A 94,353-nucleotide genomic window follows, 5' to 3' on the forward strand; every position below is an offset into this window, starting at 1 on the left:
CAACGGCTAAAGCCAGTACTTCAAATTTTAATGCTTTGCTCATTAAGCTATCAGTGCTTTTAAATGCAAATTGGCGAGTAAAAGCAATATGCAATTCATGAGTTTGTAGCTGTTTCTCCATTTCGTGAGAAGGCATGTCATCCAGCTGAATCGGAATCTCAGGGAGTTTTTCACGCAGCCGTGCAACAAAAAAGGATGCTTCGTGAAATGTTGATATGCCAAATCCGACAGTTAGTTTTACAGGGGGGTGTTCTCGAAGTATTGCGGATTGACGTAAAAGCTCAGTTGTGTGAGTAAGCACTTGCTGTGCATAGGGAAATAGTATTTTACCGTGTGGAGTCAATACAGCGCCATGACGTCCACGCTCAAACAGAGTCATCTCTAATTGTTTTTCAAGTAATTGAATTTGTTTCGTTAAGGCTGGCTGGCTAATATATAAACGTGATGAAGCTTCGCGATAATTTTTTGTTTCTGCAAGAATGATAAATGCGCGGAGTAGTCGAGTATCCATGATGGTTAGCCAGTTCCTAATAGTAGAAGACGCCATAGTATTTCTATTATGAATGTTATGGCGTGTCATTGACTTTAGCTATTATGGCTTTTCCTGATGATAAGGGAAATTTTGCTCCGCAAAGCGAACACTTCGAATATCGGTTTCATAGCCCAGCGTTTCAGTGATGATCCGGTAGAGCTCAGGTCGCCTTCCGGTTAACCAACGTCGACCATTTGAAGTAGGCAGCAAATCTAATTCAAGGTCAGCGACGACCATATCATCATCTATTGCCTCGCTTTCTTTTATTATTCGGCCATAAGGGTCTATTATCATGGCATTTCCTGTTCGAATTTCATCATCATCTAAGCCAACGCCATTACTAAACAGATAAAAAACGCCATTATCGTGAGCTCTTGAAGGTAACCAACGCATTAACCATCCTCGCCCGTTTTCCCCTTGGCATGCCTTCAATAGTGCTTGGGGGTTCTGTTTTCTATTTTCCCAGAGACTAAGGTCGAGTGGTTTCATACCATGAGGACTACTTGAATGTGTTCCACCCGTTTGGTGAGGAGCAAGAATAATATCTGCACCAAGTAGCGCGTTTATGCGTGGGTTTTCAATTAAGTTATTATCCCAACAAATTAAAATACCAACTTTTACCCCCCATGGTGTATCGAATACCGTGTAACTATCTCCACTATGAATGGTTGGGTGCTCAAACGCATGCAATTTACGGTGAGTATGGTATTGCCCATCTGGCATGCAAGCAACCCAAGTATTGTAGCATTTGCCATCTAACCCTTTTTCAATCAACCCAACACCAATAATCATGTCTAATCCAATCGCACGCTGGCGGATCAATGCTAATGACGGACTATCGTGCAAGGTTTCACTCAATGCATAAACGGCGTCATCTGGTAGCTTCGGCACGTGCCAATAACCGGTGATACACATTTCAGGTAACACCAGTATTTTCACTTTTTGTTGTGCAGCTTGAGTAATAAAGTCATGGATGCGTTCTAAATTATAGATTTTATCGCTAGGGCGGTGTTGGAACTGTACAGTTGCAACACGAAGCTGTGATTGTGCTGGCATCATTTTGATCTCCTTGGTTTAAGGAGATCAAACCATGTTGTTCAGACAAAAAATAATGAGTTATTTTCTTATTCAATAACGGTTAGTTATTGAATAAAGCTTTTAGGATACTTAAAAATAGTTTTTTTATACGTAAATTAACGTAAAAAGATGGATTTGCATTATATTATATAAAATAAAACCTCACATTAAGTGTGATACTCTTATATTATCTATCTTTATTTAAAGAACGTTTGGTCAATTATTCCTCAAAAAATGCTCTTATTTAGTGAATTAGGTATGCAAGTGGTCTTTATTCTTGAAATTAAAAGCATAAGTTTAACATAAGCTATATGAGCAAAATGCAATATTCATATGCCTCTTCCTTGTCGTTTTGACTATTTTTCTGGGGAAGGACGAGGTAAAACACTTGTTTTACTCATTTTATTATGCTTAAAGCTATAATTATTATGTTTTATTTTTGTTATATTCCGTTTTTATCCTGTAAATCTGCAATATACTTTTGTGATTTGTTACAATTAGAAATAAATATAAAATATTGTTATTTAAGGGTTATTTTTGTTGCGGGCTGTTGGTTTTTACCCTAAATGTGAGTTATTGAAGGCTATCAATATTGGCATTACTCTTATTACGGATAACTTATTTTACTTATGAGTAGATAGTGACCATTTAGAAAAAATTACCATTTTTTATATTCTGAACTCTTATTGTGAGTAAGCAAAAACATCTATTAATTTAATTAAAATAAATGATAAAAATAAAAAAACCATTAACAGTTGTTTTTTTGAAGTAAACATTAAAAATGTAAAAAATAAATTAATATATAAAAATAAATATATAAAAATACTTAGTAATCAATGAATACCATATTGAATTTATGATAAATATCTTAACTATATTATAAATTAAAACCTCTTCATGTTTTTGTCTATTACCATTGTTAATGGTAATAAATTATTTTTCTTTAAAATCAATTTGTTATGTTATATTTTTTCATTTTTACTAAAATAGTAACTAATATGAATAATGTGTTTTTTATCCTATAAGATAATTAAAACTAAAATAATGAAGTATTGATAGGTTTCAATGGCTTTAATTTATTCGATTGATCGTTACAAACAGTTTTACTTTTATATATTGAAAACTATAATTAACTCAAATTTCGTGTTTTAATTGGTTTGTTCTACTTTGATTTGGTTATATAAGCAGTGCTGTTTATTATGTTAAAGGTTTTGATCTGTAATATAATTTAGCCATTTAATATTTTAGGTTATTTTGGGCTATTGTTGATGATAAATGTAAATCGGATTGTAGGCAGAGAGATTAGAAAAAGAAGAAAGCATTTAGGGCTTTCTGGTATTGAATTAGCGAATCTTGTTGGTGTAAGTCAGCAACAAATTTCACGCTATGAAAGAGGTGAGTGCAATATCAATATTGAAAACTTGCACGTGCTTGCTAATGCGTTAGAAACTGAAATGATTTGTTTTTTTATCGATGATGTTTTTATCAATAAAGAAAATAATTAATTTAAAATATTAGGAATAATCCAATTATAAATAGAAATTAATAAGATAATTATAAATAATATTCATTTAAATTAATTAAGTATATTAAATTAATAAAGTTATAGTGTTTTTACTTTCTTTGGTAAAAACCTATTTTTATGTTTTTTTTTACCATTACATATTCCAGCAAATAAATATCAACTTAATAATTTATTGATTATTAGGTGATTGTTACGTATGTCGTCTTTTTATAGGAAAATATAAATGAAATTAACTAAAATTGCATTAGCTACAATTATCGCTTCTTCATTTGGTATTGCAAATGCAGCACCTGTAGATCAAGGAAGTGGTATCATCAATTTTACTGGTAAAGTTATTAATGCGCCTTGCTCAATCCCAGGTGACGGTACAATTAACGTTGACCTTGGCCAAGTTGCAAATAAAGTATTGGAAACTGGTAACAAATATAGCCAAAGTGTTCAATATAATATCCAGTTGGAAAACTGTGATTTAGGTGAAGTTAAAGATGCTAGCGATGTAGTTGTCTTCCCTGCTGTTAGTAAAGTTAAAGTAACTTTCACGGGTACTCCAGATACCACAGCTAAAGAATTACTGGCAAACACAGGTACTTCTAAAGGTGTTGGTGTGCGTTTAATCAACGCAGATGGCGCAACAATGAAAGTTGGTGACACCAGTGTTGAACTGCCATTAGCTGATGGTCCAAATAAATTAGCATTCAGCGCACGTGTTGAAGCAAATGGTAGCAAGGTTGAAACTGGTAGCATCATTTCTCAAGCAACTTACGCTTTAAACTACCTGTAATTTTTTATTTAAGGTAACAGGCATATATTTTATTTGCCTGTTATCTTCCTTTCTTGGTTTTTATTTTTTGACAGGGAACATCATGTCTCTATTGCCTCAGTTTAAAATAAATAAAATATTATTTTCGATTGCTTTGGCATTTTCCGTTTCGGGAATATCAAATGCAGTAGAATTTAATATGAATATTATTGACGCTAAGGATAGAGATAATATCGATTTGAGTCAATTTTCAAACCCTGACTTTATTCCCGCAGGTGAATACTTAACGGATATTACATTAAATGGTAGGAAATTATCAGGGCAGTATTTAATTAAGTTCATTGAAGAGAGTAAAGATACTTCAACACTCTGTGTTACACCAGAGATGGTAAATATTTTTGCATTAAAAAAGAAGATAAAGGAAGAACTTCTGCAAAATAATAATGGCCAGTGTGTTGAACTATCTAAAAATTTAGATATTAATTATCGCTTTGACAAAGCGAATCAGAATATCTTATTTTCTATTCCTCAAGCTTGGCTTGAATATGATGATCCATACTGGGTTCCACCTTCCCAATGGGAAAATGGGATTGCGGGGGCATTTCTCGACTATAACCTATTTGCCAATTACTCTGCGCCTAAAAATAACAGCGAAACATTCAGTGGTAGTAGTAACGGTACCGCTGGCGTTAACTTAGGCGCTTGGCGTTTCCGTGCAGACTATCAATATCAATATAATCGTTCTCAAGGTAAAACGAATGAGCGGTTTGATTGGACTCAGTTGTATGCTTTTCGTGCTTTACCTCAAATGGGTGCAAAGGTTTTACTTGGTGAGTCTTATTTGAAGACTGACTTATTTGATAGTTTTCGCTTTATAGGAGCGTCTATTTTTAGTGATAATCGGATGCTTCCGCCTTCACTACGTGGTTATGCGCCTCAGGTTACGGGTATCGCTAAAACAAATGCGATGGTAATTATTTCACAGAATGGGCGTGTGATTAAGCAAGTTAAAGTCGCTCCAGGGCCATTTAATGTTCAAGATATTACTGAAGCGGTACAAGGTACTTTAGATGTCACTATTGAGGAAGAAGACGGTTCAAAAACCACTTATCAAGTGACAGCAGCATCGTTGCCGTTTTTAACTCGTCAGGGGCAGCTGCTTTATAAATTTACCATGGGACAATCTGACCCATTTGGTCGCTCACAGAAAGTCGATCCTAAATTTATTGTTGGGGAAGTCTCCTATGGTTTATTTGGTAACACATCAATCTTCGGCGGGTTAATTGCAACGGTCGATAATAACAATTATCAAGCGATGAACTTGGGAATAGGGCAAAACATGAATATGTTTGGTGCTATTTCCCTCGATATTACTCGTACCCATGCAAATTTAGATAATTTTGGCTCTTATTCAGGTAACAGCTACCGTTTAAATTATTCTAAACGTTTTGAATCTACCAATTCGCAGGTGACATTTGCAGGCTATAAGTTTTCTGAAAAAGAATTCTTAACAATGCCTCAATACATTGATGCAGCTAATGGTGTGCTTGATTTTAGGCGTGACAAAAACGTCTATACTGCGTCTTTTAATCAATATATTAGCCCATTGGATTTAACGGTTTATTTTAATGCCTCTCATCGTCAATTTTGGAATAGCGAATCGACAACAAACTTTGGGATGAGCTTTAGTAAGTTATTCAGTATTGGGCAAATTAAAAATATTTCCGGCACATTATCTCTTAATAAAATTAAATATGAAGAGACAGATGATAATCAAATTTATCTGTCTTTCTCCGTGCCACTCGAAAACGGGGCTTCAGTGAGTTATGACGCTCAATATGCAGACAATGACCATAGCTTTGGCCAGTCAGTCGGTTATTACAGTGCAAATGATAATAATAACTACTGGAGTATGCGTGTGGGCGGTGACCAGCACAAACTTGGGCGTGCAGAGCCTAATATCAGTGGTAGTTATCAATATTCATCGCCTTATGGCGTGTTAAATGTTAATGCGACAGAAAATGTGAATTCATATCGCGCTGTCGGCGGTAGTTGGTATGGCTCTATGACAGCAACGAAATACGGTGCAGCCATGCACCGTAACGGGACTAACAATGAACCTCGGGTGATGATTGATAGTGATAATGTCGCTGGAATTTCTATTGATAATGGAGAATCTATCACTAACCGATTTGGGATCGGTGTGGCGACAAGCTTAAATAGTTTTTCTAATTCAGATGTTTACATTGATATGAATACATTACCTGATGATGTGGATGTCAATGACAACATTATTGGTAAAACATTGACTGAGGGTTCAATTGGTTATCAGAGAATAAAAGCGAACCAAGGAAAACGTATTCTAGCAATTATCCGTTTGAATAATGGAAATTATCCACCGCTTGGTACCAGTGTGATTGAAGTAGGCACAGGAAGAGAAGTCGGAATTATTGCAGATAGTGGCGTTGCTTATTTAACGGGTGTGGTTCCAGAAGAAAGCTACATAGTGAAATGGGCCGCTGGCGCAAACCAATGTAGTTTGAATTTACCTAATATTGCCGAAAAAAATCAGGGTAAAGTCCTGATCCCTTGCCAATAAAGGAATGATGTATGAGTAAAAAGTATGTAGTAGCTTTAGGATTTTCATTAGTTTTTGTCGGCATGCAAGTTGCGTCTGCTGCAATTAATATTGACCGTACACGGATTATTTTTCCAGGCAAAGATAAATCAATGAGTTTGGTTATTAATAACCAAAGTAAAACAATGCCCTACTTAGCTCAATCTTGGATGGAAGACGAAAAGGGGAATAAGATTTCTGAACCTTTTACAGTTTTACCTCCAATGCAACGTGTCGAACCGAATGCTAAAAACCAGATAAAAATTATTAAAACGGAAGGAATTGATGCTCTTCCACAAGATAGAGAATCGCTGTTCTATTTAAATGTGCGCGAAATTCCCCCTGTTGCAGATAAAGAAAATGTTGTTCAGATTGCGATTCAAAGCCGTCTAAAAATGTTTTATCGACCACATCAAATCGAAAATAATAGCGACAAAGTATGGGCTAAAGAGCTGAAATATACGCATACAGGTGGGCAATTATTAATTGAAAATCCAACTAAATATTACGTGACTCTTGGTTACCTCAGTAATACCAACCAGAAAAACTTTCCTGGTTTTGAAAGTGTCATGATAGCCCCGCTTTCTAAAGAAAGTGTCCCTGTGCCATCAAGTAGTTTTAATCAGCTATATACCGGGTATATGGATGATTACGGTGGTATGAAAATGTTGACTTACCAATGCACTGCATCAACCTGCCAGTTGTCAAAAGAGAGCCAATAGGATTTTAGATATGAGAAATTGCTACTTTTCAATATGTCTTTTTATGCTATCGCTATGCACCAGCCAAGCTTATGCAGATAGTAGCATGATGAGAGGTGATCTTAATTTTACGGGAAATGTGGTGGCATTACCTTGTAAGATTTCATTTTACTCGATAGATCAAAATATTGAATTAGGGCCAATATCTCTGAATTACTTTAATGAAATTGGGGACAGAAGCCCTAAGCATGAAATCAAATTGAAATTTGATGACTGCATTTTTCCAAAACGTGATCGCGATGATAGAGATCCGGTTGTCCGGATCATGTTTATTTCAGAGCCAACTGAAAGTACAGACCGCAATTTATTTGGTGGTAAAACCATTCTAAATGGCTATGGCATTCGTTTAATGGATAAAGATGGCAATATTGTTCCTAATGGAGAATACCGCAGTTATCCCATCTATTTTGATGATAACCAGCAAATTACGATTTATTCCATGCTAGAGAGTTATCTGCCAAGAAATGAATTAACAGTGGGTAATATTAAAACGCAAATTACCTTAAATATTACTTACATATAAGGTGTATAAATCATGATACACACGTTTATTCAAAAATATGGTTTTTATATTTTATTTCTGTTCGTTTTTATTAGCCCAAAAACATTTGCTTTAGATTGTGTTGAAGCTGGGACAGGAGTCGTCATTAAACCTGCGGTACCTGTTGGGCAATTAGCGATTCCTTCAGATACACCTGCGGGAACAATTATTTGGCAATCTGACCCATTAACCGTCACCGTTTATTGCGATAACGTACTTGGTAACATGGTTGACGTTGTTCATATGTATTTTAACCCGACATCACAAAAATTAGGGACAGGGTTACTACTTGGTGCCAACTATCAAGGTGAGCAGTTGGAGCATGATAAACAAAAAGTCAGCTTGGGAACACCGCCAATCAGTGGTAAGCAAAGCGTCACTGTGACTGTCACATTTACTTTATATATTAAGGTAACAGGTACGGTCCCGCCATCAGGGAACTATGAAGGTGATAACCAATTTACCGTTTTTCAATTCGATGGAAGCGGGGGGATCAATACAACACCGGGAGCGAAAAACTTACGCTACTCAATATCTGGGTTACGGGGGATCCGTTTCTTAAAATGCGGTGCGGATATTAAAGTTTTCCCAGAATCACAACAAATTGATTTTGGCCAGTTAATGATCACAGAATTGAATCAAGGGAAAGAATTTAAAAAGGATTTTCAAGTTCAAGCAGTGAAAAGAGGCTGTCTTGATAACTTCTCGATGAATATCAATTTTGAAACAACCGATCCATTAAATGGCGAATATGCGATTGATTTGAAAAACGGAACCAATTTGACAATTATGGATGATAAAAGTAATCAGATAAAATTTAATTACTTCCAATTTTTCGGCAGCTTACCGCAAGGAAGTACATCAGTAACGCGTGATTATAGTGCAACTATTAAAAAGGCGGGAACGGTGAAAACAGGAGGATTTAACGCCTCAACCATTGTTCGAATTAACTACTATTGATGTTAGTGATGAATTGATGTAAATGATAATAAAAGAGCGGGTTTTTGGCCTGCTCTTTTACTGTGTAACTGTATGGCTATGTAACATAGTCATACAGGCTAACGAAAGTTAGCGCATTCCATTGCGCTAGAGTGGCAAATATTATTTAACACATTTACTGCAAGTCTCATTTTGGACTTGCTCAAAGAAGTTATTGCCCTTGTCATCAACGAGAATGAATGCCGGCAGCCCTTCAACTTCCATTTTCCAAATCGCTTCCATGCCTAATTCTGGGTACTCAAGGCAATTTAAGCTTTTCACATATTCTTGCGCCAGTATTGCTGCTGAGCCACCGATACTACCTAAGTAGAAACCGCCATGTTTTTTACATGCATCGGTTACCGCTTGAGTTCGGTTGCCTTTCGCCAACATTATCATGCTACCACCGTGGGATTGGAACAGGTCAACATAGGGGTCCATTCGGTTACCCGTTGTTGGGCCTAAAGAACCTGAAACCATATCTTCTGGTTTTTTGGCTGGTCCTGCGTAATAGACCATGTGGTCTTTAAAGTATTGTGGTAATTCTTCGCCGCTATCTAAACGTTCTTTAAGCTTGGTATGGGCAATATCTCGAGCAATAATAAGGGGTCCACTGAGGGAAACACGGGTCGATACAGGGTGTTTACTTAGCTCAGCCAAAATATCTTTCATTGGACGGTTGAGGTCGATATGCACCACTTTTCCTTCAGCTTGGTGACGCATAGATTCAGGAATGTATTGGGCTGGGTTATGCTCCATTTTTTCAAGCCATAAACCGCTTTTGGTGATTTTAGCCTTAATATTTCGGTCAGCCGAGCAAGAAATGGCTAAACCGATTGGGCAAGAGGCGCCATGACGAGGTAAACGAATAACACGCACATCGTGAGCAAAATATTTACCACCAAATTGGGCGCCAAAGCCAAGATGACGTGACGCTTCTAATAACTCATTTTCTAGCTCAATATCACGGAAAGCGCGGCCATATTCATTACCCGTGGTTGGCAGGTTATCGTAGTATTTTGCAGAGGCAAGTTTGGCTGTTTTCAGTGTTGTTTCAGCAGAGGTGCCACCGATAACAAAGGCAATGTGATAAGGTGGGCAAGCTGTTGTTCCTAAATTTCTCATTTTTTCAATTAAGAAATTTTTTAACTTAGCAGGCGTTAATGTTGCTTTTGTTTCTTGGTAAAGCGCTGATTTATTTGCAGAACCGCCGCCTTTATTGACAAACAGGAAGTGATATTCATCACCTGTAGTCGCAAAAATGTCAAACTGTGCTGGCAGGTTTGTACCTGTATTGACTTCATTAAACATATCTAGTGGTGCATTTTGCGAAAAACGCAGGTTTTCGTGTTGGAAGACGTTATAAATCCCTCGTGACAGGTACTCTTTGTCATCACAGTCTGTCCAAACTTGTTGGCCTTTTTTCCCAACAACCGCAACAGTGCCGGTATCTTGGCAGTTTGGCAAAATACCTTTTGCAGAAATTTCAGCGTTGCGAAGTAATTGCAGTGCCACATATTTGTCGTTTTCGCTGGCTTCTGGGTCTTGTAAGATAGCCGCGACTTGTTTCTGGTGCGCAGCCCTTAAAAAAAACTGGGATTCATAAATTGCGTGTTCTGCAAGGAGGGTTAATGCTTCAGGTTCAATCTTTAAAATTTGCTTGCCTGCAAATTGTTCTACAGAAACATATTTATCAGAGACTTGGAAATACTCGGTTTTATCCTCAGATAATGGATAAGGTTCTTGGTAAAAAAACGCTTTATTGGCCATTTTGCTCACTCACATATTAATTTCAGTGGAATTTCCAAAAATAATCACCCGTAGGCTTATGTTTATTCTTTAATTGGTTTAACTCGAAAGATACAAAGTAAAATTTATAAGTGTAATAATGAAACAAAAAATACAAAATAAGTTACTAAAAGTTACAGTTTAGTTTGAAATTATATCAATTTGATTATTATATTCAAAGAGATGCAGAGAATAATATGATGTTGGTTAAATTTATTGAGATAAAAAGTAAGGATTAATGAAAGTTAGATTTAAATCACATAATAATATTATTAACTACGACTTTAATTATTTGTTATAGATGTTACCAGTTATTGGTTTTTTTATGTGTAATCGCGATATATATCTATTGGATATAATTCGCATCAAAAATTGACTATTTCATTATGGTAAATAGTTATTACATTTTTCTTGTGCGTAGAATATTAAAGTTTATATATTCAATATATGAATTTAAAAATTATTAAAATAATAAAAATTATTAATTCCATGATTATTATTATTTTTATTATGAATCATTTTAACTCTATGAATTCTATTGGATTTGACTTTAGTTTCACTCTTTAATGTATCATACAAATCTATAGATATAGGCAAACTGATTCTAAATATCGCTATGTGGCTTATTTTTCTCAAGAATCTGTTTTATTTATTGAGAATTCATAATGAAAGGCAAACGAAGTTGCGAAAATGGCTTTCAATTTGCAAAAACAGTGTTTATCATGCATGCCTTATGAAGTTTAAATGGCGCTGCTGGTTTTGGGCTTTGCTGGGGAAAATTATTTACTCATGTTACTTAAGTTGACAGAGTAAACCTCCGACAAGCTTATACAGTCTTTAACGGTGGCGGTTCTATCTGCATTATTCCTAGGGATAGAGTGTATAATAAATGACTGAGACAACCTCTCTGACACCACTCATTGAATTAAAATCTTTAAGTAAAGGTTTTGATGGCAAACAAATTATTTCTGAGCTTGACTTAACCATTCAGAACGGTGAGTTTTTGACCATTCTGGGGCCTTCTGGTTGCGGTAAAACGACGGTTTTACGTCTTATTGCTGGGCTGGAAGATGTCGATGATGGTCAAATTATTCTTGATGGTCAAGATATTACGGATATTCCAGCGGAAAACCGCTTTGTAAATACCGTATTCCAAAGCTACGCTTTATTTCCTCATATGACAGTCTTCGACAACGTGGCATTTGGCCTACGCATGCAAAAAACGCCTGCGGCTGAAATCCAAAAACGTGTCGATCAAGCCTTACGTATGGTGCAGCTAGAAGATTTTGCTGAGCGTAGACCCAACCAACTGTCTGGTGGTCAACAACAGCGTGTGGCAATAGCCCGTGCAGTAGTGAATCGCCCGAAAGTCCTATTACTGGATGAATCATTGTCTGCGCTTGATTACAAACTGCGCAAACAAATGCAAAATGAGCTAAAAGCGCTTCAACGAAAACTGGGGATCACGTTTATTTTTGTGACTCACGATCAAGAAGAAGCCTTAGCCATGTCTGATCGAATCATTGTAATGCGTGAAGGGAAAATTGAGCAAGACGGCACACCTCGTGAAATCTATGAGGAACCAAAAAACCTGTTTGTTGCTCAATTTATTGGTGAAATTAATATTTTTGATGCGAAAGTATTGTATCGCATTGATGATAAACGTATTCGTGCCAATGTTGAAGGCCACGAATGCGATATTTTTACCGAGCTCTCTGTCAAAGAAGGGCAGCACGTTAGTGTGTTATTACGTCCTGAAGACTTACGTGTTGAAGAGGTGAATGATGCAGATAACTATCCGGGGCTGATTGGCTACGTTCGTGAGCGTAACTATAAAGGCATGACGTTAGATTCAGTGGTTGAAATGGAAGATGGCAAAATTGTCATGGTAAGCGAATTCTTCAATGAAGATGACCCCGATGTCGACCACTCCCTTAACCAAAAAGTTGCTGTAACTTGGGTTGAAAGTTGGGAGGTAGTTCTGGATGATCATTCGTAAGCATAAAATTTTGCAGAATGTTATTATCACCGGGGTGGTCGCCTGGCTGCTGCTGTTCGTCTTTTTGCCTAATATTATGATTATTGGCACTAGCTTTTTGACGCGCAGTGATACCAACTTAGTTGACTTAGTTTTCACATGGGATAACTACGTTCGCTTGTCTGACCCGATGTATGCAGAGGTCATGTTGCACTCGCTCAATATGGCGGTGATAGCAACCTTTTTCTGTTTGGTTATCGGCTACCCATTTGCCTTTATATTGGCAAGGTTACCTAAACGAATACAACCGTTGATGCTATTTTTGTTAATTGTGCCATTTTGGACCAATTCATTGATTCGTATTTACGGGTTAAAAGTTTTTCTTAGTACCAAAGGGTACTTAAATGACTTTTTACTGTGGGTTGGTGTTATCGATAAACCATTGAAAATTATGTATACACCTGAGGCCGTAATATTAGGCCTTATCTATATATTGTTGCCGTTTATGGTGATGCCACTGTATTCAAGTATTGAAAAGTTGGATAAGTCATATATAGAAGCTGCAAAGGATCTCGGAGCGAATAAATTTCAACGGTTTGTAAAAATCATCATTCCTTTAACGATGCCAGGAATTATTGCAGGTTGCTTGCTGGTTTTATTACCTGCAATGGGGCTGTTCTATGTGGCGGATTTAATGGGTGGTGCGAAAAATCTACTGATTGGTAACGTGATTAAGAGCCAGTTCTTAAATATTCGAGATTGGCCATTCGGGGCAGCAACCAGCATTTTCCTCACGGCGATGATGGGGTTATTGCTGTATGTGTATTACCGGGCAGCTAAGCTTCTGAATAAAAAGGCATATGAAGAATGATCGGACGTACTCTGCGTGGTGGCTTTATGGCCATCATCTACGCTTATCTTTATATTCCAATCATCATTTTGATTGTTAATTCCTTTAATGAATCGCGTTTTGGTATTCAGTGGCAAGGGTTTTCGACCAAATGGTATGAGCTACTAAGTAATAACGATAGCTTATTAGAAGCCGCAGGGCATTCATTAACTATGGCGGTTTTGTCAGCGACTTTCGCGACAGCCATTGGCACACTCACTGCTGTCGCATTATTTCGCTATCGTTTTAGAGGAAAACCATTCGTCGGTGGCATGTTATTTGTGGTAATGATGTCCCCTGATATCGTTATGGCGATTTCATTATTGGTTCTATTTATGATCCTTGGGGTTTCGCTCGGTTTTTGGTCGTTATTATTTTCGCACATTACCTTTTGCCTGCCGTTTGTCGTGGTGACGGTCTATGCAAGGCTGAAAGATTTTGATGTGAAGATGTTAGAAGCAGCACGTGACCTTGGTGCGGGTGAGTTTACTATTTTAAGAAAAATCATTTTGCCATTAGCGCTACCCGCGGTTGTGGCAGGATGGTTACTGAGCTTTACATTGTCGATGGACGATGTGGTGGTTTCGTCATTTGTCACGGGGCCAAGCTATGAAATTTTGCCACTGAAAATATATTCAATGGTAAAAGTTGGGGTTTCCCCAGAAGTAAATGCTTTGGCGACAGTGTTGTTGATTATGTCCTTGCTACTTGTTTGTTTAAGTCAATGGGTGATGCGGGATAAATACTCGAAAAAAGCGAGATCATAAACGATTGGTAGCGCTGGTTTTTCTATAACAGCGCCTTTTTGATGCCATGCGGCGAGAGGGTGGGCTTCATTTAGCCTATAAGATATATACCCTAAATAATTCAAGTGGTTACTTGATGCATATAGGGATGAAAAACACTTTGTTGAGGGAAACTCAGTAATGAAAAAATGGTCCTATCTACTGGCAGCAGGGTTAATGGCTGCAAGTATTGGCACGGCAACTGCCGCTGACGATAACAAAGACGTACTGTATTTCTATAACTGGACAGAATATGTTCCCCCTGGTTTATTAGAGCAATTCACCAAAGAAACGGGCATCAAGGTGATTTACTCCACCTATGAATCAAACGAAAGTATGTATACCAAGTTAAAGACCTATAAAGAAGGGGCTTATGATTTGGTGGTACCTTCGACTTATTTTATTGCCAAAATGAGTAAAGAAGGGATGCTACAAAAAATTGATCAAAGCAAACTGACCAATTTTAAAAACCTTGATCCAAACTTAATTCATAAAGAATTCGACCCGAATAATGATTATTCTGTACCTTATATTTGGGGAGCTACAGGGATCGGAATTAACGGTGAAGCGGTTGACCCACAATCTGTTACCTCATGGGCGGATTTTTGGAAACCTGAATATAAAAATAGCTTGCTGATGATGGATGATGCACGGGAAGTTTTCCAAGTCGCACTCACCAAGTTAGGTTATTCAGGTAATACCACTGACCCGAAACAAATTGAAGAGGCGTATAAAGAGCTACAAAAATTACGTCCAAATATTCTAGCCTTTAACTCTGACAACCCAGCGACGCCATTTATTGAAGGTGAAGTGGATGTCGGTATGTTATGGAATGGCTCTGCATTCGTTGCACGGCAAGCAGGCTTACCAATTGAAGTGGTATGGCCAAAAGAAGGCGGAATTTTTTGGATGGACAGTTTAGCGATCCCGGCCAATGCAAAAAATGTGGAAGGGGCTCATAAGCTAATTAATTTCTTATTGCGTCCAGAAATTGCGGCTCAAGTGGCTGAATCTATTGGTTACCCAACACCAAACTTAGCCGCTAAAAAATTATTACCTGCTGAAATTGCCAATGACCCATCACTTTATCCAAGTGAAGAAGTTCTGCAAAAAGGCGAATGGCAAAGCGATGTGGGGAATACCAATATCCTGTATGAAGAGTATTTCCAAAAGCTCAAAGCAGGGCGTTAATTGCTGTTTTAGTAGTAAGCCAAATAGTGTTTGAAGATAAAACAAAGGCATCACAATCGTGATGCCTTGAGGTTGTTGACAAAGCGCGATAAAAGCGTGGTTTTTCCCGCTTTGTGTTATCAGCTGAAAATCAATAAATTGATTTTCCTAATTTATTTTCAAAACCTATTAGACTTACTGCCAAACATAATAGGTTTGGCAGCAGTCTGAAAGCATCACAATCGTGATGCTTTTTTAATGGCTAATGTTTGGCATTATGGCCAACAAATTTCACAAAGGTATCTACCCACGGTTGTAGGAAATCTTTACTTTTTGGTGAGATGTTACCTTGTTCATCGACCATACCGTCATACCATTTTAGGAAACACTCAGGCTGGTTCATGGTCGGCATATTTAAAAATGCCAGGCTGTTGCGTAAGTGCTGTTGGGCAATTGCTGTGCTGATATTACCAATAGAAACACCTAAAACGCCTGCTGGAATACCATCCCACGAGTTATCTCCCCATGGACGAGAACCTTGGTCTATTGCATTTTTCAATACGCCAGGCATTGAACGGTTATATTCAGGGGTGGCAAAAATAATGCCATCACAAGCTTTAATTTGAGATTTAAAATTGGCCACAACTGAGGGCACATTTTGGTCTGCATCTTGGTTGTAGAGAGGTAGTTCACCAATATTGATAAAGTTAAACGTGAAATTCGCGGGGAATAATTTAGTTATGGCTTTAGCGACAACTAAATTGTAAGAATCAGCACGTAAGCTACCAACAATAACGCCAATATTGTATTGATTTGACATGATAAAACCTCTTTCACGGATAGTTAATTAGGAATATTGCAAACCGATATTACTTCTTCAGAATTTTATTTCGTTGTTATCATTAAACATCATAATCTAAATGTGTGCAAAACTAAGTTAAATTAATTAAGTCAATGAGTATCAAAAAAATTTGATATTTTTAAATTAACTATGGGTTTACAACTACTCATAATTCGATATTGTGAGTCCTCTTCCACTATTTAGATTTACCCATGAACAAATCAGGGTTACTTGATTTTAGTCAAAATGAAACATACCGACTGGTCGGTATTATTCATCGCATGAATAAATCCGCACAGCATAGAAAAAAAGACCCAATCAAGCTTCAAGTGGAGCTACTGAAAGCTGCTCGCATTATTGCAGGCAGAGAAGGCATTTCTTCACTATCTCTCAATGCGGTAGCAAGGGAAGCGGGTGTGAGTAAAGGTGGGTTGATGCACCATTTCCCCTCCAAACAAGAGCTTATTCATGCCCTTTTCCTTCAATTGCTAGAAATTATGGATGAGCGGATAAGTATCATTATGGAGAATGACAAAAATGCTTATGGACGGTTTTCTCGTGCGTATTTGCACTATATTGGTGAGTTAAAAGCGTCTGATGAAAGTTTTCAACTTGCCTTACTGTCCTTAGCGATGCCAACTGAGCCCGTATTACGTCAGTGCTGGCGAGATTGGGTAACCAATCATTTGGCGAAGGGCGATGAGTTTGATAACAGTTATTTAGGGGCGTTAGTACGTTATGCAGCGGATGGGTTATGGCTTTCGTCATTGACTGAGGGAGAAACATTATCACAGCAAGAACGCGATGCGATTGTTAGTCGGCTAACAGCAATATCATTTGAACAAATTCCATAAGTAAAAATAGCGCATAAGTAAAAATAGCAATAATAACAGTAGTGCAATTTTATTCATAAAATAAGCACATGAGGCGACAGTGAAATATAAAATCAATGCTTTCATTCTATATGATGCAGTTGATGGCACTTTATCTTTAAAAGAAGATGAGGTGGATACGCAGCTGTCGATAACTGCCAATGCATTATTGTTTTACTTTATTCAACACAGAGGCGTTGTTTCTCGAGATGAGGTATTAAAAGCAGTATGGGATGATAATGGATTAGTTTCATCGAACAGTAATTTAAACCAATACCTAAGTATATTAAGAAAAGCATTTCGGCCATATGGTATTGAAAATATTATTGTAACAGTCGCTCGTGGGCGATTAGAATTTAATTCCGATATTTCCCTTGAATTAATTGATGATATTAAAATTCCTCAAACTGAATTAATAACTAGCTTAAGTGAAATAGAAGCAGCAGCGGTTGTTTTATCTCCAATTCCCAAACCCATTTCTGTCCCTAAAGATCCCCAAAGAATAGAATCAACATTGACGCCAGAAAAAAAAGAAATTTGTTGGTATCTCGCTAGTGGTGCTTTTTTATTGTGTTCTGTTTTACTCGCGACGATGGCTTATTTATCAAACCAACCGTCAGTGCCGATTAACATGACGGTACTTGAGCATACTAATTGTGATGTGTTATCGAATGAAAAAATGATCAATAACACCGTAGCACTAAACTATGTACAAAACTTTGATAAAGTAAGAGATAACTTAAATCTAGAATGTGTTGAGAAAGAACGATTTGTTTTTTTCTATGGCGATAAACTGCAAACAAATGGACTGGGGCGAGTGTTCCTAGCGCATTGCGCAGTCAATGAAGACAATCCCTTTAGCTATTGCGATAATTACTTTTACTATTCTTGGAAACCATCATGAAGATATCAGGAAAAGTATTATGCTTACTGAGCTTTTTACTATTTATTATTGTAGTGATTTACACTCAATCGGTTTTATTTTCAAATAAACAAGATGGTTTAATGGTGTGTTCCACGAAAGGCATCATGCGTTTTGAAAACATGAAAGATGAAAACGTTAATGGCAATATTCACTTCAATTTTGGCGCGAATGGAAAAGGATCAATTGTAGTAGAAGGTTATACCGACTCCAAAGCGGGATGGTTGTATTTACAACGCTATGTGAAATTTAGTTACACAACAAAACGAGTTTCCCCAACAGAGCGTCACTATAATATTAGCCAGTGGGAAGCGAGTGCTTCTTCTATTGATGAATCACCAAATGTGATATTTGATTACTTTATGAGAGAAATGTCAGATAGCCATGATGGCCTATTTCTTAATGCCCAAAAGCTCAATGATAAAGCCTTATTACTCAGTTCAATTAATTCTCCTCTTTACATCTGTACATTAAAGCCCGGCAGTAAATTTGACTAATTCACCCTCATTAAAATAAGCTTTGTGGTGAAGCCGTTCACTTCACCGTTAACTGGCAATATCCCTTCCTCTTATTTTCTTTTTATCGTATTCACAAATGTTCGTATTCATAAACTCACTGTGAGTTGCCATCATGATTGCTGATTTACCTCTTGTATAGAATTTAATTCGTGGACACCAGATAGTAGGCAAAGCTTATAACCGAGTGAGCAAACCCACAGTTATCATTTCATAAATTACCCCCCTTTATCAGCCCAATAATATTTTGTTAACAATCTATTTGGCTAACGCTAAATTGGTGTTTAGCCCTTTTTTATCAGCAATACAGATACGTGAATTTTTGATTTTTTTAGCATGGATATGTAAATGGTCTAATAATTCACTCTAATTTTTAGATTAAAACACTAAATATCTATGTTTTGTGGATTTATATTTTGTTTTTATTTTTCGGTTCTATAGTGGGTTTGAAGCCAAAGGTTGCGTTCAATAGATCACCGCGCAGACACCATTGGCGTAAATGATTACCCAGATACTTCAAGGGATATGTACTCGGACACATTAGCTTGGAATATCGAAGGTAAAGAAAAACAAAGAAGGCTTCTCGGAGGAAACAACAATGGGTGATGCATTAGGTCTTATTGAAACCAAAGGTCTGGTGGCTTGTATCGAAGCGGCTGATGCCATGTGCAAAGCGGCAAATGTTGAGCTAATTGGTTATGAAAATGTCGGTTCAGGCCTCGTTACCGCCATGGTTAAAGGCGATGTGGGTGCAGTCAAAGCGGCTGTTGATTCAGGTGTTGAATCAGCACAGCGCGTTGGTGAAGTGGTGACTTCACTCGTCATTGCGCGTCCACACAACGATATAAACAAAATCGTTATTAAGCATAAGGCATAACTTTTTCCGGAGGAAAAAACATGGGTGACGCATTAGGTCTTATTGAAACTCAAGGGTTAGTGGCGTGTATCGAAGCTGCAGACTCGATGTGTAAAGCCGCAAATGTTGTGCTGATTGGTTATGAAAATGTTGGGTCAGGTTTAGTTACCGCCATGGTCAAAGGCGATGTAGGTGCGGTGAAAGCTGCTGTGGATTCAGGTGTTGAGTCTGCCTCTCGCGTTGGCACCGTCGTGACATCACTGGTTATCGCTCGTCCTCATAGTGATATTCAGAAAATCGTTGCCCAGTATAAAGTCACGGAATAAAACAGGAAATTACTTATGAAAGAAGCGCTTGGTCTAATTGAAACTAAAGGATTAGTGGCTTGTATTGAAGCTGCTGATGCCATGTGTAAAGCCGCAAATGTCGAGTTAATCGGTTATGAAAATGTCGGCTCAGGGCTGGTAACAGCAATGGTTAAAGGCGATGTCGGTGCTGTTAATGCCGCGGTTGAATCAGGGGTTGAGGCTGCAAAACGTATCGGGACAGTGGTGACTTCACGTGTGATTGCGAGACCACACAACGATATTGGCAAAATTGCACAACAACACAAAGCCTAACTGATTGGCTGATAAGCCAATAACACGACAAGTTAATGAATTAATTTTGGCTCCGATACGGGGGAAGACATGGTTGCATTAGACAAAGATCTGCAATCCAGACAACTGGCAAGAGAGCTAGTTAGAAACGCGAAACAAGCGCAGAAAGAGTTTGCGACATTTTCGCAGGAAAAAATCGATAATATTGTTAAGCACATCGCGATTGAGTCCGCACTTCATGCAGAAGAGCTGGCAAAAATGGCCAATGAAGAAACAGGGTTCGGTAAGTGGCAAGATAAAGTCCTGAAGAACACTTTCGCTTCAATGCGTGTTTATGAACACATTAAAGATCTCAAAACCGTTGGCATCATTAATGATGACAAAATCAACAAAGTTATGGATGTGGGTGTCCCTCTTGGTGTGATCACGGCGTTAGTACCTTCTACCAACCCAACATCTACCATCATCTATAAAACGTTGATTGCCTTAAAGGCGGGTAATGCCATTGTCTTTTCCCCTCATCCAAATGCTAAAGCCTGCAGTTTTCGTACATTAGAGATTGTCAAAAAAGCGGCATTAGAAGCAGGGGCACCAGCAGGTATTGTGGATGGCGTCACGATGCTGACTCTTGAAGCAACGAAAGAGCTGATGCACAGCAAAGACGTTTCTTTAATTTTGGCAACGGGAGGTGAGGGCATGGTACGTGCAGCTTACGCATCCGGTACACCAACCATTAGTGGCGGCCCAGGTAATGGCCCTGCATTTATTGAACGTAGCGCCAATATCAAACAAGCGGTGAGTGACATCATCACCAGTAAAACCTTTGATAACGGTGTCATTTGCGCTTCAGAACAATCCATCATTGTAGAACGCTGCATTTACAACGAAGTTCATCGTGAACTGCTCGCTCAAGGCGCTTATTTCATGAATGAAGATGAAGCGAAACGCATGGCTTCAATGTTACTTAGAGCGAACGGCACCATCAACCCAGAAGTGGTGGGTAAAGATGCGATCACTTTAAGCCAACGAGCCGGTTTCACTGTTCCGGCTAATACACGTGTGTTGATTGCTTTGCAAGACACCGTATCACCGAAAAACCCATACTCCCGCGAAAAATTATGCCCAATTTTAGGGATGTATATCGAAGAAGACTGGCAGTCAGCTTGCCACCGTGTGGTTGACTTACTGACCAATGAAGGTCTCGGCCATACTTTGGTTATCCACACACAAAATGAAGATGTTATTCGTCAATTCTCTCTGGAAAAACCGGTTAATCGTATTTTGATCAATACCCCAGCGGCACTTGGTGGGATCGGGGCAACAACCAATATCACACCAGCCTTAACACTGGGTTGTGGCGCAGTAGGTGGTGGTTCTAGCTCAGATAACGTGGGCCCAATGAACTTACTGAACATCCGTAAAGTCGGTTATGGCGTACGTTCTATTGATGATTTAAGGCAGCCTGCCCAGTCTTGTACTTCTGCCCAGCCAGTAGTATCAGCAGCCGGCAATCAACCGCAAGTCAGCATTTTTGATGATAACCGCTTCCGTAACCCTGTTGCAGCGACAACGTCAGCGGTGACGGTTAACCCAACAGGCGACGACCGATTTGGCAGCACGGCAACGACGGCTGCGATTGCTGAGGCAGTGGTTTCTCAAGGTGATATTACTGAAGAAAATGTTGAGCAAATCATCAAGGCCGTTCTCGGACGCCTAAATAAGTAACTTATTGGAATAAGGCGGTATAAACCATGATCCTCGCAAAGGTAGTTGGACATGTTGTTGCAACGCAGAAATGCCAAGAACTTAGCGGCAGTAACTTATTGATGGTAACCAAGCTAGGGGATGACCTTGAACCGTTGAAAAACAAAACGTATGTGGCAGTCGACAGTGTTGGCGCAGGTATTAACGACATTGTTTTAGCTGAAGCTTACTTTGCTTTGAATAAAGACCATTACAAAGCCATGTCAGTGGTTGCCATTGTTGAAAAGGTTTATACCAAGGAGTAAAAACAGCATGAACCAGTTTTTGATTAAACCTAAAGTTCAATTCGGTGCGAATGCATTGGACTTTATCTCACACATGAGTGCTCACCATGCCTTTATCGTCACTGACAAAGCGATGGTGAAGTTTGGCTTAGCCGATGAAGTCACTCGCAGGCTAACCCAAAGTGGCATCACATTTTCGATCTACGATGATGTTAAGCCAGACCCTGATATTTCAGCCATTGTTAACGGCATGAAAATCATGGATATGCAATATCCGGATGTGGTGATTGCGCTGGGTGGTGGGTCGGTTATTGATGCTGCGAAAGCTGTTATTTACTCCCTCTGGCACACGAAAAAAGACGTTAATCGAGTTAAACCACAGTTTATTGCCATCCCAACTACCAGTGGGACGGGCTCAGAAGTGACGTCGTTTTCAGTGATCAAATCCCAGTCTGAAAAACTGGTTTTGGTTGATGAATTCATGCTGCCAGATGTGGCTATCTTAGACCCTGCACTGGTGAAGTCAGTACCGGCTTCTATTACAGCTGACACCGGAATGGACGTACTGTGTCACGCATTAGAAGCCTATGTTTCTCGCACTGCATCTGACTTTTCTGATGCCTTAGCAGAGAAAGCGGTGCAATTAGTGTTCGGTCATTTAATTGATTGTTATCGCGACGGTAGCAATTTGGTCGCTCGCGAAAAAATGCATAACGCGTCATGCATTGCGGGAATGGCTTTTACCAACGCCTCACTGGGAATAACGCACAGCTTAGCCCATGCATTAGGCGGCGTATTCCATATTCCTCATGGCCGTGCTAATGCGTTGTTGATGGCGCAAGTCGTGGCTTTCAATGCGGATTTAGAAGGGCGATGCGATAACGAAGCTGCAAAACGTTATGCCCATCTCGCGAAAAATTTAAGTTTACCTGCCTCAACAATACGTGAAGGCGTTGAAAGCCTAATTGTGGCAATCAACGTATTGAAAGATGAAATGAATATGCCAAAAGGCATTCAAGCAACCGGAACTAATGAATTCGATTTTAACGCCCGTTTAGGGGAAATGGTTGGGCAAGCATTGCGCGATAGCTGCACTCCGACCAATCCACGGGATGTGAGCAAGGTGCAACTGGAAGTGCTGTATAGACAGTCTTTTTAACAGTTAACGCTTTTATGTGATGAACAACAAACTAGAAAGAACATCAGGATAGGCTAACATGAATAAATATGCTTTGACCCCACGCGTAAAAATGCTGGCTGAACGCTTAAGTGCCCGCAACAGCTCAATTATTACTGAACGTGCCAATATTTTAGAAGCGCTTGGCAACCAACTGTCTGGCGCACCGCAGGCGATAAAACCTGCACAACGTTTTTATGAATTTATCCGTCACTTTCCTGCATTTATTGCTCAAGATGAGCTGATTATTGGCAGCCAATCATCGACCCCTCGCGGAGCGATTTTTCATACTGAAAATGAAATCAACAGCCACAGTATTTATACCTTTTTAGCTGGCGATAGCACCATCGATGCACCAGATTACTTAGCGGTATTAAACATCGGTTTTTTAGCTATCAAAGCACAGTTAGAGAACAAAGTTAGAAACATTGGTAGCGCAGTTAGCCGCAATAGCATTGATGAGGCTAATAACTGCCGTTCGGCAATTTACGCATGTGATGCGGCTATTCATTTTGCACAAGCTTTAGCATCCAAAGCAGAGAGTATGGCCGCGGCAGAATCTAATCAATACCGTCGTGCAGAGCTACAAGAAAGTGCAGCGATTTTACGCAATGTACCGGCAAAACCGGCGCAAACTTTTAAAGAAGCGTGCCAAGCTTTCTATTTACTGCAACTGATCCTGCATTTAGAAAATGGTAGCTATGCCGTTAACCCAATGGGTTTCGATAAAGCGGTCTATCCATTCTACCAACGTGATATTGAACAAGGCTGTTTGACCCAACCACAAGCTTATGAAATTGTAGAAAGTTTATGGTTGAAACTGGCTGAACTCTCTGAAGTTCGCTCAACCAAGCAAGTTGATGGCTATCCAATGTTCGATGCATTGAAAGACGGCATTTACCTAAATGACCCGCGCGTATGCATTAACGAATTATCAGCCATGATGTTATCCGCACATGAAAACATCAGTACTATCAATAATGGTTTGAAAGTCCGTTTATATTGCGGAAAAAATAGCATTCAGCCGCAATATGCTGCGCCAAATGCCAGCTATGTTGCGCCGGCGGCTCAAGTTGAGACTGAATTCAAAGTGATGGAAGGTTTGACGCCTCGTTTACAGCGCCTGCGTAATCGCTACTTAGAAGCACGCCCAAGTGTGTCTATCTATCGTGCACTCGCTTTCACTGATGTTGTCAAAAATAATCCTGGTTTACCGCCAATTTTATTGCGTGCGAAAGCATTCCGCCGTGCTTGTGAAACTGCGCCAATCTTAATTCAACCAGAAGAACTGATTGTGGGTCATCCTTGTGGTGCACCTCGTGCAGGCGCCTTCTCACCAGATATCGCATGGCGCTGGGTGGTCGAAGAACTCGACACTATGGGAACTCGCCCACAAGATCCGTTCGTTATCTCGGAAGAAGACAAAAAAGTGATCCGCGAGGAAATAGCCCCGTTCTGGGAAGGCCGTTCACTGGATGAAATTTGTGAAGCTCAATACCGCGAAGCGGGTGTATGGGAATTCAGCGGTGAAACCTTTGTCAGTGACTTGTCTTATCACCAAATCAATGGCGGCGGCGATACTTGCCCGGGTTATGACGTGCTGTTATTCACCAAAGGAATGAATGGTATCAAAGCAGATGCTCAGGCGAAACTGGCTGAGTTAAGCATGGAAAACCCAGAAGACATTGACCGTATTTATTTTTATAAAGCGTCAATCGAAACCTGTGAAGGGGTTATTGCCTATTCACATCGTATTGCTGCTCATGCTCGCGAATTAGCGGTGCTGGAATCAGACCAAAAACGCCGTGAAGAATTACTGACTATCGCACAAGTTAACGAAAACGTGCCAGCCAATCCTCCGGCCACGTTACAAGAAGCATTACAAAGTATTTGGACAGTTGAGTCACTGTTTGAAATTGAAGAAAACCAAACCGGTCTTTCTTTGGGACGTCTCGACCAATATTGCTTGCCGATGTACGAAAATGACATCAAAACAGGCTGCTTAACCCAAGACCAAGCATTAGAAATGATGCAAGCATTTATCATCAAATGTGCGGAATTAATGTGGATGTCGAGCGAATTAGGCGCGAAATACTTCGCGGGTTACCAGCCATTTATCAACTTAACGGTCGGTGGACAAAAACGCTCAGGCGGCGATGCATGTAACGACTTAACTTACTTAATTATGGATGCGGTTCGCTTTGTTAAAGTGTATCAGCCATCGCTGGCCTGTCGTATTCACAACCAATCACCACAGAAATACATGGAAAAAATCGTTGATGTGGTGAAAGCCGGTATGGGCTTCCCTGCCTGTCACTTCGATGATTCCCACATCAAAATGATGCTGCGTAAAGGCTTCGATTTTGAAGATGCACGTGATTACTGCTTGATGGGCTGTGTAGAGCCACAAAAATCAGGCCGTATTTATCAATGGACATCAACCGGTTATACCCAATGGCCAATTGCGATTGAGTTTGTATTAAACCGTGGCCGCATGGTGTTATTCGATAGCTATCAAGGTTTAGATACCGGTGACTTACGTGAGCTAAAAACATTCGAAGACTTTGATAATGCTGTGAAAGCGCAGATAGCTCATATTGTTCGCTTATCCGCTATCGGTACCGTCATCAGCCAACGTGTTCACCGTGATGTGGCACCAAAACCATTAATGTCCTTGCTGGTGGAAGGCTGTATGGAAAAAGGCAAGGACGTTGCGGCGGGTGGGGCGATGATCAACCACGGCCCAGGGCTGATTTTCTCTGGTCTGGCGACCTATGTTGACTCGATTGTCGCTATTCGCAAATTGGTTTACGAAGATGGCCGCTACACACTTGAGCAAATTCGTGATGGCTTATTAGCAAACTTTGAAGGCTACGACGAACTACGCCGTGACTGCTTAAATGCACCTAAATTTGGTAACGATGATGACTACGTTGACCAATATGCGCTGGATATTACGGAGTGGACAGAGCGCGAGTGCCGTAAGTACGACATGCTGTATTCAACACTGAGCCATGGAACCTTATCCATCTCTAACAATACGCCAATTGGTGAATTAACCGCGGCGAGTGCCAATGGTCGCTTGGCTTGGATGCCGTTATCGGATGGTATCAGCCCGACACAAGGTGCGGATAAACAAGGCCCAACTGCCATCATTAAATCAATCAGCAAAATGAATGTTGAAACGATGAACATTGGCATGGTGCATAACTTTAAGTTCTTAAAAGGCTTATTGGACACCCCAGAAGGCCGCCATGGCTTAATCACCTTACTGAGAACTGCGTCTATCTTAGGAAACGGCCAAATGCAGTTCAGTTATGTTGATAACGAAATGCTGAAAAAAGCTCAGCAAGAGCCTGAAAAGTATCGTGATTTAATTGTTCGTGTCGCAGGATACAGTGCCTACTTCGTTGAACTCTGTAAAGAGGTTCAAGATGAAATTATTAGCCGTACTGTAATTGAGAAGTTCTAAATCCATGTAGGCAGGTATGAATCTATACCTGCCATTTTATAACAACAATAATAATTTTTGATTTATAAACATAGTTTTAGAGGTGCAATGATGAGCGCGGCAGAGATTAAAGGTCGGATATTTAATATCCAAAAATACTCGATTTATGATGGCGACGGTATCCGAACACTGATTTTCTTAAAAGGGTGCAATATTCGTTGCCCGTGGTGTGCTAACCCCGAAGGGTTAAGTAGCCAGTTTCAGGTGATGTTTTCCCATGATAAATGCGTCAATTGTGGGAAATGTGTTGATGTCTGCCCAACAGGGATCCACTACAAAACCATTAATGAGCAAGGTGAACAAATTCACCGTGTGAATCGCAGCATTGACTGTATTGGCTGTCGTAAATGCGAAGAGGTGTGTATTGGTGATGCGTTAGACATTATGGGGAAAGATGTCACGGTAGCTGAAATGATGGACATCATCATGCAAGATTATGATTTTTATATTTCTTCCGGTGGTGGAGTGACAATCGGTGGCGGCGAAATGAGCCTACAAACTGATTTTGCCGTCGCGCTACTGCGTGAGTGTAAAAAAATGATGATCAATACGGCAATAGAAACGCAAGGTACGACATCGTTAGAAAACTATGAAAAGTTAGCGGAAGTTGTCGATCTGTTCCTCTATGACATCAAACATATTGATACTGCACAGCATAAAAATCTATTCGGTATTGGCAATGAAAATGTTCGCCGTAACCTCGAAAGATTGGTTCAGCTTGGTGCCAATATCGTGGTCAGAATGCCGCTTGTTCGCGGTTATAACGACTCCTTTGATGCCATCACGGGTGCTATCCACTATGCAATGGAATTATCCAAACGCGGCAATGTAAAACGCATCGATATTCTGCCTTATCACCAGTTAGGTCGCGGTAAATACGACAAACTGGACATGATTTATCCGGTTAAGCAAGACCCAACCTATAGTGCAGAAGAGTTAGACCAACTTGAAGCATTCTTCAAACAATTTGATTTCGATATTCGACTGGTTCGTCACTAAGTAGGAGAGACAGATGAAAAGTTTAGGCGTAATTGAAACTCGGGGACTGACATCCGCCATACAGGCTGCAGATGCGGCGTGCAAAGCAGCCAGTGTAGAAATTATAGGCTATCGAAAAATAGGCTCTGGATTAGTATCTGTTTGTTTTCAAGGCGAAATCAGTGCCGTTCGTACTGCGGTTGACCACGGCATTGAAGTAATTTCGAATAGCCAATTATTAGTCGGCTCATTAGTGATTGCGCGGCCTGAAGAAAGTGTGATCAGCAAATTGCTAACAGTGAAAAGTAAAAAAGGCGAGTTAGAGAAAAGCCTTCAGTCGGAAGTAAAAGCAGAAAAGTTAGTGGAAAAAGCAGTTGTTGAAACCAAAACGGAAGCACCAGTGGCTGAAGTCAAAACCGACATCAATGTGAAAGACCTCAAAAATGACCCGCGTAAAGGGAAAAAATCATGATGAATGAGCAATTGATGGGGAAAATACTAGCTCGGCTTTCTGCGTACACTCCAGCACAAGCGGGTATTTCTAACATTGCTATCCCTGTCGGAATATCTAACCGCCATGTGCATCTTTCACAGCAGGATGTTGAAGCGTTGTTTGGTCAGGGATATCAACTCACGCCATTCAAAGATTTAAAACAGCCGGGGCAATTTGCAGCGAAAGAATGCGTCATGGTGGTGGGGCCAAAAGGGTCGATTAGTAAAGTCAGAGTACTGGGGCCTGTTCGCCCAAAAACACAATTAGAAGTTTCAAAAGCAGATTGCTTCGCACTGGGAATTAAGGCTCCTGTTAGGGAATCAGGTGACTTGGTTAATTCGGGCTGTGCGTTACTGATTGGCCCGGCAGGGCATGTCAATCTTGAGTCGCAGGTTATTTGTGCCCAGCGTCATATTCATATGAGCGTGATAGACTCAAGAGCACTAAATGTGGTGAATGGGCAGAAGGTGAATATCCGTACTGAAGGTGAGCGCAGCTTGGTATTCGATGAGGTTGTTGTGAGAGTTGATGAACGATTTTCCCTTGAGTTTCATATCGATACCGATGAGGCGAATGCGGCAGGTTTACGCAATAACGATAGCGTATTCATCGCGGGTTAAGGAATGGTGGCAAAATGAACGAAGAACTGATCGAGCGAATTGTGCAGCGAGTTTTACGTCAGTTAAAGCGACACGTTCTGGTCGTATTATCGCCAGTTGACGGTTACCAGCAAGCCATTTACCAAAGGTTGGTACAGCTAGAGTCTGTTGCTTTTTCCTTTTATGCCACCGCATCCATGCTTCAGTCTTCCCAAGTTGAAAAATGGGCTGAACTGGGAAGTGTTGTAAATAAAAACACCTTATCAATAAATGGGTTAAGCCATTATGACAGCCTGTTTTTACCTTTCATTGATGCAAAAGTAGTTGGTGAGATAGCCAATGGTTTGTTTGCCAGTGAAGAAAGTGAATTAGCCTTACAGGCTTTATCACAAAATATGTCGACCTTAGCATTGAAATACCATTGCTGCCCTGAAAGTGAATTAAGTCAGGTTTTAGGTTTAAATAAAAATGAAAATTATAATCAGTTAATTAGAGAAAATATCTCTAAAGTAATTAAGTTAGGTGTTTATTTTGATTCATTTAATGAAATAGAGAATAAGCTTTTAACTAAAGGTATTGATGAAAATTTAAAACCTGAAATAAATAATGGAAATCAAAATCGCTATATTACTTTAAAAGAAGTAATGAATAACCCTAGGGGGTGCCGTGCGGATGAAAATAAATTAACAGATTTAGCAGTCGATTATTTAAAGTCTCTTAAAAAATAAAATTATTTAATCAAATTAAAAATTAATTTTAATCTTTCTATTTATCGTAGGAGTATTATCTATGTCCCCTAAAGCAAAGTCATGGCTTTGGATGCTGGCGGTTATTATTTCTGAAACTTCAGCAACCTCGACCTTAAAAATGTTTGATAATAGTGAAGGTATGACCAAATCATTATTACTGGCATTAATCGTTGTGTTGTATGTTATTTGCTATTATTCACTCTCTCGTGCAGTTAAATATATCCCTGTTGGTTTAGCTTATGCTACATGGTCAGGTACAGGAATTTTGATGGTTTCTACGCTGGGCATGTTGTTTTATGGTCAACATCCAGATACTGCGGCCATAATTGGAATGGCTGTGATTGCAAGTGGTATTGTGATCATGAATCTATTCTCCAAGATGGGCTCAGATGATCCGGAAGAAACAGAATCATCAAAAGATGAAACTGAGTCTTCATTATTATCAGCAAAAAATAAAACAGCTCATTAATTCAAAGTTAAGGGGAATATTATGTTTACTGGATTTTTATGGTTAGCGCTTTCTATTGGTTCTGAAATAACGGGCACTTCAATGATTAAAAAGACCAACAGTTTTAGCAAACTGGGGCCATCAGTGTTAGTTATTATTGCTTATTGCTTATGTTATTTCGCTTTAACTCGTGCAATGGGCTATATTCCAGTCGGTGTTGCGTATTCATTATGGTGTGGATTTGGTATTGTCGGTGTAACTTTAGTTTCTATGATTTTATATAAACAAAAACCCGATTTCCCTGCGGTATTTGCGATGGGGTTAATTATCTCTGGCGGGATCATTATGAATACATTTTCAACAATGTAATTAACAAGAAGTTTTTATTTCAACCTATTTCCTGTCTTGTATTTTCTGCCCTCAATTTCTAATGAGGGCTATTTTTTGTCTTCCTAGCCCGTGGTGGTCTGGCTACATAAAATGACGTTCTGGCGATAAAACGCAAAATCTGTTGTGTGTTAATTTATTACACATAAGCAATTTAATTCAGGAATAGATTTATGCAAATTATTGAATGGGATGATTTTACCCGTGTTGAAATGCGTGTAGGTACGATTATTAGTGCACAAATTAACAGTAAAGCGAAAAAGCCAGCTTATGTGATGGAAGTCGACCTAGGGGAATTGGGTATCAAGCGCTCTAGCGCACAGATCACCGTCAATTATACGCCAGAAGATTTGATTGGTAAGCAGGTATTATGCGTGTGCAATTTTGAGGTTAAACGAATCGCGGGGATTAAATCTGAAGTATTAATTACCGGAGCGCCTGATGAAACGGGGGCGATTGTTCTTGCGGAGTTTAACTTACCTTTGCCGAATGGTGCCCTTTTAGCCTAATGCTAGTTATACTTCGCGTTGTTGGTTTCACTCACTCGCCCTAGTCACATACTTTTGTATGCTTCTAGGGTCTCGTTTGCTTGCCGCCTACTGTAGTCGGTGCCATCACTGCCATTTATCAGTAAAAAGGTTATACTGCTATCATCTGTATCAGTAGGAGTGTGCCCTTTGCGATTGCCTGAGCTTCATTTTCGCCAATATTCGGACGAAGTCATTTCTCATCAACATGATGGGCAGTGGCAAGTCGTTTTGTCGTTATCTGGGCAAATGGAAATAAACATGTATCGGCAGCACTTTTTACTTAATGCAGGCAAGGGGATGGTGATCCCGCCAAGTGTTAATCACGCTTTTAGTGGGCAGGTCGGCAATCAAAATTATGTATTAGAAATGCCTGCAACAGCACAGTGGGCATTAAGTGAAAAAATGACGGAATTTACTCTGACACCTGCCGCAGTCGGTCTTTTGAATTGGTTGCAAAGTTTTCCACAAGCTCCCGAACATAATTTTACCGTTGCCCGTTTGTTATTGGCTCAGTTAAAACCTGAAAAAAAATGGATTGATGAAGTTTCTCAATGGGTGGAACTGCGTTTACATCATCCTATTAGTTGTGAAGATATGGCGACCGCTTTTTGTATGTCAGTGAGTACGCTTCAACGCAAAATAAAGGTAGAAGCACAATTAACAGCGATGCAATTTTTATTACAAAAACGTATGGAAGCGGCTGGGAGTTTATTATTAACCAACACATCAATAGAACAAATTGCATTAGCAGTGGGCTATGACTCACATTCCGCATTTAGTCACGCATTTCGCCAATTTTATGGTAAAACGCCGAATGAATATCGTTTGCAGAGTGTTAATTTAGAGTAGCTATCTATTCTAAACTTTATTATGCGATAAAAATTGGCAGCCTTGCCAGCAGCCAACTTTTATTTGATTGTCACTTAAAGCATTCGGATCCCTTCAAACGGATTCCAGTTATCCAACCCTTTGGTTTCTTTAATATAGTAGGCATAGTTAGCAATCATTGCCCACATTGCGGACATACCGACAGATACCCCTGTATAAACTGCATTTGGGATAGTTCCACCAATCATAAAATCAATAATATTCAAAACCAGACCAACCCCAATAGTGATACCAAGCATCACTAACCCTTTTTTCCAAAGCCCTAAAATTAGGAAGTAAATAATACCGAAGAAGAAAGCAAAAATGTTCATGTTAATGAGGATACGCTCACCGAAAGAGGCGGCTTTTAACGCCGCTTTGAATTCAGGTGTATTAGGTGCGCCATGCTTGTCAAAGAAATCAAAACGTTTTTGCCATTTACTAGAATATTGTTTCTGTTCCATCTTTATCCCTTGTCTATTAATAATAAAGTCGAGGTTGATAATACTAAGATGCTCGCATAAATATAGGGGGAAATAGTCTTAATATGATTATTGCGGAGCTTTCTTAAAAAAGTGTTAAGAAACTATAGAAAATGGCAAATTACTCGTATATTTACTCACTTACTATTTGACATAAGTTTATTTGCTATTTGGTTTATTATTTATTTGCTTAGAAATTGGATCTGCATAGTTGCCATGTAAAAAATCGGTATTGATATTGGCTTGCTTGAGCTTTAATTCAAGCAAAGCCAGCTGCTTACTCATTGATGTATAATTTGGGTCATCCACTGATAGGCTTTGTATCATGTGGCTAAGTGTCAGTACATCTTTTCTTTGCTGTAATTCTGCAGGTAAATAACCTGAGTTTTTCAATATCCGATACCCAGCCCTGAGCTCAGGCGGAACCAGACTATCATCTTCAAGCTGCAAAGCTTTACCTTCCCCAGCTAAATTTGAAAGTTCACCTCTGCTCAGTGATTCTTGAATGTGGCGTTCAGCCCAAAGGTCGATAACTGACATAATAGAGGCTCCATGAGTTGTTTTTTTACTATTATAACCTTCCATATCAATATAAATAAATTGGCAGATTATTCTTTATTAGGTTTGTTATTCCGAATTATAAGCAAGGTTTTATCGAATGTTAATAAATAAGGGTTTTACAATTTATATAAAATAAAACTGCTAAAAAATGATATTTAATTAGTGATAAATGACGAAAAAAAGCCATAGATAATATGAAAATTGTTATGTTGACCACACTTATCAAAATTAATTTACCAGAATTATTTTGGTTGTAATTACCCACTTTAACTAAATTAATAATATTAATAGCTAATAAAAATGAGTTAGTCCTAATTATGTTGAATTTTATATCTGATTTGCATGAATTTTGTTGATTTAGAGTTATCTAGTTGTAAATAGCAAAAAGCAAAAACATTGTGTAATGTCCGTTTTTCTTGTTTATAAGGAGAAAATATGGAACAAAAAAAGCAAGAGGGAAGCCGTTTTTTAAGAACGGTTGAGTGGTTAGGTAATGCTCTACCACATCCTGTTATTTTATTTATTATTTTAATTGCGATTTTATTAGTTTCCTCAGCAATTGGTCAGTACTTCGGTGTCAGCGTGCCAGACCCTCGTCCCGAAGGTGCAAAAGGGCGCGCAGAAGATGGTATTATTCATATTGTGAGTTTATTGGATGCCGAAGGGATCCGAAAAATTATTGCGAATGTCGTCACCAATTTTACAGGCTTCGCACCGTTAGGAACGGTACTCGTCGCATTATTAGGGGTGGGGATTGCTGAACGAGCAGGTTTACTTTCCGCAGCCATGCGTTTGGTGGTCACCAAAGCCCCTCGAAAATTAACCACAATGGCGATCGTGTTTGCTGGGATCATGTCAAATACCGCGGCAGAGTTAGGTTATGTGGTACTTATTCCGCTCGCAGCTATCATTTTTCATTCATTAGGTCGTCACCCTTTAGCCGGCCTTGCTGCGGCATTTGCTGGTGTTTCTGGAGGTTATTCAGCAAACTTATTATTAGGCACGGTTGACCCGTTATTGTCGGGTATCACTCAACAAGCCGCACAAATCATTGATCCAACTTATATCGTGGGCGCAGAAGCAAACTGGTACTTTATGTTTGCCAGTACTTTTTTAATCACTATTTTAGGTTATTTGATCACTGAAAAAATTGTTGAGCCACAGCTTGGCCCATACACCGGCGGTGCAGTAGATGATGATGAAAATAGCCTCTATGCCTCGGCAAATGTCACTCCGTTAGAGAAAAAAGCCTTATTTTGGGCATCTGTGACTTTTTGGGGATTGGCAGCACTTTTGGCATTAATGGTAGTACCAGAAAATGGAATATTACGTAACCAAGACACTGGGTTAGTGAGTAACTCGCCGTTCTTAAAAGGGATAGTGGTCTTTATTTTTGTCTTCTTTGCTGTCCCCGGTATTGTGTATGGCTATATTGCTAAAACCATGCGCTCTGATAAGGATATCGTGGATGCAATGGCTGGTGCGATGAGCACGCTTGGCTTATATTTGGTTATTATTTTCTTTGCTGCGCAATTTGTTGCTTTCTTTAGTTGGACAAACATCGGGCAAGTTATTGCGGTTAAAGGTGCCAACTTCTTAAATAGTATTGACCTTCATGGTGGTGTACTGTTTATTGGCTTTATTCTTATCTGCGCATTCATTAACTTAATGATTGGCTCTGCATCCGCACAATGGGCTGTCACTGCACCTATCTTCGTACCTATGTTGATGTTGGCGGGCTACGCGCCAGAAACTATCCAAGCCGCGTATCGTATCGGCGACTCGGTCACGAATATTATTACGCCGATGATGAGTTACTTTGGCTTAATTATGGCGATTGTTGTGAAATATAAGAAGGATGCAGGAATAGGAACATTAGTTTCAATGATGTTGCCATATTCAATCATTTTCCTGATCGGCTGGTCATTGTTCTTTATTGTCTGGGTATTTGTGTTGGGCATCCCTGTCGGTCCTGGCTCACCAATTTATTTCACGCCGGGAAGTTAAGTACAGTTTATTTTCTTTATATAAAACTAAAAAAGCTGCTTATTAAGGCAGCTTTTTTATGATTAAAATAAAATGTCAATATCTCATTGTATTAATTGGTTTTTTATTTTTATTTTTACATAAAAAAGAGAATGAACGAGATTCTTTTTGAGTAAATAGCTTAAATTAAATTATAAAAGAGGATGTATTGAAATATTTACTCATAGTTTAGTTTATTGATTTATAAAAGGTTTACTTATATTAGGATGGATTGATACTTTATTTTTTATTGAATTGGTAACAGAATCTTGAATGGATGTAAATAAGTGTCTCTATAAGTGCATTTTTAGAGTATTTATGATGTTTTAATTTGCATTTTTCCTTTTTTCAATTTAAATCCTTTATTTTTTGTTTATCTCTACATTTAATGCTTATTATTTATTATATGGCGGGCTTTGATTCTGATTTGTTCGTATTTTTTTATATGACCATCAGGATTTTAACTTTAAATGACAAGAGGGGTGATGGGTTATTTATTAAATTTCAATTAGTTATGATTTTTATGTTTAGTTACACTCTACAGCTTAAATACACAGTTCAGTTGTATTATTTAACTCGAATGCTGAGTATTATTCATCTCGTTCAGAAATTAAATAAACCCCTAGAAATTAAATAAATCCCTAGAAATTAATTATTAACTAATAAGGTATGCAAGATGAATAAAACATTAATCGCAGTTTTCTTGGCACTAACAACAACTTCTATTTCTGCAATGGCTGCGGATGCTGGTTCAGGTAAAATTACATTTAAAGGTACAGTTAATAGTGGTGCATGTACTATCGCACCTTCAGATATAAATAAAGAAGTTCAATTAGGTAGTATTTCAGCTGCAAATTTAGGAGCTGCAGGTAAAACAGGTCCACTAAATGCTTTTGAATTAAAATTACAAGATTGCCAGTTAGATTCAGGTACACCAGGAACACCTTATTCTAAAGTTAAAATTGCATTTAATGGACAACCAGATGCAACTAAATCAACTTTATGGGCAAATACAGGTAGTGCAGATAATATTGCCGTAGCATTCTTTAATAATGATGGAAAAGCAATCAAACCTGGTGATGTTTTAGAGCAAAAATTAAAAGAAGCAGAAACAACAATTATTTTATCTGCCCAAGTAGAATCAACAGGTGCAGCGACAGCAGGTAGTATTAATTCTGTTGCGAACTATGTATTAAGCTACGAGTAATATCATCTTTATTTACTTGCTAATTGCTTTACGCCTTTTTGGCGTAAAGCCTTTTCTCTGCATTTTTTAATTAAAAGAGTGAAATCATGTATTTTAAGAAAAAAAATATTTGTTATATCATTTCACTTCTTGTATGTGGTGGATATTCTAATGCAGAAACATTTAATATAAATGCACTAAATTTATCTGTCGATGATAATATTGACTTAAGCTATTTTGAAAAAAATAACTTTAGTGAAGGTTTGTATGAGACAGATATTGTTTTAAATGGAAAAAGAATTTTACGTGGCGAGAAAATTAAATTTATTAGCCATGATGGAATAATTGAACCTTGTATTACAGAGAGTGTTATTAAACGCTTTCCATTAACTGAAGATGCAAAAGAAATATTACTATCTTCGGAAGAAGACCATTGTATCAATATTAGTGCGTTGGATAAAAATGTCACTGTCGATTTTAATGACAGCGATCAAATTTTGACAATCTCTATTCCACAAAAATACCTTGCAGCGGTGTATTCATCTTGGGTTAGTCCTGAGCTACGTGACTACGGTATTGCTGGTTTAATTTTAGATTATACGGTTAGTGATAATAATTTTTACCGAAAAGGTTCTGGTAATCGTAATAACCTCAGCGCATTTGGTAATGTGGGTGCTAACCTTGCTGAGTGGCGTTTACGTGCGAATTATCAATATGAAAATAAGCTCGTTAACAGCAGTAATGATAAAAAAAGCCGCTTTGAATGGGACCAAATTTATGCATTCAGAGATATGGCGAGTTTATCGGCAAAATTATTTGTCGGCGAGATTTATATTAAATCTGATTTGTTTGATAGTGTACGCTTTAAAGGGATCAGTGTCTTTACTGACGAAAGTATGATGCCTCCTAACCTTAGAGGGTATGCACCGCAAATCACTGGTGTTGCTGCATCGAATGCGACCGTGACTTTATCTCAAAATGGGCGAATTATTAGCCAAATCAAAGTACCCGCTGGGCCTTTTGTTATTAAAGATTTGAGCCAGTCTGTGATGGGTACAATTGATGTTACTGTGACCGAAGATAATGGTAAAGAAACTACGTTCCAATACACTACCACGAATATTCCATTTTTGACCCGTAAAGGCCAAGTGCGCTATACCATGAATTTAGGGCAACTTTCGCCAGAAAATAATGAAAATATCGATAAGAATTTTATAACAGTTGAAAATTCTATCGGGGTTCTTAATAACACTTCAGTGTTTGGGGGCTTGGTTGCTACATCAAATAATCAATATCGTGCAATCAACCTTGGTGTTGGCCAAAACTTAGGTTTCTTAGGTGCTCTTTCTGTTGATGTAACCCAATCATATGCCGATGTGGGTACAAGAGAAACAGGAAAGAGCTATCGTATTAATTACGCTAAAAATTTACCGAGTATTGATGGGCAATTAACTTTAACTGGTTACCGCTTTGCTGACCGTACGTTTAATTCATTATCTAATTTTGTTGAAAAGAACTTTAGTGATAAATCGCAAGGTGAATTGGATAAAGATAAACATGTATTTTCACTGTCATATGCACAGCAATTACATTTTATGAATGCGAGTGCGAATATTTCTGCATCACGCAAAACCTATTGGAACGGAAAACAAAATAACTATTTTAGTATTGGATTAAATAAATTCTTTGATGAAGGAATTATGAAAGGAGGGAGCGTTTCTTTATCTTTAAATCAATCGCGTAACTCCCGTGATAAAACAGATAATCAAATTTATTTATCGGTAAGTAGGCCATTACAGACTGAAAGCCAAAATGCCTCAATTTCTTACTTTGCTTCTTATAGTGATCAAGATAAGCGCTATACTAATAATGTCAACTACAGTAATTATGTGAATAAAAATACAAACTATAACCTGACAGCATCAACTCAAGACGGTTTATCTCAAGGAAGTGTGAATGCGTTTATTTCACACAGTGGTGATACAGGGCAGTTGCAAATGAGCGGGGCATTATCGGACTCAATGAATTCAGCGAGTATTATGGTGAGTGGTTCAATTACAGCGACACAACATGGTATTTCAGCGCATCGATTAACGTATCGTGACCAATCTCGCTTAGTGGTTGATGTCCCTAAAGCGAAAGGTGTCATCATTGAAAATAGCCATGCTATCACCAACAGCCTTGGGTTAGCGACCATCAGTAATGTACCGACTTATTACAATATGGAATACAAAGTGGATGTCAACAACTTGCCAGATACTGTTAACGTTGAGGATAACGTTTTAGAAACGGCATTAACGGATGGCGCTATTGGTTATATCAAAATGGATGCTGACATCGGCAAATCATTAATTTCACGCATTAAATTGGTGAATGGCCAATACCCACCACTGGGTGCAGTGGTGACAAATACCTCGAATAATAAAGTTTCTGGGATCATTGCAGAATCCGGTATTGTTTACTTAACAGGGTTAAATATGGGCGACCAGTTAAGTATCAGTTGGGGAGAAGGAAAGTCATGCAACTTCTCTGCCGACAGTATTCTGGTAAAAAGCAGTGATGCCATCATGTGCAATCAGTAAAATAACGAAAAAATGGGTGAAAAATGACATTCTTTAAAAAGGTAATTTCGGTTGTTTTATTATCTGGCGTAATGACGCAAGCCCAAGCAGTATTAGGGCTTGACCGGACTCGTATTATTTTGAATCAAGCGGATGGCGGTACGAGTGTAGTCGTTGATAACCAAGATAAAACATCATCATTTTTAGCACAGACATGGATAGAAACCGCCAAAGGCGATAAATTAACAAACTCTTTAGTGGCACTCCCCTTTTTACAGAAAATAGGGCCGCTACAGAAAAAACAAATTAAAATTACGCATATGGAAGGGCTGAACACCTTACCGCAAGATAGAGAAAGTTTATTATATTTCAATGTTCTTGGAATCCCACCACAAGGCAAAGAAGCGAATGTGGTGCAGTTTACCATCCAATCACGGTTGAAACTGTTCTATCGCCCAAAAGGAATTAATTACCCATTATCTGCGGATAAAGATTTTCAACAGGATCTTAAAGTCGCTAAGCAAGGGGAAAGCTTAAAATTAACTAACCCAACACCATTTAATATTATTGTTACGAATATTAATGTGGATAGAAGCAAGGATAACCAATTTCCAGAAACTGTTGTTGCGCCTTTCAGTGATGCAGTTGTCACATTGAAAAAAGCATCTTTAAACAGTTTTGAGGTTGCTTATATTGATGACTTTGGTGGGTTAAAGTTTAATAAATACCAATGTGATTCATCACAGTCTTGCCAGTTATTGCCACAGGCGAAAAAATAAATGAAAAGCTTTAATCATACAAAAAAAGATCACAAGAAAAGACTGATTAAAGGCATATTAGGGTCTTTATTATTACTCTCAGGAGCGTCGTCTTATGCGGGGGTAAATTGTAAACCTGGCAGTGGGAATGCCTGGTTTCCTCTACCTTTGATATCGATTGATATGAATACAACTCCTGGTCCTATTCCTATAGGCACTGAGTTAGGCAGTGGACGCTCGATGATGGCATGGGAATGTAATTTTTCGGGATCTGTAGCGGATAGAACGATTTGGTTTTATAACCAAACGCCAGCCCAGACTAAGGCATATCTCTTATCTAGTGGTATTCAGGTTTATCAACATTCTTATAGCCTTAGCAAGGTTGTTGAGATTACGGCACCGAACACACCGCGTTTAGAAGTAGGTTCTTGGGGGGTAGGTACACAAAATATTGGGTTATGGCATGTGTTTACGCTAAAAAGAGGATATGGTGAGCTAAAATCTTTTGATACAGGAAATTTTGTTGTTGGTTATCATACAGATGGAGTAGGGCAACGTATAGGAGACTTATATACTATCCGTCTAGTTGGGAAGTTGGTTAACTATTGTCCCACTCCGATAGTAACAATGAGCGATAAAGTCGTTGATTTTAAAGAGCTTACTCCTGAGCAATTCAATAATGGTAAAACGGTTAAAGAGAATTTTAATATCACGTTAACGCCTATTTCTACTTGTGAAGCGGCACTTGAAGTTAGCGTGGCTTTTCAAAGTAACAGTGGTGTTGTGAATAAAAAATATTTGATGTTTGACAATGGGTTACAAATTGCAATTACGGATAAAAATTTAGGACAGGAAATCAACTTTGACCAGTATTACTATAAAGGTCAAATTTCTCAGCAACGACCTGGAAGCTACCAATATACTGCTGAATTATCGAATAAAAGTAATGATCCAATTAAATCAGGGCAATTTAGTAATACTGTAAATGTATTATTTTCATACCGTTAACGTTACCTCATCTTATTTCATGAAAGCCCATCATATTGAATATGATGGGCTTTTTTGTTTTCATGGTTTCAATCAATTTAGCCATTTATAGCTTTAAGTCTTATTATTTTATAGATGTATGTTTCACTCTATCTTGGGGATATAAAATGCCATCAAAAAGAAAATGTTAACGTTTGGTTAATCGATAACATTTCACATTGAAGATTTGTTAGATAAAAAAACTGTATTTTTAGGATATGTGAGATAAGTAACCATATTTGATGATGGCATTTACCCGAAAAATGATGAGTTCGCTAGACAATGTTTCATACACCTTACTTATATTAAGGGTAAATCATATATTAATAGTCAAAAATCAGATATTTTAATAAATAAAATTAATGTTTTGTTTTATTTATTACTCGTATGTGAATTTGTTATTTTTATTTTATTTAATTAGTATTGCTCGCAGTTAGTTATTCTTATGTTATTCAGTATCTACTTTGTATTTTTCAGAAAGGAAATAAAAATGGCAGCTAGATATCCTATTGCCAAAATAGTAGGGAGCAGAATAAAGAAGCTTAGAAGGGAGTATGGACTAACGGGAACTGAAGTGGCAATGGCTTTGAATGTTAGTCAACAACAGTTTTCTCGCTATGAACGAGGTATTAATAGAATAGATATCGATTCATTAGTTATGATTGCAGACTTCCTTAAAGTCAGTGTTCATTATTTCCTTGAAGATATAGATTTAGAACAATCAAAAAATTGGACCTCTGAATACAATTCATTATTAAGTCATGGTTTTTATTCAAAAAATAAAAAAAATGAAGATTAGTATTTGTTTTAAGGATCTCCTTATATTTACGGTTCATGTTAGTGGTTATATTACTTCACATGTTATCGGACATCTCAAGTCATTAAAATAATGATACGAATAAAGTTAACTGAATTCTAGTTATATCAATAATACGATTGGTATGACTGTGTACCAACTAAGGTATTGCCTTAGTATATATTAATAATATCATGAAATAAGGGTTTAAAATGAAAAAGACGCTATTAGCATCTTCAATTATCGCATTAACATTCACTGCTGCATCAACTTCATTCGCTGCGGATGTAGGAAGTGGTACTATTGAATTTAATGGTACAGTGAATACGGGTGCTTGTACTATTGCTCCTTCTTCTGTTAACAAAGAAGTTCAATTAGGTTCTGTTCCAGCGGCATCATTACAAACAGCTGGTTCACAAGGTCCAAATGTTGATTTTACATTAGAATTAACGGATTGTATTTTGGACCCTACTGCAAGTGGTACTGATTATTCTAAAGTAACAGTTAAATTCACTGGCCAAATGGATGCAGCAGGCACCTTATGGGCAAGTACTGGTACTGCTACCAATGTTGGTGTGTTATTCCAAAATGCAAGTGGAACAAATTTAAAAACAAATGATACTGTTGAGCAAAGCTTAAATGCAGGAACAAATGTTATTAATTTATCTGCTCGTATGCAGGCATTAGGTGCAGCTACAGCCGGTTCTGTTAAATCTACAGTCGCTTACGTTTTAGATTACCAATAAGTATTAATATAAAAATATTAAAAAAATAATAAATCTTATATTTGCTGATTATGCTGTGTATAGCAATTGCTTCACAGCATTTTCAGTTATATGAGTTCATTCAATAAATCCATTATAGAATATTGCGGCTAATGAAAAAGAACAATTTTAATAAAAACATAGTGACTAGTTTAGTATCTAGTTTATTGTTTTACACTTACTATGTTAATGCGGATTCTGTTCAATTTAATGAAGACGCATTATCTATTTTGGGTAATACTAATATCGATTTAAGTGCATTTGAGAAAAATAAAATTAGTGAAGGTTCTTATTTTTCTAATGTATCGGTAAATGGTCGAAGAATTAATTATTTTGATCAAATAAATTTTTTAAGAAAAGATGAAAATATACAACCTTGTATTTCTAAAGGCTTAGTGGAAGTTATTGGATTAAAAGAAGATTTTATTAAAGAAGTGCCTACATGGGAAAATGGTCAGTGTTATGACCTTGCATCACAGGATAAAAACATTCAGGCTAGATTCGATGATGAAAAGCAAGAGTTAATGCTTTCAATACCTCAAGCTTACTTTCAGTATTCTGATGACAATTGGGTTCCACCTATGCAGCGGGAAGTTGGGGTTAATGCGCTCGTCTTGGATTACAACCTTGTTGAAAACTATATTAAATATAAGAATACTCGAGACATTAATAATTTTAGCTCATTCGGTTCTGTTGGTGCGAATGTAGGGCGTTGGCGTGTCCGTAGTAATTATCAATACCAAAAAGACTTTAATGATAATAAAAATGATAATTTTAAATGGGTACAAACTTATTTATTTACAGATTTACCTAGTTTATCTGCAAAATTTTTTGCGGGTAAATATTATACAGTAAGTAATGTATTTGATTCTGTACGTTTTAACGGTGTTAGTGTCTTTACTGATGAGAACATGTTACCAGCTTCTCTAAGAGGCTATGCACCGAGTGTTACTGGAACCGCGACAAGTAATGCGACGGTTACTATATCGCAAAATGGACGTATTTTGAATCAAATGAAAGTGGCACCAGGGCCTTTTTCAATTGATAATTTAAGTTCCTCTTTATCGGGGGCTCTTGATGTTAAAATTACAGAGGAAGACGGCTCTATACGTGAGTACCAAGTATCCTCGACTAATATTCCATTTTTAACACGCCCAGGCATGGTGCAATATAAACTAAATGCAGGTCGGTTAGACCCAATGGGATATAAAAACATTAATGATGATTTTATATCAACTGAAGCCTCTTGGGGGATCCTCAACAATTTGTCTATTTTTGGTGGTATTTTCGCAACCTCTAATGATGAATACCATGCCTATAATGCGGGTGTTGGGGTAAATATGGAACGCTTTGGTGCAATATCTTTTGATATTACACAGTCGAGAAACCAACTACAGGATGTCGCTTTACATACTGGTGAAAGTTACCGTATTAATTATGCAAAACGTTTTTCAAATTCGAGTAGACTGGATTTAACAGGGTATCAGTTTTCTAACGAAGGCTTCATGTCAGTGAATGACTATATTAGTTTAAAAGAAACTCCGTTAACGCCACATTATCGGCAGAAAAATGTATTTACGACTTCTTTTACACAACAACTCCCTGATTTACAGGCTGATATAAGTTTAAGTTACTCTCGGGAAAGTTATTGGAAAGAATCAAAAAATAACAATACTCTTAATTTATCATTTAATAAAACAATAAACACAAGTTTTATAAATAATGCGATTTTATCATTATCAATTGGTGAAAGTAGCTACGTAAAAGGTAAACGCTCTAAGCAAGCATACCTTTCGTTAAGCGTCCCATTTGGTGGTGAAAGAAATTCACGGATTCAATATTTTAGTTCTTATAATGATATTGATAAGAAATATAATAGTAATATTAATTACAACTCTAAAATTAATGATAATAACGTTAGTTTAGGTTTATCAAGTAAAGACTTTTTTGAAAATGCGGCAATGAACGCATCCGTTTATCGTGACACGCAATATGGTACTGCACAACTAACGGGGTCGTATGGTGAAGACTACCATACATTAAGTGGTTCTCTAGACGGCTCTTTGACCATTACCAGCCAAGGCCCAGTCTTACACCGACGAGTTTATGATAACCAAGCTCGTATGGTTATTGATACAGATAAGGCGAAAGGGGTATCAATTAATAAAAATGAATCAGTCACGAATGGGTTTGGTTTAGCCGCAATTAGTAATGTTCCAACCTATTATAGGTCGACTCAGTATGTTGACCTTAATAATGTACCAGACAATGTCAGCATTGATGACAGCGTGATTGAATCAAATTTAACTGATGGTGCGGTTGGTTATTCAAAACTCAATACATTAGTAGGTGAAAAAGCGTTAGTCACAATTAAATTCCCTGACGGCAGTACGCCTCCATTTGGTGCTTTAGTTTATGGCTCTGATAATAAAAATGTATTGGGAATGATTGCAGAGGAAGGGCAAGTTTATTTAACAGGCTTCCAGCCAGACCAACAATTAATAGTTAAATGGAGTGGTGACCAGTCATGTCGAATTATGCTAGGTAAACAAACTCATTTAGCCAGTAAGAATATAACCTGTAATAAAGAATAGAAAATTATGAAAAAACTTAAATTAATAATGAGTGCTTTAATTTTAATTAGCACATACACACATGCATCAATTTCTGTTGACCGTACTCGCGTTATTTATGATGAAGCAAGTAAAGGTGTTAGCGTTGTGATTGAAAATATTGATAAAAAAGATCCTTATTTAGTTCAATCATGGATCGAGAATGAAAATGGCGAAAAAATTTCAGAACCACTGATTGCTTTGCCTTTATTACAACGTGTTGAAGCGAATCAAAAGAAGCAAGTTAGAATTAGTTTATCAAAAAATGATGTGAAAATACCGAACAACCAAGAGTCATTATTTTACTTTAATGTCTTGGGCATTCCACCGAAAACTAAGTTAGAAAATGCAGTTGAAATTGTCATTCAATCACGTTTTAAATTATTTTATCGTCCGAGTGAATTGAAAAAATACCCTAATAATGATTGGCAAAAAGAGTTGAAAGTGGAGAAAGTGGGAAAGTCATTAAAATTAACTAACCCGACTCCCTATCACATTGTTGTGATTAATGTTAATGATAATGAATCTAAAGTTCCTGATTTTAAAGAAATTGTCGTGAAGCCAAATAGCAATGCAACATATTTACTATCAGATAAACAAGTGAAATCACCAAAAATGATTGTGACTTATATTGATGATTATGGAACACCAAACTTATTGAAATATACATGTAATACAACTTGTTCCTTGTCAAATGAAAAGGATAAGAGGTAAGTTATGTTAATTTTGAAAAAAATAAATGCATTCGCTATATTATTTTTATTTTTGCTAAGTTTTCAATCAGTAGCTGCTGTTAATAATTGTGTACCGAGTTCCGGAGCTACATCTATAGAACAAGAATTAACCTTTGATATTACAAATAGTAGTACTTCAATTGCAAATGGTACCTTATTGACATCAGCAATGAGCTCATATGTATCAGTGAGATGTGAGTTTACTGGTTCATCAAGCACAGCTAATGCAGTTTACTTTAAGAATACAATGCCAAGTGCAATTAAAACATTGTTGATTAATAGTGGTGTCAGTGTGACACAACAAAATGCAATTTCATCTCCTAATCCAGTAACGATAACCAACCCAACTGTTCCGAATATTTATTTAGGGTATTGGAGTCAACCAGAGACAGGAATTACACGTAATATTGCTTTTATGTATAACTTCTATGTTTACAAGGGGGCTAATGCTCTTAAACCTTTTGATACTGGGTTATTTTTATTAGGAACTCATGTGGATTATTTAGGTAAGGATTTAGGCGGACCAACTTATGTGCGAATTAAAGGTAACTTAACCTTACTCTGCCCTGCGCCAGCGGTGAATATCACAGCTTCTAATGGGGGAAGTGTAAACTTTGATACGATTTCACCTAAACAAATGAATGCGGGAGATGTGGTTAGCCGAACTTTTAATTTAGGTATGTCAGTGCCACAAGACTGCGAAACAGGACTGAATATATCAGTTCGTTTTGAACCCAATAATAATACGGTGCTAGGCGGAAAATATCTTGATATGGGTAATGGATTACAAACGCTATTAACCCGTAATTCAACTGATATTAACTATAATGAAAGTTACAGTATTGGTGAAATCATGCCACAATCACCGATTAGTGTCCCTTTTACTGCGACATTAAGCAAGATTGCAGGCAGCACCATCGCTTCAGGTCCGTTTTCTAAAACAGTTCGAGTTGTTGTTTCATATTAAGAGTGTTAATTGACATTTTTTTATGGTGTTATATTGAATATACATATTCTGATGCTGAGTATCATTAAATGAAAAAACTCAAATTAGTATTAGTTGATGATCATCCCATTGTGCTTTCAGGTTTGAAAGATACACTTTCTCAATCAATGAATTTAGAAATTTTAGGTGCCTACACTCAGGATGCTGAACTATTTTCTTTCTTGAAAAAAAATGAGGTTGATGTGATCGTAACTGATTATATGATGCCTAATAATACCCAATCTAGCGATGGCCAGAATTATATTCAATTTTTACGTCGTCAATACCCAAATATTGCTGTGATTGTATTAACGATGGTTTCTAACCCAATGATTATACAAATGTTATATGATTCGGGGGTGAGCGCGGTGGTGTCAAAAGAGGCACCATTAAGCGACCTGATGAAGGCTATCACATTAGCGGGGCAAGGCCGCCAATATCGTGTTCCTGTTGCAGATATGACAACGACATTAAAAAGCCGTAATGCGGTAACATTAAATGATAGGGTAAAGACATTATCACCTCGTGAACTTGAGGTATTGCGCCTTTTTGTTCAAGGAAAACCTATTGTTGATATTGCAAAGCAATTAAACCGCAGTGATAAAACTATCAGCTTACAGAAAAATGCAGCAATGCGTAAATTGGGTGTTGATAATAATCAAGCGTTAATCAGTTATTGCCTTACACACCATTTATTTGACTGATTTTTTTTATCCAATTAGCTAATTGATTGCAGATATTCTGGTTAACCTGAGTATCAATGTGTGTTGATGCCTGTGAATCTAATGATGCCTCAAACTCCCGAAGCTCATTAGCTAATTCACGTTGTTCAACACTAATTAATGCGCCACGGATACGGTGGGATAACTGCTTTATTTCATCAGTATTATTATCTTCGACAGCTCGGCAAAATTGAGCAATATCGGTAATAAAATGATGAATAATTTTTTCTCTATCCTCTCCATTTAGTGGGTTAATCATTTTTAGGGAGGCCGTTTCTAAAGTTGAGGAGGAGTAAATCGGGAATAAACGGTTGAATAATTGAATTAAGGTTTCTAGCTCTATAGGTTTTACAAGCCATGAATCCATTCCAGATTCTAGGCATCGCTCTTCTTCTTCTTTTAATCCATTCGCAGTAACACCAATAATCGGACATGTTTCACCTTCACTGCGTAGCTGTTGTGCGAGTTCATAACCATTACGATAGGGCATATTAACGTCTGTAAGGATGATATCGACAATTTCGTTATCCCAAATTACCAACGCTTCTTCACCATCATTGGCAATAAATACCTTACAACCGAGTAATTCAAGCTGCTCTTGTAGAACAACTTGGTTAATGGGGTTATCTTCAGCAATTAAAACGCGAAGCGGATATTTATGCATATGAGTTTGTATACGAGATGTTGGACAAATAAGGGGTAACTGTTCTTTATTATTTTGTAGTAAGAATAACTGCTGATTTAATTCGGATAGTCGAAAATTCATCTCAGGGCTTACCCATTGTTGTCCATCCCAATGCGTCGGCAGAGGAAACGATGGAATTAAGATGCCGACAGCAATAACGGATGAGGTATCTATGGGGAGGCTATTTTCTGTGAAATAAACATTAGCTCCCCAACGTTTTAGCCATTGTGTTATATTTTCAGTCAATAATGGGTTTGGGGTTTGTAACCAAATATTGGTATTTTTTAGTGGTAACCAATGTGGTTGCTGTATATCGAGTGCTAAAGGTAGTGTCACGAGAAACGAGCTACCAACCCCAGTTTCACTTTGTAAGCTTATTTGCCCATCCATCAATTTAATAAGTTTAGAGCAAATAAATAGGCCTAAGCCAGTACCGCCATAGGCATGAATTTCTGAATGAGCTTGATAAAATGGCTCAAATAATTTTATTTGTTGTTCAGGACTAATTCCAACACCGGTATCACTGACACGTATTAATATATTATTATTACTTCTTTTAAGTTCAATAGTAACCGTACCCCTGTGGGTAAATTTAATTGCATTACTGAGTAAATTACCTAAGATTTGTTGCAGTCGAGCAGAGTCACCAATTCTATTTGCTTGTACACTTGGGTCAATAATAGCAAATAGGAGTAACCCTTTTTGCTGAGCAATACCTTGATATAATTGAACAGTTTGTTGTACTAATTCTAATAAATCAAATGGCTGATTATGGATTTGAATTTGATTAGCTTCTATTTTGCTAATATCTAAAATATCGCCAATTAATTGCATAAGTAATTGGGACGTTGTTGATATTCTCTCAATAAAATGAGCTTGTTGAGGTGAAAGAGAGGTATTTGCGAGTAATTCTAACGTGCCGATTAGGCCATAAAGTGGGGTTCGTATTTCATGGCTCATTGTTGCTAAAAATGTCGATTTAGCTCGGTTAGCTTCTTCTGCAAGCCGCTTAGCATCATCAAGTTGTTTTTCAGTTTCTGCTTGGATGGTAATATCAGTAAATGCGCATAAAATAACAGGACGCTGTTGGTAATAAGTTGCTGTACTCACAACATAGAGGACATGCTCCCCTGATTTTAAAGTTGTTTTAACGTGTTCTGTGTCAGAAAGAACCTTGATGAGTAATTCATTATATTCATTTGAGTCGCGGGGGGGCGCTGTATTGGTTATTTTTAGCCAGTAACGAGCTAACTCATTCGCGAAGCGTAACTGCTGGGTTTCTTTATCTATTACACATAATCCGATAGGTGTTGTTGCGATAAGTGCTTGGTTAAATGCTTCATTTTCTAAGATGGCTTGTTGGGAGTCTATTGCGGGTTGTAAAATTTTTCGTTGGTACCAGCGGTGGTATCCCCACCCACAAAATAAACTAAAGAAAAGTGCAATAACTAAGCTGATAGGAAACCACAGGTTGTCTTCAAAAAAAGCAGCATAACTAATTCTATAATATCCCGTCCATTCGTCAGTTTTAGATGAAAGCTTAAGAACTAGGCCATCCTTGGTATAAAAAATACCTTCTAATGCTTCTTCCTCAGGCGCTTGGGTTGTTCCAAGTAACTGACCATATTTTGTATGAATTAGCCAAAATTGATGTGTGAGTGTGGGGTTTAACATTCGTTCCAGCACACTTAACCTAGCTTGGCTTAACATACTGACCGCATAAATATTTTTAGGGGAAATATGAGCATTTTGCCATAAATGTTCATCAAAACCGGCTGGAATAATCCCGATGAGAATATTATCAAAAGGCACTGGACGTAGCCAAATAATTTGTTTTAAGTCAGCCGGTTGCGATTCTGAAAACTGAGCATGGATAGCAGGTAAATTTTTCCTGACGTTATCAATAACGGAATAATATAAATTTGGAGATATGGATTCATTTCCTAACACAGTGCCAACAGAAGGCACACTAATACTAATTTGGTCGTGCTCATTGACAAAAAATACAGCCGCGGCTGGGAAATAGGATCCCCCCCAAAACGTGGAATAATAATCAGCTAAATAAGCCCCCAGAGAAAATAATATGCTGGGCACTTTGGTGCATTCTAAACTTTTATCACAAGCTAGCGTGAATGGCATTGCGACTAAAGACTCTTTGCCTTCGAGTAGGTGTAATGATAGTTTGGTTGGTAGTGATTGCTCTTGTATTGCATAAGTTCGGCTTTCAACTAGCTCTGATAGGTCTTGGTTTTGCTTATTTAGCGATCTTAAAAATTTCTCTTGCTCATTGATATAACCTATTAGTGACCTAAAATCGACTTCTAACCGCTTAGTTTCTTGTTGGACAATGCGTTCTGCGCTCCAAAATAATGTTGCTATTAGGATAAACAACAGAGGGAAGGCGACAGTGAGTATGCTGTTCGTGCGTCCTGATGTGCGAGTTATCCTTGAAAATGCAGTCGGAGAAGGGGTAGGCATAGTGCTGTTCTCATCGATTATAGGCAAACTCCATAATTTTCATAATAATATAAAATAAACAAATTAAACAATATTTCTTTATGCCAAAGGTTAGACAATTGCTGAATTGTAATAGTCTTTCAAATCATCTAATTCCCAACCAAAACCATTTAAATTAGTGATATGGTGTGAAAGTTTAGGATGATGGCTAACGATATAGAATAGCCTATGGTAAAAATCTGGAAAGTTAATACCGAGTATAAGAATAAATTTAAATAATACATCTACGGTTAATGCATTCTCACCTCGTTCATAACGAGATAATTGCTGTTGGCTAATACCTAGCTCTTTCGCAATGCTCTCACCGCTAATACCTAACTCTTGTCGGTATTCTTGTAAGCATTTACCAACTAGCTGGCTGATATAATAAGTTGTATCTTTTTTCTTTTTCATGTGGAAACTTGACCCTAGTATCATTGATTCATAAAACTATTTTTATCTTTAAGAGTAAATTATGGCAAAAATAAAATTTTAGAATATAAGGTATTCCTTAATTAAAAATAATATTAAGTCATTTATTTCAGGTTCATATGCAGAGTCTTATTTTAAACATTATAGTTATTTTCTTTTTATTTTAGAGAACTATTTTTGTTGCTTAACAGTATGTTAAGCATTGATTGTGAATTGCTCGGTAAGGTTTAGTTGGCTTTATTGCATTAAGGCTTGGTTACATTCTCATTACAAATTATTATTATTTATTGTTTAATATTGTATTTGATTATTTTTTTAGCTCAATAGATGGGAATAAAAAATGATATTATGGTTTTTTAGTGGTTTATTTGAATAACTATTAATATAAAAACTTATTTTTAGGTTCTTAAATGAGACAACAGGCCAGTAAATACACGTAATAAGAGTGAGTGAGAGCCGTTTAATGGATAAATTGAGAAAAGGGTGAGAATAATAATCTAGTTATAAACCTTAGCGTTTGGCTTTTTCTAGTTACATTCTAATTATTTGGTATAAGTCAAGTCAATGAACTTTGGCTTATGGTTATTTTTATATCTATATTCTGTATATAGGCTTATTACTCATAGATTGCAAACAGAGAGTATAGAGAAATAGGTGTTTAGAGGAGAGTAAAGGCCATTCCGTGCTTTTAGCCTAGTTGGCTAAGTATGAGTATTTGGAAATACAAAAGCAAAAACCCGCCTTTTGGGCGGGTTCTTTAAATAGTGGTGCCCGGACTCGGAATCGAACCAAGGACACGGGGATTTTCAATCCCCTGCTCTACCGACTGAGCTATCCGGGCAACGGGGCGCATTAAACCGTATTCAGCCGTTTGCGTCAATGCATTTTTAATAAAAAAACACTTTTTTTTACTGAGTGTTTTCTTTTTCAACAAAAAGTGTGCGTTTAGTATGCGTTAATTAGTTTTTTAGCTTAACGCTCCTTTTTTACGGCACAGTGCGATTGTTAGGATGTCCTCTGAAAGGTGTTGTGCAATATCAACATCTTGAATGTCCCTTTGTACTAATAAGCGGTTTAAACAGCCTTCAAGCACTAATTCCATTTGGTTAGCGACTAGTTCAGAGTCTTCAATATCCAATTCATCTAACAGGTCTTTGGTGAAGTTAAAGGAATTGTCTTTCTGTAAACGACTGAGCTGATGGATTGGGTGCTGTGAGTCAGGGTAATAATTACAAGCAGAAATAAACAAACAGCCAGGAAAACGCCCTTCACTGACTTTTTCAGACAATTGTTGGTAACGGGCCATTAATTTTTGTTGCGGGCTTAGGGATTCATCTAGCAAGGTTTGGCGCTGCCATACTTCAATTTGTTGGCTATGATAGCGCAAACAATCATAAACAAGAGCTTCATCGTCTGGCCAGAACTGCCGAATTGTAGAGAAATCAGATTCAATTTCACTGAGTAAATTTTCTGTGGATGCGGATAAACCTTGGATTTCCAGTTGATTTAACGCATGGCTCAAAATAATTTCACGTTGGATAGGCATTGTTAACTCCATCACAATAATGTCTGATTTTTCTCCATCATAACAATGTTCAATTGTGAATTATAGCGGTTTGCAGTGCTATCATGAGTCGCCGTTTCTGAGAGGGGGGGATAAAACCAAATAAGAAATTGAATGGGATTCAAAAGTGAGTAGTTTAAAGCACACAGGAGGGGGAAGAACCCCCCTGGAACGAACTTCATGGGTTTATATCAGACTTTAATTGATCAATTTAGCTTCTAATGCCGCATCGATATAGTAAAACTGAAAGACTTTATTCATAAAGTCATCGATGTCATGTTTTCGCAATTCGAGAGCTTGTAAAATGTCCAAAAGACCTTGGATAGTAATGGCATTTTTACCTCTTTCATAGCGGGAAACTTGCTGCTGGCTGATTCTTAAGCGAGAAGCTAATTGTGCACCAGTTAAACCAACCACTTTTCTGCGGTGCTTTAAAAAGGTTCCAATATAAACGGTTACATTTGTATTTTCACTTCGTTGAGTATTTAGCATGCCTCCTCCAAATAGATAAATTTTGCTAAAATAAATTATCTTGTTATTAAACTTTCTTGATATTTAATTCGTATCACTTAATTAATTAAATGATCATTATCAGGTTTTTCGGGTATTATTAAACAAGGGTGAGTTAATTATTACCAATATTTATGGCGGATTGATTTTAAATTTTTGATAGATGATTTCTATCTTTGATACCCTCAATCCGTGTGGTTGAAATGTCTTTTTGGTTTAATTATCTTTTTAAATTAAATTATTGGTTTTTTATTTTAATTTTCTTTTGTTTTTCTTTTTTTTTGGAGTTATATTTTTATTGATGGTTTTGATAAAATAAATGAGGTGGCTTGTTATTACATGCTTATAGTCATTGTTTGTTACACTTATATGTAGAGTATTAATATACTTATATTGTTAGAAAAATTTTTATCTCTGATTTATGCATAATTAAATTCAATATATTTTAAATATATCTTTTTAAGATATGGTTTGAGTTTTTATCTAAATGATTATTGTATTTTTATAATTGCTTACGTGATTTTATATAAGATAACAAAAATAATATGTTATAGGTAGGTATAGAAAACCCGTGCTATTCGCACGGGCCTGCATAAGATTAATTGTAACTAATATAAACTATAGGATCATACCGCCAAATAAGAAGCCGAATGAAACAGCTAATGCGACAGCGATAGTGCCTGGAATAAAGAATGGATGGTTAAAGACGAATCGGCCAATACGCGTTGTCCCTGTGTCATCCATCTGTACTGCAGCAACCAGTGTTGGGTAGGTAGGCAGAATAAATAGACCAGAAACCGCAGAGAATGATGCGATAGCAGTTAATGGGCTAACATTCAGCGCTAATGCCATTGGCATTAGAGCCTTCGCTGTTGCGGCTTGTGAGTATAGTAAAGCGGAGCAGAAGAAGAAAATAACCGCTAACATCCAAGAATGTTCATGAATTAAATCACCCGCAGTTTCTTTGATCCAGTCAATGTTGTGTTGTACGAATGTATCACCTAACCAAGCCACACCTAAAATACAAATACATGCACTCATACCTGCTTTAAAGGTACTTGAGTTCAAGATAGCATCAGTATTTACACGGCAGAAAATAGTGATTAATGTCGCCACAGTCAGCATGATAATCAAAATCGCATTTGTGGTGTTCATTAATGGTGTTTCAACAATCCCTAAACTTGGGCTGTTAATGATGGCATAGCAGACAACGCCAACAACCCCAAGCAAGAACAGCAGTACAGAAGACTTAGCACCCGCTTTGATTTCTTTAACTTGGCTACCGCGCAGTTCAACTAAACCTTCCGCTAAACGTTTTTGGTAGATAGGGTCATCAGATAATTTAGAGTTAAACGTCCAAGAGATGATGAACGACATCAAAATGATAGCAAGGAATGTCGCAGGTAATAGAACACTCAGAAGTGAGATATAGCTGACTGTGTTACCTGCACCCACCATTGCTGGGTTTTCCATGACGGATGCCATGTAAACCACTGCCGCAGAAATTGGTGATGCTGTAATACCTATCTGTGCTGCAACGACCGCAGTCGATAATGGACGACAAGGTTTTACACCTTGTTCTTTAGCGACTTCTGCAATAACAGGCAGTGTTGCTAATGAGATATTACCTGTCCCTGCGAAAAGTGTCAGAAAGTAGGTAACAATAGGTGCAAGAATGGTGATGTACTTAGGATTACGACGCAGTAATTTTTCGGTTTGGGCGACTAAATAGTCCAGACCTCCAGCAATTTGCATTGCAGAGATAGCGGCAATAACAGCCATGATGATTGAGATAACGTCAAATGGAATGGTTCCTGGTTTTACGCCAATAGCTGCGAGTACCAGTACACCAAGGCCACCGGCAAAGCCGATACCTATCCCACCTAAACGGGCCCCCAAAAAGATGGCCAGCAGAACAATAATAAATTCTACGGCTAACATAGTGTTTACTCCTCGACAAAATGAAAATTAAAATTATGAAACTGTTATGTTAATTATTTGTGTGTGTATTAATCAAAAAAGGCACGCTTTCTGTTGAGAGGCGTGCCTTTATTTTTAAGTATTATTTATGATAAACATAAATTTTTAGTCATCAAAGCGTTTTGCTTTATAAGCTGGGTGTTTTAAGTTCTCAACAGAGAAAATATCATCCAGTTCTGCTTCAGTCAGTAAACCGCGTTCTAAAACAACTTCGCGTACGCTCTTACCCGTTTCAGCACAGATTTTACCTACGATATCACCATTATGGTGACCAATGAATGGGTTCAGATAAGTGACGATACCGATGGAGTTAAACACAAATGCTTCACAGATTTCTTTGTTCACAGTAATGCCGCTAATACATTTTTCTTGCAGGTTACGACATGCGTTGCTCATCAGAGAGATAGACTCGAACATCGCTTGGCCAATCGCTGGTTCCATTACGTTTAATTGTAATTGACCTGCTTCAGCAGCCATCGTTACACAGATATCATTACCAATAACTTTGAAACATGCTTGGTTGACGACTTCAGGAATAACAGGGTTAACTTTTGCTGGCATGATAGACGAACCAGCTTGTAACTCAGGTAAGTTGATTTCTTTAAGGCCAGCACGAGGACCTGAAGATAGCAGACGTAAGTCGTTACAAATTTTAGACAGTTTCATCGCTAGACGTTTTAACCCTGCATGAACAGTGATGTAAGCACCACAGTCAGAGGTTGCTTCGATTAAGTCTTCTGCTGGAACGCATGGTAAACCAGTCACTTCTGCTAATTTTTTAACTGCAAGTTCTGAGTAACCAGGTGCCGTATTCAGGCCTGTACCAATAGCAGTTGCGCCTAAGTTAACTTCGAGCAGTAATTCAATGCTGCGTTTTAAGTTTTTCTCTTCTTCTTTTAAGAGAGTAGCGAAAGCATGGAATTCTTGGCCGACAGTCATTGGAACGGCATCCTGCAGCTGGGTACGTCCCATTTTCAGAATGTCTTTGTATTCTTCCGCTTTAGCTTCAAAGCCTTTTTTCAGGTATTCAACAGACTCAATTAACTTCAATATAGAATTATACACTGCGATACGGAACCCTGTAGGGTATGCATCGTTAGTGGATTGACTTTTGTTTAGGTGGTCATTTGGGTTTAAGAATTCATACTCACCTTTTTTATGGCCCATCAGTTCAAGACCGATGTTTGCTAGAACCTCGTTGGTATTCATGTTCAGTGATGTGCCCGCACCACCTTGGAATACGTCAACCGGGAATTGGTCCATGCATTTGCCTTCATTTAGAACAACGTCACACGCTTTGATGATGGTATCCGCGATATTACGTGGAATAGTGTGCTGTTCTTTGTTGGCTAAAGCCGCCGCTTTTTTAACCATAACCATGCCACGAATAAATTCTGGGACATCGTTAATGGTGCGGTCGCTGATATAAAAGTTTTCAATCGCACGCAGAGTATGAACACCATAATAGGCATCAGCTGGAACTTCTTTTTTACCTAACAGGTCTTCTTCGATACGAGTATTGTTTGACATGAGAACCTTCTTAATTAGATTACAGTTACTGTCCGTTTATGCGCTTTAAAAATCGATACTTCGTAAAACAAAATTCACAGGTGATTAATATTGCAAAGTAAAACTTTACAAGCAATTAACACCGTCTACTACGTTGTCAGCATTATGATCTACTGATTTATGGGTAGATGATATGCTTTTAATCATCTATTGCCTTGAACCTAGATCACTATATAGTTTGATTTATGCAACAGATTTCACGTTGTGTGATATTCATCACAGATAAGTGCCATTAATGAAAAAAATCTGTGAGTTGAAAAGCGTTATATCTGCCCCAATTATTATGGCTATACTAAAGAAAAAAGCGAATATTGATGGTTGTCTCTTAGATGCAGTTCACAAAGGTTTCCCTAGGGGCGTAAAATAATCGATAGCTTATTGAAATAAAGGAGAACTTGTGCGCTGGTTACCACTCATTCTGATATGTATTCTCGTTTACATTGAATCCGTCATTTTTGTGCGGGTTGCATCTGAAGTTGGAGTTTTAATGACGTTAATTTTAGTCGTTTTGACATCCTGCTTAGGTGTGTCACTTGTGAAAAATCAAGGCATGAAAAATGTACTGCAAATCCAACAAAAGTTAGCGTCGGGTGAAAGCCCAGCAGCTGAAATGATCAAGAGCGTTGCATTGGTCTTAGCGGGTTTCTTGTTGATTGTGCCTGGGTTCTTTACGGATTTTATTGGCTTACTGTTATTACTACCGCCAATTCAAAAGCTTATTGTAATGCGCTTAATTCCTCATATTCGTTTCTACCAACCAGGTTCTGGTTTTAACCAAACGGGAAATAGCGGCTTTCAACGTGGCGATACTTTTGAGGGGGAATTCCAACGTAAGCAAGATGATCCTTCTTTTACAATCGATAATTCAGATAAAACAGATTCATCAGATAAAGACGATCGTCCTAAACCATAAAACCATCCTATTTATGGGGAGATAAAAATGAAAAATTTTTTATCTCCCCCCTTGAAGTCCCTCTTCTTCGCCCCAATCTGCTCAAACATGGTACTAGTTTATTTAAGACATGCTGGTATCGTCCTTTTACCTAGTATGGACTTTATTTATAGGAGAACTATTAATGAAAATTCGTCCATTGCATGACCGTGTTATCGTTAAACGTAAAGAAGTTGAATCAAAATCTGCAGGCGGGATCGTTCTGACGGGTACTGCCGCAAGCAAATCAACTCGTGGTGAAGTTCTTGCAGTTGGCAACGGCCGCATCCTCGAAAATGGTGAAATCAAAGCACTGGATGTGAAAGTTGGCGATATCGTAATCTTTAACGATGGTTATGGCGTGAAAGCTGAAAAAATCGACAATGAAGAAGTCCTGATTATGTCCGAAAGTGACATTCTGGCAATTGTTGAAGCGTAATTTTCACTTAAAACTTCTCAACGAACGAAAAGAATTTGAAGGAAAGAGATAATGGCAGCTAAAGACGTTAAATTTGGTAGTGATGCACGTACGAAAATGCTTCGTGGTGTGAATGTTCTGGCAGACGCAGTAAAAGTGACTTTAGGTCCTAAAGGCCGTAACGTAGTTTTAGATAAATCTTTTGGCTCACCAGTTATCACCAAAGATGGTGTTTCAGTTGCACGTGAAATCGAATTAGAAGACAAATTCGAAAACATGGGCGCTCAGATGGTGAAAGAAGTTGCTTCTAAAGCTAACGACGCAGCGGGTGACGGTACCACAACGGCAACTGTACTAGCTCAAGCTATCATTACTGAAGGCTTAAAAGCGGTCGCTGCGGGTATGAACCCAATGGACTTGAAACGCGGTATCGACAAAGCAGTTGTTGCTGCTGTTGAAGAACTGAAAGCACTGTCTGTTCCTTGTTCAGACACTAAATCAATCGCACAGGTTGGTACTATTTCTGCAAACTCCGACGAAACCGTGGGTAAATTAATTGCAGAAGCGATGGATAAAGTCGGTAAAGAAGGCGTTATCACAGTTGAAGAAGGTACTGGTCTGGAAGACGAGCTGGATGTGGTTGAAGGTATGCAATTTGACCGCGGTTACCTGTCTCCTTACTTCATCAACAAACCAGAAACAGGTGCTGTTGAGTTAGAAAACCCATTCATCCTGTTAGTTGACAAAAAAGTTTCTAACATCCGTGAATTACTACCAGTATTAGAAGGCGTTGCTAAGGCAAGCAAACCACTATTAATCATCGCTGAAGATGTTGAAGGTGAAGCGCTGGCAACTCTGGTTGTTAACACCATGCGTGGTATTGTTAAAGTTGCCGCGGTTAAAGCACCGGGCTTTGGTGACCGTCGTAAAGCAATGCTGCAAGATATCGCAATTCTGACTAATGGTACTGTTATCTCTGAAGAGATCGGTATGGAGTTAGAAAAAGCGACATTAGAAGATTTAGGTCAAGCAAAACGTATCGTTATTAACAAAGATACGACCACTATCATTGATGGTGTGGGTGAAGAGTCTGCTATTGCTGGCCGTGTTGCACAAATCCGTCAGCAAATCGAAGAATCTTCTTCAGATTACGACCGTGAAAAACTGCAAGAACGCGTTGCTAAATTAGCAGGTGGTGTAGCGGTAATTAAAGTGGGCGCAGCAACTGAAGTTGAAATGAAAGAAAAACGTGCTCGTGTTGACGATGCTCTGCATGCAACTCGCGCAGCCGTTGAAGAAGGCGTTGTTGCTGGTGGTGGTACTGCACTGGTTCGCGTTGCAGCGAAACTGGAAGGCATGAAAGGTGATAACGAAGAGCAAACAGTTGGTATTCGTGTTGCTCTACGTGCGATGGAATCACCTATGCGTCAAATCGTCACTAACGCAGGTGAAGAAGCTTCTGTGGTTGTTAACAACGTTAAAGCTGCTAAAGGCAACGAAGGTTACAACGCAGCAACTGACACTTATGGCGATATGATCGACATGGGTATCTTAGATCCAACTAAAGTAACGCGTTCTGCTTTGCAATTCGCAGCGTCTATCGCAGGTCTGATGATCACAACTGAAGCGATGATCACTGATCTGCCAAAATCAGATGCACCTGACTTAGGTGCTGCTGGTATGGGCGGCATGGGTGGAATGGGCGGTATGATGTAAGCCAGTTGGCGACATCAAGCTCAAGTAGTTACTAACTAGGTTAGGGCTACCCACCATAAGACCGGCATCGTTATATTTCTAGCGGTGCCGGTTTTTTTATTGATTTTTAATTAATAAATAACCATTAATTATTGATGAAGGTAATATATCAAAACAAGATACAATTAATGCGTTATACGATTTATTTTTGCGTCAATGTTGCTTCGCAGGTTATATTTAACGTAAGGTAAGTGGTTTGAATTAGCAAAGAATAGAGCAGGTTCTTGATTAATTTGTGGTAGACTCTATTCGGCTGGTGATGTGTGGCAATTATGGCGCTGTATGTTAATCACCTTCTAGATATTTCAATTAGTAGGCTATTGGAACTAAAGCGATTTTCAAACCAGCTGCAAAAACACAATGAAAAATGAGGGAAAACATGCGAATTAAAGTCTTGCTTGGTGCTGCTGCATTATTGCTTTTAGCAGGTTGTTCAACAACAACTAATTTGACTGCGGCAGGCTCACAAGTTCGTTTTGTTGAGAATCAACCTGGAAGTGATTGCCAACTTCTCGGTCAGGTTGCAGGGACTCAAAGCAACTGGTTGAGTGGTGTCAACAATGAATCTAGCTCAATGCGCAGCGCAGCAAATGATTTACGTAATAAAGCAGCGGCGATGGGCGGTAACGTGATTTTTGGTGCATCAAGTCCAAGTGAAACCGTGTTATCTAGCTTCATTCCATTAGATAGCAAAATGGTTGGCCAAGTTTATAAGTGCCCCTAAAATGAATTCATAGCGCCCAAATAATTATTTGGGCGTTTTGCTTTCTAGTTCTGCCTTAAGTTAAGGTCAAGCAGTGTTTTACTTGGCTCTCCCCCAATTTCCCGAGCGAGCTTAGGTACAAGGTACCCAGAGACCTTACTCAGTAATTGCTGTATCAATTGTCTAGCTTCGGTATCACTCACTAAAAAGTGCGCAGCGCCTTGAACTTTATCTAATACATGTAAGTAATAAGGCAAAATACCTGCATCAAATAAGGCATTACTTAAATTCATCAGAGCCGTCACGTTGTCATTAACTTGGCGCAGTAATACGCTTTGGTTTAATAATGTCACACCTGATAGTTTTAGTTTTTGCATTGCCTTGGTGAATAGCTCGTCAATTTCGTTAGCATGATTAACGTGTGTAACCATAATGACCTGTAACCTAGAGCTAGCAAGCCGTTTACAGAGCGTATCTGTGATGCGTTCTGGTATCACCACAGGCAAACGAGTATGAATTCTAAGGCGTTTTATATGAGAAATCGCCTCTAATTGGCTGATGAGCCAATCAAGTTCATGGTCTTTTGCCATCAACGGATCACCACCTGAGAAGATGATTTCATTGAGTTCGGTGTGGTTTTTTATATAATCCACAGCCATCAACCAGTTATTTTTATTTCCTTTGTTGTCTTCGTAAGGAAAATGCCGGCGAAAACAGTAGCGACAGTTGACTGCACAGCCACCTTTTACCAGCAGTAATGCGCGGTTGTGGTATTTATGCAGTAAACTTGGAATTTCATTATCCTGCTCTTCTAGTGGGTCAGTAGAAAAACCTGGATGTATATCAAACTCTGCTTTTGCAGTTAATACCTGCAATAACAGAGGGTCTAGTGGATCGCCTTTTTTCATGCGGGAAATAAAGGGCATTGGAACGCGTAAAGGAAATAATTTGCGTGCCTCACTGCCTTCTTTCGATAAAAGATGATTTTCTAGGTTAAGTATTTGCAGCAATTCATCTGGATTAGTGATTGCTTCAGCAAGTTGTTGTATCCAGACTTCTCTGGATGAGGTATTTTGAGTTACAATATCGACCATTTTTTGGCTATGCCATTTTTAGTTTATAAATTAGAGGATCACCATGGCTACTTATAGTACCAATGAATTCCGCTCAGGTCTTAAAATCATGTTAGATGGCGAGCCTTGTGTCGTTTTAGAAAGTGAATTCGTCAAACCGGGTAAAGGTCAAGCATTCGCACGCGTGCGTATCCGTAAACTAATTTCTAACAAACTGTTGGAAAAAACATTTAAGTCTACTGACTCTGTTGAAGGTGCAGATGTCATGGATATGAACTTAACTTACCTGTACAACGACGGTGAGTTCTGGCATTTCATGAACAACGAAACTTTTGAACAGTTAGCAGCGGACGAAAAAACCGTTGGCGATAACGCGAAATGGTTAGTTGACCAAGCAGAATGTATTTTAACACTGTGGGACGGCCGTCCTATCGCGGTAACTCCACCTAACTTTGTTGAGTTAGAAATTACCGATACTGACCCAGGCCTGAAAGGGGATACCGCAGGTACAGGTGGTAAACCTGCAACACTGAGCACTGGCGCAGTGGTTAAGGTTCCTCTGTTCGTTCAGATCGGTGAAGTTATCCGTGTTGATACTCGTTCAGGTGAGTATGTTTCACGCGTAAAATAACGGTTGATCCTATACTGAATCGTTAAAAATAAAAAGCCGTGGTACTCGACCACGGCTTTTTTTGTCTATTTTAAGTGATTAACAGCACTTAAACCCACCTTTGCCACCGTAACGTGCGTCTTGACGCTCTTTGAAAAATTCTTCATAGGTCATAGGCGTTTGGTCAGGGTGTGTTCTTTGCATATGAGCGACATAGTTGTCGTAATCGGGAACGCCAACCATCATTTTTGCCGCTTGGCCTAGGTAGCGGGCCGCTTTTCCCAGTTCTCCAAACATAAATCCTCGTCATATTTTGTGTTGTAGCGATGTTGGCTTCACTTGTTAACCCTAGTCACATACTGTTATGTATGCTCCTAGTTTCTCCTTCATACTTCACGCTGTTGCTGCGTTGGCTTCATCCGCTAACCCTAGTCACATACTGGAGTATGCTCCTAGGGATTATCTTCTTTGCCGCCTTGCTCCAACGTGAATTATTTTGGAGAAAGAGTATATGTCCTAAACAGTGACAAGCTTTTCCGCGAAAATCAATGATGGCGGGTATTTGCCACGATTTCTTCATAGTTGGCTGGCATGGGTTCATATGGTACTTCATTCGCAGTTGGTTGGTCAGATTTTAATGCCTTCAACGCGGTGCGGATGGAGAATAGAGCCAGTAATACCACGACAATCATAAAGAAAATAGTTAACCCTGCATCTAAGCGGTTATTGAAAATTAACTGAGTTAATTGAGACTCTGTATATTGAACAGGAATATTGCCGCTATCAATCATCGCTTGGAATTTATTTGCTACAGCTAAGAAACCGACGCGGGCATCTTCACTGAAGGTTTTTTCCCAGCCTGCAGTCATCGTGCAGATTAACAGCCATGCTGTTGGTACTAAAGCGACCCATGCATATCTTTGGCGCTTCATTTTGAACAGTACCACAGCACACAGCATTAATGCCATACCTGCTAACATTTGGTTCGCGATACCAAACAATGGCCACAAGGTGTTAATACCACCAAGTGGGTCGACAACGCCTTGGTGGAGGAAATAACCCCAAGCTAGCACACACAGTGCAGTTGCTATCAAGTTGGCGGGTAGCGAATCCGTACGTTTCAAAGATGGAGACACCACTCCCAGTAAATCTTGTAGCATAAAACGTGCTGCTCGGGTTCCTGCATCCACCGCGGTTAAAATAAATAATGCTTCAAATAATATGGCAAAGTGGTACCAGAATGCCACATTCATCAAGCCGCCAAGCGCGCCGTGAAGAATATACGCCATCCCAACCGCCAGTGTCGGAGCACCGCCTGCCCGTGAAATAATACTGGTTTCACCCACGTCATTGGCAATGCTATTGAGTTGCTCTGGGGTAATCTGGAAGCCCCAACTACTAACAACTTGTGCTGCAGAAGCCACTACATCTTGCGTACCTGCGGGGGCTAACATCGCCATTGGGCTGTTCATGGCAAAATAGACACCTGGGTCAATCACACAAGCGGCAACCAATGCCATAATTGCCACGAAAGATTCCATTAACATGCCACCATAACCAATGAAGCAAGCTTGGTTTTCATTAGCCAACATTTTTGGTGTGGTGCCTGATGAAATCAGCGCATGGAAGCCAGAAACGGCGCCACAAGCAATGGTAATAAATAAGAATGGAAACAAATCACCTGCCCAAACTGGACCTGTACCATCAATATATTTCGTCAGCGAGGGCATTTGTAGATTTGGATTGAGGATTAAAATACCAATTGCCAAACCAATGATAGTCCCGATTTTTAAGAAGGTTGATAGGTAGTCGCGGGGAGCGAGTAATAGCCAAACTGGCAAAACGGCAGCAACAAAGCCATAACCGACTAACATCCAAGTGAGTTGAACACCAGTATAGTCAAAGTAAGGTGCCCAAGTTTCGCTTTCAGCAACCCAACCCCCTGAGATAATTGCAAATACAAGAAAAACTAGCCCAATAATAGAAACTTCACCAATGCGTCCTGGGCGGATATAACGGGTATAAATACCCATAAAAATCGCTAAAGGAATAGTAAAGGCAACCGTATAAGTTCCCCATGGGCTATGAGTGAGGGCTTTTACGACAATCATGGCAAGTACGGCTAAGATGATTACCATAATCATAAAACAAGCGATTAAAGCCAGCACCCCTGCGGTATTGCCCATTTCTTCTTTGACTAATTCACCCAGTGAGCGGCCATCTCGACGTGTTGAGACAAACAGCACCATAAAATCTTGTACGGCACCAGCTAGCACAACCCCAGCGAGTAGCCACAGCATACCGGGTAAATAGCCCATTTGCGCGGCAAGAACAGGGCCAACCAGTGGGCCGGCGCCTGCGATAGCGGCAAAATGGTGACCAAATAATACTTTTTTATCTGTTGGTACGTAATCTAAGCCATCATTATGACGAATTGCAGGCGTCATTCGAGTTGCATCGACTTGGAGTACTTTTTTAGCAATAAAAAGCCCGTAATAGCGGTATGCAATCAGATAAATACATACGGCAGCGACAACGATCCACAAGGCATTGATTTGTTCGCCACGATATAAAGCGATGTAGCCAAGTGAAAAAGCACCGAGCAGAGCGAGCACAATCCAAATAAATTGTTTACCCATAGCCATCCCCATCTGTTCAATGAATGATATTTGTTATTTATTTAAGTGAAACTGAGGAAGATATAGCCATAGTTAAGTTAAAGAAAAAGTAGCTAAAACGAGACACCTAATTGAAATTTGAGATAAATTTAATAATTGTCGTCAGTATCACTAATTTAGGATTATTTATTGGATTTTATCTGGTTTTGAGCTAGCGATTATTTGATGAATTGGTTTTTTATCTGGGTTTTTGATGTTTTTTAGTGATAATGTCTGTTACGATGTTTTTGTTGATACGAGAATGGTTAAAGAAAAGAAAATAATCGGAAGCTAAAAAACTCCCGACTATTAATTGGTTAACTAGGCTCGTCTTAATTGTTGGATTATTTTTTTACCAAAAAGCGTGGTAATTAGGCCAAACATGATCAAAACGAGGCCAGCAACTTGTACGCCATTTATATGCTCTCCAAGGAATAAAGCACTGCTGCTTAAACCAAAGACTGGAACCAACAATGAAAAAGGAGCAACACGCCAAGCTTCATAACGGCCGAGCAGGGCTCCCCAAAGCCCATAGCCGACAAATGTTGATAAATAAGCTAAATAGATAATGACACCAAAGACTGACCAATTAAAGCCTGATAGCCCTTCAACAATGGCTTCTTCACCTTCTAAAACCCATGAACTAATCAAAAAGGGGATGATTGGGATCAGCGCGCTCCAACTGACCAATGATAGGGCACTGCATTTCTCAGCGCCTTCCTGTTTCATTATGATCCTATTGGTAATGTTACCACAAGCCCATGATAAACCAGCAATTAAAGTAAATGCTAACCCGAGTAATGGAATATCATCTAGCCCGCCGGCAGTGGCACCATTGGCTAACACGGTCAGCCCTGCAATTGCGATAAACATACCAAGAAAGTGAGTCGGCTGTAATGATTCTTTTAAAATCATTGCGCCGAGTAATAGAGTAAAGAATGCTTGGGATTGCAATATGACAGAGGTAATCCCTGCAGGCATCCCCACTCTAATCGCGCAAAATAAGAAGGCAAATTGGCCAAAGCTAATGGTGAGCCCATAGAGAAGCAATAATTTGAACGGAATTTTGGGGCGCTTAAAAATAAAAATAGCAGGAAAGGCCACAAACATGAAACGTAATGCGCCTAATAATAACGGCGGAAGTGCGGTAACGCCGAGTTTAATGATAACGAAGTTAACACCCCAAATAACCACCACACAAAGGGCGAGTAAGATGTCTCTGAGACTCATGCTGTTTTCTCGATGAACTTGCCAGATTAGACATCTACTTTACATGTGTATAATTTTGAGTGCGATGGTTATGATGCTTAATAATAAAAAACGGTATAAAAAGGTTAAGTTTTATGGTTGATTTGCGCTTATTTGTTATTTTTCGTTGCTTGAGTCTGGGTCTGTGAATATTTATAATGTATTCATACATCATACGTATTCAGGACGGCCTGAATCAACGTCATTTAAATATGGGGACGACCCCGAGTAATTAACGGGAGCAAGCAATCATGGCTTGGATCGTCCTTTTATTTGCAGGTTTATTAGAAGTGGTATGGGCTGTAGGGCTAAAATATAGCCATGGCTTAACCCGTTTAACGCCGAGTATTATTACCATTATCGCCATTATTGCGAGTATGGGGCTATTAGCCTACGCCATGCGTGATTTACCGGTCGGCACGGCTTATGCCATTTGGACGGGGATTGGGGCTGTGGGCACAGCAATTATTGGGATTATTTTCCTTGGTGAGTCAGCAAATATGTTCCGCTTGTTAAGCCTTGCATTGATTATTACCGGGTTAATTGGTTTAAAAGTATCAAGTTAATCTTAAATTCAAAATTACGACATAATAAACAAGCGGGTGGAAGTCATGATTACCCGCTTGATTTATATTCATTAATGGGTTAGGCATAGAAAAATGGACTCTTCTTGGTTATTTTTCATGATAACGTGATGGCCAAATTTCAGATGCTGGTATATCCAAAAACTCAGCAATAATTCTTTCTCCTTTAGGCCAACGTCTTGAAAGCGCATTATTCAGTGTTGATGAATTTAACCCTGCTTGCCGTGATATTTGAGAGAGAGAAGAACCTTTTTTCTTTATCGCTGCAATAATATCAGCTGAATGCCAATCTTGTTTCATATGATCTCCAATAGTTAATGTATAAATATAATTGAAATTATTTAAGTTAGCTGGAACTCAATTTAGATATCAAGATAAAAAAATAATTCTTAATTTTAAATCCCTTTAAATTTCGGTCTTTGAATATTTATTTTTATGTGCTAAAGATATGGGTTAAACGCTTTTATTATCTTTATTTTTATTTAAATAACTACAAGGTGATTTTTATGGATATAGAAAACAATAAGATGGAAAAAATAAATGCTAGGTTAAAGTTAGATCTTTGCAATTATTTTAATTGGAATGATATTGATATCCATTATAATGTTATTGATATTGATGAAAAAAAGATATATGCATTATCCAGTAATTATGAATGGCAATTAATTTATTGGTACCATGATATGGATCTATCATTAAAAGAACGGTTATTCTCTGGGGTGCAGTATTGGAGTAATTATTCAGATGCATACCAGAAAATATTAACCAAACTCGATAAAGGTAATAAAAAAATTGATATTTGTAATAGGTACAATAATTTATTTGAGATATTTTCACTCAATGGGAACCATAACGTCTCATATGAGTACTTACTTTCATTATCTCACTTGCGTTCAATAGTTTCTGATTATGCATATGAAAAATGGTCTGAAAATAAAACAGTGGCATTGCCATTACGCCAAAAAATTGAATTAGATGAACCCGCACCTATTATTTGTAGGGGTAAGGAAGTTCCTGATATTATACGTTTTGGCCAGTTATCATTTTCAAACAAAGAAGCATTAACTATTCGCTTGTTGCTTTCCCACCGAAATATCAAGGAAATTAGCCGTATTCAAGGCTGTTCGGAAGAGGTGGAATATATAAGAGTTAAAAACATCAAGAAAAAATTAAACTGTGAAATGGTCTCTCAAAAGGAATGCTTTTCTGTAATGGAAGGTCACGGCATTACATTAACAAGTTTAGAAAAGCTAATGCCTATTAATTAATTTCACTATTTGTTTTATATAGGGATGTAAAATCATTTTATGAAATGGAAATTACGTTTTGGTGCTGTCGCAGGGCATACCTTAGAATTTTATGATGTTGCAATTTTTGCAGCGATTTCATCATATTTAAGTGCAGAATTAACTCGCCTAGGTTATCAACAAGCAACAGAGCTGGTGTGGGGGATTTTTGCTTTACGTTTTCTTATACGGCCATTAGGGGGGTATGTGATTGGCCGTTATGCCGATAAAGTCGGTAAAAAACCGGCCATGATTTTGGTCAGTATTCTTACCGGTAGTGCCACATTATGCATGGCATTTCTGCCAATTGAATTATTAGGGGTATATACGCCATTAGCCATTTTATTCCTTCAAATGTTGCTATCTTTTAGTTTTGCGGGTGAAAGCCCGTCACTGTCTACCTATCTATATAAAGACTCTAAGCCCCAAGAACGCGGTAGAATTTCGGCATTATTAACAGGAAGTGCAGTGGTTGGCGTTATTGCCTCGTTGGGAATTGTGTTAATTCTTGAAAATATATTAACCCCTGAAACCATGCAAAGAGTAGGGTGGAGAATACCATTACTATTAGGTTTAGGTAATATACTAATCTGTTTTTGGTTTCGTTATCGCTTACCAGACCAACCCATTGAATATGATAAACACCAAAAAGTAGATTGGTTAAAGGCATTTAATATTTTATTGATTGTTATTCCGGGTTCAGTAGTTTTTTATACCTTAAATTTTTCATCTTCGTTTTTACTTAAGGAGTTAGAGCTAGAAGAATTTAAGAGTATATATTCAATGCTATCATCAACTTTATTGTTAATCTTAATGGCAATCGTTAGCTGGTTAACAGATAAATACAGTTACTCTGAACGAGTCTTTCATTTAGGGGTAAAGCTCGCTGCCATATTATCAATTCCGATTTATTACCTAATGTCGACTAAGATTTTGTTATTAGTACTTATCTCCCAGTCATCAATTATTATTATTTCAGCGATGGTGCTATGTAATTGGAGTTATGCCATGGCAAAGCCAGCCAATGGGCAAGTTACGACATTAAGTATGGGGTACAATTTTGCATCGACGATTATAGGTGGGTTAACGCCCTTAATTATTAATTACTTAGTCATTATTGATGTTTCCTTGGTGGGTGTTTTTGTTTCGTTGAGTTCATTAACTTTGTTTGCTTCAGCTTTATTGAATAAAAAACAAAAATTGTTAACTGTTTAAATGTAAGGGGGATGTATGAATATCGAAAATAAATACCTAGAACTGTCTTGTTCTGGTTTCGGTGATAAGTTTTTAAAATATTTCGATTGGAATGATATAGATGTGACTTATAGTAGAGTAGATTTAATTAATCATTCTGTAAGAACTATTTCGAGTAATTATAATTGGGTTCTCATGGTTTGGGATGATGATCTAGATAAAAAAGTAAAGGAACGATTAACCCCCGGTATTCAATACTGGAATAATTACTCTACTGCATTTCAAAAAACATTATCTAAAACAGATAAGAAAGAAATGAAGGTGGATTTTTGTACCCAATATGGTGGTATATATGAAATTACCTCAATAAATTCAAGAAAAAAATTTACAAGTAATGAATTATTAGAACTCTATAAATTAAGGGCTGTTATTTCTGATTACTCCCAGTATGCCTGGAAAGATAATGAAAATATTATTTTACCACTTAGGGCGGATATAAGCTTATCTCAACAATTAGACGATAATAATCGGGATATTTTAGATGCTCACCACTATATGCGTTTTGGTAATATTCGTTTTACCCGTAAAGAAATGATGACTATCCGATTACTATTATCACATTGCCGGGTAAAAGAAATTAGTTATATCCAAGGTTGTTCGGAAGCGACAGAAAATAAACGTATTCAACGTATTAAGAAAAAATTAGGTTGCTCTTATACTTCACCTAGCGGGTTATTTCAGGCATTAAAAGAAAATGGCATTACCCTTGCTTGTTTGGAGTCTCTGGTAAGTTACCCTTAATTTAGAATATCTATTTTAACGTGCTGAATTATTAACCTAATTGAGAGTGGGGATGTGGTACCTTTAATTCATTAATTCCCAGATTATAATAATTATACTGTTTTTTGAAAATATTAATTTCAATTTAATTATTTTAAAAATAATCAAATTAAGGATAGTGTATGGATATAGAAAATAATTTATTAGAAAAAGCCTGTTCTAATTTAACAAACCTTTTTTCAAAGTATTTTGATTGGAATGATATAGATTTGTCCATAACCAGAGTTGATCTTAGTAATAAGCAAGTGAGTATTATGTCAAATAATTACGAATGGCTGCTCATATATTGGAATGCTGATTTAGATTTACGTTTAAGTGAAAGGTTATCTCCAGGGATTCAATACTGGAGTAATTACTCAGAAATCTTTATAAACACGTTAGCAAAAACTAAAAAAAGAAAATTGAAAATTGATTTTTGTGCGAAGTATGGAAACATGTATGACATTGTCTCCATTAATTCTAGGAGGGTAATTTCACTCAACGATATGATATCACTTTATAAGTGTAGGCCAACGATTATAGATTTTTCGTATGAATCATGGAAAAAAGACAAAGATAATTATGCCATTCTACCCTTGCGCGAGGAAATTAAGTTTCCACTGAATAGAGTTAATAAGCTTAGTGAACAAGAGCCTGAACCTTTAGATATTCATCCTTATATGCGTTTTGGTAATATTCGTTTTACCCGTAAAGAAATGATGACTATCCGATTACTATTATCACATTGCCGGGTAAAGGAAATTAGTTATATCCAAGGTTGTTCGGAAGCGACTGAAAATAAACGTATTCAACGTATTAAGGAAAAATTAGGTTGCTCTTATACTTCACCTAGCGGGTTATTTAAGGCTTTAAAAGAAAATGGTATTACTCTTGCTTGTTTGGAGTCTCTGGTGAGTTATCCCTAAAGGACAGAATATTTCTCTACAAGGAAAGTCATTAATAGAAAAGGGATAAAAATGAAATGGAAATTTAGGTTGGGTGCTGTAGCTGGTAATGCTTTGGAATACTATGATATTGCAGTTTTTGCAGCTATATCTACTTATTTAAGTATTGAATTAACTAAATTAGGTTATTCTCAAGCGACAGAAATGGTATGGGGTATCTTTGCATTACGTTTTTTAATCCGCCCTTTAGGCGGATATGTTATCGGCCGCTATGCTGATACGGTAGGAAAAAAGTCAGCCCTAGTATTAACAAGCTTGATAACCGGTACGGCAACATTAATGATGGCACTGTTACCCATTGAATTATTAGGGAACTATACGCCATTAGTGATATTAATTTTACAATTGGCTCTTTCTTTTAGCTTCGCAGGTGAATTTCCCTCTCTAATTACATATTTATTTAAGGATTTAGATGGAAATATTCGATCTAGAGTTTCGTCAATTATTGTTGGTAGTTCTTTGTGTGGGGTCATTGCATCATTAGCTACCGTTTTTATACTAAAGAATACGTTATCTGAAGATACTATGCAGTCAATTGGATGGAGAATTCCATTGTTAATTGGTTTGGTTAACATTTTTATTAGCTTTTGGTTTAGAGCTAAATTACCCGATTATAAAAATGAGTTAGATAAAAAAGCGATATTTAGTTGGTATCATGTATTTTGGGTGTTCTTATTTACCATTCCAGGTACTGTCACTTTTTACTCTCAAAGTTTGTCAACCTCACTAATTATTCAACAATTAAAGATAGATGAGATAAAAAATTATTATGAAATATTTTCATCCGGTTTATTGCTAGTTTTTATGATGATATGTGGTTGGCTAACAGACAAGTATAGTTCGGCTAAATCTGTTTTTGATATGGGCGTTAAAGGGATCGTATTGTTTTCAGCGCCACTTTATTTTTTATTACAAATAGATAGTTTGCTTCTAGTCTTTTTTACTCAAGTTGTTATGTCCGCATACTCAGCGATGATATTGTGTAATTTATCAGCGGTACTGATGGACAAATCTAATGGGCAGGCAACAATATTAGGTGTTGGTTATAATAGCGCAGCTGCATCTATCGGTGGGATCACCCCTCTGATTGTCAGTTATTTAGGCCACTTTAACCTAGGTTATGTTGGGCTATTTATTGCGGTTTGTGGGCTTTTTTACTTTGTATCTGCTTGTTTGCCAAAACCAAATCCTGCTTAGTGTTAACCATGATTTAATCCCCCCGTTAGGGGGGAAATCATCATAAATTATAGAGCTATAGTAATAGAAAATAAGATTGCTACCCTATTGGGTATACAAAAATTTTGCGGATGAAAAATAAAACCCAGTATTAAATGTGTTAGTTGATCAATTGACTGAATCGCTGGTATAGGATCTCACCCAAAGTATGTTGATCATACTCAGTACTATTGGCTAAATTATCAACAGCAGCATGCATGGAGTGATAAATCATTGTCGCCATCAATTCATGTGGCAATTCTGGCCATGCTTTGTTTTGTTCACCAAAAGCTAAAATAGCTTTAATCTGTTCAATTGCACGGGTTTCATGATCATTACTGCGTCCGTGGTATTCGTCATGAAATAGCATGTCGTGAATGTTTTGTTTTTCAACATAGTATTTGACGCTATTTTCACACCATGATTGGAGTTTGGCTGATGCACTTTTTTGTGAGTCTAAAGCGGATTGGATGTGGCCTAGATACCAATCCATATAGCGAGTGCGTAAGGCTTCCATAATGTCATTTTTTGACTGGAAGTAGTGATAAAAGGTTCCTTTTGCAACATCCGCAGATAAGACAATTTCGCTAACCGTAGTATTGACAAAACCTTTGGAAAGAAAAAGTTTTTCTGCTGCGTTCATTAGGTCATCAAGCCTTTCTTCCGCAGGTTTTGTTCTTGGTTTTTTAGGTTGTATTGTCATTGAAATATCTCTTAACGTCATGTACCAAAAGCAAATCTGATAGGGATATCATAGCATTTAATATTCATATGCTAAAATTTAGCTTGCCGGTCGTGTCACTATTTTAACTATCTGTCTGCTGCTTCTATAAAAAGATAAAATAAATACGATCAAGAAAACATACATTATCGCACCAATTAGCCACACCCAACCGTCCCAACTTGCCAGTGTAAGGCCAAGAATAAAGCTAAATAGTAATGGGCCAATTACCCCTGTGGCATTGGTTAAACTCACCAATACGCCTTGTAATTTACCTTGATTAGCTTGATTGACGTGAGCTGACATTAACCCTTGTAGTGCTGGTAATGCAATACTACCGCCGGCGAGTAAGATTAATGTAGGGTAGATCATCCAACCTTCTGTGAGTAATGACAAAATAATAAATGCGCTTCCGTCTGCGACAAAGCCGACAATGATTGTTACCTTTTCATTGAATTTTTTGGCAATGGCACCAGCAACAAAAGCTTGGAATAGGGCATGCATAACGCCTAAGCCTGCCAAAGATAATCCAACTTGCACACTATTCCATTGGAAGCGATTTTCGGTAAATAGTACCCAGGTTGTTGCAGGGATCTGGCCAATTAACTGTGCCATAAAAAAGACGAAAAGTAGCAAAATGACGGGTTTTATCAGCTGTATGAAGGAAACTGACAGCTCTACAGTTTCATTTTGATCATTCTGTATGGCATTTTTGTTTTGATCTTTAAAAATAAGCCAGATCACGACAAAAGAGCATGCGTTCAAGATAGCTGCAATAACAAAAGGTAAATGCGGGGAAAATTGCCCCGCGAAGCCACCAATTGCAGGGCCGGCGATTAACCCAACCCCAAATGCTGCGCCTAATCGGCCAAACCACTTAGTACGCTCTTGTGGGGCAGTGTTGTCGGCAATAACAGAAGCAGCTACGGCGCCTGTTGCGCCAGTGATCCCTGAAATTAAACGACCTAAATACAGCATCCAAAGTGAGCTCGATAAAGCCAATAAACTGTAGTCCAGTGCGGCTCCGGCAAGGGAGATCAACAAAATAGGCCTGCGGCCGAATTTATCAGACCACTTGCCCAATATTGGGGCAAAAAACACCTGCATGATGGCGTACAAAGCCAGCAAGATGCCGTAATGATTTGCCAAGTTTTCTAGGGTTACATACTCACGAAGTAAGGCAGGTAAAACAGGCATGATCAAACCGATCCCCATAGCATCAAGGGCGGTGATCGTTAATGCAGTGATCGCAAATTTATTCATTATTTATTTCTCTATCATTGATAGATTTGGAATATATCCCTATCAGTGATAGAGTGTCAATAGAAAATTAAGGGGAAAGCGATGGCAAGATTGGATAAAGAAACCATTATTACGGCTGCATTAGATTTGCTGAATGAAGTGGGAATGGAGGGGCTGACAACGCGAAAATTGGCCCAAAAGCTCGGGGTTGAGCAACCCACGCTGTATTGGCATGTGAAGAACAAGCGCACATTGTTGGATGCATTATCGGTTGAAATGTTAAAACGACATCATGACCATCCATTACCTGTTGAAGGTGAAACGTGGCAGGAGTTCTTGCGCCATAATGCACTAAGTTTTCGTCGAGCCTTACTTAGCTACCGTGATGGGGCAAAGGTACATTTAGGCACGCGGCCTAGTGCAGAGCAATACGCCACGGTGGAAAAACAATTGCAGTTTATGGTTGGTAGCGGTTTTTCATTAAAAAGTGGCCTTTACGCAGTGAGTGCAGTGGGGCACTTTACATTAGGTTCAGTACTTGAACAGCAAGAACATTTGGCGGCAATGGCTGAGAGAGATGTTGAACAAGATGGGGCTATGCCATTGTTATTAAAGGAAGCTGTTCAAATCATGGATAATGATGACGGAACAGAAGCATTTTTGTTTGGTTTAGAATCACTTATTCGAGGTTTTAAGCCCTAAAAAAGAAAAGGTATGACAATGCGCAGTCATACCTTTCATTAAAATAATGTGTGATTGAATTATTTACAGAGTAAATACACCAATAATTGCAATTACACTAATGATTGCTGAGCCACCGTAGAAAACCCATTTGGTCGCAGGGACATGGATTTTAAAGTCGTGCAGCGTATGGTGAATACGGTGCATACCACACCACACTGGCAAAATAATCATCAATAATAAGAATACGCGGCCGATAAAGCTTTGGCTAAATGCCATAATGCGCTCATAGCTCAGCATTTCTGGTGCCACACCGAGAGGAATTAAAATTCCTAACAGAATGATGATTGCAGGGCCAATCACGGCACTCCACATACCACCTGCACCAAATAACCCCCAGAAAATCGGCTCATCGGAACGTTTAGGCGTTAGATTCATCAGATTCTCCTTAGATTAAAATAACAATGCGATTGCTAAGATTGCCGCCGTAACAACAATCGTGAGAGCCCAGAAGCCTTTAACGATAGGCTCATCAGACATTTTCTTATCTTTCACAATAATACTGACGGCTTTTGGCGCAAGGTTGAACCACGTCGTGGTATGCAGCAATGTCGCAGCCAATGTAATGATGTTAATGATAAGAATGATTGGGTTGCTTAAGAACCCAACAAAGCCAGCCCATGATTCTGGACCGCTTTTCAGCGCAAATACCCCATACAGGACTAAAATACTGAACCAGACCTGAAGGACGGAGGTACTTTCACGCATGATGTAAAAGCGGTAAAAACCCAGCTTTTGCCACCAGTCGCCCTTCATTTCTCTGACATAGGGTTTACGTTTCGTAGTCATGACTTCAATTCTCCTTATCGTGGCTTCAGCATGGCGATAACAAAGTCTTGCGCGCTGGCAACTTTCCCTTGCTGAATAGCACCAGCAGGGTCGACATGCTTAGGACAGACTTCAGAACAGTAGCCTACAAACGTACAGCTCCAGACACCATTGTCACCGTTTAATAAGGTCATGCGTTCTTTCGCACCATGGTCTCGGTTATCTAAATTGTAGCGCTCTGCCAATGTGATCGCGGCTGGGCCGATGAACTCTGGGTTCAGTCCAAATTGTGGACAAGCTGCATAGCACAGACCACAGTTGATACAGCCTGAGAACTGATGGTATTTGGCCATCTGTGCAGGCGTTTGCTTATTTGGGCCCTCAGAAGGTTTACGGTCATTACCGATAATATACGGTTTGATCGCCTCTAAACGCTCAATAAAGTGAGTCATATCAACAACAAGGTCGCGCTCGATTGGGAAGTTACCTAATGGCTCAATTTTCATACCTTGCGGGTATTCACGCAGGAATGTTTTACACGCCAGTTTAGGCACTTTATCAACCATCATGCCGCAAGAACCACAAATCGCCATACGACAAGACCAGCGGTAAGATAGGTCTGGAGCGAGGTTATCTTTGATATAGCCTAACGCATCTAACAAAGAAGTTTGCTCGTCGTAAGGGACATCATACGTCACCAAATGGGGCTCACTATCCGTTTCCGGATTGTAACGCATGATCTCCATTTTTAGGTGTTTCATATCATCCATTAGCTTGCTCCTTCTTCGCCTTATCTTGAGCTTCAGCTTCGGCACCGTAAACACGTTTAGCTGGCTGAGATTTCGTGATTTTCACATCACTGTATTCTAAACGAGGGGAGCCCTCTGGGTTATAGAATGCCAAAGTATGTTTAAGGAAATTCACATCATCACGCTCAGTACAACCTTCGTCGAGACGTTGGTGTGCACCACGTGATTCTTTGCGGTTGATTGCAGAGTGAGCCATACATTCCGCCACATCAAGGCCAAAGCCTAATTCAATGGTGTACAGTAGGTCAGTGTTAAATACGCTGCTATGGTCAGTAATTTCGACGTGTTTGAAGCGTTCTTTCAGTTCAGCAATCTTATCAACGGTTTTTTGCATTAATTCAGGAGTACGGTAGATACCGCAGCCTTCTTCCATTGAAATACCCATTTCGTCACGAATTTTCGACCAGCTCTCTTTCCCTTTTTGGTTCATGAGTTTACTGAGGTCAGCTTCGATATCACGGGTACGGGCTTCGATAGCATTTGCATTGGCAGGTGTTGCTTCAGCAGCATGGCGAGCGGCTTCTTCACCGGCCAAGCGACCAAATACCACTAATTCAGCTAATGAGTTAGAACCTAAGCGGTTTGCACCGTGTAAGCCAACAGAAGAACACTCACCAACGGCAAATAGGCCTTTAATGCGCGTTTCTGTACGTTGATCCGTTTCGATACCACCCATAGTGTAGTGAGCGGTTGGGCGAACAGGAATTGGGTCTGTCACTGGGTCGACACCCACGTAGGCTTTCGCCAATTCACAAATAAATGGTAAACGCTCATGCAGTTTTTCTGCGCCAAGGTGACGAAGATCCAGATAGACGACATCACCACGGTGAGTGCTGATCGTACGGCCTGCACGCCATTCGTGCCAGAAGGCTTGGGAAACTTTGTCACGAGGACCCAGTTCCATATATTTATTTTCAGGTTTACCCAGTGGTGTTTCAGGTCCCATTCCGTAGTCTTGCAGATAGCGATAGCCATCTTTATTGACTAAGATACCACCTTCTCCACGACAACCTTCTGTCATCAAGATACCTGAGCCTGGGAGGCCTGTTGGGTGATATTGAACGAATTCCATATCACGTAAAGGGACACCATGGCGGAATGCCATCCCCATGCCATCACCAGTAACAATACCGCCATTGGTGTTGTAACGGTAAACGCGTCCTGCTCCGCCTGTTGCCATGACAATGGAGTTTGCACGAATTTGGACTTTTGTGCCTTCCATCATATTTAATGCAACAAGACCGCGAACTTGGCCTTCATCAACAATGATATCGAGAACGAAGTGTTCATCAAAACGTTGAATTTGTGGATATTTTAATGAAGTTTGGAACAGGGTATGGAGCATGTGGAAGCCAGTTTTATCAGCAGCAAACCACGTACGCTCAATTTTCATCCCACCAAAACGGCGAACGTTAACTGAACCATCTGGTTTACGGCTCCACGGGCAGCCCCATAGCTCTAGTTGGGTCATTTCTGTTGGGCAGTGTTCGACGAAATAATCGACGACATCTTGCTCACACAGCCAGTCCCCACCAGCTACAGTATCATTAAAATGATAGTCATAGGAGTCATGAGCCTGAGTAACTGCTGCTGATCCCCCTTCTGCGGCCACAGTGTGACTACGCATTGGGTATACTTTTGAGACCAGAGCAATCTTGATATTGGGATTTGCTTCAGCGGCAGCAATTGCTGCACGTAAGCCTGCGCCCCCGGCCCCGATAATCGCTAAATCGGCATTGAAGGTTTGCACTGCGCTTCTCCATTGTTCAAGTGTAAAATTGATAAATTCTTTTAAATACTTTTGATAATTAGCTACGTCATTTTCAGTTCAACTTAAAGCTAAACTACGAAATATCTGTTTTTTAATAGTAAATAATATAATAGCTAATAATGACTTATCATGCTGTGAATTATAGCGAATAGTCCTCAAGATAAATTTGATATAGAGGGGGGTTTTGGCCAAATTTAGTGATAAAGTGTGAGGTAGATCTTCTTTTTATAAATTGTTTTTACATCACTCGATTTTCTAGGCTGTTAACATCGAATAAAAAGGAATTTCAAATAATTATCATTAAATTTACATAAACTTTTAGTGTATAAAACCAAGTGAATTAGTCAGGTTTTATCAATAATCAGTGATTAATACTATTATTATAGCTGAAGAGTTTAATTCATATTGAATGCTAATTTGCGAGGAGTCTCACTATTTATTTTTAGAATAAATTTAATTTTGAACAGAAAATTTTAAAATAGATTGAGAAAGCGAATCGTTTCGCTTTTTTAGTAACAGATATGTCACATAATATAAGAATTAATCATGTTTCAGGCTATTTTCATTACTCTTTCCATCGCTACACCATAAAGCTCAAAGTAAAGGCTTTGCCTAATCGTATAAAGCAAGAGATAATCAGGCTATCTCTACTTACTCATCATGTCGGCAGTTGCAAGTATTTACGTTCAGATAAATGTGCATTATCAGTGTAAATGCATTGTGTGTTGCCTGTGAGGTGGGTACACTGCACGACTAAGTTTATTTTGGAGTCATCTTAATGAGTGATATAGCGAATTGGCAGCCAACCGCCCCCATCGCTAACTTGTTACAGCGCGCAAAAATAATTGCGGAAATCAGACGTTTTTTTACTGATCGTTGTGTACTTGAAGTCGAAACCCCCGCAATGAGTCAGGCAACAGTCACTGACATTCATCTTGTCCCATTTGAAACGCGTTTTGTGGGTCCTGGTGCGGCGCAAGGTATTAATTTGTATTTAATGACCAGCCCTGAATACCACATGAAACGCTTATTAGCGGCCGGTAGTGGTCCTATCTATCAGTTAGGTCGTAGCTTTAGAAATGAAGAAGCAGGGCGACATCATAATCCTGAATTTACCATGTTAGAGTGGTACCGTCCGCATTTTGATATGTACCGCTTGATCAATGAAGTGGATGACCTACTGCAACAAGTTTTAGAATGTGAGAGTGCAGAGCTACTTTCATACCAACAAGCGTTTTTACGCTATTTGGATATTGACCCGTTATCTGCTGAAAAAAGTGAATTACGCGAGGTTGCAGCTCGTTTAGATTTAAGCAATATCGCTGATACTGAAGAAGATAAAGATACCTTGCTACAGCTGCTATTTACCATGGGTGTTGAGCCTCATATTGGCAAAGAAAAACCGGCTGTTGTGTATCATTACCCTGCAACCCAAGCGTCTCTTGCCGTGATTAGCACGGAAGATCATCGTGTTGCTGAGCGTTTTGAGGTGTATTATAAGGGAATGGAACTGGCGAATGGTTTCCATGAACTCACTGATGTAAGCGAACAACGCCAGCGATTTGAACAAGACAACCGTAAGCGAGCGGCTATGGGGCTACCTACCGCACCTATTGATGAGCACTTGCTCGCGGCTTTAGAGCATGGTTTACCTGATTGCTCTGGTGTCGCTGTTGGGGTTGATAGGCTGATTATGATTGCTTTAAATGCAGATAAAATCAGTGATGTGATCGCATTCCCTGTCACTATCGCTTAAATTTAAATTAAGATGGTCAACTTGAAGAGAATGCAGCCAAATGGCTGCATTCTTGTTTTGTCCCAGAAAACTATTTTTGTTTCTGTTGCTCTAAGAACTTAACCCCTAAATCAGGGAAGTCGGTGAAGGCACCATCGACATCGGCTTGGTTATAAATGATGTCATAAAGTTGTTGCCCATCTTTGGCGTATTTTGGCAGCTTATCAACACGGATAGTGAACGGATGAACCGCCATTTTGTTGTCATGGGCTTCTTTGACCATGCCATTCACTTTGATATTGCTTGGTGTGGATTCTTCACTAATTAGCATATGATAATCAGGGCCAATGCCATCTGCATAAGTGGCAATTTCTTTCATAGCACCCGGTTTCATCATCCAATCATAATTGTAATTGACCCACGTCCCGTCAGGTTTTTGTTCTTGAGTCTCGTTCCAATCGGTGTAAGCAATCAATTGAATTAATTTAAGATCCATCCCCATTTCTGGCATCAAGGTATTTTTGATACGTTTTAGGTCATTTGGGTCAAATGATTGTAGATAAACGTTGGAATCCTTGGTGGTGTAGCCATATTCTTTAAGAACTTCGAGTGTTTTCTTGGTGATATCTTTGCCTTCTTGTAGGTGGAACCAAGGGGCCTTAATTTCTGGGTAGATACCAATATTTTTACCCGTTGATTTGTTTAATCCTTGAACAAATTCAATCTCTTCTTGGAAGGTATGAACGCGGAAGTCTGATTTGCCCATCGGGAAGCGGTTCGGATAGCTTTGGACTTTTTTGCCATCAACAATATCAAATCCTTCTGTAAAATTGAGTGATTTGATTTCATCAAGGGTAAAGTCAATCGCATAGTAACGGCCATCTTTACGGGCGCGATCAGGGAAACGTTCAGCAACATCTGTTACGCGATCGAGATAATGGTCATGTAAGACCACAAGTTCGTTATCTTTCGTCATAACTAAATCTTGCTCAAGAAAATCAGCACCTTGTGCGTAAGCCATTGCTTTTGCAGGTAGGGTATGTTCCGGTAAGTAACCACTTGCACCACGATGTGCAATGACAACTTTACTTGAAGCTTGAGCTACAGCAGACACTGACATCACTAAAACCATACTAGCCACCAATGTTTTTAATGGAAAGCTCATGATTATATCTCCTTGGCACTTTATTTGGGTAAAAAAATGGGCTACATCATTTTTTGATATAGCCCACGAGTCTAGCGATTAACAATGAACATTTGATGAATGTCTATTGTGAGTTTGCTAATTCACGTTTATGTTTGCTTTCGCTCAACATGACGATAAACAGTAGAACAACCGCTAATGCTGAACCACCGATCATGACTGCGAAGCCACCGTCCCAACCGAAGTAGTCTACGGTATAACCGACGATAGCACTTGCTGCTACAGAACCACCGAGGTAGCCGAACAAGCCAGTAAATCCTGCGGCTGTACCTGCTGCTTTTTTCGGTGCAAGTTCAAGGGCGTGTAAACCAATCAACATAACAGGACCATAGATTAAGAAACCGATGATCAGCATACATGCCATATCAATATTTGGGTTACCCGCTGGGTTCATCCAGAACACGATAGTTGCGATGGTTACCAGAACCATGAAGAACACACCAGTGGCTCCACGGTTACCGCGGAAGACTTTATCCGACATCCAACCACACAGTAATGTTCCTGGGATACCTGCGTATTCATATAAGAAGTAAGCCCATGAAGATTTGTCCATTGCAAAGTGTTTTACTTCACGTAGGTAAGTTGGAGACCAGTCCAAAACACCGTAGCGCAGTAAGTAAACGAACACGTTAGCAATTGCAATCATCCATAACAGTTTGTTCGGGAAAACATACTTCATGAAGATTTCTTTTGCTGTTAACTCTTCTTCATCGGATGCTTTATAGTCTGTTGGGTAGTCGTTTTTGTATTCTTCAATGGGTGGAAGACCACAAGACTGCGGGGTATCACGCATTAATGCAAATGCAATAATCGCAACGAGGATAGCGGCCAATGCAGGCATATACAGTGCGGCTTTCCAGTCGTTAAACCATGCCATACCTAACATGAACAGTAATGGTGGGATACCGCCACCAACGTTATGCGCACAGTTCCAAACCGAAACAATACCACCACGTTCTTTTTGTGACCACCAGTGAACCATGGTACGTCCACAAGGAGGCCAACCCATACCTTGGAACCAACCACAAAGGAACAGTAATACGAACATGACCATGATGCTCGATGTTGCCCATGGCACGAAGCCCATGACTAACATCACCGCGGAGGCGAGAATCAAACCTGCTGGTAAGAAATAACGCGGGTTTGCGCGGTCGGAAAACGACCCCATGATAAATTTAGAAAATCCGTAAGCAATTGAGATCCCTGATAATGCAAAACCAAGGTCACCTTTAGAGAAACCTTGTTCAACAAGATATGGCATCGCTAACGCAAAGTTCTTTCGGACTAGATAATACGCTGCGTAACCAAAGAAAATACCCATGAAGATCTGCCAGCGAAGCTTACGATAGACAGGATCTACCTTATCAGCTGGCAGCCTCTGTATATGAGGTGCTGGTTTAAAAATGCTTAACATATACGCCTCCGATGGCATGCTAATTTTTATTTACACTTCCATTTCTCTGTTTCAGAGAAAGATTGAGTGTTTATTATTGGTGAAGTAACAAAAACGAAAATAATCGAGTAATTTAAGAGTCTTTATTTTCTTAATTGCTCTAAATTGTAGTCGTTAAAAAACAATTTATCTGTAATCCAACGCACAATTATTGATTTTGTTTATGAAGTTGCATAGTAAATGACATTTGTGAATAGAATGGAACTAGAAATGTTAATTATTTTGTGATTTTCATCACGATTTTGCTCTTTAAAACACTAAAAATGGATCTATCACTTTCGTTTTTGTTCCTTATCAAACATTGATCGCGTTTCTGGGCTATATTTAATAATAGATTATAAAAATAGAACCTATACTTATCTATTATAGAAACGTTTATTAATGTGAGGAATGCGACATGAATGGCTCATCTGTGACTGAAACGGATGTCATCATTATTGGTGGTGGCGCAACAGGTGCAGGGGTCGCTCGTGACTGCGCTCGCCGAGGTCTAAGAACCGTTTTGCTCGAAAGGCATGATATTGCGACTGGAGCGACTGGGCGTAACCATGGATTACTTCACAGTGGCGCGCGTTATGCAGTCACAGATGGAGAATCTGCCAGAGAATGTATAGAAGAGAACAAGATTTTAAAGCGTATCGCGCATCACTGTATTGAGCGAACAGATGGTTTGTTTATTACCCTCCCCGAAGACAGCTTAGAGTATCAGCAACAATTCATTACGGCTTGCCAAGCTGCAGGTATTAATGCAACGGCGATTGACCCTAAAGAGGCGATTCGCCTTGAACCTTCCGTTAACCCTCATCTCATAGGTGCGGTTCGTGTTCCTGATGGCACGGTTGACCCATTTCGTTTGACAGCGGCAAATATGTTAGATGCCAGAGAGCATGGCGCGAAAGTGTTAACTTATCACGAAGTCATTGGTTTGATTCGGGATGGAGATACGGTACGTGGCGTGACGGTTTATGATCACCATGCCAAGAAACAGTATGATATTTATGCAGAAATTGTTGTTAATGCTGGCGGGATTTGGGGACAAAAAATCGCAGAGTATGGCGAATTAAAAATTAAAATGTTCCCAGCAAAAGGCGCACTATTAATTTTAGGCCACCGCTTGAATAACATGGTGATAAACCGCTGCCGTAAACCTGCAGATGCCGATATTTTAGTTCCCGGCGATACGATTTCCCTGATTGGCACCACGTCGACTCATATTGAATATGATCAAATTGATAATATGTATGTCACCCCTGAAGAGGTGGATATCCTTATTCGCGAAGGTTCAATGCTGTCTCCTGCACTTGCGACAACGCGCATTTTACGTGCGTATGCAGGCGTTCGACCATTAGTTGCCAGTGATGATGACCCATCAGGGCGTAATGTGAGCCGTGGTATTGTGTTGTTAGACCACGCTAAACGTGATGGCTTAGAAGGTTTCATCACCATTACGGGTGGCAAGTTGATGACTTATCGCCTGATGGCGGAATGGGCTACAGATAAAGTTTGCGAAAAACTGGGTCACAGTGCCAAATGTACAACCGCAGAAGCGTCGTTACCAGGCTCGCAGCACAGCGCAGAAGAAGCCTTACGTAACGTTGTTTCTATTCCTGCCCCTATTCGTGGTTCAGCGGTTTACCGTCATGGTGACAGAGCTTCTGCCATTCTCAGTACGGATAGGCTCGATAAAAGTTTAGTCTGTGAGTGTGAAGCCGTTACTGCTGGTGAAGTACGTTATGCTGTTAATTCATTGACGGTCAATAACTTGCTTGATTTAAGGCGCCGTACCCGAGTGGGTATGGGAACTTGCCAAGGTGAATTATGTGCTTGCCGGGCTGCAGGCTTACTCAATCGTTTTAATGTCACAACGCCTCATGAAACAGAGCAACAACTGGGCCACTTCCTGAATGAGCGATGGAAAGGTGTACGTCCAATTGCTTGGGGGGATGCACTGCGTGAAAGTGAATTTACCAGTTGGGTATATCATGGATTATGTGGCATGAACGAAGCGACATTAGGCAAGGATGCACAGAAGGAGGCTGATAATGAAATATGATGCTGTGGTAATGGGCGGCGGCCTAGCAGGTTTACTTTGTGGTATTCGTTTAACACAATCAGGCCTGTCTTGTGCAATTGTTAGTGCTGGGCAAAATGCGCTGCATTTTTCTTCAGGCTCATTAGATTTACTCACACACTTACCGGATGGGCAAGTTGCTGAAAAGCCATTAGAAATGCTTGATGCGTTAAAGGAACAGTCGCCAGCTCACCCTTATAGTTTAATTGGAAAATCGCAAGTTACTGAGCTAGCGCATATGGCACAATCAATATTGCAGCAATCAGGAGTCCATTTAAAAGGGGCTTGTGAAGAAAATCATTATCGCATTACACCTTTAGGCCATAAGCGCATGACATGGCTCAGCCCTGAGTCTGTCCCAACGGTGGGCTTACATCAAAAAATGGCAATGGGAAAAATTGCGGTTGTTGGTATTGAAGGTTTTTTAGATTTTCAGCCACAAATGGTAGCGAGTGAACTACAACGTGATGGGGTAGAAGCCAGTTCTCATTATGTTCATTTACCTTTACTTGATCGTTTGAGAGAAAACCCGAGTGAGTTTAGGGCAATTAATGTCGCTCGTTGGTTGGATCGGCCGGAGAATATGGCGCAAATGGTTGAAGAAATTCTCCCATTAGTTGCTGATGCTGACACCATATTCATGCCTGCTTGTGTAGGACTTGATAGTGATGAGCCATTAATTGAGTTACAAAAACGGTTAGGCAAACCCTTATTCTTGCTGCCGACGTTACCGCCATCATTATTAGGTATTCGCTTACATGAGCTGTTATTGCGTCAATTTCGTCGCCAAGGCGGTATTGTGATGCCGGGTGATAAAGTCACTTCAGTGAATTGTATCGATGGGGTAATTAATTCGGTACAAACTCGTAACCATGGTGATATTTCATTAAAAGCAAAGCAATTTGTTTTAGCAACAGGAAGCTTTTTTAACAATGGGTTAGCGGCTGAGTTTGACAGAGTATATGAGCCATTGATGCAGTTGGATTTGTGTGAAATTTCAGAACGTGCAAAATGGACCAATAAAGAGTTTTTCGCTTCCCAGCCTTATATGGCTTTTGGCGTGAAAACCGATGAAAAACTGCGGGCACAAAAGGGAGGGAAAGCGATTTCTAATCTTTATGTGGCAGGTGCCGTATTAGGTGGTTTTGACCCCCTTACTCAAGGCTGTGGCGCGGGCGTATCAATGATTAGCGCATTATATGCAGCGAATCAAATAATCAATGAAATGAGTAAAAATAAAGCGATGCAGGCGGAGGTGGCGCAATGAGTATTCAAGATGCAAGCTTTGAAAGCTGTATTAAATGCACTGTGTGTACTACTTATTGCCCTGTCGCAAAAGTTAATCCATTGTACCCGGGGCCAAAACAAGCAGGGCCAGATGGTGAGCGTTTACGTTTAAAAGACCCCATGTTATATGACGAAGCACTTAAATATTGTACGAATTGTAAGCGTTGTGAAGTGGCTTGTCCGTCGGATGTGAAAATTGGTGATATCATTGCTCGCGCTCGCAATACTTATAGCCAACAGAAGCCTAAAATTCGTGATGCAATTCTTAGCCATACAGATTTAATGGGCTCGCTATCAACGCCTTTTGCACCCGTGGTGAATACCATTACAGGGCTAAAACCTGTACGTCAAATCCTTGATAAAGCATTGAAAATAGACCATCGCCGTGAATTACCTAAATATTCGTTTGGGACTTTCCGCCGCTGGTACGCAAAACAAGCTGCGGAACAAGCTAAATTTGAAGAGCAAGTTGCGTTCTTCCATGGTTGTTATGTAAATTACAACCACCCTCAATTAGGTAAGGACTTAATTAAAGTCTTTAATGGCATGAATATTGGCGTTCAATTACTTAAGCGTGAAAAATGTTGTGGCGTGGCGTTAATTGCCAATGGTTTTATGAAACAGGCGAAGCGTCAAGCCAATGTTAATTTAGAGTCCTTGCAAGAAACTATCCTTGAAAAACATATACCTGTTGTTGCAACTTCATCAACGTGTACGTTTACCATCCGTGATGAATATACACATGTTTTAGATGTCGATACTTCTGCGATGAGGGATAACATCGAACTCGCAACGCGTTATATTTATCGTTTACTTGAAGAAGGGCGCGAACTCAAGCTGAAACATACGCCTTTAAAAGTGGCCTATCATACACCATGCCATATGGAAAAAATGGGTTGGACTTCCTATACGTTAGAGTTAATTAAGCGTGTACCGGGCGTGGAGTTGATTGTGCTGGATTCACAATGTTGTGGTATCGCTGGTACATATGGTTTCAAAAAAGAAAACTATGAAGTTTCTCAAGGGATTGGCGCAGGATTATTCCGCCAAATCGAAGAAAGTGGCGCTGATATGGTGATTACTGACTGTGAAACCTGTAAGTGGCAGATTGAGATGTCGACAAGTAAGAAGTGTGAGCACCCGATTTCACTCCTAGCAAAAGCTTTGTGATCTGTTACTTATCGAATTGTAGGGTTGTTATTCTTTGTTTTAGCTCAGTTAAATTCATTTGGAGATAGCATTTAGCTATCTCCTTTTTTTGTTTAGTGCTGGTTGACTAACTGTTTTTTATCTGAGTTTGCAAAGAAATATTTCAAGATAAAATTCAAAAGCACACCGTAAGCAGGCAAGAAAAACAGCATGCAAATAAGTAGCTTGAAAACATAGTCAACTAATGCAATTTCGACCCAGTTTGCAGCCATAAATGGGTCGCTACTACGGAAAAATGCGATAAAGAAGAATGCGATAGTATCAATTAAGTTACCAAAGAACATAGCACAGGCAGGAGCCACATACCAACGCGCATTTTGGCGTAACTTATTGAATACACTGACATCTAATATTTGACCAAGTACATAAGCCATAAAGCTTGCCGCGGCGATACGCGCAACGAATAGGTTGAACTCAGATAAAGCGGTAAAACCTTGCCATTCACCTTGGAAAAATAACGCTGAAATAACATAGGATATTAATAGTGCGGGCAGCATAACGGCGGTGATGATCCGGCGTGCAAGCGGTGCGCCATAAATACGGACAGTTAGATCTGTTGCAAGGAAAATAAATGGAAAAGTAAAAGCACCCCAAGTGGTATGGAAGCCAAAAATATTAATTGGCAACTGCACGAGGTAGTTACTAGAGGTAATGATTAAAATATGAAATAACGAAAGCCAAATTAACGCAGTGGCTTTTTGCTGCGCAGTAAAATTAAACATATTGTACCTTTTTAGTCACAATGGGGTGAGGGAACCCATGAAATACATCCCAACATTTGGGAACAGCGCATCATACGCTCGTTGCGCAACAAAAGCAAAACTGTTCATTTATCAATGAGCATTTTATTATATAATCAGTCTATTGATTCCTTTTAGAAGTGTTTTTTAATGTCTGATTTATTTGCTAATCCAACGAAAACCCTTGATACGCTAGGGTTACGATGCCCAGAGCCTGTGATGTTAGTGCGCAAAACAGTTCGTAATATGGCTGATGGGGAAACCTTGTTAATTATTGCTGATGACCCAGCAACCACACGCGATATCCCAGGTTTCTGCCGCTTTATGGAGCATGATTTATTAGCGGTAGAGGCTGACAATGCCCCGTATCGTTATTTGTTACGTAAAAAATCGAGCTAGCTGCCATTAGCTAATTTCATTTTGTGTGTTAATCCCTGCCAAGAGGTGGGGGTTATTATTGCAGGTTTAATATTTCCTTATAACTTAATCCAGTAAGCTGGCTGATAAGTTCAATACTTGTACCGAGTTGTAAACCTTTCAGTGCAACTTCATGTTGTTTTTTGTTTGCTCCAATATCTATACCTTTATTTACACCGATATCAATACCTTCTTGTATTCCTTGATTTTTTAATCGTTGTGCAATGTTCATAATCGCCTCTTGGTTATTTTCAATTTGATCAATAAGTTGATTAACCACTATTTCAAAGTGAGGTGAATCCATAGTAATAAATAAGTAATTGAAAATAGTGATGATGTCATCGCTATGATGATAATTTTGATTCATCGCTTCAGCTAGCAACTGCGTGACTTTTTCTATGTTATCTCTTAAGTCCCTATGCTTCATCGCGAGTTCCATAACCGCAACTTTGCGATGATTTACGAGTTCATTATCATCAATGACAGTAATATCGACGAGCGGAAATGGTTGGCTATATAAGTTTGATGCAATTTCGGGCCATGGAAAGCAGTTTGCCCACGGTTGAGAATATGGATAAGGTGTTGTCTTACCGTGATAAAACAGAATGGGGACAACTAGTGGCAACTCACTATGGCCTTGTTGTAAATGTTGGTTCATGGCAAGGAACGCATAATGCATCATTCGCCAGCTCATTAGTTTATCGGGTGTTGATTGGTGTTCAACTAACATATAAAGATACCCTTCGCCTTGTTGTGTCCCAACGCTATACAAAACATCAGATAACCGAGAACGAAGTTGCTTATCGATAAATGAAGAATTGGTTATTGTTAAGGTGTCGAAATCACATAATTGCTTAATATGGTCGGGCAAATGAATATAAAAAAAATCACGTGCATTATCAATTTTAGACATGAATCCTTTAAATGCAGCGTCATGTGGCGTTGAACTGTGATTTTTTACCATACCTAATACCCGCTAGTACCTTGCCAAAAGAGTGATTTTCAAAATGCATTTTAGCGGAATCTGGGGTTGATGGAGAAAAAGTTAGTCTTAATTCTTAAGTTGAAATTTCATTTAACATATTGTAATTAAATTATTTATTGGAAAGGTTGTAAAAGAAAAAACGCCACTTATTGTGGCGTTTAAATCAGTTGATATAAATTACTTTTTCACTTGAGGTAATTTAACGCGTAATAGGCGCACTGCGTTTGCTGTTACGAGTGCTGTTGCACCGGAGTCAGCAAGAACGGCGACCCAAAGCCCGGTAATTCCCAACAAACTGGTGACGAGGAATACGGCTTTTAACCCTAAGGCAATCGCAATATTTTCACGAATGATTTTTCGTGTTGCGCGAGATAGCGCAATAATCTCTGCGAGCCCAGTTAAACGGTTATGAGTTAACGCGGCATCGGCAGTCTCTAATGCCACATCCGTACCACTGCCCATGGCAACACCGATACTAGACGCTTTCATTGCTGGAGCATCATTAATGCCATCACCGACCATCATCGTGCTGTGGTTTCGGTTAAGCTCCATAACCGCAGTGACTTTATCTTCCGGTAATAACCCCGCGCGGTATTCCATGCCTAATTGGCCTGCAATAGCACTTGCTGCTCGAGGGTTATCACCTGTCAGCATCACGGCATTCACGTTGAGCGCTTTTAGCATGCTCATCGTATCCGCAGCATCTTTGCGCAATGTATCTTGCAGTGCGGTTAAACCAATCACTCGGTTATTTTCGAGTGTGACAACAACCGTTTTCCCTTCTGCTTCTAAGGTTTCTACTTTACTTTGCCACTCACTGTTTAATGGCGTATCAAGGCGGTTTGGTGCGCTAACAAGGATATGTTTGTTATTAAGGTATCCTTCAATTCCTTTTCCTGCCAGTGCTTTACGCTCTTGCGCTTCAGTGACAGTCAAAGAAAGTTCTTCCGCTTTATTAACTACTGCTTTAGCAAGTGGGTGGTGAGAGCCAACTTCAACAGATGCGGTGATTTGTACTAATTCACTTTCTGACAAGCCTTCAACAGGGACTAAGTTAGTGACATGGGGTTTACCTTCAGTCAGTGTGCCTGTTTTATCTAAAGCAATTGTGGTGACAGTGCCCAGCTGTTCAAGTGCTGCGCCACCTTTAATTAAGGCCCCGCGCCGTGTAGCAGTTGCTAACGCGGAGGTGATTGCTGCAGGGGTTGAAATCACTAATGCACAAGGGCAACCAATCAATAACAGTGTTAACCCGCGATAAATCCATGTTTCCCATGGTGCGCTGAAGAAAATAGGTGGAATAACAATCACTAATGCGGAAATCAGCATGATGATTGGTGTGTATACACGGCTAAAGCGATCAATAAAACGTTCTATTGGTGCACGACGTTCTTCTGCTTCTTCAATCAGCTGTAAAATGCGGTCAATCGCATTTTGACCCTGTTCTGATACCACCTGCATTTGAACGGCTCTATCAACAGATAAGCAGCCTGCAGCCACTTTATCTCCAACATTACGTTCGACAGGTACAGATTCACCCGTTAACGCACTTTCATCAAAGCTGGCAAAACCAGATACTAACACGGCATCGGTAGGTAAACGCCCACCTGGTGCGATTTCGATAATGTCCCCGGGACGTAACTGCGCAACAGGAATAGTTGTTTTTTGCCCATTTTTGATTAAAACGGCATCTTCTGGAACCAGTGCCATTAAGGCGCTAACACCTCGTCTGGCCCTTCCGGCAGAATAAGATTCCAACATTTCGCCTAACATAAACAGTAAGATAACCATTGCGGCTTCTTCTGTTGCTTGAATAAAGATTGCGCCTATTGCGGCAACCGTCATCAATGTTTCGATGGCAAAAGGTGAACCCGTTCGCATTAAGCGCAGTGATTTACGAGCAATCGGATATAACCCAAATAGGGTGGTTAAAATAAAGGCAATATTACCCAACTGGGGATTGATAAATTCAATTCCCCAACTAATAGCCATCAAAATCGCTAATATAATAACGGGCTTAGCTTCGCTGAGTAAGCTTGGAGGTGGAGCAGCTGCCGCACTATTGCTACCGACTTCAAGTAATTCATAACCCGCAGTTTCAACGGTAGAGCGAACTGCCACACTAATATCGGTGTTGGCATCAACCACAAGTTTTTCTGTGGCAAATAATACTTTGGCTTGTTTTACTTCACTGATTTGCTTAACTGCAGTTTCAATTTTATTTGCGCAACTTGGGCAATCCATACCACGGATTATCCAGCTAAAGCGCTGGCTAGCCGCTTGGGTAGGCTCAACTTCATTCGCGACATCCGGAGTTAAACCACAGCTACTACCATGCTGGTGGTTATGTCCCTCATGATGATTGTCATTTACTGCATGCTCATGCGCAGAATGGTCCCCGATATGATGATGAGCTTCTTCATCGTCATCAGGGTTTTTCTTCACTGTACTGTGCTCGGAAGTATGTGAGTCGTTACTCACTTTTTTGTCATTTTCAGCGATAGCAGATGAGCAAGTACTGTTACTAGAGCAACAAGAACTGCTATGTACATGATTTTCTTTATGAGAGTGTGAGTGCATAAGCGCCCCCTTATCAAGCAATGATCCGTTTTATCATTCATTGTTGATAAGTCTACACTCTGGAGTCTACTCCAGAGTCAAACCCAAAAGAGGGAGCCAATTGATAAAATTCTCAAATAGCACTTTTAGTCAATTGGCATAGTCTTATGTAGACGCTAATTACAAGTAGATTGCCCGCACAATAAAGAACTGCCCAAGGAAATAGAGCGCTGCAACAACGGCTTTTGAGGCTTTAAAAGGAATACGGAATCGAGCTATTAGCCAAACACAGTTAGAAAGAAATAGCAGAGACGCACCAACCATGATTGAAAAATTATATTCACGACCGAGACCAAAATATTGGTCACCAGCAACCCACGCCATAATCATACACATTATTAGTGATGCAAAAACAATGGCTTGAAGATTATCAAGTTTGCCCCAAATAAATACTAAAGTAATGGCAGCGATAATCAGAGGGGCAGCTAGCCAAGGTAGATAGAGCCCGAAATTTAGCTGCATTCCAAAGCTGATGGTGTAAATCAAATAACTTAAGAACATCAATGCGACAGAAGCTAGTAAGTGCTCACTTGAAAGCATACGAGAAAGATCCGCAACAAGAGAAACTAGCAACCCAGCAAGAATGAGGTAGTTTTGCAGGTTAAGATCATCGGAACTCCACCCCCAAAGTAATAAAAGCAGCAGCGTGATCGGGCGAAATAACCAACGTTGCCACCCAGGTCCTCGATAGGCGGCATCGACATATAACCAACCAGAAAAGAGTACTGCGAGGAATGGCCAACTAATCATATACACATCCTTATATGTTCAATGAATGACACGGCAGTGATCTGGCAACTTAGAAACGTGTCCTGTTTAGTTAAATAAGATAAACTATCATGACGGACTTTTTAAGCAAAAAGCATACATTATGAACAAGCCCATATTATTGATCATTGTTTTAGCGGTCATTGCAGTTCTCGCCACTAAGCGTTTTTTTGACCAACGTAAGCAAAATGAAATTAATGATAACGCTTTGCCAGTGAGTTATTTGGTCAAGGTGGATAACAAAAAGGATTACCCTTATCCTAACATGCGTTCTCGTGAACGAGATGTGGTTTCCCCTGAAACCTTCCGCTATGAAATTTATTTCAAAACACGCTCAAGCGGCGAAATTATCAAAACGATTGTGACAGAAGAACAATACCAAAGCGTTGTGTTAGGCAGTGAAGGAAAACTCACGATGCAAGGAACTCGGTTTATTCGTTTTGAGCCTGCATCATAAAGTTTTTACTGGTCTGATTGCCTTTTCTTTGCTTCTTCTAAAGCCGCTTTAGTTTTTTTCTGCATGGCTAGCATTTCGAATACGCCAAAAAAGAAAATGCGTAGTTGAACTAAACCAGAGATTTTTTCCCCTTTAGGAAGCGTTGCTTTCAGGAAAATAGTTTGCAGTGCATGCATAAATACCATGAACACCATTGCAATATCCATAAAATATTTCAATGGCTTAGGGAATGGATGGACGAGGTTAAAGACCATAAAACCCCAAACGCAAATCATGAGCAGGCGTCCAATATTGATAAACATGTTTTTGTCCCTAAAGTGAAGTTCGAATAAAAAGGCGATATGCGACTTGCCCAGCTATTTTTTCGCGATGAAGTTGCCAGTTAGCTGGAATGTCAGTAAGTGGTGACTCCGCTTCTGACTCAACGTATATCCAGCTTTCTTCAGCTAACCATTGATTTTTTTCTAACAATTGAATGGTTTCATTGAGTAGCCCTTTGCGAAATGGTGGGTCAATGAAAACGACATCAAAAGGTGTACCTGCTTGGCTTAAAAAATTTAGGCTATTGTGATTCACTACGGTTGCGTTGTCGGCTTGTAAGCGAGTTTTATTTTCAGTCAATAATTGTGCGTTTTGTTTATCGAGCTCAATAAAGGTGACTGTTTCTGCAAAACGAGAAAGAGCTTCAAAGCCCAGTGAGCCACTGCCTGCGAAGCAATCCAAGCAACGCGCATCTCGGATGATTGGCATCAACCAGTTAAATAATGTTTCTTTAATTCTGTCTGTAGTTGGGCGTAAGCCCTCACTATCACGAACTGGCAGCTTTCTTCCGCGCCATTTTCCACCGATAATACGAATTTGCCCTAAAGAGGGGGACTGTGGTTTTTTTGCCATAATGTTTATTGCTGCTTAACGGGTTTATGTACTTAAATTTGATTGTTACTATTGTATACCTGTCAGGCGATAAGTTGCAGTGTTGTTATCTTTGATTGGCCGTATTTCAATTATAGAGCTTCATTTTCACAGTTTTAACACGAAAATTCAGATTAAATTGGCAGGATTTTTCTTTCAGATATGTGTTGCTGAGCGATGAAATGGTAGACTGCATATAATTTTATTGCGATTTGATTATCGAGTGCCATATTTTTACCGCGAGGAGTGTAGTGGCAAATGGCTAAAGACAAGAAAAAAGGTTTTTTTTCATGGTTAGGGTTTGGGCGTAAAAATGAAGAAGAAACCCAGCAACAAGAAGTTCAACAGAATGATGTAGTTAACGACGTCGAAAACCAATCAACCCATGAAGCTGCAGTTGATGCCGCAACAGCCGAAGCGGAACGTCAACATCAAGCTGAGCAAGCTGCTATTAAAGCGGCAGAAGATGAAGCTCAGCGTCAGTATGAAGCACAACAAGCTGCGATTGATGCGGCAACCGAGCAAGCTGAATGCGAGAGGGAAACTAAGCTAGCAGAACTTCAAGCTGCCCAAGAGCGAGCGGAACAAGCACGCCAAGAAGCCGAAGAGAAAAAACTGGCGGAAGAAAAAGCCGAGCGTGAACGCCAAGAAGCGGAAGCAATGCGTCTTGCTGAAGAAGAAATGGCACGTCAGCGTCAATTTGAGTTAGCCGCGATTCAAGCGGCAGAGGAAGCGGAAGAGCAGCGTCGCCAAGCCGAGTTAGCTGCAATTCAAGCTGCCGAAGAACAAGCCGAACGTGAACGTC

88 protein-coding genes, 1 tRNA gene and 1 pseudogene (1 of these 90 cut by a window edge) are annotated in these 94,353 nt (G+C 39.0%); 58 read left to right on the forward strand and 32 right to left on the reverse strand.

Translation table 11 applies throughout. The features are described from left to right. Both PSF28_RS06460 and PSF28_RS06465 read right to left on the reverse strand, forming a co-directional pair. Positions 1-511: the 5' portion of a LysR family transcriptional regulator gene (locus PSF28_RS06460; RefSeq protein ID WP_210838352.1), read on the reverse strand. 395 nt of this gene lie to the left of the window's left edge; only the first 511 of its 906 coding nucleotides appear in the window; it begins with the start codon at positions 509-511; its stop codon lies beyond the left edge, outside the window. A gap of 81 nt (positions 512-592) precedes the next feature. Further along, entirely contained in the window at positions 593-1,588 is a 996-nt protein-coding gene (locus PSF28_RS06465; RefSeq protein WP_272684818.1) for a nitrilase family protein, read from the reverse strand. Between the two features lie 1,289 nt (positions 1,589-2,877). Here PSF28_RS06465 and PSF28_RS06470 point away from each other — a divergent pair. The 6 genes from PSF28_RS06470 (at position 2,878) to PSF28_RS06495 (ending at position 8,773) form a co-directional block, all read left to right on the forward strand. Further along, a complete protein-coding gene (locus PSF28_RS06470; protein ID WP_004907928.1) occupies positions 2,878-3,114 on the forward strand; it encodes a helix-turn-helix domain-containing protein in 237 nt (78 codons plus the stop codon). A gap of 243 nt (positions 3,115-3,357) precedes the next feature. After that, positions 3,358-3,915 carry a fimbrial protein gene (locus PSF28_RS06475; protein WP_210840216.1) on the forward strand — a complete coding sequence of 186 codons (558 nt, stop codon included), beginning with the start codon at positions 3,358-3,360 and terminating at the stop codon, positions 3,913-3,915. Between the two features lie 82 nt (positions 3,916-3,997). Beyond that, entirely contained in the window at positions 3,998-6,493 is a 2,496-nt protein-coding gene (locus PSF28_RS06480) for a fimbria/pilus outer membrane usher protein (protein WP_272684801.1), read from the forward strand. An 11-nt stretch (positions 6,494-6,504) separates the two neighbouring features. Beyond that, positions 6,505-7,233, forward strand: coding sequence for a fimbrial biogenesis chaperone (locus PSF28_RS06485; protein ID WP_210840218.1), 729 nt, complete (start codon positions 6,505-6,507; stop codon positions 7,231-7,233). Positions 7,234-7,318: 85 nt separating this feature from the next. Continuing rightward, a complete protein-coding gene (locus PSF28_RS06490) occupies positions 7,319-7,795 on the forward strand; it encodes a fimbrial protein (RefSeq protein ID WP_004907936.1) in 477 nt (158 codons plus the stop codon). A 12-nt stretch (positions 7,796-7,807) separates the two neighbouring features. Beyond that, positions 7,808-8,773: a fimbrial protein gene (locus tag PSF28_RS06495; protein ID WP_210840219.1), complete on the forward strand. Its 966-nt coding sequence runs from the start codon at positions 7,808-7,810 to the stop codon at positions 8,771-8,773. A 141-nt stretch (positions 8,774-8,914) separates the two neighbouring features. Here PSF28_RS06495 and PSF28_RS06500 read toward each other — a convergent pair whose 3' ends face one another. Beyond that, positions 8,915-10,561 carry a fumarate hydratase gene (locus PSF28_RS06500; RefSeq protein ID WP_272684802.1) on the reverse strand — a complete coding sequence of 549 codons (1,647 nt, stop codon included), beginning with the start codon at positions 10,559-10,561 and terminating at the stop codon, positions 8,915-8,917. Between the two features lie 907 nt (positions 10,562-11,468). Between PSF28_RS06500 and potA the strand changes: the two genes are divergently transcribed. The 4 genes from potA (at position 11,469) to potD (ending at position 15,422) form a co-directional block, all read left to right on the forward strand. Then, a complete protein-coding gene (gene potA, locus PSF28_RS06505; RefSeq protein ID WP_004907942.1) occupies positions 11,469-12,578 on the forward strand; it encodes a spermidine/putrescine ABC transporter ATP-binding protein PotA in 1,110 nt (369 codons plus the stop codon). Next, the gene (gene potB, locus PSF28_RS06510) at positions 12,565-13,428 is read left to right on the forward strand and encodes a spermidine/putrescine ABC transporter permease PotB (protein ID WP_272684803.1); all 864 of its coding nucleotides are present in this window, start codon (positions 12,565-12,567) and stop codon (positions 13,426-13,428) included. The genes potA and potB overlap by 14 nt, the downstream gene beginning before the upstream one ends. After that, positions 13,425-14,213, forward strand: coding sequence for a spermidine/putrescine ABC transporter permease PotC (gene potC / locus PSF28_RS06515; protein ID WP_004907946.1), 789 nt, complete (start codon positions 13,425-13,427; stop codon positions 14,211-14,213). Before potB ends, potC begins: the two co-directional genes overlap by 4 nt. A gap of 159 nt (positions 14,214-14,372) precedes the next feature. After that, a complete protein-coding gene (gene potD, locus PSF28_RS06520) occupies positions 14,373-15,422 on the forward strand; it encodes a spermidine/putrescine ABC transporter substrate-binding protein PotD (protein WP_109912650.1) in 1,050 nt (349 codons plus the stop codon). Between the two features lie 241 nt (positions 15,423-15,663). On the opposite strand, the gene PSF28_RS06525 is transcribed toward potD, so the two are convergent. After that, entirely contained in the window at positions 15,664-16,221 is a 558-nt protein-coding gene (locus tag PSF28_RS06525; protein WP_109912649.1) for an NADPH-dependent FMN reductase, read from the reverse strand. Between the two features lie 302 nt (positions 16,222-16,523). Between PSF28_RS06525 and PSF28_RS06530 the strand changes: the two genes are divergently transcribed. The 18 genes from PSF28_RS06530 (at position 16,524) to PSF28_RS06615 (ending at position 31,715) form a co-directional block, all read left to right on the forward strand. Then, positions 16,524-17,096, forward strand: a complete 573-nt coding sequence (locus PSF28_RS06530) for a TetR/AcrR family transcriptional regulator (RefSeq protein WP_210839021.1) — start codon at positions 16,524-16,526, stop codon at positions 17,094-17,096. Between the two features lie 79 nt (positions 17,097-17,175). Beyond that, entirely contained in the window at positions 17,176-18,018 is an 843-nt protein-coding gene (locus PSF28_RS06535) for a transcriptional regulator (protein WP_210838998.1), read from the forward strand. Next, positions 18,015-18,533: a FidL-like protein gene (locus PSF28_RS06540; RefSeq protein ID WP_210839000.1), complete on the forward strand. Its 519-nt coding sequence runs from the start codon at positions 18,015-18,017 to the stop codon at positions 18,531-18,533. Before PSF28_RS06535 ends, PSF28_RS06540 begins: the two co-directional genes overlap by 4 nt. A 616-nt stretch (positions 18,534-19,149) precedes the next feature. Next, positions 19,150-19,428, forward strand: coding sequence for a BMC domain-containing protein (locus PSF28_RS06545; protein ID WP_004249182.1), 279 nt, complete (start codon positions 19,150-19,152; stop codon positions 19,426-19,428). Between the two features lie 20 nt (positions 19,429-19,448). Further along, positions 19,449-19,733 (forward strand): BMC domain-containing protein, encoded by a 285-nt coding sequence (locus tag PSF28_RS06550; protein ID WP_042845468.1) that lies wholly within the window; start codon positions 19,449-19,451, stop codon positions 19,731-19,733. A gap of 15 nt (positions 19,734-19,748) precedes the next feature. Further along, positions 19,749-20,027 carry a BMC domain-containing protein gene (locus PSF28_RS06555; RefSeq protein WP_004259063.1) on the forward strand — a complete coding sequence of 93 codons (279 nt, stop codon included), beginning with the start codon at positions 19,749-19,751 and terminating at the stop codon, positions 20,025-20,027. A gap of 69 nt (positions 20,028-20,096) precedes the next feature. Continuing rightward, entirely contained in the window at positions 20,097-21,731 is a 1,635-nt protein-coding gene (locus tag PSF28_RS06560) for an acetaldehyde dehydrogenase (acetylating) (protein WP_210839004.1), read from the forward strand. Between the two features lie 26 nt (positions 21,732-21,757). Then, positions 21,758-22,015: a EutN/CcmL family microcompartment protein gene (locus PSF28_RS06565; protein ID WP_210839006.1), complete on the forward strand. Its 258-nt coding sequence runs from the start codon at positions 21,758-21,760 to the stop codon at positions 22,013-22,015. Positions 22,016-22,022: 7 nt separating this feature from the next. Further along, positions 22,023-23,153 (forward strand): 1-propanol dehydrogenase PduQ, encoded by a 1,131-nt coding sequence (locus tag PSF28_RS06570; protein WP_210839009.1) that lies wholly within the window; start codon positions 22,023-22,025, stop codon positions 23,151-23,153. 58 nt (positions 23,154-23,211) lie between these two features. Further along, positions 23,212-26,643: a choline trimethylamine-lyase gene (gene cutC, locus PSF28_RS06575; RefSeq protein WP_272684804.1), complete on the forward strand. Its 3,432-nt coding sequence runs from the start codon at positions 23,212-23,214 to the stop codon at positions 26,641-26,643. A gap of 87 nt (positions 26,644-26,730) precedes the next feature. After that, positions 26,731-27,681: a choline TMA-lyase-activating enzyme gene (cutD, locus tag PSF28_RS06580; protein WP_210839012.1), complete on the forward strand. Its 951-nt coding sequence runs from the start codon at positions 26,731-26,733 to the stop codon at positions 27,679-27,681. 13 nt (positions 27,682-27,694) lie between these two features. After that, positions 27,695-28,132 (forward strand): BMC domain-containing protein, encoded by a 438-nt coding sequence (locus PSF28_RS06585; RefSeq protein WP_210839014.1) that lies wholly within the window; start codon positions 27,695-27,697, stop codon positions 28,130-28,132. Then, positions 28,129-28,773, forward strand: a complete 645-nt coding sequence (pduL, locus tag PSF28_RS06590; RefSeq protein WP_272684805.1) for a phosphate propanoyltransferase — start codon at positions 28,129-28,131, stop codon at positions 28,771-28,773. Before PSF28_RS06585 ends, pduL begins: the two co-directional genes overlap by 4 nt. A 14-nt stretch (positions 28,774-28,787) precedes the next feature. Further along, positions 28,788-29,480, forward strand: coding sequence for a hypothetical protein (locus tag PSF28_RS06595; RefSeq protein WP_272684806.1), 693 nt, complete (start codon positions 28,788-28,790; stop codon positions 29,478-29,480). Between the two features lie 61 nt (positions 29,481-29,541). Then, positions 29,542-29,970 carry a DMT family transporter gene (locus PSF28_RS06600; RefSeq protein ID WP_210840418.1) on the forward strand — a complete coding sequence of 143 codons (429 nt, stop codon included), beginning with the start codon at positions 29,542-29,544 and terminating at the stop codon, positions 29,968-29,970. 21 nt (positions 29,971-29,991) lie between these two features. Beyond that, on the forward strand, positions 29,992-30,318 hold the full coding sequence (locus tag PSF28_RS06605) for a DMT family transporter (protein WP_004907976.1): 327 nt from the start codon (positions 29,992-29,994) through the stop codon (positions 30,316-30,318). A 191-nt stretch (positions 30,319-30,509) separates the two neighbouring features. Beyond that, positions 30,510-30,845, forward strand: coding sequence for a tRNA-binding protein (locus tag PSF28_RS06610; protein ID WP_210840417.1), 336 nt, complete (start codon positions 30,510-30,512; stop codon positions 30,843-30,845). 168 nt (positions 30,846-31,013) lie between these two features. Then, complete coding sequence (locus PSF28_RS06615; protein ID WP_210840416.1) at positions 31,014-31,715, forward strand: AraC family transcriptional regulator; 702 nt, start codon at positions 31,014-31,016, stop codon at positions 31,713-31,715. A 74-nt stretch (positions 31,716-31,789) separates the two neighbouring features. Here the strand turns inward: PSF28_RS06615 and PSF28_RS06620 are convergent, their stop codons facing one another. Together PSF28_RS06620 and PSF28_RS06625 are read right to left on the reverse strand one after the other, a co-directional pair. Continuing rightward, positions 31,790-32,197 carry a DUF2628 domain-containing protein gene (locus PSF28_RS06620; RefSeq protein ID WP_004907987.1) on the reverse strand — a complete coding sequence of 136 codons (408 nt, stop codon included), beginning with the start codon at positions 32,195-32,197 and terminating at the stop codon, positions 31,790-31,792. A gap of 177 nt (positions 32,198-32,374) precedes the next feature. Next, a complete protein-coding gene (locus tag PSF28_RS06625; RefSeq protein WP_210840415.1) occupies positions 32,375-32,755 on the reverse strand; it encodes a DUF1992 domain-containing protein in 381 nt (126 codons plus the stop codon). Positions 32,756-33,211: 456 nt separating this feature from the next. On the opposite strand from PSF28_RS06625, the gene PSF28_RS06630 reads away from it, so the two are divergent. From PSF28_RS06630 to PSF28_RS06680, 11 genes are all read left to right on the forward strand, one after another. Further along, positions 33,212-34,783, forward strand: a complete 1,572-nt coding sequence (locus tag PSF28_RS06630) for an AbgT family transporter (protein ID WP_210840512.1) — start codon at positions 33,212-33,214, stop codon at positions 34,781-34,783. A gap of 694 nt (positions 34,784-35,477) precedes the next feature. Then, positions 35,478-36,008 (forward strand): fimbrial protein, encoded by a 531-nt coding sequence (locus PSF28_RS06635; protein ID WP_115167985.1) that lies wholly within the window; start codon positions 35,478-35,480, stop codon positions 36,006-36,008. Positions 36,009-36,094: 86 nt separating this feature from the next. Next, the gene (locus PSF28_RS06640) at positions 36,095-38,569 is read left to right on the forward strand and encodes a fimbria/pilus outer membrane usher protein (RefSeq protein WP_272684807.1); all 2,475 of its coding nucleotides are present in this window, start codon (positions 36,095-36,097) and stop codon (positions 38,567-38,569) included. Between the two features lie 23 nt (positions 38,570-38,592). Continuing rightward, positions 38,593-39,327, forward strand: coding sequence for a fimbrial biogenesis chaperone (locus PSF28_RS06645; RefSeq protein WP_272684808.1), 735 nt, complete (start codon positions 38,593-38,595; stop codon positions 39,325-39,327). Next, the gene (locus tag PSF28_RS06650) at positions 39,328-40,314 is read left to right on the forward strand and encodes a fimbrial protein (RefSeq protein WP_272664396.1); all 987 of its coding nucleotides are present in this window, start codon (positions 39,328-39,330) and stop codon (positions 40,312-40,314) included. Positions 40,315-40,822: 508 nt separating this feature from the next. Beyond that, complete coding sequence (locus PSF28_RS06655; RefSeq protein ID WP_210840283.1) at positions 40,823-41,131, forward strand: helix-turn-helix domain-containing protein; 309 nt, start codon at positions 40,823-40,825, stop codon at positions 41,129-41,131. A 209-nt stretch (positions 41,132-41,340) separates the two neighbouring features. Next, positions 41,341-41,874, forward strand: coding sequence for a fimbrial protein (locus PSF28_RS06660; protein ID WP_004258955.1), 534 nt, complete (start codon positions 41,341-41,343; stop codon positions 41,872-41,874). A 131-nt stretch (positions 41,875-42,005) separates the two neighbouring features. After that, positions 42,006-44,486 carry a fimbria/pilus outer membrane usher protein gene (locus tag PSF28_RS06665; RefSeq protein WP_272684809.1) on the forward strand — a complete coding sequence of 827 codons (2,481 nt, stop codon included), beginning with the start codon at positions 42,006-42,008 and terminating at the stop codon, positions 44,484-44,486. Positions 44,487-44,492: 6 nt separating this feature from the next. Next, a complete protein-coding gene (locus PSF28_RS06670; protein ID WP_109912634.1) occupies positions 44,493-45,218 on the forward strand; it encodes a fimbrial biogenesis chaperone in 726 nt (241 codons plus the stop codon). Positions 45,219-45,221: 3 nt separating this feature from the next. Next, positions 45,222-46,205: a fimbrial protein gene (locus tag PSF28_RS06675; RefSeq protein ID WP_210840181.1), complete on the forward strand. Its 984-nt coding sequence runs from the start codon at positions 45,222-45,224 to the stop codon at positions 46,203-46,205. 68 nt (positions 46,206-46,273) lie between these two features. Then, positions 46,274-46,927: a response regulator transcription factor gene (locus PSF28_RS06680; RefSeq protein ID WP_206083458.1), complete on the forward strand. Its 654-nt coding sequence runs from the start codon at positions 46,274-46,276 to the stop codon at positions 46,925-46,927. Here PSF28_RS06680 and PSF28_RS06685 read toward each other — a convergent pair. The 7 genes from PSF28_RS06685 to aspA all read right to left on the reverse strand — a co-directional run bounded on the left by PSF28_RS06685 (position 46,905) and on the right by aspA (position 56,142). Continuing rightward, positions 46,905-50,108: an ATP-binding protein gene (locus PSF28_RS06685; protein WP_247605474.1), complete on the reverse strand. Its 3,204-nt coding sequence runs from the start codon at positions 50,106-50,108 to the stop codon at positions 46,905-46,907. The two genes, PSF28_RS06680 and PSF28_RS06685, sit on opposite strands and share 23 nt — an antisense overlap. A 90-nt stretch (positions 50,109-50,198) precedes the next feature. Beyond that, a complete protein-coding gene (locus tag PSF28_RS06690; protein ID WP_241016812.1) occupies positions 50,199-50,540 on the reverse strand; it encodes a helix-turn-helix domain-containing protein in 342 nt (113 codons plus the stop codon). A gap of 783 nt (positions 50,541-51,323) precedes the next feature. Beyond that, positions 51,324-51,399: transfer RNA gene (locus PSF28_RS06695), tRNA-Phe, on the reverse strand. A 126-nt stretch (positions 51,400-51,525) separates the two neighbouring features. Further along, positions 51,526-52,098 carry a division control transcriptional repressor DicD gene (dicD, locus tag PSF28_RS06700; protein WP_419182212.1) on the reverse strand — a complete coding sequence of 191 codons (573 nt, stop codon included), beginning with the start codon at positions 52,096-52,098 and terminating at the stop codon, positions 51,526-51,528. 222 nt (positions 52,099-52,320) lie between these two features. Beyond that, positions 52,321-52,614 carry a helix-turn-helix domain-containing protein gene (locus PSF28_RS06705; RefSeq protein WP_210838873.1) on the reverse strand — a complete coding sequence of 98 codons (294 nt, stop codon included), beginning with the start codon at positions 52,612-52,614 and terminating at the stop codon, positions 52,321-52,323. A gap of 636 nt (positions 52,615-53,250) precedes the next feature. Then, complete coding sequence (locus PSF28_RS06710; protein WP_004258703.1) at positions 53,251-54,573, reverse strand: anaerobic C4-dicarboxylate transporter; 1,323 nt, start codon at positions 54,571-54,573, stop codon at positions 53,251-53,253. A 144-nt stretch (positions 54,574-54,717) separates the two neighbouring features. Continuing rightward, positions 54,718-56,142: an aspartate ammonia-lyase gene (gene aspA, locus PSF28_RS06715; protein WP_004908081.1), complete on the reverse strand. Its 1,425-nt coding sequence runs from the start codon at positions 56,140-56,142 to the stop codon at positions 54,718-54,720. A gap of 436 nt (positions 56,143-56,578) precedes the next feature. On the opposite strand from aspA, the gene PSF28_RS06720 reads away from it, so the two are divergent. From PSF28_RS06720 to PSF28_RS06735, 4 genes are all read left to right on the forward strand, one after another. After that, complete coding sequence (locus PSF28_RS06720) at positions 56,579-57,094, forward strand: FxsA family protein (protein WP_096864374.1); 516 nt, start codon at positions 56,579-56,581, stop codon at positions 57,092-57,094. A 163-nt stretch (positions 57,095-57,257) separates the two neighbouring features. Beyond that, entirely contained in the window at positions 57,258-57,551 is a 294-nt protein-coding gene (locus tag PSF28_RS06725) for a co-chaperone GroES (protein ID WP_004908085.1), read from the forward strand. 51 nt (positions 57,552-57,602) lie between these two features. Beyond that, a complete protein-coding gene (groL, locus tag PSF28_RS06730; protein WP_210839703.1) occupies positions 57,603-59,246 on the forward strand; it encodes a chaperonin GroEL in 1,644 nt (547 codons plus the stop codon). Between the two features lie 418 nt (positions 59,247-59,664). Beyond that, positions 59,665-60,009, forward strand: coding sequence for a DUF4156 domain-containing protein (locus PSF28_RS06735; RefSeq protein WP_004908089.1), 345 nt, complete (start codon positions 59,665-59,667; stop codon positions 60,007-60,009). A 44-nt stretch (positions 60,010-60,053) separates the two neighbouring features. Here the strand turns inward: PSF28_RS06735 and epmB are convergent, their stop codons facing one another. Beyond that, positions 60,054-61,082, reverse strand: a complete 1,029-nt coding sequence (gene epmB / locus PSF28_RS06740; RefSeq protein ID WP_272684810.1) for an EF-P beta-lysylation protein EpmB — start codon at positions 61,080-61,082, stop codon at positions 60,054-60,056. A gap of 43 nt (positions 61,083-61,125) precedes the next feature. Here epmB and efp point away from each other — a divergent pair, with 43 nt between their 5' ends. Next, positions 61,126-61,692 carry an elongation factor P gene (gene efp, locus PSF28_RS06745; protein ID WP_004258667.1) on the forward strand — a complete coding sequence of 189 codons (567 nt, stop codon included), beginning with the start codon at positions 61,126-61,128 and terminating at the stop codon, positions 61,690-61,692. A 78-nt stretch (positions 61,693-61,770) separates the two neighbouring features. On the opposite strand, the gene PSF28_RS06750 is transcribed toward efp, so the two are convergent. The 3 genes from PSF28_RS06750 to PSF28_RS06760 all read right to left on the reverse strand — a co-directional run bounded on the left by PSF28_RS06750 (position 61,771) and on the right by PSF28_RS06760 (position 65,558). Then, positions 61,771-61,968 (reverse strand): YbdD/YjiX family protein, encoded by a 198-nt coding sequence (locus PSF28_RS06750; protein ID WP_004908094.1) that lies wholly within the window; start codon positions 61,966-61,968, stop codon positions 61,771-61,773. 248 nt (positions 61,969-62,216) lie between these two features. Further along, a complete protein-coding gene (gene cstA / locus PSF28_RS06755; RefSeq protein WP_004908095.1) occupies positions 62,217-64,310 on the reverse strand; it encodes a pyruvate/proton symporter CstA in 2,094 nt (697 codons plus the stop codon). Between the two features lie 339 nt (positions 64,311-64,649). Continuing rightward, positions 64,650-65,558, reverse strand: coding sequence for an EamA family transporter (locus PSF28_RS06760; RefSeq protein ID WP_210839687.1), 909 nt, complete (start codon positions 65,556-65,558; stop codon positions 64,650-64,652). Between the two features lie 269 nt (positions 65,559-65,827). Between PSF28_RS06760 and sugE the strand changes: the two genes are divergently transcribed. Continuing rightward, a complete protein-coding gene (gene sugE, locus PSF28_RS06765; protein WP_210839686.1) occupies positions 65,828-66,142 on the forward strand; it encodes a quaternary ammonium compound efflux SMR transporter SugE in 315 nt (104 codons plus the stop codon). Between the two features lie 108 nt (positions 66,143-66,250). Here sugE and PSF28_RS06770 read toward each other — a convergent pair whose 3' ends face one another. Further along, positions 66,251-66,460, reverse strand: a complete 210-nt coding sequence (locus PSF28_RS06770) for a helix-turn-helix domain-containing protein (protein ID WP_210839677.1) — start codon at positions 66,458-66,460, stop codon at positions 66,251-66,253. A 206-nt stretch (positions 66,461-66,666) separates the two neighbouring features. Between PSF28_RS06770 and PSF28_RS06775 the strand changes: the two genes are divergently transcribed. From PSF28_RS06775 to PSF28_RS06795, 5 genes are all read left to right on the forward strand, one after another. Continuing rightward, entirely contained in the window at positions 66,667-67,428 is a 762-nt protein-coding gene (locus PSF28_RS06775) for a hypothetical protein (RefSeq protein WP_272684811.1), read from the forward strand. A 39-nt stretch (positions 67,429-67,467) separates the two neighbouring features. Then, complete coding sequence (locus tag PSF28_RS06780) at positions 67,468-68,661, forward strand: MFS transporter (RefSeq protein ID WP_210840509.1); 1,194 nt, start codon at positions 67,468-67,470, stop codon at positions 68,659-68,661. 15 nt (positions 68,662-68,676) lie between these two features. Next, complete coding sequence (locus PSF28_RS06785) at positions 68,677-69,441, forward strand: helix-turn-helix transcriptional regulator (RefSeq protein WP_272684812.1); 765 nt, start codon at positions 68,677-68,679, stop codon at positions 69,439-69,441. A 161-nt stretch (positions 69,442-69,602) separates the two neighbouring features. Further along, positions 69,603-70,385 (forward strand): helix-turn-helix transcriptional regulator, encoded by a 783-nt coding sequence (locus tag PSF28_RS06790; RefSeq protein ID WP_210840147.1) that lies wholly within the window; start codon positions 69,603-69,605, stop codon positions 70,383-70,385. Positions 70,386-70,436: 51 nt separating this feature from the next. Then, positions 70,437-71,621, forward strand: coding sequence for an MFS transporter (locus tag PSF28_RS06795; protein ID WP_272684813.1), 1,185 nt, complete (start codon positions 70,437-70,439; stop codon positions 71,619-71,621). Positions 71,622-71,760: 139 nt separating this feature from the next. Here the strand turns inward: PSF28_RS06795 and PSF28_RS06800 are convergent, their stop codons facing one another. Together PSF28_RS06800 and tet are read right to left on the reverse strand one after the other, a co-directional pair. Next, positions 71,761-72,342 carry a TetR/AcrR family transcriptional regulator gene (locus tag PSF28_RS06800; protein ID WP_272684814.1) on the reverse strand — a complete coding sequence of 194 codons (582 nt, stop codon included), beginning with the start codon at positions 72,340-72,342 and terminating at the stop codon, positions 71,761-71,763. 78 nt (positions 72,343-72,420) lie between these two features. Further along, the gene (tet, locus tag PSF28_RS06805) at positions 72,421-73,623 is read right to left on the reverse strand and encodes a Tet(A)/Tet(B)/Tet(C) family tetracycline efflux MFS transporter (RefSeq protein ID WP_272664382.1); all 1,203 of its coding nucleotides are present in this window, start codon (positions 73,621-73,623) and stop codon (positions 72,421-72,423) included. Positions 73,624-73,704: 81 nt separating this feature from the next. Between tet and tetR the strand changes: the two genes are divergently transcribed. Then, entirely contained in the window at positions 73,705-74,304 is a 600-nt protein-coding gene (tetR, locus tag PSF28_RS06810; RefSeq protein ID WP_210840143.1) for a tetracycline resistance transcriptional repressor TetR, read from the forward strand. 63 nt (positions 74,305-74,367) lie between these two features. Here tetR and frdD read toward each other — a convergent pair whose 3' ends face one another. Genes frdD through frdA form a run of 4 tightly spaced genes read right to left on the reverse strand, consistent with a single transcriptional unit; the run spans position 74,368 to position 77,670 of the window. Then, positions 74,368-74,721 carry a fumarate reductase subunit FrdD gene (gene frdD / locus PSF28_RS06815; RefSeq protein WP_004258620.1) on the reverse strand — a complete coding sequence of 118 codons (354 nt, stop codon included), beginning with the start codon at positions 74,719-74,721 and terminating at the stop codon, positions 74,368-74,370. 15 nt (positions 74,722-74,736) lie between these two features. Continuing rightward, positions 74,737-75,132, reverse strand: a complete 396-nt coding sequence (gene frdC, locus PSF28_RS06820; protein ID WP_004258617.1) for a fumarate reductase subunit FrdC — start codon at positions 75,130-75,132, stop codon at positions 74,737-74,739. A gap of 14 nt (positions 75,133-75,146) precedes the next feature. Then, positions 75,147-75,881, reverse strand: coding sequence for a succinate dehydrogenase/fumarate reductase iron-sulfur subunit (locus PSF28_RS06825; protein ID WP_210840142.1), 735 nt, complete (start codon positions 75,879-75,881; stop codon positions 75,147-75,149). Continuing rightward, positions 75,874-77,670 (reverse strand): fumarate reductase (quinol) flavoprotein subunit, encoded by a 1,797-nt coding sequence (frdA, locus tag PSF28_RS06830; RefSeq protein WP_102137997.1) that lies wholly within the window; start codon positions 77,668-77,670, stop codon positions 75,874-75,876. Before frdA ends, PSF28_RS06825 begins: the two co-directional genes overlap by 8 nt. Positions 77,671-78,469: 799 nt before the next feature. On the opposite strand from frdA, the gene epmA reads away from it, so the two are divergent. Continuing rightward, positions 78,470-79,447, forward strand: a complete 978-nt coding sequence (epmA, locus tag PSF28_RS06835) for an elongation factor P--(R)-beta-lysine ligase (RefSeq protein ID WP_210837991.1) — start codon at positions 78,470-78,472, stop codon at positions 79,445-79,447. A 70-nt stretch (positions 79,448-79,517) separates the two neighbouring features. Here epmA and glpQ read toward each other — a convergent pair whose 3' ends face one another. Beyond that, the gene (gene glpQ, locus PSF28_RS06840) at positions 79,518-80,591 is read right to left on the reverse strand and encodes a glycerophosphodiester phosphodiesterase (RefSeq protein WP_272664379.1); all 1,074 of its coding nucleotides are present in this window, start codon (positions 80,589-80,591) and stop codon (positions 79,518-79,520) included. A gap of 103 nt (positions 80,592-80,694) precedes the next feature. Then, positions 80,695-82,044 carry a glycerol-3-phosphate transporter gene (gene glpT, locus PSF28_RS06845; RefSeq protein WP_210837994.1) on the reverse strand — a complete coding sequence of 450 codons (1,350 nt, stop codon included), beginning with the start codon at positions 82,042-82,044 and terminating at the stop codon, positions 80,695-80,697. 436 nt (positions 82,045-82,480) lie between these two features. On the opposite strand from glpT, the gene glpA reads away from it, so the two are divergent. From glpA to glpC, 3 genes are read left to right on the forward strand one after another with little or no spacing between them, the layout of a single operon-like run. Continuing rightward, positions 82,481-84,136 carry an anaerobic glycerol-3-phosphate dehydrogenase subunit A gene (gene glpA, locus PSF28_RS06850; RefSeq protein ID WP_210837996.1) on the forward strand — a complete coding sequence of 552 codons (1,656 nt, stop codon included), beginning with the start codon at positions 82,481-82,483 and terminating at the stop codon, positions 84,134-84,136. Continuing rightward, entirely contained in the window at positions 84,126-85,421 is a 1,296-nt protein-coding gene (gene glpB, locus PSF28_RS06855; RefSeq protein WP_210837998.1) for a glycerol-3-phosphate dehydrogenase subunit GlpB, read from the forward strand. The genes glpA and glpB overlap by 11 nt, the downstream gene beginning before the upstream one ends. Next, a complete protein-coding gene (glpC, locus tag PSF28_RS06860; RefSeq protein ID WP_272664375.1) occupies positions 85,418-86,611 on the forward strand; it encodes an anaerobic glycerol-3-phosphate dehydrogenase subunit GlpC in 1,194 nt (397 codons plus the stop codon). Before glpB ends, glpC begins: the two co-directional genes overlap by 4 nt. Positions 86,612-86,703: 92 nt before the next feature. On the opposite strand, the gene PSF28_RS06865 is transcribed toward glpC, so the two are convergent. Next, complete coding sequence (locus tag PSF28_RS06865) at positions 86,704-87,372, reverse strand: 7-cyano-7-deazaguanine/7-aminomethyl-7-deazaguanine transporter (protein ID WP_004908130.1); 669 nt, start codon at positions 87,370-87,372, stop codon at positions 86,704-86,706. Between the two features lie 168 nt (positions 87,373-87,540). On the opposite strand from PSF28_RS06865, the gene tusA reads away from it, so the two are divergent. Next, positions 87,541-87,789, forward strand: coding sequence for a sulfurtransferase TusA (tusA, locus tag PSF28_RS06870; RefSeq protein WP_004258596.1), 249 nt, complete (start codon positions 87,541-87,543; stop codon positions 87,787-87,789). A 55-nt stretch (positions 87,790-87,844) separates the two neighbouring features. On the opposite strand, the gene PSF28_RS06875 is transcribed toward tusA, so the two are convergent. The 3 genes from PSF28_RS06875 to PSF28_RS06885 form a co-directional block, all read right to left on the reverse strand. Then, positions 87,845-88,771: an Rpn family recombination-promoting nuclease/putative transposase gene (locus PSF28_RS06875; RefSeq protein ID WP_272684815.1), complete on the reverse strand. Its 927-nt coding sequence runs from the start codon at positions 88,769-88,771 to the stop codon at positions 87,845-87,847. A 198-nt stretch (positions 88,772-88,969) separates the two neighbouring features. Then, complete coding sequence (locus tag PSF28_RS06880; RefSeq protein WP_272684816.1) at positions 88,970-91,372, reverse strand: zinc/cadmium/mercury/lead-transporting ATPase; 2,403 nt, start codon at positions 91,370-91,372, stop codon at positions 88,970-88,972. 159 nt (positions 91,373-91,531) lie between these two features. Beyond that, a complete protein-coding gene (locus PSF28_RS06885; RefSeq protein WP_210838006.1) occupies positions 91,532-92,161 on the reverse strand; it encodes a lysoplasmalogenase in 630 nt (209 codons plus the stop codon). Positions 92,162-92,282: 121 nt separating this feature from the next. Between PSF28_RS06885 and PSF28_RS06890 the strand changes: the two genes are divergently transcribed. Then, positions 92,283-92,636, forward strand: a complete 354-nt coding sequence (locus tag PSF28_RS06890; RefSeq protein WP_210838008.1) for a DUF2500 domain-containing protein — start codon at positions 92,283-92,285, stop codon at positions 92,634-92,636. 5 nt (positions 92,637-92,641) lie between these two features. On the opposite strand, the gene PSF28_RS06895 is transcribed toward PSF28_RS06890, so the two are convergent. Together PSF28_RS06895 and rsmD are read right to left on the reverse strand one after the other, a co-directional pair. Continuing rightward, a complete protein-coding gene (locus tag PSF28_RS06895; RefSeq protein ID WP_004908141.1) occupies positions 92,642-92,938 on the reverse strand; it encodes a DUF1145 family protein in 297 nt (98 codons plus the stop codon). Positions 92,939-92,948: 10 nt separating this feature from the next. Further along, on the reverse strand, positions 92,949-93,530 hold the full coding sequence (gene rsmD / locus PSF28_RS06900; RefSeq protein ID WP_210838010.1) for a 16S rRNA (guanine(966)-N(2))-methyltransferase: 582 nt from the start codon (positions 93,528-93,530) through the stop codon (positions 92,949-92,951). A gap of 276 nt (positions 93,531-93,806) precedes the next feature. Between rsmD and PSF28_RS06905 the strand changes: the two are divergent. Continuing rightward, positions 93,807-94,353, forward strand: a pseudogene (locus PSF28_RS06905) (signal recognition particle-docking protein FtsY); the annotation flags it as partial.

Source organism: Providencia sp. PROV130 (assembly GCF_028482225.1).
Classification (GTDB): domain Bacteria; phylum Pseudomonadota; class Gammaproteobacteria; order Enterobacterales; family Enterobacteriaceae; genus Providencia; species Providencia rettgeri.

Coding starts and splice junctions, on each gene's coding strand:
- PSF28_RS06645 (WP_272684808.1), top strand. CDS start 38,593: ATGACATTCTTTAAAAAGGTAATTTCGGTTGTTTTATTATCTGGCGTA.
- PSF28_RS06750 (WP_004908094.1), bottom strand. CDS start 61,968: ATGTTTGGAGAACTGGGAAAAGCGGCCCGCTACCTAGGCCAAGCGGCA.
- PSF28_RS06495 (WP_210840219.1), top strand. CDS start 7,808: ATGATACACACGTTTATTCAAAAATATGGTTTTTATATTTTATTTCTG.
- PSF28_RS06795 (WP_272684813.1), top strand. CDS start 70,437: ATGAAATGGAAATTTAGGTTGGGTGCTGTAGCTGGTAATGCTTTGGAA.
- PSF28_RS06465 (WP_272684818.1), bottom strand. CDS start 1,588: ATGCCAGCACAATCACAGCTTCGTGTTGCAACTGTACAGTTCCAACAC.
- rsmD (WP_210838010.1), bottom strand. CDS start 93,530: ATGGCAAAAAAACCACAGTCCCCCTCTTTAGGGCAAATTCGTATTATC.
- cutD (WP_210839012.1), top strand. CDS start 26,731: ATGATGAGCGCGGCAGAGATTAAAGGTCGGATATTTAATATCCAAAAA.
- PSF28_RS06735 (WP_004908089.1), top strand. CDS start 59,665: ATGCGAATTAAAGTCTTGCTTGGTGCTGCTGCATTATTGCTTTTAGCA.
- tetR (WP_210840143.1), top strand. CDS start 73,705: ATGGCAAGATTGGATAAAGAAACCATTATTACGGCTGCATTAGATTTG.
- PSF28_RS06890 (WP_210838008.1), top strand. CDS start 92,283: ATGAACAAGCCCATATTATTGATCATTGTTTTAGCGGTCATTGCAGTT.
- PSF28_RS06555 (WP_004259063.1), top strand. CDS start 19,749: ATGAAAGAAGCGCTTGGTCTAATTGAAACTAAAGGATTAGTGGCTTGT.
- PSF28_RS06680 (WP_206083458.1), top strand. CDS start 46,274: ATGAAAAAACTCAAATTAGTATTAGTTGATGATCATCCCATTGTGCTT.
- glpT (WP_210837994.1), bottom strand. CDS start 82,044: ATGTTAAGCATTTTTAAACCAGCACCTCATATACAGAGGCTGCCAGCT.
- glpA (WP_210837996.1), top strand. CDS start 82,481: ATGAATGGCTCATCTGTGACTGAAACGGATGTCATCATTATTGGTGGT.
- PSF28_RS06485 (WP_210840218.1), top strand. CDS start 6,505: ATGAGTAAAAAGTATGTAGTAGCTTTAGGATTTTCATTAGTTTTTGTC.
- PSF28_RS06895 (WP_004908141.1), bottom strand. CDS start 92,938: ATGTTTATCAATATTGGACGCCTGCTCATGATTTGCGTTTGGGGTTTT.
- PSF28_RS06775 (WP_272684811.1), top strand. CDS start 66,667: ATGGATATAGAAAACAATAAGATGGAAAAAATAAATGCTAGGTTAAAG.
- PSF28_RS06785 (WP_272684812.1), top strand. CDS start 68,677: ATGAATATCGAAAATAAATACCTAGAACTGTCTTGTTCTGGTTTCGGT.
- PSF28_RS06620 (WP_004907987.1), bottom strand. CDS start 32,197: ATGGAACAGAAACAATATTCTAGTAAATGGCAAAAACGTTTTGATTTC.
- PSF28_RS06675 (WP_210840181.1), top strand. CDS start 45,222: ATGTTAATTTTGAAAAAAATAAATGCATTCGCTATATTATTTTTATTT.
- PSF28_RS06660 (WP_004258955.1), top strand. CDS start 41,341: ATGAAAAAGACGCTATTAGCATCTTCAATTATCGCATTAACATTCACT.
- PSF28_RS06530 (WP_210839021.1), top strand. CDS start 16,524: ATGAATAAATCCGCACAGCATAGAAAAAAAGACCCAATCAAGCTTCAA.
- pduL (WP_272684805.1), top strand. CDS start 28,129: ATGATGAATGAGCAATTGATGGGGAAAATACTAGCTCGGCTTTCTGCG.
- tet (WP_272664382.1), bottom strand. CDS start 73,623: ATGAATAAATTTGCGATCACTGCATTAACGATCACCGCCCTTGATGCT.
- PSF28_RS06635 (WP_115167985.1), top strand. CDS start 35,478: ATGAATAAAACATTAATCGCAGTTTTCTTGGCACTAACAACAACTTCT.
- PSF28_RS06790 (WP_210840147.1), top strand. CDS start 69,603: ATGGATATAGAAAATAATTTATTAGAAAAAGCCTGTTCTAATTTAACA.
- PSF28_RS06865 (WP_004908130.1), bottom strand. CDS start 87,372: ATGTTTAATTTTACTGCGCAGCAAAAAGCCACTGCGTTAATTTGGCTT.
- PSF28_RS06595 (WP_272684806.1), top strand. CDS start 28,788: ATGAACGAAGAACTGATCGAGCGAATTGTGCAGCGAGTTTTACGTCAG.
- PSF28_RS06685 (WP_247605474.1), bottom strand. CDS start 50,108: ATGCCTACCCCTTCTCCGACTGCATTTTCAAGGATAACTCGCACATCA.
- PSF28_RS06540 (WP_210839000.1), top strand. CDS start 18,015: ATGAAGATATCAGGAAAAGTATTATGCTTACTGAGCTTTTTACTATTT.
- epmB (WP_272684810.1), bottom strand. CDS start 61,082: ATGGTCGATATTGTAACTCAAAATACCTCATCCAGAGAAGTCTGGATA.
- PSF28_RS06570 (WP_210839009.1), top strand. CDS start 22,023: ATGAACCAGTTTTTGATTAAACCTAAAGTTCAATTCGGTGCGAATGCA.
- tusA (WP_004258596.1), top strand. CDS start 87,541: ATGTCTGATTTATTTGCTAATCCAACGAAAACCCTTGATACGCTAGGG.
- efp (WP_004258667.1), top strand. CDS start 61,126: ATGGCTACTTATAGTACCAATGAATTCCGCTCAGGTCTTAAAATCATG.
- PSF28_RS06605 (WP_004907976.1), top strand. CDS start 29,992: ATGTTTACTGGATTTTTATGGTTAGCGCTTTCTATTGGTTCTGAAATA.
- PSF28_RS06560 (WP_210839004.1), top strand. CDS start 20,097: ATGGTTGCATTAGACAAAGATCTGCAATCCAGACAACTGGCAAGAGAG.
- PSF28_RS06825 (WP_210840142.1), bottom strand. CDS start 75,881: ATGGATGATATGAAACACCTAAAAATGGAGATCATGCGTTACAATCCG.
- potB (WP_272684803.1), top strand. CDS start 12,565: ATGATCATTCGTAAGCATAAAATTTTGCAGAATGTTATTATCACCGGG.
- PSF28_RS06705 (WP_210838873.1), bottom strand. CDS start 52,614: ATGCTAAATACTCAACGAAGTGAAAATACAAATGTAACCGTTTATATT.
- frdD (WP_004258620.1), bottom strand. CDS start 74,721: ATGAATCTAACGCCTAAACGTTCCGATGAGCCGATTTTCTGGGGGTTA.
- PSF28_RS06880 (WP_272684816.1), bottom strand. CDS start 91,372: ATGCACTCACACTCTCATAAAGAAAATCATGTACATAGCAGTTCTTGT.
- potC (WP_004907946.1), top strand. CDS start 13,425: ATGATCGGACGTACTCTGCGTGGTGGCTTTATGGCCATCATCTACGCT.
- epmA (WP_210837991.1), top strand. CDS start 78,470: ATGAGTGATATAGCGAATTGGCAGCCAACCGCCCCCATCGCTAACTTG.
- glpC (WP_272664375.1), top strand. CDS start 85,418: ATGAGTATTCAAGATGCAAGCTTTGAAAGCTGTATTAAATGCACTGTG.
- PSF28_RS06585 (WP_210839014.1), top strand. CDS start 27,695: ATGAAAAGTTTAGGCGTAATTGAAACTCGGGGACTGACATCCGCCATA.
- PSF28_RS06490 (WP_004907936.1), top strand. CDS start 7,319: ATGATGAGAGGTGATCTTAATTTTACGGGAAATGTGGTGGCATTACCT.
- PSF28_RS06690 (WP_241016812.1), bottom strand. CDS start 50,540: ATGAAAAAGAAAAAAGATACAACTTATTATATCAGCCAGCTAGTTGGT.
- PSF28_RS06470 (WP_004907928.1), top strand. CDS start 2,878: ATGATAAATGTAAATCGGATTGTAGGCAGAGAGATTAGAAAAAGAAGA.
- PSF28_RS06670 (WP_109912634.1), top strand. CDS start 44,493: ATGAAAAAACTTAAATTAATAATGAGTGCTTTAATTTTAATTAGCACA.
- cstA (WP_004908095.1), bottom strand. CDS start 64,310: ATGGGTAAACAATTTATTTGGATTGTGCTCGCTCTGCTCGGTGCTTTT.
- PSF28_RS06600 (WP_210840418.1), top strand. CDS start 29,542: ATGTCCCCTAAAGCAAAGTCATGGCTTTGGATGCTGGCGGTTATTATT.
- sugE (WP_210839686.1), top strand. CDS start 65,828: ATGGCTTGGATCGTCCTTTTATTTGCAGGTTTATTAGAAGTGGTATGG.
- PSF28_RS06475 (WP_210840216.1), top strand. CDS start 3,358: ATGAAATTAACTAAAATTGCATTAGCTACAATTATCGCTTCTTCATTT.
- PSF28_RS06800 (WP_272684814.1), bottom strand. CDS start 72,342: ATGACAATACAACCTAAAAAACCAAGAACAAAACCTGCGGAAGAAAGG.
- glpB (WP_210837998.1), top strand. CDS start 84,126: ATGAAATATGATGCTGTGGTAATGGGCGGCGGCCTAGCAGGTTTACTT.
- PSF28_RS06655 (WP_210840283.1), top strand. CDS start 40,823: ATGGCAGCTAGATATCCTATTGCCAAAATAGTAGGGAGCAGAATAAAG.
- PSF28_RS06625 (WP_210840415.1), bottom strand. CDS start 32,755: ATGTCAGTTATCGACCTTTGGGCTGAACGCCACATTCAAGAATCACTG.
- PSF28_RS06875 (WP_272684815.1), bottom strand. CDS start 88,771: ATGGTAAAAAATCACAGTTCAACGCCACATGACGCTGCATTTAAAGGA.
- PSF28_RS06480 (WP_272684801.1), top strand. CDS start 3,998: ATGTCTCTATTGCCTCAGTTTAAAATAAATAAAATATTATTTTCGATT.
- PSF28_RS06565 (WP_210839006.1), top strand. CDS start 21,758: ATGATCCTCGCAAAGGTAGTTGGACATGTTGTTGCAACGCAGAAATGC.
- PSF28_RS06550 (WP_042845468.1), top strand. CDS start 19,449: ATGGGTGACGCATTAGGTCTTATTGAAACTCAAGGGTTAGTGGCGTGT.
- aspA (WP_004908081.1), bottom strand. CDS start 56,142: ATGTCAAACAATACTCGTATCGAAGAAGACCTGTTAGGTAAAAAAGAA.
- PSF28_RS06630 (WP_210840512.1), top strand. CDS start 33,212: ATGGAACAAAAAAAGCAAGAGGGAAGCCGTTTTTTAAGAACGGTTGAG.
- PSF28_RS06770 (WP_210839677.1), bottom strand. CDS start 66,460: ATGAAACAAGATTGGCATTCAGCTGATATTATTGCAGCGATAAAGAAA.
- PSF28_RS06610 (WP_210840417.1), top strand. CDS start 30,510: ATGCAAATTATTGAATGGGATGATTTTACCCGTGTTGAAATGCGTGTA.
- PSF28_RS06500 (WP_272684802.1), bottom strand. CDS start 10,561: ATGGCCAATAAAGCGTTTTTTTACCAAGAACCTTATCCATTATCTGAG.
- glpQ (WP_272664379.1), bottom strand. CDS start 80,591: ATGAGCTTTCCATTAAAAACATTGGTGGCTAGTATGGTTTTAGTGATG.
- frdC (WP_004258617.1), bottom strand. CDS start 75,132: ATGACTACGAAACGTAAACCCTATGTCAGAGAAATGAAGGGCGACTGG.
- potA (WP_004907942.1), top strand. CDS start 11,469: ATGACTGAGACAACCTCTCTGACACCACTCATTGAATTAAAATCTTTA.
- PSF28_RS06885 (WP_210838006.1), bottom strand. CDS start 92,161: ATGATTAGTTGGCCATTCCTCGCAGTACTCTTTTCTGGTTGGTTATAT.
- PSF28_RS06525 (WP_109912649.1), bottom strand. CDS start 16,221: ATGTCAAATCAATACAATATTGGCGTTATTGTTGGTAGCTTACGTGCT.
- PSF28_RS06650 (WP_272664396.1), top strand. CDS start 39,328: ATGAAAAGCTTTAATCATACAAAAAAAGATCACAAGAAAAGACTGATT.
- groL (WP_210839703.1), top strand. CDS start 57,603: ATGGCAGCTAAAGACGTTAAATTTGGTAGTGATGCACGTACGAAAATG.
- PSF28_RS06760 (WP_210839687.1), bottom strand. CDS start 65,558: ATGAGTCTCAGAGACATCTTACTCGCCCTTTGTGTGGTGGTTATTTGG.
- PSF28_RS06665 (WP_272684809.1), top strand. CDS start 42,006: ATGAAAAAGAACAATTTTAATAAAAACATAGTGACTAGTTTAGTATCT.
- cutC (WP_272684804.1), top strand. CDS start 23,212: ATGAATAAATATGCTTTGACCCCACGCGTAAAAATGCTGGCTGAACGC.
- PSF28_RS06640 (WP_272684807.1), top strand. CDS start 36,095: ATGTATTTTAAGAAAAAAAATATTTGTTATATCATTTCACTTCTTGTA.
- potD (WP_109912650.1), top strand. CDS start 14,373: ATGAAAAAATGGTCCTATCTACTGGCAGCAGGGTTAATGGCTGCAAGT.
- PSF28_RS06725 (WP_004908085.1), top strand. CDS start 57,258: ATGAAAATTCGTCCATTGCATGACCGTGTTATCGTTAAACGTAAAGAA.
- PSF28_RS06545 (WP_004249182.1), top strand. CDS start 19,150: ATGGGTGATGCATTAGGTCTTATTGAAACCAAAGGTCTGGTGGCTTGT.
- PSF28_RS06780 (WP_210840509.1), top strand. CDS start 67,468: ATGAAATGGAAATTACGTTTTGGTGCTGTCGCAGGGCATACCTTAGAA.
- PSF28_RS06710 (WP_004258703.1), bottom strand. CDS start 54,573: ATGTTAGCCGTAGAATTTATTATTGTTCTGCTGGCCATCTTTTTGGGG.